At 69.8% G+C, this 114174-nt stretch carries 96 protein-coding genes and 13 pseudogenes (2 of these 109 running past the window's edge); 51 read left to right on the forward strand and 58 right to left on the reverse strand.

Features of this window, described 5'->3' with window-relative positions:
- The 4 genes from plsB to FU658_RS08340 form a co-directional block, all read right to left on the reverse strand.
- Window positions 1-2201: the 5' portion of a glycerol-3-phosphate 1-O-acyltransferase PlsB gene (plsB, locus tag FU658_RS08325; RefSeq protein WP_425477602.1), read on the reverse strand. 376 nt of this gene lie to the left of the window's left edge; 2201 of the gene's 2577 nt are visible here — the first part of the coding sequence; its start codon is at window positions 2199-2201; the stop codon falls past the left edge of the window.
- Window positions 2198-3133, reverse strand: coding sequence for a hypothetical protein (locus tag FU658_RS08330; protein WP_147891664.1), 936 nt, complete (start codon window positions 3131-3133; stop codon window positions 2198-2200). Before FU658_RS08330 ends, plsB begins: the two co-directional genes overlap by 4 nt.
- A gap of 122 nt (window positions 3134-3255) precedes the next feature.
- The gene (locus FU658_RS08335; RefSeq protein ID WP_187266008.1) at window positions 3256-4119 is read right to left on the reverse strand and encodes a 5'-nucleotidase, lipoprotein e(P4) family; all 864 of its coding nucleotides are present in this window, start codon (window positions 4117-4119) and stop codon (window positions 3256-3258) included.
- Between the two features lie 84 nt (window positions 4120-4203).
- The gene (locus tag FU658_RS08340) at window positions 4204-6189 is read right to left on the reverse strand and encodes a UvrD-helicase domain-containing protein (RefSeq protein ID WP_147891666.1); all 1986 of its coding nucleotides are present in this window, start codon (window positions 6187-6189) and stop codon (window positions 4204-4206) included.
- Window positions 6190-6287: 98 nt separating this feature from the next.
- Here FU658_RS08340 and FU658_RS08345 point away from each other — a divergent pair, with 98 nt between their 5' ends.
- Together FU658_RS08345 and FU658_RS08350 are read left to right on the forward strand one after the other, a co-directional pair.
- Window positions 6288-7076, forward strand: coding sequence for an SEL1-like repeat protein (locus tag FU658_RS08345; protein WP_147891667.1), 789 nt, complete (start codon window positions 6288-6290; stop codon window positions 7074-7076).
- A gap of 56 nt (window positions 7077-7132) precedes the next feature.
- Complete coding sequence (locus tag FU658_RS08350) at window positions 7133-7765, forward strand: thymidine kinase (protein ID WP_147891668.1); 633 nt, start codon at window positions 7133-7135, stop codon at window positions 7763-7765.
- Window positions 7766-7768: 3 nt separating this feature from the next.
- Here the strand turns inward: FU658_RS08350 and FU658_RS15665 are convergent, their stop codons facing one another.
- The 3 genes and pseudogenes from FU658_RS15665 to mutM form a co-directional block, all read right to left on the reverse strand.
- A complete protein-coding gene (locus FU658_RS15665) occupies window positions 7769-10603 on the reverse strand; it encodes a serine/threonine-protein kinase (RefSeq protein ID WP_147891669.1) in 2835 nt (944 codons plus the stop codon).
- Between the two features lie 14 nt (window positions 10604-10617).
- Window positions 10618-11205: an ECF-type sigma factor gene (locus FU658_RS08360; protein ID WP_147891670.1), complete on the reverse strand. Its 588-nt coding sequence runs from the start codon at window positions 11203-11205 to the stop codon at window positions 10618-10620.
- A gap of 82 nt (window positions 11206-11287) precedes the next feature.
- Window positions 11288-12099 (reverse strand): annotated as a pseudogene (gene mutM / locus FU658_RS08365) (bifunctional DNA-formamidopyrimidine glycosylase/DNA-(apurinic or apyrimidinic site) lyase).
- Window positions 12100-12197: 98 nt separating this feature from the next.
- Between mutM and FU658_RS08370 the strand changes: the two are divergent.
- Together FU658_RS08370 and FU658_RS08375 are read left to right on the forward strand one after the other, a co-directional pair.
- Window positions 12198-13400, forward strand: coding sequence for a DesA family fatty acid desaturase (locus FU658_RS08370; protein WP_147891671.1), 1203 nt, complete (start codon window positions 12198-12200; stop codon window positions 13398-13400).
- Window positions 13401-13407: 7 nt separating this feature from the next.
- Entirely contained in the window at window positions 13408-13779 is a 372-nt protein-coding gene (locus tag FU658_RS08375) for an EF-hand domain-containing protein (protein ID WP_255505495.1), read from the forward strand.
- On the opposite strand, the gene FU658_RS08380 is transcribed toward FU658_RS08375, so the two are convergent.
- From FU658_RS08380 to FU658_RS08405, 6 genes are all read right to left on the reverse strand, one after another.
- The gene (locus FU658_RS08380; protein WP_147891672.1) at window positions 13772-15847 is read right to left on the reverse strand and encodes a 3'-5' exonuclease; all 2076 of its coding nucleotides are present in this window, start codon (window positions 15845-15847) and stop codon (window positions 13772-13774) included. The genes FU658_RS08375 and FU658_RS08380 overlap by 8 nt on opposite strands.
- Before the next feature lie 7 nt (window positions 15848-15854).
- Window positions 15855-16373, reverse strand: a complete 519-nt coding sequence (locus FU658_RS08385; RefSeq protein WP_147891673.1) for a hypothetical protein — start codon at window positions 16371-16373, stop codon at window positions 15855-15857.
- 9 nt (window positions 16374-16382) lie between these two features.
- Window positions 16383-18173 (reverse strand): DUF294 nucleotidyltransferase-like domain-containing protein, encoded by a 1791-nt coding sequence (locus FU658_RS08390; protein ID WP_321167737.1) that lies wholly within the window; start codon window positions 18171-18173, stop codon window positions 16383-16385.
- A 119-nt stretch (window positions 18174-18292) separates the two neighbouring features.
- A complete protein-coding gene (locus tag FU658_RS08395) occupies window positions 18293-20068 on the reverse strand; it encodes a sodium:solute symporter family protein (protein WP_321167738.1) in 1776 nt (591 codons plus the stop codon).
- A gap of 9 nt (window positions 20069-20077) precedes the next feature.
- The gene (locus FU658_RS08400) at window positions 20078-20335 is read right to left on the reverse strand and encodes a DUF4212 domain-containing protein (RefSeq protein WP_147891674.1); all 258 of its coding nucleotides are present in this window, start codon (window positions 20333-20335) and stop codon (window positions 20078-20080) included.
- Window positions 20336-20348: 13 nt separating this feature from the next.
- Window positions 20349-21623 (reverse strand): DcaP family trimeric outer membrane transporter, encoded by a 1275-nt coding sequence (locus FU658_RS08405; RefSeq protein ID WP_147891675.1) that lies wholly within the window; start codon window positions 21621-21623, stop codon window positions 20349-20351.
- A gap of 309 nt (window positions 21624-21932) precedes the next feature.
- On the opposite strand from FU658_RS08405, the gene acs reads away from it, so the two are divergent.
- Both acs and FU658_RS08415 read left to right on the forward strand, forming a co-directional pair.
- Window positions 21933-23876, forward strand: a complete 1944-nt coding sequence (gene acs, locus FU658_RS08410) for an acetate--CoA ligase (protein WP_147891676.1) — start codon at window positions 21933-21935, stop codon at window positions 23874-23876.
- Window positions 23877-23905: 29 nt separating this feature from the next.
- Window positions 23906-24574, forward strand: a complete 669-nt coding sequence (locus tag FU658_RS08415; protein ID WP_147891677.1) for a response regulator transcription factor — start codon at window positions 23906-23908, stop codon at window positions 24572-24574.
- 3 nt (window positions 24575-24577) lie between these two features.
- Here FU658_RS08415 and FU658_RS08420 read toward each other — a convergent pair whose 3' ends face one another.
- Window positions 24578-28081, reverse strand: coding sequence for a PAS domain-containing hybrid sensor histidine kinase/response regulator (locus FU658_RS08420; RefSeq protein ID WP_147891678.1), 3504 nt, complete (start codon window positions 28079-28081; stop codon window positions 24578-24580).
- 112 nt (window positions 28082-28193) lie between these two features.
- On the opposite strand from FU658_RS08420, the gene FU658_RS08425 reads away from it, so the two are divergent.
- On the forward strand, window positions 28194-30029 hold the full coding sequence (locus tag FU658_RS08425) for a DUF294 nucleotidyltransferase-like domain-containing protein (protein ID WP_147891679.1): 1836 nt from the start codon (window positions 28194-28196) through the stop codon (window positions 30027-30029).
- A 75-nt stretch (window positions 30030-30104) separates the two neighbouring features.
- Here FU658_RS08425 and rpmG read toward each other — a convergent pair whose 3' ends face one another.
- From rpmG to FU658_RS08460, 7 genes and pseudogenes are all read right to left on the reverse strand, one after another.
- Window positions 30105-30269 (reverse strand): 50S ribosomal protein L33, encoded by a 165-nt coding sequence (rpmG, locus tag FU658_RS08430; RefSeq protein ID WP_147891680.1) that lies wholly within the window; start codon window positions 30267-30269, stop codon window positions 30105-30107.
- Window positions 30270-30282: 13 nt separating this feature from the next.
- A pseudogene (rpmB, locus tag FU658_RS08435) lies at window positions 30283-30518 on the reverse strand (50S ribosomal protein L28).
- 242 nt (window positions 30519-30760) lie between these two features.
- Window positions 30761-31648: a ParB/RepB/Spo0J family partition protein gene (locus FU658_RS08440; protein ID WP_147891681.1), complete on the reverse strand. Its 888-nt coding sequence runs from the start codon at window positions 31646-31648 to the stop codon at window positions 30761-30763.
- On the reverse strand, window positions 31648-32436 hold the full coding sequence (locus tag FU658_RS08445; RefSeq protein WP_147891682.1) for a ParA family protein: 789 nt from the start codon (window positions 32434-32436) through the stop codon (window positions 31648-31650). The genes FU658_RS08440 and FU658_RS08445 overlap by 1 nt, the downstream gene beginning before the upstream one ends.
- Window positions 32433-33115 (reverse strand): annotated as a pseudogene (rsmG, locus tag FU658_RS08450) (16S rRNA (guanine(527)-N(7))-methyltransferase RsmG). The gene FU658_RS08445 and the pseudogene rsmG overlap by 4 nt, the downstream one beginning before the upstream one ends.
- A gap of 83 nt (window positions 33116-33198) precedes the next feature.
- Window positions 33199-33657, reverse strand: a complete 459-nt coding sequence (locus FU658_RS08455) for an SPFH domain-containing protein (RefSeq protein ID WP_147891683.1) — start codon at window positions 33655-33657, stop codon at window positions 33199-33201.
- Between the two features lie 184 nt (window positions 33658-33841).
- Window positions 33842-34276, reverse strand: coding sequence for a MerC domain-containing protein (locus tag FU658_RS08460; protein WP_147891684.1), 435 nt, complete (start codon window positions 34274-34276; stop codon window positions 33842-33844).
- 62 nt (window positions 34277-34338) lie between these two features.
- Here FU658_RS08460 and FU658_RS14420 point away from each other — a divergent pair, with 62 nt between their 5' ends.
- The 4 genes from FU658_RS14420 to FU658_RS08480 are packed head-to-tail and all read left to right on the forward strand — an operon-like array spanning window position 34339 to window position 37561.
- On the forward strand, window positions 34339-35052 hold the full coding sequence (locus FU658_RS14420) for a ZrgA family zinc uptake protein (protein ID WP_187266009.1): 714 nt from the start codon (window positions 34339-34341) through the stop codon (window positions 35050-35052).
- Window positions 35053-35058: 6 nt separating this feature from the next.
- Window positions 35059-35793 (forward strand): ABC transporter ATP-binding protein, encoded by a 735-nt coding sequence (locus tag FU658_RS08470; RefSeq protein WP_147891685.1) that lies wholly within the window; start codon window positions 35059-35061, stop codon window positions 35791-35793.
- Window positions 35790-37049, forward strand: coding sequence for an ABC transporter permease (locus tag FU658_RS08475; protein ID WP_147891686.1), 1260 nt, complete (start codon window positions 35790-35792; stop codon window positions 37047-37049). Before FU658_RS08470 ends, FU658_RS08475 begins: the two co-directional genes overlap by 4 nt.
- Window positions 37050-37066: 17 nt before the next feature.
- Entirely contained in the window at window positions 37067-37561 is a 495-nt protein-coding gene (locus FU658_RS08480; RefSeq protein WP_147891687.1) for a DUF3299 domain-containing protein, read from the forward strand.
- Here FU658_RS08480 and FU658_RS08485 read toward each other — a convergent pair.
- Window positions 37552-38205 (reverse strand): 4'-phosphopantetheinyl transferase family protein, encoded by a 654-nt coding sequence (locus FU658_RS08485; RefSeq protein WP_187266010.1) that lies wholly within the window; start codon window positions 38203-38205, stop codon window positions 37552-37554. The two genes, FU658_RS08480 and FU658_RS08485, sit on opposite strands and share 10 nt — an antisense overlap.
- 117 nt (window positions 38206-38322) lie before the next feature.
- On the opposite strand from FU658_RS08485, the gene FU658_RS08490 reads away from it, so the two are divergent.
- Window positions 38323-39717 (forward strand): AMP-binding protein, encoded by a 1395-nt coding sequence (locus FU658_RS08490; RefSeq protein WP_147891689.1) that lies wholly within the window; start codon window positions 38323-38325, stop codon window positions 39715-39717.
- 38 nt (window positions 39718-39755) lie between these two features.
- Here the strand turns inward: FU658_RS08490 and FU658_RS08495 are convergent, their stop codons facing one another.
- The gene (locus FU658_RS08495) at window positions 39756-40427 is read right to left on the reverse strand and encodes a YdcF family protein (protein WP_187266011.1); all 672 of its coding nucleotides are present in this window, start codon (window positions 40425-40427) and stop codon (window positions 39756-39758) included.
- A 96-nt stretch (window positions 40428-40523) separates the two neighbouring features.
- Between FU658_RS08495 and FU658_RS08500 the strand changes: the two genes are divergently transcribed.
- The 5 genes and pseudogenes from FU658_RS08500 to FU658_RS08520 form a co-directional block, all read left to right on the forward strand.
- The gene (locus FU658_RS08500) at window positions 40524-41708 is read left to right on the forward strand and encodes a beta-ketoacyl-[acyl-carrier-protein] synthase family protein (RefSeq protein ID WP_255505496.1); all 1185 of its coding nucleotides are present in this window, start codon (window positions 40524-40526) and stop codon (window positions 41706-41708) included.
- A gap of 8 nt (window positions 41709-41716) precedes the next feature.
- Window positions 41717-42508, forward strand: coding sequence for a beta-ketoacyl synthase chain length factor (locus FU658_RS08505; RefSeq protein ID WP_425477600.1), 792 nt, complete (start codon window positions 41717-41719; stop codon window positions 42506-42508).
- A gap of 35 nt (window positions 42509-42543) precedes the next feature.
- Window positions 42544-43304: pseudogene (locus tag FU658_RS08510) on the forward strand (glycosyltransferase family 2 protein).
- Complete coding sequence (locus FU658_RS08515; protein ID WP_147891692.1) at window positions 43304-44557, forward strand: cation:proton antiporter; 1254 nt, start codon at window positions 43304-43306, stop codon at window positions 44555-44557. Before FU658_RS08510 ends, FU658_RS08515 begins: the two are co-directional and overlap by 1 nt.
- A 72-nt stretch (window positions 44558-44629) precedes the next feature.
- A pseudogene (locus FU658_RS08520) lies at window positions 44630-46183 on the forward strand (NAD(P)/FAD-dependent oxidoreductase); the annotation flags it as partial.
- Between the two features lie 635 nt (window positions 46184-46818).
- Here the strand turns inward: FU658_RS08520 and fabG are convergent.
- The 7 genes from fabG to FU658_RS08555 form a co-directional block, all read right to left on the reverse strand.
- Window positions 46819-47553 (reverse strand): 3-oxoacyl-ACP reductase FabG, encoded by a 735-nt coding sequence (gene fabG / locus FU658_RS08525; protein ID WP_147891694.1) that lies wholly within the window; start codon window positions 47551-47553, stop codon window positions 46819-46821.
- A complete protein-coding gene (locus FU658_RS08530; protein WP_147891695.1) occupies window positions 47546-48010 on the reverse strand; it encodes a hotdog family protein in 465 nt (154 codons plus the stop codon). Before FU658_RS08530 ends, fabG begins: the two co-directional genes overlap by 8 nt.
- A complete protein-coding gene (locus tag FU658_RS08535; protein ID WP_147891696.1) occupies window positions 47997-50372 on the reverse strand; it encodes an MMPL family transporter in 2376 nt (791 codons plus the stop codon). The genes FU658_RS08530 and FU658_RS08535 overlap by 14 nt, the downstream gene beginning before the upstream one ends.
- Entirely contained in the window at window positions 50369-51076 is a 708-nt protein-coding gene (locus FU658_RS08540) for a LolA-related protein (protein WP_187266013.1), read from the reverse strand. The genes FU658_RS08535 and FU658_RS08540 overlap by 4 nt, the downstream gene beginning before the upstream one ends.
- Window positions 51021-52016 (reverse strand): lysophospholipid acyltransferase family protein, encoded by a 996-nt coding sequence (locus FU658_RS08545; RefSeq protein ID WP_147891698.1) that lies wholly within the window; start codon window positions 52014-52016, stop codon window positions 51021-51023. Before FU658_RS08545 ends, FU658_RS08540 begins: the two co-directional genes overlap by 56 nt.
- Window positions 52017-52041: 25 nt before the next feature.
- Window positions 52042-52380, reverse strand: a complete 339-nt coding sequence (locus tag FU658_RS08550) for an ApeI family dehydratase (protein ID WP_147891699.1) — start codon at window positions 52378-52380, stop codon at window positions 52042-52044.
- 65 nt (window positions 52381-52445) lie between these two features.
- The gene (locus FU658_RS08555; RefSeq protein ID WP_147891700.1) at window positions 52446-52715 is read right to left on the reverse strand and encodes a phosphopantetheine-binding protein; all 270 of its coding nucleotides are present in this window, start codon (window positions 52713-52715) and stop codon (window positions 52446-52448) included.
- Window positions 52716-52861: 146 nt separating this feature from the next.
- Here FU658_RS08555 and FU658_RS08560 point away from each other — a divergent pair.
- The 4 genes and pseudogenes from FU658_RS08560 to FU658_RS08575 all read left to right on the forward strand — a co-directional run.
- A pseudogene (locus FU658_RS08560) lies at window positions 52862-54160 on the forward strand (NAD(P)/FAD-dependent oxidoreductase); the annotation flags it as partial.
- An 85-nt stretch (window positions 54161-54245) separates the two neighbouring features.
- Window positions 54246-55224: pseudogene (locus tag FU658_RS08565) on the forward strand (chorismate transformation FkbO/Hyg5 family protein).
- 177 nt (window positions 55225-55401) lie between these two features.
- On the forward strand, window positions 55402-55824 hold the full coding sequence (locus tag FU658_RS08570) for a post-PEP-CTERM-1 domain-containing protein (protein ID WP_147891701.1): 423 nt from the start codon (window positions 55402-55404) through the stop codon (window positions 55822-55824).
- Entirely contained in the window at window positions 55817-57427 is a 1611-nt protein-coding gene (locus tag FU658_RS08575; protein ID WP_147891702.1) for a PA domain-containing protein, read from the forward strand. The genes FU658_RS08570 and FU658_RS08575 overlap by 8 nt, the downstream gene beginning before the upstream one ends.
- A gap of 60 nt (window positions 57428-57487) precedes the next feature.
- Here FU658_RS08575 and FU658_RS08580 read toward each other — a convergent pair whose 3' ends face one another.
- The 4 genes from FU658_RS08580 to FU658_RS08595 are packed head-to-tail and all read right to left on the reverse strand — an operon-like array spanning window position 57488 to window position 60507.
- Window positions 57488-58144 (reverse strand): class I SAM-dependent methyltransferase, encoded by a 657-nt coding sequence (locus FU658_RS08580; RefSeq protein ID WP_147891703.1) that lies wholly within the window; start codon window positions 58142-58144, stop codon window positions 57488-57490.
- 52 nt (window positions 58145-58196) lie between these two features.
- Entirely contained in the window at window positions 58197-59003 is an 807-nt protein-coding gene (locus FU658_RS08585; protein WP_255505510.1) for an ATP-binding cassette domain-containing protein, read from the reverse strand.
- Complete coding sequence (locus FU658_RS15220; protein WP_255505497.1) at window positions 59003-59659, reverse strand: ATP-binding cassette domain-containing protein; 657 nt, start codon at window positions 59657-59659, stop codon at window positions 59003-59005. Before FU658_RS15220 ends, FU658_RS08585 begins: the two co-directional genes overlap by 1 nt.
- The gene (locus FU658_RS08595; RefSeq protein ID WP_187266015.1) at window positions 59656-60507 is read right to left on the reverse strand and encodes an ABC transporter permease; all 852 of its coding nucleotides are present in this window, start codon (window positions 60505-60507) and stop codon (window positions 59656-59658) included. Before FU658_RS08595 ends, FU658_RS15220 begins: the two co-directional genes overlap by 4 nt.
- Before the next feature lie 159 nt (window positions 60508-60666).
- Here FU658_RS08595 and hemB point away from each other — a divergent pair.
- From hemB to FU658_RS15225, 3 genes and pseudogenes are all read left to right on the forward strand, one after another.
- Window positions 60667-61652: pseudogene (gene hemB / locus FU658_RS08600) on the forward strand (porphobilinogen synthase).
- 5 nt (window positions 61653-61657) lie between these two features.
- Window positions 61658-62500, forward strand: coding sequence for a shikimate dehydrogenase (gene aroE / locus FU658_RS08605; protein ID WP_147891707.1), 843 nt, complete (start codon window positions 61658-61660; stop codon window positions 62498-62500).
- A gap of 59 nt (window positions 62501-62559) precedes the next feature.
- On the forward strand, window positions 62560-62814 hold the full coding sequence (locus FU658_RS15225; RefSeq protein WP_147891804.1) for a YkgJ family cysteine cluster protein: 255 nt from the start codon (window positions 62560-62562) through the stop codon (window positions 62812-62814).
- Between the two features lie 37 nt (window positions 62815-62851).
- On the opposite strand, the gene FU658_RS08615 is transcribed toward FU658_RS15225, so the two are convergent.
- The 4 genes from FU658_RS08615 to FU658_RS08630 all read right to left on the reverse strand — a co-directional run bounded on the left by FU658_RS08615 (window position 62852) and on the right by FU658_RS08630 (window position 66149).
- The gene (locus FU658_RS08615) at window positions 62852-63538 is read right to left on the reverse strand and encodes an SOS response-associated peptidase (protein ID WP_147891708.1); all 687 of its coding nucleotides are present in this window, start codon (window positions 63536-63538) and stop codon (window positions 62852-62854) included.
- Between the two features lie 4 nt (window positions 63539-63542).
- Window positions 63543-64445 (reverse strand): CHAD domain-containing protein, encoded by a 903-nt coding sequence (locus FU658_RS08620; RefSeq protein WP_147891709.1) that lies wholly within the window; start codon window positions 64443-64445, stop codon window positions 63543-63545.
- Window positions 64446-64559: 114 nt separating this feature from the next.
- The gene (locus tag FU658_RS08625; RefSeq protein ID WP_147891710.1) at window positions 64560-65267 is read right to left on the reverse strand and encodes a hypothetical protein; all 708 of its coding nucleotides are present in this window, start codon (window positions 65265-65267) and stop codon (window positions 64560-64562) included.
- Between the two features lie 156 nt (window positions 65268-65423).
- A complete protein-coding gene (locus tag FU658_RS08630; RefSeq protein WP_147891711.1) occupies window positions 65424-66149 on the reverse strand; it encodes a flavodoxin family protein in 726 nt (241 codons plus the stop codon).
- 242 nt (window positions 66150-66391) lie between these two features.
- Here FU658_RS08630 and FU658_RS08635 point away from each other — a divergent pair, with 242 nt between their 5' ends.
- Window positions 66392-67357 carry an ATP-binding cassette domain-containing protein gene (locus tag FU658_RS08635; RefSeq protein ID WP_147891712.1) on the forward strand — a complete coding sequence of 322 codons (966 nt, stop codon included), beginning with the start codon at window positions 66392-66394 and terminating at the stop codon, window positions 67355-67357.
- Complete coding sequence (locus tag FU658_RS08640) at window positions 67354-68163, forward strand: ABC transporter permease (RefSeq protein ID WP_147891713.1); 810 nt, start codon at window positions 67354-67356, stop codon at window positions 68161-68163. Before FU658_RS08635 ends, FU658_RS08640 begins: the two co-directional genes overlap by 4 nt.
- Window positions 68164-68184: 21 nt before the next feature.
- Here the strand turns inward: FU658_RS08640 and FU658_RS08645 are convergent, their stop codons facing one another.
- Window positions 68185-69117 carry an extracellular catalytic domain type 1 short-chain-length polyhydroxyalkanoate depolymerase gene (locus FU658_RS08645; protein ID WP_222708386.1) on the reverse strand — a complete coding sequence of 311 codons (933 nt, stop codon included), beginning with the start codon at window positions 69115-69117 and terminating at the stop codon, window positions 68185-68187.
- A gap of 210 nt (window positions 69118-69327) precedes the next feature.
- Window positions 69328-69738, reverse strand: a complete 411-nt coding sequence (locus tag FU658_RS08650) for a CopG family transcriptional regulator (RefSeq protein WP_147891714.1) — start codon at window positions 69736-69738, stop codon at window positions 69328-69330.
- Between the two features lie 197 nt (window positions 69739-69935).
- Between FU658_RS08650 and FU658_RS08655 the strand changes: the two genes are divergently transcribed.
- Window positions 69936-71009, forward strand: coding sequence for a patatin-like phospholipase family protein (locus FU658_RS08655; protein ID WP_147891715.1), 1074 nt, complete (start codon window positions 69936-69938; stop codon window positions 71007-71009).
- A 37-nt stretch (window positions 71010-71046) separates the two neighbouring features.
- Here the strand turns inward: FU658_RS08655 and glsA are convergent, their stop codons facing one another.
- On the reverse strand, window positions 71047-72063 hold the full coding sequence (gene glsA / locus FU658_RS08660) for a glutaminase A (RefSeq protein WP_147891716.1): 1017 nt from the start codon (window positions 72061-72063) through the stop codon (window positions 71047-71049).
- Between the two features lie 595 nt (window positions 72064-72658).
- Here glsA and FU658_RS08665 point away from each other — a divergent pair.
- Window positions 72659-72997, forward strand: a complete 339-nt coding sequence (locus FU658_RS08665) for a hypothetical protein (RefSeq protein WP_147891717.1) — start codon at window positions 72659-72661, stop codon at window positions 72995-72997.
- 52 nt (window positions 72998-73049) lie between these two features.
- On the opposite strand, the gene FU658_RS08670 is transcribed toward FU658_RS08665, so the two are convergent.
- Complete coding sequence (locus FU658_RS08670) at window positions 73050-74189, reverse strand: NAD-dependent epimerase/dehydratase family protein (protein WP_147891718.1); 1140 nt, start codon at window positions 74187-74189, stop codon at window positions 73050-73052.
- A 147-nt stretch (window positions 74190-74336) separates the two neighbouring features.
- Here FU658_RS08670 and FU658_RS08675 point away from each other — a divergent pair, with 147 nt between their 5' ends.
- From FU658_RS08675 to FU658_RS08690, 4 genes are read left to right on the forward strand one after another with little or no spacing between them, the layout of a single operon-like run.
- Window positions 74337-75173 carry a hypothetical protein gene (locus FU658_RS08675; RefSeq protein ID WP_147891719.1) on the forward strand — a complete coding sequence of 279 codons (837 nt, stop codon included), beginning with the start codon at window positions 74337-74339 and terminating at the stop codon, window positions 75171-75173.
- A gap of 14 nt (window positions 75174-75187) precedes the next feature.
- A complete protein-coding gene (locus FU658_RS08680) occupies window positions 75188-75664 on the forward strand; it encodes a P-loop NTPase family protein (protein WP_147891720.1) in 477 nt (158 codons plus the stop codon).
- Between the two features lie 28 nt (window positions 75665-75692).
- On the forward strand, window positions 75693-76412 hold the full coding sequence (locus tag FU658_RS15735; protein ID WP_147891721.1) for a DUF1428 domain-containing protein: 720 nt from the start codon (window positions 75693-75695) through the stop codon (window positions 76410-76412).
- A gap of 3 nt (window positions 76413-76415) precedes the next feature.
- Entirely contained in the window at window positions 76416-76835 is a 420-nt protein-coding gene (locus FU658_RS08690; RefSeq protein ID WP_147891722.1) for a hypothetical protein, read from the forward strand.
- Between the two features lie 6 nt (window positions 76836-76841).
- Here FU658_RS08690 and FU658_RS08695 read toward each other — a convergent pair whose 3' ends face one another.
- The 6 genes from FU658_RS08695 to FU658_RS08720 all read right to left on the reverse strand — a co-directional run bounded on the left by FU658_RS08695 (window position 76842) and on the right by FU658_RS08720 (window position 84094).
- On the reverse strand, window positions 76842-77300 hold the full coding sequence (locus FU658_RS08695; RefSeq protein ID WP_147891723.1) for an energy transducer TonB: 459 nt from the start codon (window positions 77298-77300) through the stop codon (window positions 76842-76844).
- A 73-nt stretch (window positions 77301-77373) separates the two neighbouring features.
- Window positions 77374-78315, reverse strand: a complete 942-nt coding sequence (locus FU658_RS08700) for a T6SS immunity protein Tli4 family protein (RefSeq protein ID WP_147891724.1) — start codon at window positions 78313-78315, stop codon at window positions 77374-77376.
- 95 nt (window positions 78316-78410) lie between these two features.
- Entirely contained in the window at window positions 78411-80201 is a 1791-nt protein-coding gene (locus tag FU658_RS08705; RefSeq protein ID WP_147891725.1) for an esterase/lipase family protein, read from the reverse strand.
- A complete protein-coding gene (locus tag FU658_RS08710) occupies window positions 80198-83164 on the reverse strand; it encodes a type VI secretion system Vgr family protein (RefSeq protein ID WP_147891726.1) in 2967 nt (988 codons plus the stop codon). Before FU658_RS08710 ends, FU658_RS08705 begins: the two co-directional genes overlap by 4 nt.
- Before the next feature lie 121 nt (window positions 83165-83285).
- Window positions 83286-83555 carry an acylphosphatase gene (locus FU658_RS08715; protein WP_147891727.1) on the reverse strand — a complete coding sequence of 90 codons (270 nt, stop codon included), beginning with the start codon at window positions 83553-83555 and terminating at the stop codon, window positions 83286-83288.
- Complete coding sequence (locus FU658_RS08720; protein ID WP_147891728.1) at window positions 83552-84094, reverse strand: gamma carbonic anhydrase family protein; 543 nt, start codon at window positions 84092-84094, stop codon at window positions 83552-83554. The genes FU658_RS08715 and FU658_RS08720 overlap by 4 nt, the downstream gene beginning before the upstream one ends.
- Window positions 84095-84165: 71 nt before the next feature.
- On the opposite strand from FU658_RS08720, the pseudogene FU658_RS08725 reads away from it, so the two are divergent.
- Window positions 84166-85579: pseudogene (locus tag FU658_RS08725) on the forward strand (coniferyl aldehyde dehydrogenase).
- On the opposite strand, the gene FU658_RS08730 reads toward FU658_RS08725, so the two are convergent.
- Genes FU658_RS08730 through FU658_RS08740 form a run of 4 tightly spaced genes read right to left on the reverse strand, consistent with a single transcriptional unit; the run spans window position 85569 to window position 89688 of the window.
- Window positions 85569-85985 carry a fluoride efflux transporter FluC gene (locus tag FU658_RS08730; protein WP_147891729.1) on the reverse strand — a complete coding sequence of 139 codons (417 nt, stop codon included), beginning with the start codon at window positions 85983-85985 and terminating at the stop codon, window positions 85569-85571. The pseudogene FU658_RS08725 and the gene FU658_RS08730 sit on opposite strands and share 11 nt — an antisense overlap.
- Window positions 85985-86392, reverse strand: coding sequence for a fluoride efflux transporter CrcB (crcB, locus tag FU658_RS08735; protein WP_147891730.1), 408 nt, complete (start codon window positions 86390-86392; stop codon window positions 85985-85987). The genes FU658_RS08730 and crcB overlap by 1 nt, the downstream gene beginning before the upstream one ends.
- Window positions 86393-86395: 3 nt before the next feature.
- Complete coding sequence (locus FU658_RS14745; protein WP_255505498.1) at window positions 86396-87328, reverse strand: S41 family peptidase; 933 nt, start codon at window positions 87326-87328, stop codon at window positions 86396-86398.
- Window positions 87241-89688, reverse strand: coding sequence for a S41 family peptidase (locus FU658_RS08740; protein WP_222708388.1), 2448 nt, complete (start codon window positions 89686-89688; stop codon window positions 87241-87243). The genes FU658_RS14745 and FU658_RS08740 overlap by 88 nt, the downstream gene beginning before the upstream one ends.
- 117 nt (window positions 89689-89805) lie before the next feature.
- On the opposite strand from FU658_RS08740, the gene FU658_RS08745 reads away from it, so the two are divergent.
- Together FU658_RS08745 and FU658_RS08750 are read left to right on the forward strand one after the other, a co-directional pair.
- Window positions 89806-91851, forward strand: coding sequence for a M3 family metallopeptidase (locus tag FU658_RS08745; protein ID WP_147891731.1), 2046 nt, complete (start codon window positions 89806-89808; stop codon window positions 91849-91851).
- A 76-nt stretch (window positions 91852-91927) separates the two neighbouring features.
- Window positions 91928-92428: a hypothetical protein gene (locus tag FU658_RS08750; protein ID WP_147891732.1), complete on the forward strand. Its 501-nt coding sequence runs from the start codon at window positions 91928-91930 to the stop codon at window positions 92426-92428.
- 3 nt (window positions 92429-92431) lie between these two features.
- Here FU658_RS08750 and ltaE read toward each other — a convergent pair whose 3' ends face one another.
- The 3 genes from ltaE to FU658_RS08765 form a co-directional block, all read right to left on the reverse strand.
- A complete protein-coding gene (gene ltaE / locus FU658_RS08755) occupies window positions 92432-93445 on the reverse strand; it encodes a low-specificity L-threonine aldolase (protein WP_147891733.1) in 1014 nt (337 codons plus the stop codon).
- A gap of 75 nt (window positions 93446-93520) precedes the next feature.
- On the reverse strand, window positions 93521-94195 hold the full coding sequence (locus tag FU658_RS08760; protein ID WP_147891734.1) for a type 1 glutamine amidotransferase family protein: 675 nt from the start codon (window positions 94193-94195) through the stop codon (window positions 93521-93523).
- Window positions 94196-94209: 14 nt separating this feature from the next.
- Window positions 94210-95271, reverse strand: a complete 1062-nt coding sequence (locus FU658_RS08765; RefSeq protein WP_147891735.1) for a hypothetical protein — start codon at window positions 95269-95271, stop codon at window positions 94210-94212.
- A 309-nt stretch (window positions 95272-95580) separates the two neighbouring features.
- Between FU658_RS08765 and FU658_RS08770 the strand changes: the two genes are divergently transcribed.
- The 12 genes and pseudogenes from FU658_RS08770 (at window position 95581) to FU658_RS08820 (ending at window position 108462) form a co-directional block, all read left to right on the forward strand.
- Window positions 95581-97314 carry a TonB-dependent receptor plug domain-containing protein gene (locus tag FU658_RS08770; RefSeq protein ID WP_147891736.1) on the forward strand — a complete coding sequence of 578 codons (1734 nt, stop codon included), beginning with the start codon at window positions 95581-95583 and terminating at the stop codon, window positions 97312-97314.
- A complete protein-coding gene (locus FU658_RS08775) occupies window positions 97250-98095 on the forward strand; it encodes a TonB-dependent receptor domain-containing protein (protein ID WP_187266016.1) in 846 nt (281 codons plus the stop codon). The genes FU658_RS08770 and FU658_RS08775 overlap by 65 nt, the downstream gene beginning before the upstream one ends.
- The gene (locus tag FU658_RS14425) at window positions 98071-98364 is read left to right on the forward strand and encodes a TonB-dependent receptor (RefSeq protein WP_187266017.1); all 294 of its coding nucleotides are present in this window, start codon (window positions 98071-98073) and stop codon (window positions 98362-98364) included. The genes FU658_RS08775 and FU658_RS14425 overlap by 25 nt, the downstream gene beginning before the upstream one ends.
- Window positions 98365-98477: 113 nt before the next feature.
- Window positions 98478-98861, forward strand: a complete 384-nt coding sequence (locus FU658_RS14750) for an amidohydrolase family protein (RefSeq protein ID WP_222708389.1) — start codon at window positions 98478-98480, stop codon at window positions 98859-98861.
- Window positions 98858-99643, forward strand: coding sequence for an amidohydrolase family protein (locus FU658_RS08785; protein ID WP_222708390.1), 786 nt, complete (start codon window positions 98858-98860; stop codon window positions 99641-99643). The genes FU658_RS14750 and FU658_RS08785 overlap by 4 nt, the downstream gene beginning before the upstream one ends.
- A gap of 9 nt (window positions 99644-99652) precedes the next feature.
- A complete protein-coding gene (gene xth / locus FU658_RS08790) occupies window positions 99653-100438 on the forward strand; it encodes an exodeoxyribonuclease III (RefSeq protein ID WP_147891739.1) in 786 nt (261 codons plus the stop codon).
- A 217-nt stretch (window positions 100439-100655) separates the two neighbouring features.
- Entirely contained in the window at window positions 100656-101231 is a 576-nt protein-coding gene (locus FU658_RS08795; RefSeq protein WP_147891740.1) for a biliverdin-producing heme oxygenase, read from the forward strand.
- Window positions 101228-103840: an HWE histidine kinase domain-containing protein gene (locus tag FU658_RS08800; protein ID WP_147891741.1), complete on the forward strand. Its 2613-nt coding sequence runs from the start codon at window positions 101228-101230 to the stop codon at window positions 103838-103840. The genes FU658_RS08795 and FU658_RS08800 overlap by 4 nt, the downstream gene beginning before the upstream one ends.
- 144 nt (window positions 103841-103984) lie before the next feature.
- Window positions 103985-104992: a cytochrome c oxidase subunit II gene (gene coxB / locus FU658_RS08805; RefSeq protein ID WP_187266018.1), complete on the forward strand. Its 1008-nt coding sequence runs from the start codon at window positions 103985-103987 to the stop codon at window positions 104990-104992.
- 185 nt (window positions 104993-105177) lie between these two features.
- Window positions 105178-107534 (forward strand): annotated as a pseudogene (gene ctaD / locus FU658_RS08810) (cytochrome c oxidase subunit I).
- A 10-nt stretch (window positions 107535-107544) separates the two neighbouring features.
- Window positions 107545-107919 (forward strand): hypothetical protein, encoded by a 375-nt coding sequence (locus FU658_RS08815; protein ID WP_147891743.1) that lies wholly within the window; start codon window positions 107545-107547, stop codon window positions 107917-107919.
- A 24-nt stretch (window positions 107920-107943) separates the two neighbouring features.
- Window positions 107944-108462, forward strand: a complete 519-nt coding sequence (locus FU658_RS08820) for a DUF2231 domain-containing protein (RefSeq protein ID WP_147891744.1) — start codon at window positions 107944-107946, stop codon at window positions 108460-108462.
- Between the two features lie 14 nt (window positions 108463-108476).
- On the opposite strand, the gene FU658_RS08825 is transcribed toward FU658_RS08820, so the two are convergent.
- Window positions 108477-108929 (reverse strand): CopD family protein, encoded by a 453-nt coding sequence (locus tag FU658_RS08825; RefSeq protein ID WP_187266019.1) that lies wholly within the window; start codon window positions 108927-108929, stop codon window positions 108477-108479.
- A 93-nt stretch (window positions 108930-109022) separates the two neighbouring features.
- On the opposite strand from FU658_RS08825, the gene FU658_RS08830 reads away from it, so the two are divergent.
- The 4 genes and pseudogenes from FU658_RS08830 to FU658_RS16040 all read left to right on the forward strand — a co-directional run.
- Window positions 109023-109913 (forward strand): cytochrome c oxidase assembly protein, encoded by an 891-nt coding sequence (locus FU658_RS08830; protein WP_147891746.1) that lies wholly within the window; start codon window positions 109023-109025, stop codon window positions 109911-109913.
- Between the two features lie 4 nt (window positions 109914-109917).
- Window positions 109918-111237, forward strand: a complete 1320-nt coding sequence (locus FU658_RS08835) for a ferredoxin reductase family protein (protein WP_147891747.1) — start codon at window positions 109918-109920, stop codon at window positions 111235-111237.
- A gap of 83 nt (window positions 111238-111320) precedes the next feature.
- A pseudogene (locus tag FU658_RS08840) lies at window positions 111321-111899 on the forward strand (DNA topoisomerase IB); the annotation flags it as partial.
- A gap of 35 nt (window positions 111900-111934) precedes the next feature.
- Window positions 111935-112048 (forward strand): annotated as a pseudogene (locus FU658_RS16040) (DNA topoisomerase IB); the annotation flags it as partial.
- A gap of 343 nt (window positions 112049-112391) precedes the next feature.
- On the opposite strand, the gene ku reads toward FU658_RS16040, so the two are convergent.
- Together ku and ligD are read right to left on the reverse strand one after the other, a co-directional pair.
- On the reverse strand, window positions 112392-113435 hold the full coding sequence (gene ku / locus FU658_RS08845; RefSeq protein ID WP_147891748.1) for a non-homologous end joining protein Ku: 1044 nt from the start codon (window positions 113433-113435) through the stop codon (window positions 112392-112394).
- Between the two features lie 28 nt (window positions 113436-113463).
- Window positions 113464-114174: pseudogene (ligD, locus tag FU658_RS16045) on the reverse strand (DNA ligase D) (it continues 1795 nt past the right edge of the window).

The following is a 114174-nucleotide window of genomic DNA, read 5'->3' on the forward strand; positions in this document are numbered from 1 at the left end:
TGGGCGATCGCGCGCAGGCGGAAAACCTCGTCGGTCTGGCCCGGTCCGCGGGCCAGGATGCCGCCTTCCTCCTCGGAGGCCACGTGCAGCAGGCCCTCCTCGACGAACACGTCGACGGTTCGGTCCAGGCGCTCGGAAAACGCGTCCGCATCCCAGGGCAGGAACAGCTCGTGCTGGATGAAGGGGTAGATCATCCGGCCCAGGCGCAGCACGCCGGAGCGGCTCATGCGCCGGTTGTTCTGGAAGCAGCACGCCACCCAGGAGGCCGCGGCGAACAGGTGCACGGAGTTGTTGCGGTAGTAGGACTGCAGCACCGCCGTCTCGCCCTCCACCGAGATCACGTCGCCCATCGGGTGGCGGGTGCGCACCAGCACGCCGATCTTCTCGCCGTACTCCACGATCTGCTCCGGACGCAGCGGCGTCACCGTCACCCGGTCGGAATAGGGCAGCTTCGACAGCAGCTTCTTCGACAGCGCCAGCTGCGACAGCAGGTCCACCTCGCTCATCGCGTGCTTGGGCGTGGACAGCAGCGCCAGCGCCAGCAGGTTCACCGGGTTCACGTCGGCGGCGCGGTTGATGTTGACCATGATCCGGCGCGAGGCGTCGTCGACCAGCGGGTTGAGCCAGGCCGGCTTGTCCTCCGGCAGGACCCCCTGCTCGCGCCAGTCCGGCGCGTGCCCGGCCAGCAGGTCGTCGAGCAGGATCGGCTCGCCGAAGTTCACCACCACCTTGCCGTAATGCTTGCGCAGGATGCCGGCGATGCCCTTGAGCAGCGCCCAGATCGTTTCCTTCTGCTTCGGCCGGCCGGAGAGCTCGTCGAGGTAGCTCTCGCCCTCCATGACCTTCTCGTAGCCGATGTAGACGGGCTGGAACAGCACCGGCCGCCGCGGCTGGCGCAGGTAGCCCTTCACCGTCATCGCGACCATGCCGCCCTTGGGCTGCAGCAGCCGGCCCGTGCGCGAGCGGCCGCCCTCGATGAAGTACTCGATCGAGAAACCCTCGCCGATGAGCTGCGAGACGTACTCGCCCAGGATCGCCGAGTACAGCTGGCTGCCGCGGATCGAGCGGCGGATGAAGAACGCGCCGCCGCGCCGCAGGATCGGACCGATGACCGGCATGTTCAGGTTGACGCCGGCGACGATGTGCGGCGGCACCACGCCATGCACGTAGAGCAGGAAGCTCAGCAGCAGGTAGTCGATGTGGCTGCGGTGGCAGGGCACGTAGACCACCTCGTGGCCCGGCGCGATCTGCTTGAGCTTGTCGAGGTGGTGCAGGGTGATGCCGTCGTAGATGCGGTTCCAGAACGGGTTGAGCGCGAAACTGGCCGAGCGCACCACCGGGTGCGAGTAGTCCGCCGCGATCTCCCAGGCCATGCCGTGCGCCTTGCGCCAGGCATCGGCATAGGTGCTCGAATCGCGGCGGGCCTGGTCGGCGATCGACTTGCGCACCGGTTCCGCGTCCAGCACCCGGTCCACCAGCAGGCGCCGGTGCGACAGGTCCGGGCCGATGACCGCGGTGCGGATGCGGCGGAAGTGCGCGCGCAGCACGCGTCCGAGCTTGCGCACGGTGCGCTCGGGCTCCAGGCCCTCGGCGAGGATCTCGCGCACCGACACCGGCTTGGAGAACTGCACCAGCGTGTTGCGGCCGTTGAGCAGGATCGCCAGCAGGCGGCGGAAGCGGCCCACCAGGGCCCAGTTCTCCGAGAACAGCACCTGGAACCAGCCGCTTTGCCGGTCCGGCGCCCGGCCAACGAAGATCGACACCGGTACCAGCAGCACGTCGAGCTCGGGATCCCGCCGGTGGGCCTCGACGAGCTGCGCCAGTCCCTCGGAATGGGTCCGGCTGCGCGGACGGCCCGGGCGCAGGCTGCGCCGGCGCGACATCGCCACGTAGGCGCGGCGCGTGCCCAGCGGCTCCCCGGGCAGCGGCCGCAACGGCGACGGCAGGCCCGACTCGCGGCAGGCGCGGTCGAGGATCAACGCGTTGGACACGCCGTAGCGCTCCAGCACGTAGCACACCGGCCGGGCGTCGGGCAGCAGCTGCTCGGGCTCGCCGGGATCCTTGCGCAGGGCGATCCAGGGCGCCAGCAACGCGCCCATCACGCGTGCCCAAAGGGGCGGGCGCGCCGGGGCCGGGTGTCGGTCGGATTCGGTCATCGGGGCAGTCCCGGCACGCGATGCGTGCCGGGGAGGCGGGCTCAGTAGCCGTCCTCGAGATCGTCTTCCTCGACGATCTCCTCGTCCTCGTACTCGGCCGGCTCGTCGAGCACCTCGTCGCGGCCCTCCAGCTCGTCGCGGGCGCTCTGGACCAGGTCGCGGCTGTACCAGCCACCGTCGATGCGCTCCATCGGCACGTCGAAGCTCAGGTCCGAGCCGAGCAGGCGGTACTTCACCCGAACAGACGCGGTGTCACCGGTCTGGGACGCGGCTTCCGCGCTCACCGAGGCCAGCGACTGGTTGATGTCGAAACCGTAGACGGCGAAGAAGTCCTTGCTGCCTTCCCATACGATCGAGGCACGACGCAGCATCTCGTCGTGCTCCATGCGGCGGAAGTCGTCCATCGACTCCACGTCGGTGCGACGGGCGGTGTCGGTCACCACGGAAATGGCTTCGCGCGCCCTGTCGCGGTCGCCGATCGGTGCGGTGCCGACCCAGCCGGCCACGGCGCCGAGCACTTCGCTGGCGTGCTGCTTCTGCTCGGCCGACAGCGTCTCGTTGGCCTGGATGGCCTGGTTGGCGAAGGCGCTGCCCATCGCCACCATCAGCGGCAGCTGCGCCTTGAACTCGGCTTCGTACTGGTTGAGCATCGGCTCGATGTCGGCGTAGATCTGCGCCTCGGCGTCCGGCGCGGTGAGCCTGGCCATCATTTCGCGGAAACGCGCGTCCTCTTCCGGATCGATCGGCGAGGGCTCGGTACGCTGCAACTCCCAATGCTCGCGGGTCTGCTGCTGCAGATCCTCCGGCAGGGAAAGCTGGTTGAAGCGCACCAGGTCGTTCTCGCGCAGTGCTTCGGCCAGTGCTTCGACGGCCGCTGCCGGGTCCGAGGGCGCAGCCTCGGGCGCCTCGTCGCGCTTGCACGCGGCCAGCGACACGACGAGCAGGCCAGCCATGGCCGCGGTGTTGATGAGTTTCATCCGGATCTCCCGAGGGACTGAGGGGTCAATACGGCCGCCACTGTAGTGGCAGGCCAGCAACGTGGACAAGCACGCAGTGTAGCGCCCGGCCACCGATACCGGCGCATCGGGCGCGGCAAGGCTCAGTGCGTGCGCAGCGACCCGCGCTTGATGCGGCGGCGCTCATCGCGCGACAGGCTCCAGTCCTCGCCGAACAGCGAGGACTCCCAGTAGCCGTAGGTCGGGTTGGGCAGCATGAACCAGCGCTCGCCGATGTACCCGCCCGCCGAGGCCATGGCCTGGGCCCGGCTGGCCGGCGAGTTGTCGCCGATATCGATGAAATCGCTGAGCTGGTCGCCGAACTGCATCAGCACGCGGTAGCGCTCGGCCACCCATTGCCGGCGGCACACCTTGTTCTGCCCCTGGTCGGTGCAGCCTTCGACAGGCATGCCCAGGCCCAGGTGCACCGGGACGCCCTGCGCCACCGGGAACCCCACTGCGGCCAGGTTGGCCAGCGTCGCTTCGGCCTGGCCGTGCTCGCGGTTGGTGATGTAGAACACGGTGACCCCCTGGCCGGCGGCGGCGGAGAGGAACTCCACCGCGCCCGGCACCGGCGTGGCGCGGGCCTCCTCGACCCACTCCGCCCAGCTGCCGGTGTCGTACTCGCGGCCCTCCAGCACCAGGCGCGCCTGGTAGGCGGAGTTGTCCAGGATGGTCTCGTCGACATCGACGATGATCGCCGGCGGCAGCCCGGTCCGATCGCCTGCGCGCTCGCCCGGGGCCATCGCGTCCCAGGCCGGGTCGGCCAGGGCCTGGTCGAGCAGCGCGCCCGCAGCGCGGTAGACGGTCAGGGCCGACAGCGCGAACTCTTCGGAGTTCTGCATCCACACGACGGCGTTGAGGTTGTCATCGGCGGCGGGGCCGGGCGTGTGGCGCGGCGCGGGGCCTGCGGCACAGGCCGCCAGGGAAACGAGGCAAGCCAGCGCGAGGAAACGGGAGGCGATCATCGTGGGACCGGTCATGAAAGTGTCACGATTGTACCCAACAGGGCCGCAAGCCCGCCGCCCGGACCTGAGCTCCGGGCCTTCGCCTCAGTCGTCGAACAGCGCGGCGATCGAGGCGAACTGCGCCTTGGCGCGGTCGCGCCGATGCGCCTCGTCGCGCTCCGGATCGGCCCCGTCGCGATGCAGAGCCTCGACCGGCAACTCGTCCAGGAAGCGGCTGGGCGCAAGCTTGTTGAGGCTGCCCCAGCGCTTCACCTCGGCGCTGTGCGACAGCCACAGACCCTGGCGCGCGCGGGTGATGCCGACGTACATCAGCCGGCGCTCCTCCTCCAGCTGCCCCTCCTCGAGGCTGGCCTCGTGTGGCAGGTTGCCGTCCTCGACACCGACGATGAACACGTAGCGGAACTCCAGTCCCTTCGAGGCATGCAGGCTCATCAGCCGTACCGCCTCGCCGGGCTCGCCGCGGTCGGCATGGCTGAGCAGCGCCAGCTGCGCGGCCAGTTCCCCGGGCCCGACCGGCGCCTCGCCGGGGCCCTCGAACCACTCCGCCAGTTCATCGAGGTTGGCGCGCCGGCGCTGGAAGCTCGCCTCGTCCTTGCATTGCGCGCGAAGCGCGGCCAACTGGCCCGAATGCTCGATGAGCTGCTTGACCAGCACCGACGGCGGCACCTTGCGCGCCGCCTCGCGCAGGCGCTTGAGGATTCCCGTGAACTCGCCGAGACCGGCCGCGGCGCGCGGCGTGAGCTGCTTGGTCAGCGCCACCGAGTCGGCCGCCTTCGACAACGGCAGTCCGGCGTGCCGGGCCATCTCCGCCAGCTTCGCCAGCGACGTGGCGCCGACCTCGCGCCGCGGCGCGGCGATCGCGCGCAGGAAGGCCGCGTCGTCGTCGGGATTGGCCAGCACCCGCAGCCAGGCCAGCGCGTCCTTGACCTCGCCCCGGTCCAGGAACGCGGTGCCGCCGGTCAGGTGGTAGGGCACGCGCAGCAGCTGCAGCGCCTTCTCCAGTGGTCGCGACTGGTGGTTGCCACGGAACAGGATCGCGAAATCCCGCCACGGCACCTCTTCGGCCTGGTGCCTGAAGGCGATCTCGCCGGCCACCCGCTCGGCCTCGTGCTCGGCGGTGCGGCACGCCCACACACGAATCGGCGGGCCTTCGTCGTGGTCGCTCCACAGCGTCTTCAGGTGCGCATGCGGGTTGTTGGCGATCAGCCGGTTCGCCGCACTCAGGATGCGGCGGCTGCAGCGGTAGTTCTGCTCGAGCTTGATCACCCGCAGGTCGGGGTAGTCGGCCGCCAGCTGGTCGAGGTTCTCCGGGCGCGCGCCACGCCAGGCATAGATCGACTGGTCGTCGTCGCCGACGCAGGTCATAGCCCCGCGTGGACCGGCCAGTTGCCGCAGCAGCCGGTACTGGGCGCCATTGGTGTCCTGGCATTCGTCCACCAGCAGGTAGCGGATGCGCTCGCGCCAGGCCTCGGCCAGCTCGGGATTCGCCTCCAGCAGGTCCAGCGGCAGGCGGATGAGGTCGTCGAAGTCGACCGCGTTGAAGGTCGCCAGGCGTTGCTGGTAGCGCGCATAGACGTCGGCCGCCTCGCGCTCGCGCGCGGTCTGGGCCGCCTCGGCGGCCTGGGACGGGGTCAACGCCTCGTTCTTGGCCCGCGAGACCAGCTGGCGCACCCCGTCGACCACGTCGTTCTTGCTGCCCTTGGGCAGCAGGTCGCGGATCAGTCCGGTCTGGTCGTCGGTGTCGAAGATGCTGAAGCCTCGCCGCAGCCCGGCGCGCTCGTGCTCGATCTGCAGGAAGCGCAGTCCCATCGAATGGAAGGTCGACACCATCAGGCCTTCGCCGTCGTCGCCGCGCAGCAGCTTGCCGACGCGCTCGCGCATCTCGCGCGCGGCCTTGTTGGTGAACGTGATCGCGGCGATGTGGCGGGCCGGGTGGCGGCCACTGCGCACCAGGTGCGCGATCTTCTCGGTGATCACCCGGGTCTTGCCGCTTCCGGCACCGGCCAGCACCAGCAGCGGGGAATCGACGTGGAGCACCGCTTCACGCTGCGGAGTGTTGAGGCCTTGCATTCGGGAATCGCCGTGGAGGGTCGCAGATCGGAATGGCATTATGGACGAGCCCGGCCACGCGGTCCGAACCGCCCGGCCGACCAGGGAGGGAAACGACGATGTCCATGCGAATCCGGCTGACTGCCGCCCCGGCCCTGGCCGCCGCCCTGCTGATGGCGCTGGGCACGGCCCAGGGCAGCGAACTGCCCGGCGCCGAACCGCCCGGGCGCAGCGATCCGACGCAGCGCGCGATCCTCTCCAGCGACGGCTTCCTCAGCCACCACCCCGACCTGCGCTACCGCATGCAGGGCTCGCGCGCCTTCGAAGACGGCTTCTTCAACGATGCGCTTGCGCACTTCAAGCGCGCCGCCCGGCATGCCGACAAGCCCTCGCAGGCGATGATCGGGGAGATGTACTTCACCGGCAACGGCGTGGAACAGGACCGCGCCCTGGGCTACGCCTGGATGGACCTGGCGGCCGAACGCGCCTACCCGGCCTTCCTCGCGCTCCGCGAGCACTACTGGGCGCAGCTGAGCGAGGCCGAGCGCTCGCGCGCCATCGAGGTGGGCCAGGACGTCTACGCCGAATACGAGGATGCCGCGGCCCAGCCCCGGCTGGAGCGCGAGCTGCGCCGCGGCCGGCGCGGCACCACGGGAAGCCGCGTGGGTTCGGTGGGCAACCTGGTCATCGAACTGCCCGACGGACCCGGCGGCGTGCCGATGCAGGTCCGGGGCGACCAGTTCTACGACAGGCGCTACTGGGAACCGACCGAGTACTGGGCCTGGCAGGACGAGGTCTGGGGCGCACCACTGCGCGGTCGCGTGGAGGTGCTGCCGTTGCGGCAGTCCGACGACGACACGCGCAGCGGCGACGACCGGCGCGAGGCCGGCGACGGTTCGCCCCGCTGAGCGGCGGTCTGCAACGGGCAGGTACAATCGCCGCCGCACCCGAACCACGCCGACCCATGGCCAAGCTCTACTTCTACTACTCGGCGATGAATGCCGGGAAGACCACCTTGCTTCTGCAGAGCGCGCACAACTACCGCGAGCGCGGCATGCGCGTGCTGATCCTGACGCCGCGCCTGGATGACCGCGCCGGCGTGGGCGTGGTCGCCTCGCGCATCGGCCTGAGCGCGGAGGGCGTGGCCTTCCGTGTCCACGACGACCTCGAGCAGCTGGTCCGTCGCGACATCCAGGCCCAGGGCCGGCTGCACTGCATCCTGGTCGACGAGGCGCAGTTCCTGGCCAAGCGGCAGGTCTGGCAGCTCGGCGAGGTCGTCGACTCGCTCGGCATCCCGGTGCTGGCCTACGGGCTGCGCACCGACTTCCGCGGCGATCTGTTCGAGGGCAGCCAGTACCTGCTGGCCTGGGCCGACTCGATGCAGGAGATCAAGACCATCTGCCACACCGGCCGCAAGGCCACGATGGTGGTGCGCGTGGATGACCAGGGCCGGGCCGTCACCGCCGGGCCGCAAGTGCAGATCGGCGGCAACGAGCGCTACGTGTCGGTCAGCCGCGGCGAGTTCAAGCGGATCATGGCCGGCGAGGGCCGTATCGAGCTGCAACAGCCACGGCTGCCGCTCGACGACGCGGACTGAGGCTCAGCGCGCGGCGACGAAGCCCTGGCCATTGGCCAGGTGCTCGCAGCGCTGGCGCGCCCGATTGATCACCTGGTGCCAGCCGGAACGGTTTCCCTGCTCCATCGCACGCACATCGTCGGTGAGCGTGGCCAGCGCGGCCTGCCCGTCGCTGACGTCGCCCTGGCCGCAATGCAGCTCGGCCTCGAGCGCCCGCGCCTGCATGTGCACCAGGGCGCGCGCCGGATCGCTGGCGGGATAGGCCTCCAGCAGGTCTTCAAGCGCGCTGCGCGCTTCGTCGAAATCGCCGCGCTCGGCTGCCAGGCGCACCTGGGCCAGCCGGACCCGGCCCGCCGCCGGCAGCCCGTCCTGGCCCACGTCCAGCACTTCCAGCGCGCCGGCGAGCTCTCGCCCGGCCTCGTTGAGGTCGCCCAGCCCGGCCAGCACCTGCCCGCGCAGCAACCGCGCCTCCAGGCGCATCGGGTGGCGGGGACCGTAAACCGCCTCGATCTCGCCCATCGCGGCGTCGATCACCATGTGCGCCCTGCGGATCTCGCCGCGTTCGAACAGCAACCGCCCCTGGAGCAGTTGCGCGCGGGGTCGCAGCAGGGTGCCGGCATCGCCGACCAGCCCGGCCCGGGCCCGCTGCAGGTGGTCGGCCGCCTCGGCCAGGCGACCCTCGCCGATCGACACGGCGGTGAGCAGCAGTCGCGTCTCGGCCGCGTCGCGCTGGCGCTCGCCATAGCGTGCGTTCAACTCGCGCAGCGACAGTTCCCCCAGGCGCCGGGCATGCCCGAGGTCGCCCAGCTCCAGCGCCACCTCGGCCAGCTGGCGCTGTACCGACAACGTCGCCGGGTGCAGCGCGCCGAAGTTCAGCAACGCGTCCTCGAGGGCCTGCCTTCCATCGCCTTCGGCGCGGGCCAGCTGGCCTTGCTGCAACTGCACCGTCGCCATCTGGCGCCACAGGTCGGTGGACTGGGCGGAACGGTCGCCACCACCCCGCCGCAGCAGCTGCATGGCCTGGTCCAGGCGCTGCATCGCGGCGGCCGGACGGCCGGCGCGGGCCTCCATGCGCGCCACGTCCACCAGGCTGTCGGCCTCGTCAAGCGGCCGGTCGCTGCGCAATTCCAGCGCCTTCTGGAAATGGGCAGTGGCCTCCGGCTGATGCGCCAGCTCCTCGTGGCAGCGACCCAGCTGGGTGTGCACGTCGGCAAGCAGCGGCCATTCCCGCGCGGACACCCCGCCGTGGGTGTCGAGCACTTCACCCAGGCGGGCCGTGCATTCCCTGGGCTGGCCGCTGTGGCGCAGGGCGCGCCCTTGCTGGGCCGCCGAGGAGAGCACCAGCGCTGGTGGAACACGGCCACCGACCGCATCGATCGAGGCGTGTTGCTCCTCGAGCACCAGCAGCGCCTGCTCGTGGTTGCCCAGTCCGTTGTGCAGGCGCGCGATCAGCCCGAGCAGCTCGGCGCGGGATTCGGGCTGCGCAGCCAGCTCGTGGTTGGCCCGGCGCATGCCCTCGTCGAGCAGGTGACGCAGGTCGACGTTGCCACCGCCGCTGTCGCGCCCGCTGGTCTCGAACAGTGCGACGACGAAATTCTGCATGGCCTGTGCACGCCGTGCTTCCTGCACCGCGTGTTGCGCCTGCCAGTGCACGGCCCCCAGCCCCAGGCCGAGCAGGGTCACCGTCATCGCGGCGGTGCCGAGCGCCACGGCGTGGCGGCTGGCGAACTTGCCCAGGCGGTAGGTGAAGCTTTGGGCGCGGGCCCCGACCGGCCGGCCTTCCAGGTGCCGCACCAGGTCGTGGCACAGCGCCTCGGCCGAGGGGTAACGCTGCTGCGGCGACTTGCGCAGGGCCTTGAGGATGATGTTGTCGAGATCGCCGGAGAGGCGACGCGCCAGCTTCCTGCGTGCCGACGTCCGCGCGGTTTCGCGCGAGACGGCCAGCGACGGCCGCACCGGCTCCGCCTCCAGGATCGCCTCTTCCCAGCCGGCATCGCTGTCGCGCTTGAGCACGTAGGGCCGCTGCTCGGTCAGCAGCTCGTAGAGCACCACGCCCAGCGCGTACACGTCGGTCATCGTCGTGATCGGCTCGCCGCGGATCTGCTCGGGTGCCGCGTAGTGCAGCGTGAACGGCCGGCTTTCCGCGCGGGTGATCTGGGTCTGGTCGTGGCGGGGCGAATCGAGCAGCTTGGCGATGCCGAAGTCGAGCAGGCGCACGTCGCCCGCCGGCGTCACCAGGATGTTGGAGGGCTTGAGGTCACGGTGCACGACGAGGTTGGCGTGCGCGTGGCTGACCGCGCCGCACACCTGCACGAACAGGCGCAGCCGCTCGACGGCGTCGAGGCCGAGGCGCTTGGCGTAGTCGGTGATCGCCTCGCCGTTGATGAACTCGATCGCGAGGTAGGGACGGCCGTCGTCGCTGGTGCCGGCATCGAGCAGGCGGGCGATGTTGGCATGCCCCAGTCGCGCGAGGATCTGCCGTTCGCGATGGAAGCGCGAGCGCAGGTTCGGGTCTGCGTAGCCGGCGCGCAGCAGCTTGAGGGCGACGCGGCGCTCGTACAGGCCATCGGCACGCGATGCCTGCCAGACCTGGCCCATGCCGCCTTCCCCGACCATCTGCTCCAGCCGGTAGGGGCCGATCAGGTCGCCCTCGTGCGCGGTGGTCGCCACGTCCTCCAGGATCGGGCGGGCCATGAAGTCGGGCGTCGCCTCCTCCAGCGCCAGCAGCCGGCGCAGTTCCTCGGCCTGGTCGGGGTGCTCCCGGGTGATCGAGGCCAGGCGTTGCTCACGCTGCTCGGGCGAGAGCTCCAACAGCTCGTCGAGCAGCGGGGAGAGTTGCAGCCATTCCTCGGGTGACATGGCCGCGGGCGATCCTAGTTTTCCTGCAGGGATGCCAGCAGGAACAGGCGGGCCTTCTGCCAGTCGCGGCGGATGCTGCGTTCCGACCGGCTCTGCGCCGAGGCGATCTCCGCCTCGGACAGGCCGGCGAAGTAGCGCATCTCGACGACCTGGGCCAGCCGCTTGTCGACGCCGGAAAGCCGGTTGAGCGCGTCGTCGAGCGCCAGCATGTCGTCATCCAGGCGGATGCCGCCGCCGGCGTCTTCGGGCAACTCGGTCACCCGGTGCAGGTCGCCACCGCGCTTCTGCGCCAGGCGCTGGCGGGCGTAGTCGACCACCACGCTGCGCATCGCCGAGGCGGCGTAGGCGAAGAAGTGGGCGCGATCATCGAAATGCGGCTCCGCGCGCCCGGCCAGTTTCATGTAGGCCTCGTGCACCAGCGCGGTGGCATTGAGCGTCTGGCCGCGCTGGCCACCCAACTGGCGGCGCGCCATCTGGTGCAGCTCGCGGTACAGGCGTGCCAGTACCTGGTCGAGCGCGGCGCGGTCGCCGTCACGCGCGGCGGACAGCCAGCGCGTGATGTCACCCTCGTCAGCCGGTGACTTCAACCCTGTGTCGTCCATGGGGCCCCCATCCGGTGGTGCGGACGTCCATGGTAACGCCGCAGCGACCGCTTCGCGCATCCCTGTCGAAATTGGCTGCTTGTCAGCGCTGGCAGCCCGGGCACCATACGCTCGCCCGCTGGCCGATGCGTGCCGAACGCAGCGCCCGGCCACAGGCACGGCAGCTTTCGCCTTCGCGGCCGTACACCCACAGCTCCTGCTCGAAGTACCCCGGGGCGCCGTCCGGGGCCAGGAAGTCGCGCAAGGTGGTCCCGCCGCGCTCGATCGCGTGCCCGAGGATGGCCTTGATCGCATCGCCCAGCCGCCGGTAGCGCGCCAGCGAGATGGCTCCGGCCGGGCGCAGCGGATGGATGCCGGCGCGGAACAGGCTTTCCGCGGCGTAGATGTTGCCCACGCCGACCACGGTGCGCTGGTCCATCAGGAAGCTCTTCACCGGTGCACGGCGCCGCGCGAGAGCCTGTGCAGGAGTTCGCCGTCGAACTCGTCCGACAGGGGCTCCGGCCCCAGCCCCGCCAGCAGCGGATGCTGCTCTCCCGGGGCCTGCCACAGCAGGCAGCCGAAGCGGCGCGGGTCGGTGAAGCGCAGCACCCGGCCCGAGTCCAGCAGCACGTCGACATGGTCGTGGGGGCCGGGGGGCACCTCGGCGGGGAGCACCCGCAGCATCCCGGACATGCCCAGGTGCAGCAGCGCACTGCCGGCCTGCGTCCCCAGCAGCAGGTACTTCGCCCGGCGCTCGACGCTGTCGATCCGCTGCCCGGGCCACCGCGCCGTGACCGCGTCGGGGATCGGCCAGCGCAGGTCCGGACGCCGCAGCACCACGCGGGCCACGTGCCGACCGAGCAGATGCGGCGCGAGGCCGCGGCGGGTGGTCTCGACTTCAGGCAGTTCCGGCATTCAGTTGGCTCTTCGCAAAGGTGAACCGCGCAACGGGGGGCGTTGGCGCGCGTGCCCGGTCAAGGGCATCATGGATGTGCAACCCTCCGGAGTCCTCCATGTTATCCAGCTTGCTCTCCTGGCTCGACGGCGGCTTTACCGGCGCCGGCATCGGCGCCATGGCCCTGTACCTGCTCGTGGTCACCCAGCTCACGATCTTTTCGGTCACGCTGTTCCTGCACCGCAGCCAGGCCCATCGCGGCGTGGACTTCCACCCGGTGCTCACGCACTTCTTCCGCTTCTGGGTGTGGCTCACCACGGCCATGCGGACCAAGGAGTGGGTGGCGATCCACCGCAAGCACCATGCCCACTGCGAGACCGAGGAAGACCCGCACAGCCCGCGCGTGCATGGCATCAACCAGGTGCTGTGGCGCGGCGTCGAGCTTTACCAGGAAGAGACCAGCAACGAGGCGACGATGACCAAGTACGGTCGCGGCACGCCCGACGACTGGATCGAGCGCAAGCTCTACCACCCGCTCAATGCGGTCGGCCCGACGCTGATGCTGTTCATCAACTTCGCGCTGTTCGGCGTCGCCGGCATCGCCGTGTGGGCGCTTCAGATGGTGTGGATTCCGTTCTGGGCTGCCGGCGTGGTCAATGGCCTCGGCCACTGGTGGGGCTACCGCAACTTCGAGACTGCCGACACCGCCACGAACCTGACGCCGTGGGCGTTCTGGATCGGCGGCGAGGAGCTGCACAACAACCACCACACCTTCCCCAGTTCGGCGAAGTTCGCGCTGCGCCGCTGGGAGTTCGACATCGGCTGGGTCGCGATCCGCGGCTTCGAGAAGCTGGGCCTGGCCAAGGTCCTGCGCGTCGCCCCGGCGCTGGACCAGCGCCCGAACATCGCGATTCCCGACGGCGAGACGCTCAAGGCGGTATTGACGCACCGCTACCAGGTCATGACGGACTTCTACCGCCTGGTGCTGGTGCCCTCCCTGCGCGAGGAAATGCACAACGCCGGCAAGAGCCTGCGCGCGATCCCGCGCAAGCTGCGCAAGGGCCTGCTGGATGGCGGCCGCTGGCTCGACGAGGCCGGCCGCGAGAAGCTCAACACGCTGGTCGAACACCGGCCGAAGCTGGGCACCGTGGTGGAATACCGCCAGCGCCTGAGCGCGATCATGGAGATCCGCTCGCCCGATGCGATGCTGCACGGCCTGCAGGAATGGGTGCGCGAGGCCGAGGCTTCCGGCATCCGCGCGCTCGAGGAGTTCTCCCGGCGCCTGCGCAGCTACGCGCTGGTTCCGACGCGGGCGAACTGAGCAAACGATGCGACCCGCATCGGCCGCCTGCATCGCGGGCTGCGTGATGGCCGGCATGCTGGCGGCGATACTGCCGCCGGCCATGGCGCGCGATCGCGGCGAGTACTTCGCCAGCATCGACCGCGACGGCGACGGCCGCATCAGCCTGGCCGAGTTCCAGGACTACATGTCCCGCGGGTTCCGCGCGATGGACCGCAACGGCGATGGCATCCTGCAGGACCACGAACTGCCCGAGGGCGTGGTCCTGCGCCCGGGCCAGCCCCGGACCCTTTCCGCGCTGCTGGCCAACCTCGAGCGTGCCTTCCACCGCATGGACCGCGACGCAACGGCTGGCTCAGCGAAGCCGAACTGCTGGCCCCACCACCCGGGCCCTAGTTGAGGTCCTTGAGCAGGCGCGAGTGCCGGCGCACCTCGGCCAGCACGTCGCCAAACGTCTCCAGTCCCCGGGCGCGCAGCATCGGGATCATCTTCAGGAACGCGTCGGCGGTGGCGACCGTGTCGCCCATCGCGGTGTGCCGCGCATCCTCGGGGATCGTGATGCCGAGGCGGTGGCTCAGCGCGTCCAGGGAGTGCGGCTCGGGCTGGCCGAACACCACCGCCGAGAGCAGCACCGTGTCCAGCACCGGGTGGTCGAAGCGCGCGCCGATGGCCTGCTCGTGCCGGCGCAGGAACTCCATGTCGAACGGCGCGTTGTGCGCCACCAACACCGCGCCTGCGGCGAAACGGTGGAACTGCGCGCCGGCCTCGGCGATCGTCGGGGCACCGACCACCATCGCATCGGTGATGCCGTGGATGGCCGTCGAGCTGGCCGGTATGCGCCGCTGCGGGTCGACCAGGGTCTCGAACAGCTCGCCCTCGATCTTGCGCCCGTTCACCACCCGCACCGCGGCGATCTGCACGATCTCGTCGACCGAAGGCGTCAGCCCGGTGGTCTCTGTGTCGAAGACCACGTAGGTCAGGTCCTCGAGCCGGGATTCGGCCACCACGTCGTTGCGTGCCTTCGACAGCAGCTCGAAGTCGTACACCACGGTACGGCACATCGGCGGCGGGTGGTGCCCGGCACGGCGTGCGTTGTGCACCGGCAGGCGAACCGCGTGCGACCCGTCGGCCAGCGTCACCAGGTCCAGCCGCGCACCGTGGGTGACCAGCACGTCGCGGCCACTGAGCTCCGGCGTGGACGCATCCATGTCCTCGATCATCCAGGCCTGCAGCGTGTCGCTGTCCAGGCCGTGGCCCTGCCAGGCCAGGTCGACCAGGGCCCCGGGGCCCTCTTCGTCCCGTACCACGAGCCGGAAGGCCCGGGCGTGACCGGCCGCAGCCAGGCGCCGCGCCAGGCCCGCCAGCAGCGACACCATCTGGAAGCCGTCGCAGCGCAGCAACAGGGCCGGGCCCTCGCAATCCAGCCGCAGGCCCTCGGCCTCCAGCTTCGCGCCCAGGCTGTCGGCCAGGTCCTCGCTGCGGGTATGGGCCAGCGGCCGCCAGTCCTCGCGCAGCGCGTCATGGCGCTCGCCCAGCTCGCGGATCGACTCCAGCACCGCGGCCAGCGCGTCCCCGACACCCCCTGCGACCGCCCCGGCGGCGGCGTCGATGCCGCCCCCCTGCGCGCCCAACATTGCCTGCAGCTCGGCCGCCGGCAGTCGCACGCGCTCGAAGATCTCGGCCAGCAGTGCTTCGCGGCTGGCATGGGCGGCCATGTCCGCAGTGACGTCGCGCAGCGTCAGCACGTAGCCGGGTGCGGCCGGGTTCTCCGACCACTCCGAACGCCCGAGCACGCGCATGCGCCCGGCGAGCAGCCGCGTCGATGCGGTCGTGGCGCACAGCAGGTCGGACACCACGTCGGGATCGTTGGCCTGGATCAGGCGCTCGTAGGCGTGCCGCACGGGGCCTTCGCGCAGGTAGTCCAGCAGGTTGCGATCCAGGCCCGGGGCCAGGCCCGCGCCCAGCAGGTCGGAGGCCTGGCCGTTGTAGAACACCAGCTGGTGGTCGGCGGTGCACAGCAACACCGCCACCGGCACATCGGCCAGCAATGTCTCCAGCCGCGCCTTTTCCGACGACAGCCGGGCGGTCTCGCGTGCCACCGACTGCGCCAGCGCACCACGGGTCCGGACCAGGCTGCGCGTCACCTCCGCGGCCGCGGGCGCCAGGTCGCCCAGGTAACGGGCCCGCCCGCGGTCCAGCTCGTCGTCCACCGAAGCGTGGGCGCGTGCGCGCATGGCTGTCGCCAGCGTCTCGATCGCCCGCGCCACATGGGTGTCGAACAACAGCCAGACCCAGGCGATCAACAACAGGCTGACCACGCCCCCCAGCAGCCCGGCCTGGACCAGCGCCGACACCGCCTCGGGCGACGCCACCCGATGCGCGACGAACCACGCGGCACCGCCGATCGCAGCCACGCTGCCCACGCCGAGCGCGGCGAAGAACAGGAAGATGCGCAGCCGCAGGCCCATCGTCGGCCTACCCGTCGCAGGCCGCGCGCAACACCGGGTCGTCGGCCTCGAGCGAGAACCAGCGTGCATTCTGGAGCGAGCCGTCCTCGGCGAAGACCACCTGGTCGAGCAGGTCGGCGCGGCGGTTCCCGGCGCAGTCGAACATCACCCCGAACTGCCGCGAAGGTTCCCAGCGGCCCATCAGGACCACCTGGGTGAGCACCTGGTCGGGCCAGTCCGGGTTGCGGCGGTCGAAGCGGTGGTCGATCGCGATCAGCCGGTTGGTCAGCGGCACGACGTGGGTCCAGGGCCGGTACCAGGAGCGTACCTGGTTGGTCGACGCCACCTCGACCTCCTCGGGCATGTTCATCGTCGCGCGCTCCAGCCACGAATACTCCAGCCAGACCGCCATCGCCAGCATTCCCGCCCCGGCCGCGGCCGGGAAGGTCCATCCGGGCAGCCGCTTGCCGACCAGGAAGTTGACGATCAGTGCGATTCCGGCCACGCCGAAACCGGCGGCGACGATGGCGATGAGTTCGAACAGCATCTCGAAGTCCTAGTTGGGGGCGCCACGGCCGTGGCCGATCGCCGATTGCATGGTGCGCACGACCACGAAGGCATCACGCAGGTGGCCACGTTCGAAGTCGGAGAGCTCCGACGGGTCGAGGTAATTGTCCGGTTTGCGTCCGGCGCGCACCAGCCGTGCCTGGTGCGCCAGGCGCAGCGCTGCGATCAGGTCGTAGGCGTCGACGAGGTCGCGCGCACCGGAAGGGCTGGTGACGCCGGTCTCGCCGGCGGCGACCAGGCGGGCACGGGTGTTCGCCGCAGGGATCCGGCCACGCAGCGCGTACAGACGCCCCAGGTCGGTGACCGGGATCACGCCGTTGAGCTTCATGTCGATGCGGTTGCGGTGCTCACCGCCGCGGATCGTCGCCAGCCCGCGCAGCAGGCCCAGGGGCGGCGTGTGCTGCAGCGAGTTGGAGATCATGTGGGCGGCGAAGATCGAGTTCGACGCCGCCAGCGCCAGCGACCAGGGCTGCAGCTGGCCGAACAGGGGCAGCGCGCCGCTGATCGGCCTGAGGTCGAACATGACGCTGGCCAGCATCTGCGACTCCGGGCTCGGCGTGTCGACCCAGCCGTGGAAGTAGCGCTTCCAGGCACTCAGCGGCTGGCACCAGCGCTCGTTCATCGCCATCATGCCGCCGGGGCAGTACACGTAGCCGGCCTCGTGCATGCCATGGCAAACCGACTTGGCCAGCTCGTGGAACCAGGGCACATCGTCCCGGGTCGCGGAGTCATCGAACAGCAGGCAGTTGTCCTGGTCGGACACGCCGGTCTGCTCCTGCCGCCCCTGCGAACCGCAGGCCAGCCAGACCCAGGGCACCGGTGCAGGCCCCAGGCGCGCCTCGGCAAGCGCGATCAGGCGACAGGTGACCGCGTCGGTCACGTCGGTCAGCAAGCGGGTCGCCACCTCGTGCGGCACGTTGGCTTCGACCAGTTGTGCGAGCAGCTGCGGAATGCGGGCGGTGACCAGGGCCATCTCGCGGGACGAGCCGGCCTCGCCCACGGCGAGCACGAGGTGTGCCGAGGATCGCGCCTGGTAGCGGGTCAGGTCGGTCTGCGTGACGATGCCCAGCAGGGTGCCGTCCTCCACCACGGGCAGATGACCGATGCCACGCTGCAGCATGCGCCGCAGCACGTCCGAGCCGAGCGCGTCGCGGGACAAGGTCTCGGGCTGGGACGTCATCACCTGGGCCACCGGCGTGTGGGCTTCGCGCCGCTCGGCCAGCACGCGCTCGGCCAGGTCGCGCGCGGTTAGGATGCCGCACAATTTCCCGTCCTCCACGACGGCGATGCATGACACGTGGTGATCGCGCATCAGTCCCGCGGCGTGCGCCGCCGTCGCGTCCGGTGCACAGGCCACCACCGGGGTCGACATCAGCATGTCGGCCCGCGCGGTGGCCAGCACTGTCGCTTCGCCGCCGGCCGTGCCGCCGCGCACCGGGCGGAAGTGCCCGGCCACCGCCGGATAGGTGTCGATGAGGCGATGCAGCTGCTCTGCGGGAAGCTTCCATACCCGGGCATCGGCCGTGACGCGTGCGGTGGTGCGGGCCAGGCCGTCGCGCAGCAGGCCCCGCTCGCCGAAGCAGTCGCCGGTGCCCAGCTCGGACACCAACCCGCCCTGGGCCTCGCGGATCTCGACGCCGCCGTGGGCGAGCAGGTGCAGGTGGGTGATCGGGTCTCCGGCGGTGAAGATGGTGGTGCCCGCCGCATGCCGCCCGGACTCGAGCGAGGCCGCGAGCGACTCCAGCTCCGGACCGGCAGCCGGTGGAAGGGCGGCACCGATCGCAGGAACGCGACCCTCTCTTGCAACGCCTTGTCCATGCCGTCCAGCCTATGCCTGTTTCCCGGATGAAGCACGCCGCCCCGGATCGGGGCGGGCCGTGGGTCAGGCCGCAGCGCGGATCAGTGCTCCACGGCGCCGGCCGCACCGCGCGGCACGCGGATGCTTTCCACCAGTTCCTGCACCCGCTCCGGTGCCGGCTTGGTCAGGGCCAGCGTGATGTAGGCCGCGACGAAGTTCAGCAACGCACCCACCGCACCGAACGACAGCGGCGAGATGCCGAACAGCCAGTTGTCCGGGGTGTTGGGCAGCATGTTGGTGCCGGGAATGAAGAACCAGCCCAGGTAGGTGAAGATGTAGAGCACCGTCGCGCCCAGGCCGACCAGCATGCCGACCACCGCACCGGCGGAGTTCATCTTCTTGGAGAAGATGCCCATCATGATCGCCGGGAACAGCGAGGAGGCCGCCAGACCGAAGGCCAGGGCCACCACCTGTGCCGCGAACCCGGGTGGGTTCATTCCCAGGTAGGTCGCCACGACGATCGCCACCGCCATCGACACACGTGCCGCGAGCAGTTCCCCCTTTTCGGAGATGTTCGGTCTGAATGTCGATTTGATCAGGTCGTGGCTGATCGCCGAGGAGATCGCCAGCAACAGTCCCGCCGCCGTCGACAGTGCCGCTGCAAGGCCACCCGCGGCGATCAGGCCGATCACCCAGGGGGGCAACTGCGCGATCTCCGGGTTGGCCAGCACCAGGATGTCCTGGTTGAACGTCACGATCTCGTTGCCGGCCCAGCCGCGCTCGGCAGCCACGGCGGCGAACTCTTCGTTGGCGGCGTTGTAGTACTGGATGCGTCCGTCCTGGTTGAGGTCCTCGAAGCGCAGCAGGCCGGTCTGCTCCCAGTTGTGCATCCAGTCCGGGCGCTCGTCGTAGGCGATCGGCAGCTCGGTGGTGCCCTCGGGGTAGATGGTGGTGATGATGTTCAGCCTCGCCATCGCACCCACGGCCGGGGCCACGGTGTAGAGCAGCGCGATGAACACCAGCGCCCAGCCCGCCGACTTGCGGGCGTCCGACACCTTCGGCACGGTAAAGAAGCGGATGATCACGTGCGGCAGGCCGGCGGTGCCGATCATCAGCGACAGGGTGAACAGCACCATGTTCAGCGTCGAACCGTGGTGGCCGGTGTAGTCCTGGAAGCCCAGCTCCATCAGCACCTGGTCGAGCTTGGCCAGCAGCGGCAGGCCAGACTCGGTGTGGGTGGAGAACAGGCCCAGCTGCGGCAGCGGGTTGCCGGTGAGCTGCAGCGAGATGAACACCGCCGGGATCGTGTAGGCCACGATCAGCACGCAGTACTGCGCCAGCTGCGTGTAGGTGATGCCCTTCATGCCGCCCAGCACCGCGTAGATGAACACGACCGCCGAGGCGATCATCAGCCCGGTGGTGTTGTCGACCTCCAGGAAGCGCGAGAACGCCACGCCGGCACCGGTCATCTGCCCGATCACGTAGGTGACCGACATGATCAGCAGCGCCGCCACCGCCACGAGTCGCGCGGTGCGGCTGTAGAAACGGTCGCCGATGAAGTCGGGCACGGTGTAGCGGCCGAACTTGCGCAGGTAGGGCGCCAGCAGCAGCGCCAGCAGCACGTAGCCGCCGGTCCAGCCCATCAGGTAGGTCGAGTTGCCGTAGCCGACGAACGCGATGAGGCCGGCCATCGAGATGAACGATGCCGCCGACATCCAGTCGGCTGCCGTGGCCGCGCCGTTGACGATCGGGTGCACGCCGCGACCGGCGGCATAGAACTCGGAAGTGGAACCGCCCGGGCCCAGATGGCGATGCCAATGTAGAGCAGGAACGAGCCGATGACGAAGATGAGGTTGATCGTGAACTGGTCCATTTATCGTCGGCCCTTATTGCTCGTCAACGCCGTACTCGCGATCGAGTCGGTTCATGTACCAGGTGTAGAAGAAGATCAAGGCGATGAAGACCAGGATCGATCCCTGCTGCGCGAACCAGAAACCCAGGTCGGTGCCGCCGAAGCGGATGCCCGAGAGCAGCGGGCGCAGCAGGATGCCGAAGCCGAACGACACCAGGGCCCAGATCGACATGCAGATCCAGATGATCCTGAGGTTCGCCTTCCAGTAGTTGCTTGCAGTCTTGTCCAGCATGGTCGTCCCCCGGTCAGAAGCTGTACTTGCCCATGAAGTCGATGCGATTGAGTTCGCCGGACCGGCCGTCCTCGAGTTCGCGCTTGGCGGTGGAAAGCTCGAAGCCGAAGTCCAGCCTCGGCACCGGCGACCACATCAGGTTCACGCGTGCGCTCTGCGCCTTCGCGTTGGCGCTCAGCCCGGTCAGGGCCGACGGGTTGTCGACGCTGGTGTAGCCGAGGATGAAGTTCGAGCGCCAGGTGCCGCCCCAAACACGCCGGTAGGCGGCGTAGGCGGCGAATACATCGAGCGCGTCGATGTCACCGCCGGGGGTGAGCACGCCATCGGCAAAGAATCCAAGTCCAACGTAGCGGCCGATGCCCGAACCCGCGCTCGCCATGAGTCGCAGGTCGTCGGCGCCGAAGTTGATGCGGCTGCTGAAGCTCACGCCATAACCGAGTTCCTCGCTGGAACCGGAGGCAACCGTTTCGTACTTGAGCTGGCGCACCAGTCCGGCCACCGAGAAGAAGCCCCAGTCGCCGGTGAGGCGGTAACGCGCGGTGAGGTCCGGCAGCGAGTTCTGGTCGGCGTCGAAGTACGCACCACCACCGGAGGGCATCAGCGCGGTCTCGGGATTCTCGATCGACACCGACCACGGGCCGCTGGTGTAGCGGACCTGCGACTGGCGCACGAACACCATGCCCTCGGTCGGTCCGACCCAGTCGGTGGTTTCGGGCAGGGCGCCGAGCTCCATGAAGTTCGACCACTCCTGGCCGAGCAGCCAGTTGTCGTAGGTCACGTAGGCGCGCCGCAGGACCGGATTGTAGGTATTGGTGCTGCGCTCGTTTCCGCTCACCGGCACCGCGAAGTCCATCTCGATGCGGGTGCCAAGCCGGGAACCGTTGTCGAGCGTGGTGTCGGTGGTCAGCCAGAAGCGCGACTGCTTGGCATGGGTGTCGTAGACCGGGTCGGTGCCGGCCGAACCCGCGGGGCCCGGGGGCGCCACAGGGATCGCACCGGGCAGGTAGAAGTCGCGACCGACGCTGCCCGGGGCCGGGTTGCCGTCGGTGTAGTCGCTGATCATCGAGTTGGCCTTGATGAAGCCGCCATACCCGAACGTGGTTCCGCGCGGCGACGCGCCGACGATGTTGGTGCGCTGCACCGGGTTGGCCACCTCGGGCTCGGGCGCCGGTGCCGGCGCGGTCGGGGCGGGCGGAGCCGCCTCGCGCTGCTCGACGAGTGCCTGGACCATGCGTTCGAGTTCGGCGACGCGCTGCTCGAGCGCCAGCTCGCGCTCGGACTGCCCCATCGCGTCGCCGGCAGGGCCAGCGCCACGGCGGCGGCCAGCGCGAGGCGCCGCAGCGACCGGTTCGTTGTCGTGTTCGTCGTTGATGCCATCTCGATCCCTCCCTCATGGGTCGTCGCGCTCTCCCCCCGGGGCAGGCGACGTCGAGGCGAGTCTGTGTGGCTGGCGGGCACCGGGGTATTCGCCATTGGTCGTAAACGAGGCCTTAACGAGCAGCGAATAGACGATGGTCTAATTGGAGTACCACCCGGGCCCTCGACAATCGGGTTCTCCCCGCCACGAACGTGTCCCGCAGGACGCCGGAGCCGACCCATGAGCGATTCCATCCATCCCGCCTCGACGTCGTTCACCGATGCCGCCAACATCAAACCCGACGACTACGAGCGTCTGTATCGCGAGTCGGTCGAGGACAACGCCGGCTTCTGGGGGCGGATCGGCGAGCGCCTGGAGTGGTTCACGAAGCCGACCCGCATCAAGGACGTCAGCTACGCGGTCGAGGACTTCCGAATCCGCTGGTACGAGGACGGCGAGCTCAACGTGTCGGTGAACTGCATCGACCGCCACCTCGGCGAGCGCGGCGACAAGACCGCGATCATCTGGGAGGGCGACGATCCCGCCGACTCGCGCCGCATCAGCTACCGCGAGCTGCATGCCGAGGTGTGCAAGCTGGCCAATGCGCTGCGCAACCTGGGCGTTAAGCGCGGCGACCGGGTCACGCTGTACCTTCCGATGATCCCGGAGACCGCCTACGCGATGCTGGCCTGCACCCGCATCGGCGCGGTCCACTCCGTCGTCTTTGGCGGCTTCTCGCCGGATGCGATCGCCGGGCGCATCGCCGATTGCGGCTCGAAGCTGGTGATCACGGCCGACGAGGGCCTGCGCGGCGGCAAGAAGGTGCCGCTCAAGAAGAATGTCGACGAGGCGCTCACGCGTGCGGGCACGAACTGCGTGGAGACCGTGCTGGTGGTCAAGCGGACCGGTGGCGCCGTGGACATGCAGATGCCGCGGGACCGCTGGTACGAAGCGGTCGTGGACGGCCAGCCCGAGGCCTGCGAGCCCGAACGCATGGGCGCCGAGGACCCGCTGTTCATCCTCTACACCTCCGGCTCCACCGGCCAGCCCAAGGGCGTGCTGCACACCACCGGCGGTTACCTGGTCTATGCCAGCTATACCCACGAGTGCATCTTCGACCTCAAGGAGGACGACGTGTACTGGTGCACCGCCGACGTCGGCTGGGTGACCGGGCACAGCTATCTTCTCTACGGCCCGCTGGCCAACGGCGCGACCACGGTGATGTTCGAGGGCGTGCCCAACCACCCCGACATCGGCCGCTTCTGGGACGTCGTCGACAAGCACGGCGTGACGCTGTTCTACACCGCGCCCACCGCGATCCGCGCGCTGATGCGCGAGGGCGAGGAGCCGGTCAGGAAGCGCAGCCGCAAGAGCCTGCGCCTGCTGGGCTCGGTCGGCGAGCCGATCAACCCCGAGGCCTGGCGCTGGTACCACGAGGTCGTCGGCGACAGCCGCTGCCCGATCGTCGACACCTGGTGGCAGACCGAGACCGGCGGCATCCTGATCACCCCGCTGCCGGGCGCGATCCCGCAGAAGCCAGGTTCGGCGACGAAACCGTTCTTCGGAATCCAGCCGGCCATCGTCGACGCCGAGGGCAACACCAAGGACGGCGCCACCGAAGGCAACCTGGTCATCCTGGATTCCTGGCCGGGACAGATGCGCACCGTGTTCGGCGACCACCAGCGCTTCATCGACACCTACTTCAAGACCTACCCGGGCCGCTACTTCACCGGTGACGGCTGCCGCCGCGACGAGGACGGCTACTACTGGATCACCGGCCGCGTCGACGACGTGATCAACGTGTCCGGCCACCGCATCGGCACCGCCGAGGTGGAGAGCGCGCTGGTGGCGCACGAGAAGGTGGCCGAGGCCGCCGTGGTGGGCTGTCCGCACGACATCAAGGGCCAGGGCATCTACGCCTACGTCACCCTCAACGCCGGCGAGGAGCCGTCGGATGAACTGCGCAAGGAGCTGGTGCAATGGGTACGCAAGGAGATCGGCCCGATCGCGACGCCGGACCACCTGCAGTGGGCACCGGGCCTTCCCAAGACGCGCTCGGGCAAGATCATGCGCCGCATCCTGCGCAAGATCGCCGAGAACGCTCCCGACCAGCTGGGCGACACGTCGACACTGGCGGATCCGGGCGTGGTGAACTCCCTGCTCGAGGGCCGGATGAATCGCTAAACGACGGGGATCGTGGGCATACTCCCCCCATGCCCACGATCCTGATCGCAGACGACCACCCGCTGTTCCGCGAGGCGCTCAAGGGCGCGGTGGCGCAGGTGCTTCCCGACGCCAACCTGATCGAGGCCGACGGCACGGAGGCGCTGTACGCGCTGGCCGAGGTCAATCCCGACGCCGACCTGCTGCTGCTCGACCTCACCATGCCCGGTGCGAACGGCTACAGCGCGCTGGTGCACCTGCGCGGCAGCCAGCCCCAGCTTCCGGTCATCGTGGTGTCCGCGCGCGAGGAGCCGGCGGTGATCCGCCGCGCGCTCGACCATGGCGCGGTCGGCTTCATCCCCAAGTCCTCCGATGCCGCGACGATCCGAGATGCGATCGCCACGGTGCTCGACGGCGGCACCTGGGCTCCGGCGCAGGCGCTGAGCGCCGACGGGGTCAGCGACGAGGAGGCCGACATCGCCGCTCGCCTGCGCGAACTCACCCCACAGCAGTTCCGGGTGCTCTCGATGCTCGGCACGGGCCTGCTCAACAAGCAGATCGCCTACGAACTGGGCGTGTCCGAAGCCACGGTCAAGGCGCACATGACCGCGATCCTGCGCAAGCTCGGCGCGTCCAACCGCACCCAGGCCATCCTGCTGGCATCCAAGCTGTCCGTGGACCCCAGCGGCATGCCGACCCTGCCCCCCGACGAAGCCTGAGCCTCAGCCCGGCACCACGCTGCGTCGCCGCTGGGCCGCCAGGAAGGCCCGCAGCGACGCCGGCTTCAGCGGCTTGGTCAGCACCGGGAATCCCGCAGCGCGCGCCAGCCGCTTGACGCCATCGCTGCCGTCCGCGGTCAGCAGCGCGCCTGGCGTCTCCTGGCCGCACAGCCCACGAAGCGCGGTCAACGCGGTCAGGCCGTCGAGTTCGTCGTGCAGGTGGTAGTCGGCCAGGATCACCTCGGGCTGGTGCGCACGCGCCGCGGCCATGGCCTGTTCGACGGTTTCGGCGGTGACCACGTCCACGCCCCAGCGCCCGAGCAGCGCTTCCATGCCATCGAGGATCTCGCGGTCGTTGTCCAGGCACAGCACGCGCAGGCCGGACAGGCTCAACTCGGGACTGGCCCGGCGCACCGGCGGCAGGGCCGGTGGCTGTGCCACCAGCGGCACGCGGATGCTGAACACGCTGCCGTGCCCGGGCCAGGAGCGCACCCGGATCGGGTGGGCGAGCATGCGCGAGATGCGTTGGCAGATCGACAGGCCCAGGCCCAGGCCGCGCTCGCCCCAGGGCGATGGATTGTCCAGGCGACGGAACTCGTCGAAGATCTGCCGCAGGTGGTGCTCGGGAATGCCCGGCCCGGTGTCCCAGACCTCGATCTCCACGCGTCCCCCGTGCCTGCGGCAGCCCATCAGCACCTTGCCCGAGCGCGAATAGCGCAACGCGTTGCCGACGAAGTTCTGCAGCACCCGGCGCAGCATGCGGCGGTCGCTGTACACCGTCAGCCGCGTCGGGCAGCGCCGGAACTCGATGCCGCGGTCGGCCGCCAACGGCGCGTACTGCTCGGCCAGCCCGCGAAGCAGTTCGTCGAGGTCGAACGCGGTGACCTCCGGCTGCAGCGCCCCGGCATCCAGGCGGGAAATGTCGAGCAGGCCGTCGAGCAGCTCCTCGGCGGCACGCAGCGAAGCGTCCACGCGCTCGGCCAGGCGGCTCTGTTCCGCCGGCTCCGCCGAGCTGCGCAGCGCCGAGGCGAACAGGCGTGCGGCGTTGAGCGGCTGCAGCACGTCGTGGCTGAGCGCGGCGAGGTAGCGCGTCTTGGATTCGTTCGCGGCCACCGCCTCGCGACGTGAACTGCGTTGCGCCTCCAGCGCGTCGTGGAGCTCGCGGGTGCGCAGGATCACCCGCGCTTCGAGCGAGTCGTTGGCATCGCGCAGCGCCTGTTCGACGCGCTTGTAGTCGGTGACGTCGGTGTAGGTGGTCACGTAGCCGCCGCCGGGCAACGGCTGGCCACGCATCTCGATGACCTGGCCGTTCGGGCGCACGCGCTCGAACACGTGCGCCGAACCCATGCGCATGTAGTCCACGCGCTTGGCCACCATCGCCTCGATGTCGCCCTCGCCCAGCTCGCCGTGCTCGGCGTTGTAGCGGATCAGGTCGGCCACCGGACGACCCACGTAGAGCATGCCGCTGGGATAGTCGAACATCTCCTGGTAGCGCCGGTTCCAGGCCACCAGGCGCATGTCGGGATCGACCACGCTGACTGCCTGCGAGATGTTCTCCAGCGTCGCCGAGAGGATCTCGCGGTTGAAGCGCAGCTCCTGGCTGGCCTCGTCGAGCATCGATACGACCTCGCCCAGCTCCATGCCGGTGCCGCGCAGCATCGTGGTCAGCGTCATGCGAGCCGAGGCCGCGCCGATCGACGCCGCCAGCAGGCGCTCGGTGAACTGCACCGTGGCGCGGTCGGCATTCGCCGCACCCGCCTGCTCCTCGCCGCGCGAGGCGATGTATTCGGCGAACGAGCGCGAGGCGTGGCGTTCGCCGACGATGCGGCTGGCCAGCGACTGCAGGTCGGCCACGCTGACGCTGCCCTGCCAGTTCACCGACGACATCGGTGGCCGGTAGGCGTACGGATCCAGGAACGGCGTGGCGCGCAGGCGCTCGTCGAAGCTGGGCCGGTTGCGCGCCGAGACGATCAGGAACGCACCGACGTTCATCAGCAGCGACCAGAACGTGCCGTGGGTGAGCGCATCCCAGCCGCTCAGCCCGAACAGGCCTTCCGGCCGCAGCCAGTGGATGTTGAACGGGCCGTAGGCCAGCCACTCCGCACCGAACCAGCCCGCGCGGGTGAGCGTGGGCAGCAGCAGCGTGTAGATCCAGAGCGCGAATCCCAGGCTCAGGCCGGCCATGACCCCCTGGCGGCTGGCGCCACGCCAGTACAGCCCGCCGATCAGCGCCGGTGCGAACTGCGCCACCGCGGCGAAGGCCAGCAGCCCGAATGCCGCCAGGTTGCCGGTGCCGGCCGCGGAACGGTGGTAGGCGAAGGCCAGCAGCACCAGCACCAGCATCGTCGCCCGGCGCACCCACAACACCACGCCACCGACCGGGTTGCGCTGTTCGGGGCTGAACAGCGAGCTCTTCCACAGCATCGGCATGACCAGGTCGTTGCTGACCATCGTCGACATCGCCACGGTGGCGACGATGACCATGCCGGTGGCGGCCGAGAAGCCACCGACATAGGCGGCCAGCGCCAGCGCATTGGACTCATGCGCCAGGGGCAGGGCCAGTACCCACGAGTCCGGCGCCACGTCGGTGCCGGCGAACATCGCGTGGCCCGCGGCGGTGATCGGCAACACCATGATGCAGATCAGCACCAGGTAGCCGGTGAACATCCAGCGCGAGCGGCGCACGTCGCCGACGTCCTCGCACTCCACCACCGCCACCTGGAACTGCCGCGGCAGGCAGATGATCGCGGCGAAGGCCAGCAGGGTCTGGGCGAGGAAGCCGGTCGGCAGCTCGGTGGTGGTGAAGTCGCGCATCGAGACCAGCAGGCGCTCGCTGATCGACTCCGCCCCGGGCAGGTGCGCGAATGCGAACGCGCCCAGCGCCAGGAACGCCACCAGCTTGACCAGCGACTCCAGCGCGACCGCCAGCATCATGCCGTGGTGGTGCTCGGTGGCATCGATCTGGCGCGTGCCGAACAGGATCGCGAACACCGCCAGCAGCAGTGCGGTGTACAGGGCCGGGTCGGCGAAGACCGAGCGGGCGCCGAGCGCCTCCGCCGGCGTGGCGGTGAGCACGTCGATGCTCATGGCCACCGCCTTGAGCTGCAACGCGATGTAGGGGATCACCGCCACCAGCGCGATGAAGGTCACCAGCGCCGCGAGGCTCTGCCGGCGGCCGTAGCGCGCGCCGATGAAGTCCGCGATCGACACGGTGCTCTGCGCATTGCCCACCAGCACCAGGCGCTCGAGGATGCGCCAGGCGAAGACGAACAGGATGATCGGACCCAGGTAGATCGGCAGGTAGCCCCACACGTTCGACGCCGCGGTGCCGACCGCCCCGTAGAACGTCCACGAAGAGCAATACACCGCCAGCGCCAGGCTGTAGACCACCGGCCTGAGCCAGGCACGCGTCGGGTACAGCGGCCGGCGATCACCCGCCCAGGCCACGCCGAAGAGCAGGCCCACGTAGGCCACCGACACCAGCAACAGGATCCAGCCTGGGATCATCGGGCCCTCCACCCGGTTCGCCCAGCGATCATAGCCCGGCCCCGCCGGTCCGTCGGTGCCCGCGGTCACGGGCGGCCCCCGGCCAAAGTCGAACGGCCCGGCCGGATCGCGCGTGGCAGACTTCCCCACCATGGACACCGCGGCCGGACTGGACCTGGACTCGCCCCCCTTCGACCTGCTCGACGAGGCTGCGCGGGACCGGCTGCAGTCCGCCGTGGATTTCGGTTTCTTTCCCGCCGGCACGCGCCTGATCGAGCAGGGCCGACCCTCCGAACACGCCTTCGTCGTGCTCAAGGGCCGGGTCGACGCCTCCGACGAGCGTGACGGAGCCTCCCATCGCTTCGCCGACTACGGGCCCGGTGACGTGTTCGGCGCCTTCGCGGTGATCATGGGACGCGCCCGCCACACCTACACCTCGGCCGAGGACACGCTGTGCCACCTGATCCCGGCCGGCCTGTTCCAGAAGCTGATCGCCGAGAACCCGCGTTTCGCCGCGTTCTTCCACGAGGGCCTCTCGGTCAAGCGCAAGCTGCTGGCCGAGCAGCAGAGCGGCTCGGAGCTCACCCGCCTGATGCTCACCCGAGTCATGGATGCGCAGCTGGCGCCGGCCGTGGAGGTACCGGCCAGCACCGGCATCGCCGACGCCGCGGAGCGGCTCAAGCTCGACAAGGTCGACTGCCTGGTCGTCGCCGCAGGCCACGGCCAGCCGCGCGGCATCGTCACCCGCACCGACCTGCTCGAGGCGGTGGCGCTGTCCGGCCTGGGCCTGGACACCCCGGTGGGCGACCTGGCCAGTCGCCCGCTGGTGGCGGTGCGCTCCGAGGACGTGCTGTTCCAGGCGCTGGTGACGATGACCGAGAAGCACATCGAGCGCGTTGCCGTGCTGGACGGCGAGCGCGTGCTCGGCACGCTGGGCATGGCCGAGGTCCTGGCCCACTACGCCAGCAATTCCCACCTCATCAGCCTGCGCCTGGCCCGCGCCGAAAGCCTGGAGGACATCGCCGAGGCCGCCTCGCGCATGACCGCGCTGGTGCGCACGCTGCACGCGCAGGGCGCGCGCATGAGCTACCTGATGGAGATGGTCAGCGCCCTGAACTCGCGCATCATGGGGCAGATATTCCAGACCCTGGTGCCGGCCGAATACCGCGACAAGGTCTGCCTGCTGGTGATGGGCAGCGAGGGGCGCCGCGAACAGATCCTCAAGACCGACCAGGACAACGCGCTCGTGCTGGCCGACGACCTCGACTGGCCCGGGCTGGACGAGGCGATGGACCGCTTCAGCGAGGCGCTGGGCAAGGTGGGCTACCCGCCCTGCCCGGGCAAGGTCATGGTCAACAACCCGTACTGGCGCATGAGCCAGACCCAGTGGCGCAAGCGCATCGACACCTGGCGCAAGGACTCCGGCGGCCAGACCGTGCTCGACCTGTCCATCGCGCTCGACGCCCGGCCGATCGCCGGCAACACCGCGCTGTTCGAGCCGGTGAAGGAGGCGATGATGGCCCTGGGCGGCGACCTCGTCCTGATGCGCTTCATGGCCGAGGGCGCACTGGGCTTCGGCACGCCGCTCACCCTGTTCGGAAAGGTCCGCACCGAGGAGGGGCGCACCGACCTCAAGAAGGGCGGGGTGTTCCCGCTGGTGCATGGCGTGCGCACGCTCGCACTCACCCACGGCATCCGTCGCAGTTCCACCTTCGACCGGCTGGCGGCGCTGGGCGAGGGTGAAGTGCTGAGCGCGGAGATGACGCGCGACGTGACCCAGGCGCTGGCGGTGTTCCAGCGGCTGCGGCTGGCGCAGCAACTCGCCGACGACGAGGCCGGGCTGACGCCGGGCAACACGGTGGACGTGCGCGGCATGCGCAAGCTCGACCGGGAACTGCTGCGCGACGCACTGCGGGTGGTCAACGGCTTCAAGGACACCCTGCGGCAGCGGTTCCAGATCAGCGGGTGAACCGCCCCAAACGCAGGAACCCGCCATGAGGCGGTTCCTGGGATATCCGGACCGCAGGCGCGGTACCGGGAAGGCTTACTTGATCTTGCCTTCCTTGTACATCACGTGCTTCCGGACGACGGGATCGTACTTCTTGATCTCCATCTTGTTCGGGGTGTTCTTCTTGTTCTTGTCGGTCGTGTAGAAGTGACCGGTGTTGGCCGAGGAGATCAACCGAATTTTATCGCGCTTGGAAGGCATGGTTCAGGACTCCTCAGATCTTCTCGCCACGGGCACGCATTTCGGCAAGCACGGAGTCGATACCGTTCTTGTCGATGGTGCGCAGGGCATGGTTGGACAGCCGAAGCTTGATCCAGCGGTTCTCGCTGGCACCCAGATGCGACGCTCGTGCAGGTTGGGCAGGAAGCGACGACGGGTCTTGTTGTTGGCATGCGAGACGTTGTTGCCGCTCTGCACTCGCTTGCCGCTGACTTGGCACACTCGGGCCATGACGCACCTCTTCGTTTTCGTGGCGGCTCCCTTGGCCAGGGAGTCATCGGCCCCGCGGCCTGGGCCGCGCGCGATACGGGTGGGTGTGGTGCCGGACGGCACCGGACGCTGGGTCCCGGGGGGTGGAATCGCACTTCCACGAGCGGGGGCACGAGGCCATGACGCAGCGAGCCGCGTATTATGCGCGGGATTTGCGGGTGAGTAAAGAGTAACCAGCGCGGGCGGGCCGGCTGCCCGCCGGCCTACTCCGCGCGCAGCTTCTCGAGGATGCCTTCCAGTGCGTCCAGGCCCTGGTAGTGCACCACCAGCTTGCCCTTGCCGGCGCGGCCGTGCTGCACCGAAACGCGGGCGTTGAGGCGCTCGCTGAGTTCGTTCTCCAGCGCCTGGATATCGGCGTCGGCCGACGGCCGGGCCGGCCTGGAACCCTTTTCCGGCAACCGGCCCTGCACGATGCGCTGCACCCGGCGCTCGACCTCGCGCACGCTCAGGCCCTCGGCGGCCGCCTCGCGCGCCAGCGCCACGGCCGCCTGCGGCTGCAGCGTCAACAGCGCGCGGGCATGGCCCATCTCCAGCTCGCGGCGCTCCACCAGCGCGCGGATCTCCTCGGGCATGTCGAGCAGGCGCAGCAGATTCGACACCGCCGAACGACCGCGGCCGACGGCTTCGGCCGCCTGCTGGTGGGTCAGGTCGAATTCCTCGATCAGCCGCGCCAGCGCCTGGGCCTCCTCCAGCGGGTTGAGGTCCTCGCGCTGGATGTTCTCGATCAGCGACATCGCGATGACCGCGCGGTCATCGACCTCGCGCAGCACCACCGGCACGTCGCTCATGCCGGCCTGCTGCGCGGCGCGCCAGCGGCGCTCGCCGGCGATGATCTCGTAGCGGCCACCGGCCACGGCGCGCACCACGATGGGCTGGATCAGCCCCTGGGCGCGGATCGAGTCGGCCAGCTCGGCCAGACGTGCCGGGTCCATTCCGGTGCGCGGCTGGTACTTGCCCGGCTGCAGCTGCTCGACCGGCAGGCTGCGCAGGCTCTCGCCGCCATCGGCCTCGGCCGGTGCAGGCTTGGCCTTGCCAGGTCCGCTCAGCAGCGCGTCCAGGCCACGCCCCAGTCCTCGTTTCTTTGCCGCCATCAGGTGGTCTCCGCTGTGGTCTTGCGGGTGCGCTCGCGACGCACCAGTTCGCCGGCCAGGCCCAGGTAGGCGATGCCGCCGCGCGAATTGCGGTCATAGCCCAGGATGCTCTGGCCGTGGCTGGGCGCCTCGGCCAGTCGCACGTTGCGCGGCACGATCGAGCGGAACACCTTGTCGCCGAAGTGGCGCGTGAGTTCACCGCTGACCGAGTTGGCCAGGTTGTTGCGCACGTCGAACATCGTCCGCAGGATGCCCTCGATCTCCAGGGCCGGGTTGACCCGCTCCTTGAGCGAATCGATCGTCTCCACCAGCGCGCTGAGGCCCTCCAGCGCGAAGTATTCGCACTGCATCGGCACCAGCACGCTGTCGGCCAGCGCCAGCGCATTGAGCGTCAGCAGCGACAGCGCCGGCGGGCAGTCGATGATCACGTAGTCGTAGCCGTCCAGCTTTCCTTCCAGCGCCACGCGCAGGCGGTGGTAGCGGTCGGGCAACTCCATCATCTGCACTTCGGCCGCGGTCAGGTCGATGTTGCTGGGGATCAGGTCGAAACCCTCGTCCGTGGTGATGATCGTCTCGGCCGACGTGGTCTCGCCCAGCAGGAGTTCGCAGGCGGAGTTGTCGATCTCGCGCTTGTCCACGCCGGCCGCCATCGTGGCGTTGCCCTGCGGGTCGAGGTCGACCAGCAGCACCTTGCGCGGCACCTGGGCCAGCGCGGCGGTCAGGTTCACCGCGGTGGTGGTCTTGCCCACGCCGCCCTTCTGGTTGGCGATCGCGATGATGCGCGTCATTCACTGCTCCCCTGCGTTGCCGCCCGCGGACCGATGTCCCGCTCGACGATGACCATGTGCCGCTCCGCCCCCAGCCCCGGCACCTGCAGCGCTTCGATCGCGCTGACGCGCCAGCCGGCCGGAAGGGCCTGGATCTCCTCGTGCGGGAGTGTCCCCTTCATCGCCAGCAGCCGCCCCTGCGGGGTCAACAGATGGCCACCGATGTCGAGGATCATCCCAAGGGTACCCAAGGCCCGGGCCACAAGACAGTCGAAGCCGCCCGGGCGGTCCACGGCCTCGGCACGCCCTTCGATCACCTCGATGTTGTCCAGGCCCATCTGCCGCTTCACCTCGCGCATGAAGCGCGCCTTCTTGCCGGCCGACTCCACCAGGGTCACCTGCAGGCCCGGGCGCAGGATCGCCAGCGGGATGCCGGGCAGGCCGCGCCGGCGCCGAGGTCGGCCATTCGCTCATCGCCCACGAAGCGGTGCATCGACAGCGAATCGAGCAGGTGCTTGACCAGCATGTCGCGCGGATCGCGGATCGCGGTGAGGTTGTAGGCACCGTTCCAGCGCACCAGCAGCGCCAGGTATTCCAGCAGGCGGGCGGCAAGATCCCCCCCGTCCATGCCGGGCTGGTGCAGGCCAAGCTCGCGCAGGCCGTCTTCGAGATCGGGAAGGAGGTCGTTGGGCAGGTTCATGGCGGCACCGGACGGCCGCCGAGTATAGAGGCTGCGGCGCGGCGAGTCTGGCCGGGCCGGCCGGGGCACGCGTGCCGCGGGACTCAGCCCGGATGCAGCGAGCAGCGGATGATGCGCAGGCCGAGGCCCGACATCCGCTCGTTGAGCGCCTTCTTGAACGAGTCGGCGCTGAACCCGGCTTCCGCCGGCGCGCTCATGTTGGCCACTTCCTCCAGCACCGCCGCGGCCTCGTCCAGCACCAGGCTGTCCACGCGCTCGAGCGCATGGCCGGTGCGGACCGGATCGAGGATCTGGTAGTACAGGTCGCCGCCGGCCTGCATCGGGCCATAGGCGCGGGTCGGCAGCTCGAGGTGGTGGCCGATCAGCAGCACGCGTGCGGCGACGCGGTCGAGGACCGGCCAGACCAGGTGGAACCCCGGGGCCAGCGTGCGCACGTAGCGCCCGAAGCGATGGACGGTGTGCACCTCACCCTGCGGCACCCGTCGCAGCGCGGCGAGGGCCAGCGCGAACAGCACGGAAGCGGTCAGGGCAAGGGCGGTCATCGGGTCCACGGCTTTCACTCGGAGCGTTGTGTGGAATCAAGGGCTGGGCGCCCCAACTTAATGCGCAGCCTGCGATGGGCAGGCTAAATATATGCTGTCTATAAGCATTAACGCAAAGTTTACGTGCCACCGGCCAAACGTCAGGTGAATTTTTTCGGCCGATTCTGCGTGCGCCACCGCCCGTTCAGCGCCGGGCACGCTCCAGGGAGACGCGCAGGGCGGCCACCTTCGTCGCGTTCCACACATGGGCGATGACCAGCAGCAGGCCGCCGCCGAGCACCAGGCCGGGGCCCAGCCAGCGCGAGGCATGCCATTCGATGACCAGCACGGTGGACAGCAACACGATGCCCGCCAAGCCCAGTACACCCGGGCCGTAGCCGCGGTGGCGCAGCCATCCCAGCCCCAGTCCGACGGCGGCGAACAGGGCGGCCAGGAGCACCAGCGCGAGCTCCAGCCGCGCATACCACACGAGCGGGATGCCCCACAGCCGCTGGCTGAACCACACCAGGGGCATTGCGGTCAGAGCCCAGGCAAGCGCGGCACAATGGATTCCACACAACAGCGATACGGTGATGCCGGCGCGGTCGCCGATGCGCTGCAACAAGGCCGCCACTTGCATACCAGCACTCCCTCGCTCTAATTGTTATAGTGTAACACTCACGCCCTTCGGAAGGTCCACCAATGACCCGTCACCGCACGCTTACCCTTCTTGCCGGCTCCCTGCTCTGTGGCTCCATGGCGGCGGCCTCGCCGGCGCAGGCCCACGGCGCCCACGAGCACGGCGTCACCTATCTGGACGTGATCCTCGACGGGTCGGTCCTGGCGATCGACCTGCGCGGCGCCGGCCACCACCTGGCGGGCTTCGAGCACGCGCCGGAAACCGGGGAGCAGCTCGAGGCCTGGCAGGCGACCATCGACGGCCTGGGCGATGCCGGTGCGCTGTTCGTGCTGCCGCCGCAGGCCGGCTGTTCACTGCAATCGGCAGACGTGACGCCACCTGCCGCCCAGGCCGCCAGCGCTTCCGGTGCCGATGCGCACGCGCACGACACGGCGGACCACGACAGGCACGAACACGGCCGTGACCACGGCCATCATCACGACCACGGGCACAAGCATGGGAACGGGCACGCCAAGGATCACGGACATCGTCATGGCGGCGATCACCCTGCCCATCCGGACGAGGACAAGGGCGACGGCGACGGCCATGGCCACGCGGCCGACTGGCAGGCTCGCTATCGCTTCGAATGCCGCGATGCCAGCCAACTCACCTCGATTGAGGTAGGTTTGTTCACCGCGTTCCCCGCCCACGAGGAAGTCCGCTACCAGCGCTTCTCCGACGGCGGCCAGGATGGCGGCACGTTGCGCGCCGGACGCACCCGACTTCCACTTCGCTGAGAACCGATGCCCGAATCCACGCCCGCCCCACGGACCACCCCCGCCCTCGAGATCACCGGCCTGCGCTTTGGCTGGAAGCCCGGCGAGACTTTGCTCGACATTCCCGAATTCCGGGTCGATGCCGGGCAGCGCGCGTTCCTGTTCGGCCCCAGCGGCAGCGGCAAGTCGACGCTGCTCAACCTGCTGGCCGGTACGCTGGCCCCGCGCGAAGGCCACATCGTACTGGGTGGCGTGGATGCCTCCGGCCTGTCCTCGCGACGCCGCGACCGGCTGCGCGCCGAGCAGATGGGCTTCATCTTCCAGCAGTTCAACCTGCTGCCCTTCCTGTCGGTGCGCGACAACGTGATGCTGGGCTGCCGCTTCTCGCGCAGCCGCCGGCAGCGCGCGGTGGCCCGCGACGGCACCCTGGAGGCCTCGGCCGAGCGCCTGCTGGCGGCGCTGGGCCTGGATGACGCCGGCATCGCCCGGCGCCGGTCCTCGGAACTCTCCGTCGGCCAACAGCAGCGCGTCGCCGCAGCGCGCGCGCTGATCGGCGAGCCGGCGCTGGTGCTGGCCGATGAGCCCACCTCGGCACTCGACGCCGACGCACGCCACGGCTTCCTCAAGCTGATGGCCGAAGAGTGCGCGCGTTCCGGGGCGGCCCTGCTGTTCGTCAGCCACGACCGCGAGCTCGAGCGCGACTTCGACCGCGCGATCGACCTGCGTGAGCTCAACCACGCACGCGTGGAGGCATCGGCATGAGCGTACTGTTCCGCATCGCCGCCGCCAGCCTGTGGAGCCGCCGCTTCACCGTGATGCTGACGCTGCTGACCGTGGCGGTCAGCGTCATGCTGTTCGTCGGCGTGGAGCGCGTGCGCGGCGAGGCGCGCGAGTCGTTCCTGCGCACCGTCGGCGGCATCGACCTGATCGTCGGCGCCCGCGCCCACCCGGTGCAGCTGATGCTGTACTCGGTGTTCCGCATGGGCGACGCGACCAACAACATGTCCTGGGACAGCTACCAGGCGGTCGCGAACCAGCCCGGCGTGGGCTGGACCGTACCGATCTCGCTGGGCGACTCGCACCGCGGCTACCGCGTCGTCGGCACCACGCCGGGCTACTTCGAGCACGTGCGCTACGCCGGCACGCGCGCGCTGGAGATGCGCGACGGCGAGTGGTTCGACGACCTGTTCGACGCCGTCGTCGGCGCCGAGGTGGCGCAGCGGCTGGGCTACTCGCCCGGCGAGCAGATCGTGCTGGCCCACGGCACCGCCGCGGCCAATCCGCACCAGCACGACGACCGGCCGTTCACCGTGGTCGGGGTGCTGGCGCGCACCGGCACGCCGATCGACCAGGGCGTGTACGTCAGCCTCGAGGCGATCGAGGCGATCCACATCAACTGGCGCACCGGCACCCGTGTCGGTCGGGCACCGGCCATCGAGGACATCGACCCGGCGCGATTGCAGCCGCGCGCGATCACCGCCGTGTATGTCGGCCTGGAGGAGCGCCTGGCGATCTTCTCCGTGCAGCGCTTCATCAATGATTTCCGTGCCGAGCCGCTGACCGCCGTCCTCCCCGGCGTGGCGCTGCAGCAACTGTGGCAGCTGCTGGGGGTGGCCGAGCGCGCGATGCTGGTCATTGCCGCCTGCGTGGTGCTGGCCGGCCTGCTGGGCCTGTTGACGGTGCTGCTGGCCACGCTGTCGGAGCGCCGCCGCGAAATGGCGATCCTGCGTGCGGTCGGCGCCCGACCCGGCGACGTGTTCGGCCTGCTGCTCACCGAGGCGCTGTTGCTGGCCGTGGCCGGCGTGGCCTTGGGCGTGCTCCTGCTGCAGGTCGCCATCGCCGTGGCCTCGCCCTGGCTTCAGGCGCGGTATGGGGTTGCGGTATCGCCGGGCTGGCCGTCTGCGGCAGAATGGAAGCTTCTCGGTGGTGTCATCGCCGCCGCGGCCATGGTCGGCCTGATCCCTGCGTTGCTCGCCTACCGGCGTTCCGTTGCCGACGGCATGAGCATCCGTCACTGAATCCCCCGGAGTCCCCCATGCGCCCGATGCATGTCCTGATCGCCCTGTTCACCGCCTGCCTGCTGGCCCTCGCGCCGGCCTCCGCGCAGGACTTCCCCGAGATCGACTGGCTCGAGCTGATGCCCGAGGACGAGATCCGGATGCTCGAGGAGATGCAGGGCATGATCGACCACAGCGGCGACGCGCCGGCGATGGAGTTCAACTCCACCCGCACCGTGCCCGAGGTCGACGGCCGCAACGGCAAGATCGTCGGCTACATCGTTCCGCTGAGCGTGAACGAGACCAACGAGATCCTCGAGTTCTTCCTGGTGCCCTACTTCGGCGCCTGCATCCACGTGCCGCCGCCGCCGCCGAACCAGCTCATCCACGTCAAGGCCGACAAGCCCATCCCGATGGTCAACATCTGGGACCCGTACTGGGTCGAGGGCTCGGTGCACATCCGTCCGATCGAGAACTCGATGGCCAAGGCCTCCTACTCGATGGACCCGGTGCGCGTGGTGCCCTACGAGTAAGTGCCCGGCGAATAGGTGATGCGGCGCGGGCCACCGCGCCAGGCCAGTGCCCCGAGGTAGCCCTCGGGCACGTCGAGCCAGCGCAGCACCCAGGCCCCGGCGTCGTCGCCATCGATCCAGCGCAGCGACGGCGCGCGCGGGTCGGGGTCGATGCGCAGGCGGTCCAGCCCGAACGCCAGGCCGCGGCCGATCGCCTTGAGCACCGCCTCGCGCGCCACCCACAGCCGATAGAAGGCCAGTTCGCGCTCCGCGCCCTGCAGCGTGGCCAGCCAGCCCGCCTCCTGGTCGGTGAAGTAGCGGCGCGCGATCGCCAGCGCGTTCGGCCGCGGCGCGATGCGCTCGATGTCCACGCCGGGCTGCAGGCCCCGCGCCGTCGCCACCAGCAACCACTCCCCGGCATGGCTGGCGCTGAAGCCCAGACGCGCCGGCGCACCGGAGGCGTCCATCGCGTCCGCGGCCAGCGCCGGCGCGCCATGCGCCCCGACGGCCAGCTTCACCGCCTGCGCATCGATGCCCAGGCACTCCCCCAGCACCTGGCGGACCCTCGGCGTGCTTCGCTCCCGGGGCCGGTGCGCGAAGCGCCACACGCCCACGGTGCCGGGGGCGGGCAGGGACGACGCGGCAGCGGTGGGATGGGCGGGCATGCAGGCATGCTCCGGGCCGTCCGCGCCCCGGGTCAAGCGGAGGGAACTTGAGGTAACGCCGGCAATCCGCGACCCTAGCGCCCAAACCACGCCATCACCCGGAGGAGAACCGGCCCGATGTCCGCCGTATTCACGCCCTCCGTCAGTGGCGGGCCGCTGCTTCCCATGCTCGGCGCCGTCCGCGCGGATGCGACCGTCGCCTTCGGGCCGGCCGGCGCGATCGATGCCGCGCATTTCCTGGCCGACGTGCGTGCCGTCGCCACAGGCCTGCCCGAGGGCGGCTTCGCGGTGAACCTGTGCGAGGACCGCTACCACTTCCTGGTCGCGTTCTGCGCCGTGGCGCTGCGCGGCCAGGTCAACCTGCTGCCGCATTCGCGCGCAGCGCACGTGGTGTCGGAAACCCTGTCGCTGTACCCCGGCAGCTACTCCATCATCGACACGCTGCCCGCCTGCGACACACTGCCGGTGCCGCCGCGCGCGCACCGCATCGAATGCGGTGCGCAACCCACGGGCGACGACGCCCTGGACGTGCCCGGCCTGGGCGCGAACCAGTGCGTCGCGATCGGTTTCACCTCCGGCAGCACCGGCCAGCCCAAGCCCAACGCGAAGACCTGGGGCGGGTTCAACGGCAGCAACGCGCGCAACCTGCAGCTGGTGCGCACCCTGCTGGCCGAGGGCGGTTTCCACCCCGGCACCGCGGCCTCGATCATCGCCACCGTGCCGCCGCAGCACATGTACGGCATGGAAACCTCGGTGCTGTTGCCGCTGCTGGGTGCACTGCCGGTGCACACCGCGCGCCCGCTGTTCCCGGCCGACGTGGCGCAGGCGCTGGCCGATGCCCCGGCCCCGCGCCTGCTGGTGACCACGCCGGTGCACCTGCGCGCGCTGCTGCGTTCGGACGTCGAGTTCCCGCCGATCGCCGCCGTGGTGTCGGCCACCGCGCCGCTCCCGGTCGACCTGGCGGTCGCGGCCGAGGCCAGGCTGGGCGCGCCGGTGCAGGAACTGTTCGGCTCCACCGAAACCTGCGTCATCGCCCACCGCCGCACCGCCACCGAGGCGGACTGGGAGTTGCACGAGGGCGTGACGCTGGCGCCCCAGCCCGACGGCAGCCTGGTCGAGGCGCCCTGGCTGGAGCAGCCGGTGGCGCTGCAGGACATCGTCGAGCTGCTGCCGGAGCGGCGATTCCGCCTGCAGGGGCGCAACGCCGACCTGCTGGAGATCGCGGGCAAGCGCGCCTCGCTGGCCGACCTGACCCGCCGCGTCCTCGCATTGCCGGGCGTCGAGGACGCGGTCGTGTTCCAGCCCGACGCGAGCGGGCACGGTGGCGTGCGCCGCGTGGCCGCGCTGGTGGTGGCCCCGGGTCGCGACGAGGCCGGCCTGCTGGCCGAGCTCAAGTCCGCCCTGGACCCGGTATTCCTGCCGCGGCCCCTGAAGTGCGTGGCCAGGCTGCCGCGCAACGACACCGGCAAGCTGCCGCGCGCGGCCCTGCTCGAGGCGCTGTCCGGCGGCTGAGCCCCGGCCCGGCCTGGCCCGCTGCCACGGGACCGGGCTCAGTGGACCCGCTGGATCATCCGCTGGTGGCCGATCAGGCGCGCGTAGCGGCTGCCGATGTCGATCCAGCACAGGTACACCGCTTCGCGCAGCAGCGTGAGCGGCGGCTGCTCCGACCAGCGGAAAGCCGGTTCGGCGGCGCACAGGTGGTGCTGGAACCCCAGCTGCCGCGCCAGCTGGGCGCAGCGCGCGAGATGGTAGCGGTTCGACAGCAACAGCACCGGCCCGGGCTGGCCGGCACCCAGCAGCGCCCGGGCGTTGCGCAGGTTCTCCAGCGTGTCGGTGGACTGGTCCTCCAGCCACACCGGCACGTGCTCGGGCAGGCCGGCCGCGCGCAGGTGCCGATGGGCGACGGCCGCCTCGGTTTCGCCCCGGCCACCGCCCAGCAGCACCAGCGGCCGCTGCGGTTGCCTCCGCGCCAGCGCCAGTGCGCGTTGCAGCCGGCGCGAGAACTCCTCGTCCGGTCCGTGCGGGGCCAGCTGCTTGCCGAACACCAGCACGTAGTCGCCGCCCGCTTCGTCGTGGCGGCTGGCCCGCGCCACCCACCACACCCGGCCCAGGTAGGCCAGGTAGACCAGGCCGAAACTGAACACGCAGGCCAGCAGCGACACCACGCCGGAATGCAGCATGTCGCGCTTGAGCAGCGGGTCGGGGTCGCGGGCGCCGGACATGCCGCGCATGATGCCGCGCGCGGCGTGAAGAGGCCATGGCAACTTGTTGCCCACCCGGCGCGCGGCGATACTTGTCACCGGAGAGGGAGAGAATTCTTGAGCAATGCACCCCATGGGCTGGTGGTCACCGCGCACACGGCCACCAGCGCCGCCGGCCGTGGCCGGCAGGCCCTGCACGCCGCGCTGCGCGAGCGCCGCAGCGGCCTGCGACACAATGATTTCGGGGCCGAGGGCCGCCTGGACTGCTTCATCGGCCGCGTCGACGGCGTCGAGGACAGCCCCCTGCCAGCCGAGCTGGCGGGCTGGGAGTGCCGCAACAACCGCCTGGCCTGGCTCGGCCTGCAATCCGACGGCTTCCTGGACGACGCGCGCGCGGTGATCGCGCGCCATGGCACCGCGCGCGTCGCGATCGTCATCGGCACCTCGACATCGAGCATCGGCGAGAGCGAGGACGCCTACGCCAACCTCGAGGACGGGCACTTCGCTCAACGCCATGCCCGCCCGCTGGTGCACACCCCGCACTCGCTGGGCAGCTTCCTGCAGGCCGCCACCGGTGCCGAAGGTCCCTGCGTGACGGTCGCCACGGCCTGTTCGTCGAGCGCAAAGGTGTTCGCCCAGGCCGAGCGCCTGATCCGCGCCGGCTTCGCCGATGCCGCGATCGTCGGCGGCGTCGACACCCTGTGCGGCAGCGTGCTGTACGGCTTCAACTCGCTGGGCCTGGTATCCAACCGCCCGTGCCGGCCGTTCGACGTGGACCGCAACGGCCTGTCCCTGGGCGAGGCCGCCGGCTTCGCGCTGCTCGAGCGCGAGGGCGACGGCCCGCGCCTGCTCGGCTGGGGCGAGTCCAGCGATGCCCACCACATGTCCAGCCCGCACCCGGAGGGCCTGGGCGCCCGCCTGGCGATGCAGGGCGCGCTGGCGCGAGCCAACCTGGAACCGGGCGACATCGACTACATCAACCTGCACGGCACCGCGACGCCCAAGAACGACGAGATCGAGGCCGGCGCGATCGCCCGGCTGTTCCCCGACACCACGCTGGCCAGTTCCACCAAGGGCTGGACCGGCCACACGCTGGGCGCGGCCGGCATCCTGGAGTCGGTCATCGCGCTGCTGGTGCTCGAACACGGCGACGTGCCGGGCGTGCTCAACAGCGAACGCCTCGACCCGCTGTGCGGGCCGCAGGTGCATCTGGACAACCAACGGCGCGAGTGCCGCTACGTCATGAACAATTCCTTCGGCTTCGGCGGCAACAACTGCTCGCTGCTGTTCGCACGCGCATGAGTGCCTCGATGGGCGCCGCCGTGCATGAATTCACCCTCAAGGGCCTGGGCTGGTGGTCGAGCGGGCTGCCCGACTGGGCCAGCGCCAGCGCCTTCGTGCGCACCGGCGAGGTGCCCGAGGATGCCCGCCGCAAGCCGGCCCCGGAACTGCTGGCACCCAACGAGCGGCGGCGTGCACCCGACACGGTCGCGCTGGCGCTGCAGGTGGCGCTCGATGCCTGCGCCACGGCCGGGGAAGACCCCGCGCAGCTGTCCTCGGTGTTCACCTCCACCCACGGCGACCTGGCGATCACCGACTACATGTGCCAGACCCTGGTCGACGATCCGGGCGCGATCTCGCCGACCAAGTTCCACAACTCGGTGCACAACGCCGCCGCCGGCTACTGGACCATCGGAGCGGGCTGCATGGCACCGGCCACGGCGATTTCGGGCTACCAGGCCAGCTTCGCCGAAGGCCTGCTGGAGACGATCGGGCAGCTCGTGGACGGCACCGACCCGGTGCTTCTGGTGGCCTACGACGCCCAGTCCACCGGCCCGTTGGCGGAAATCAGCCGCAGCGAGGACCTCCTTGGCGCGGCCCTGGTCCTGTCGCGCACCGACGGCGGTGAGGCGCCGCGCCTGAGGATCACCCGCGAGCGCGGCGACGTGCCGGTGGCCGATGGCCCGCTTTCAGCCCGCCACGCCGGCAACGCGATGGCGCCGATGCTGCCGCTGTTCGAACAGCTCGCGCGCGGCGTGTCCGGCACCGTCCTGCTCGAGGCCGGCCCCGGCTGGCGACTGCGCGTGGAGGTCGTGGCTTGAACGCACTGCGCGTGGAGCAGGCCACGGCGCCGGACGTGTCGCGCGTGGCCGTGCTGATCCCGGCCCTGAACGAGGAGCTGCGCATCCGCGAGGTGGTCGAGGGTGCGCTGGCGCACTGCCCGAACGTCATCGTGGTCGACGACGGCTCCACCGACGCCACCGTGGAGCGCATCCAGGACCTCCCGATCACGCTGATCCGCCATGAGGTACGCCGCGGCAAGGGCGAGGCGCTGCGCGAGGGCTTCCGCCTGGCCTGCGAACGCGGCTTCGACGGCGTGCTCAGCATGGACGGCGACGGCCAGCACAGCCCCGGGGACATCCCGCGCCTGCTGGCGGCGGCCCATCGCTTCCCGGGCCACATCGTCATCGGCGCGCGCCTGCGCCGCCGCGCCCAGCAACCCGCGCTGCGGCGCATGGCGAACGAGTTCGGCGACTGGGGCATCGCCTGGGCGGCCGGCTACCGCATCGCCGACACCCAGAGCGGCCAGCGCTACTACCCGCGCGCGGTCGCCGAACTCGGCGACCTCAGCGCCGAGGGCTTCGTGTTCGAGGCCGACATCCTGATCGAGGCGGCGCGCGGCTCGGTGCCGGCTGCGTGTCGGTGCCGATCGAATCGCGCTACCAGGGCGCGGGCGCGGTGCAGCAGTTCCGCCGCAGCCACTTCCGTCCGCTCACCGACCTCTACCGCATCACCTCCCACGTGGTGGGCCGGGTGTGGACGCACGGCAAGGTCGTCTCGCGCTACGTGCAGGTGCGCCGCAGCCGGGCGCTCATCCACGACCCCGACCAGGGCTGATGGGCCACTCGATCCTGCTGCTGCAGCTGGTCGTCATCCTGCTCGCCGCGCGCGGGCTGGGCTGGCTGCTGGGGAAGGTCGGCCAGCCACCGGTGATCGGCGAGATGGCCGCCGGCATCGTGCTGGGCCCGATCGTGTTCGGCTATTTCGCACCCGGGCTGCACGGCACGCTGTTCGCGCCGGCCAGCCTGCCGGCGCTCGACTCGCTCAGCCAGCTGGGGCTGGTGCTGTTCATGTTCATCGTCGGCGCCGAACTGCGCGCGCCCGAGGGCGTGCGTGCGCAGCTGCGCGAGGCCGGCTGGGTCGGCGTGCTCAGCGTGCTGGTGCCGGTGGCGGCGGGCCTGGCGATCGCGCCGGCACTGCACCCGGCGCTGGCCCCGGAGGGCGTGGGCTTCTGGCCGTTCGCGCTGTTCATGGCCGCGGCCATGTCGATCACCGCCTTCCCGATCATGGCGCGCATCCTGAAGGAGCGCGGCATGACCCACACCCGCATCGGCCGGCTGAGCCTGAGCTCGGCGGCGATCGCCGACGTGCTGGCGTGGATCCTGCTGGCCTTCGTCGTGGCGATGATCACGTCGGACACCGGCTGGGGCGGCTTCTGGCGCATCATCATCGGCCTGGTGGCGCTCAGCGCCGTCGTGTTCGGTGTCGTCGGCCCATTGTTCAAGCGCGCGCTGGCCCGGCACGCCAGCGACGGCCAGCCCGGTGGCAGCCTGATGGCGGCGATGCTCATCACGCTGTTCGCCTGTGCCGCGATCACCCAGTGGCTGCAGCTGCACCCGGTGTTCGGCGCGTTCCTGTTCGGCGCCTGCCTGCCGCGCGACGACCGCCTGCTGCGCACGCTGATCGAGCGCATCGAGCACCTGGCCGTCATCGTGCTGATGCCGATCTTCTTCGCGCTCGCCGGCCTCAACACCACGCTCGACGCGTTTACAGGGGGTGGCGGGCTGGCGCTGGGCCTGATCATGTTGGCCGCGGTCGGCGGCAAGATCCTCGGCGGCGCGGCCGGCGCCCGACTGGCCGGCCACAACTGGCGCGACAGCCTCGCGGTGGGCTCGCTGATGAACGCGCGCGCACTCATGGAGCTCATCGTCATCAAGGTGGGCCTGGATGCCGGCATCATCGGTCCGGAGATCTTCACGATGCTGATGATCATGGCGATCGTCACGACGGTGATGACCTCGCCGCTGCTGACGCTGTTCTCGGGCCGCAATGCGCAGGTGGACACACCGGGCCGGCCCTCGCCATCCTGAGGCCACGCCGGCTTCACCCCGCCGCGCGGCGGAATCTGCTGTAGTGGCGCCATGGAAACAAGGAAAGAACCCATGTCCGAAAAGTTCGACGTCGTCGTAATGGGTGGAGGCCTGGCCGGCCTGACGCTGGCGATGCAGCTGCGCGCGCGCTTCCAGGACCTGTCGATCCTGGTGCTGGAGCGCAAGCCGCACCCGCTGCCCGAGGCCGCGCACAAGGTCGGCGAGTCCACCGTGGAGATCGGCGCGCACTACTTCGCCGAAACGCTGGGCCTGCGCGAGCACCTGGAACAGGACCACATCCGCAAGTTCGGCTTCCGCTTCTTCTTCTCCGAAGGCCGCCGCGACATCGAGTCGGTCACCGAACTGGGCGTGCGCCGCGTGCTGCCGACGCCGAGCTACCAGATCGACCGCGGCATCTTCGAGAACTTCCTCGGCGAGGAGGCCCGCCGGCGCGGCATCGACTTCCGCGACGCGGCGGTGGTGCGCCGCTTCACGATCGGCGAGGGCGAGACCGACCACAGCGTCGGCTTCGAGCACGGCGACGCGCTGCACGAGGTCGGCGCGCGCTGGCTGTTCGACGCCTCCGGGCGCGCCGCGCTGCTCAAGCGCCGCCTCGACCTGGCCCAGGACAACGGCCACGACGCGAATGCCGTGTGGTTCCGCATCGACGACCGCCTGGCGATCGACGAATGGTGCCAGGACAACAACTGGCGCGAGCAGTGCACGCCGGCGGAGCGCTGGCGCTCGACCAACCACATGGTCGGCCCGGGCTACTGGGTGTGGCTGATCCCGCTGTCCTCCGGCGCACACTCCGTCGGCATCGTGGCCGACGCACAGATGCACCCGCTAAACACGATGAACAGCTTCGATCGCGCGCTGGAGTGGCTCGGGGAGTTCCAGCCGCTGGTCGCCGACCACGTCGCCTCGCGCCGCGACAAGCTGATGGACTTCGCGTTCTTCCGAAATTTCTCCTACGGCTGCAAGCACGTGTTCAGCGCCGACCGCTGGGCGCTGACCGGCGAATCGGGGGTGTTCCTGGATCCGTTCTACTCGCCGGGCAGCGACTTCATCGCGATCGCCAACACCTACATCTGCGAACTCGTGCAGCGTGACCGCGAGGGCGCGCTGGCGCCGTATGCACGCATCTACGAGGAGTTGTACTTCTCGTTCTACCGCAACACGCTGCGCCTGTACGAGGGCCAGTACCCGATGTTCGGCGACGCCGAGGTGCTGCCGATCAAGGTGCTGTGGGACTACACCTACTACTGGGGCGTGCTGTGCCAGCTGGTGTTCCAGGACCGCCTGGCCGACCTGAAGCTTCTGGGCGAACTGCGGCCCGAGCTCGACCACGCCCAGGCACTGAACACGCGCATGCAGCAGCTGCTGCGGGAATGGCACGAGCAGGGCGGGCATGCGAACCCGGCCACGATGCTCGACCAGGGCGGGCTGGACTGGTTCCACGAACTCAACCGCGGCCTGCACGACAGCCTCGACGAGGCCGGCGTGCGGGCGCGCCTGCGCGAGAACATCGCGCTGCTGGACCGGTTGGCCGACGCGATCGCCGAGCGTGCCGGCATGGCGCTGCCGACCGGTGCCGAAGGCGTGCGCCCGGCGTGTTCGGGCGCGCCGCCTAATCTGAGGCGCGCCCGAACAGCCCCTGCGCGACTACATGTCGCCCAGGCGGGCGCCGTCCTGCGGATCGGCCAGCCACTCGCCGACGTCGCGGCCCAGCGCGCGCATCGTGCGCCCCAGCACCGAGCACGAGCCCTTGTAGCCACCGAAGGCGCCGCCCATCGAGTTGCGACGGCCGCGGAAGGCCGCCACCTGCTCGCCATCCTGGTACAGCTCCCCGCTAATGCGGCTGTACTTCTGGTGGCCGATGAAGGCGTTGCCCATGCTGACCGCATCGTCGATGCGCATGACCAGCACGCGGCCGGGCATGTCGGCCGACACCTCGCCGACCTGGTGGACGGTCACGCCCTTGCCGGCCGCGTACTCGCGGGTGAAGTCCGAGAGTTGCGTCGGCAACGCGGTGCACTCGCTGCGGATGTTGCTGGCGATCTCGGCCTCGTCGGCATAGCCGATGCTGCTGGCGACCGAAACGTCCTGCGCCTGCGCGCTGCCGGCCAACGCCATCGCCATGGCGAACGCCAGGCTGGTTGAAAGCTTCATCGATGTCCCCTTCTTCGATTCCCACCGGCACCGCCGGTGGCTCCCCATGGCGTCGTGGCACGCCCCCGATGGTGAAGCGAGGTCGCAGCTCAGCCCATGCCGCCGTTGACCCCGATCACCTGTCCATTAATGTATCCCGCCGCGTCGGAGGCGAGGAAGGCGACGAGTGCCGCGACCTCTTCGGGCGTGCCCGCGCGCTGCGCCGGCACGGTCGCCTTGATCATCTCCGGGGGGAACGCGTCGGCGGCCATGTTGCCGGCGATCACGCCCGGTGCGACGACGTTCGCGGTGATGCCGCGCGAGGCCATCTCGCGCGCCAGCGAGCGCGTGGCGCCGTGCAGCGCGGACTTGGCGGCCGCGTAGTTGGTCTGGCCGCGGTTGCCCAGCACCGCCGCCACCGAGGACACGCTGATCACCCGGCCCCAGCGCGTGCGCGCCATCGGCAGCAGGGTCGGCTGGGTGACGTTGAAGAAGCCGTGCAGGCTCACGTCGATGACCCGTCGCCACTGCTCGGCGCTCATGCCGGCCATCGGCGCGTCGTCGTGGATGCCGGCATTGTTGACCACCACCTGGATCGGCCCGGCTTCGAGCAGCCGTTCGATCGCGCTGCGGCTCGCTTCGCCATCGGCCACGTCGAAGGCCACCGCCTCGGCCGCCTGGCCGGCCTCGCGCAGCTCGTCCACCAGCGCCTGGGCCCGATCCAGGCCGCTATTGGCGTGCACGATGACCGCGAAGCCGTCGCGCGCCAGCGCCCGGCAGATCGCGCCGCCCAGGTCGCCGCTTCCGCCGGTCACCAGCGCGCGGCGCACCTTGTCCTCAGCCATGTCCATCCTCCCGGTTCGAATCGGTGTGCTGCGGCAGCATCATCACCGCGGCGCGGCCCTCGGCCAGCAACTGCCCCTGGTGGTGGATGCGGAAGCCGTACTGCCAGCTGTCCTCGGCCGCCATCAGCTGCTCGGCCTCGACCTCCAGCGCGTCGCCGAGCGCATCCACGCGGCCGGCATGCAGCTTGACCCCGCGCAGCGACACCAGCAGGCCGGGCCGTGCCCTGCCGCCGTCTTTGCTTGCCAGCAGGCCGCCGTGCACCGCCATCGCCTGCGCACCGTACTCGCACAGGTGCACCGCACGCAGCCCGTCGGCATCGCGCAGCGGGTTGTCGGCGCGTGCGTGCGAGCGCGTCCGGCACAGCAGGCGCGTGTCATCCCACTCCACCACCTCGTCGAGCAGGCACATCGTGCCCTGGTGCGGAATCAGCGAAAGGATCTCGTCACGCCCGGGCATCGTCGTTCCCCTGCAGGTGGTTCGCCCGGCCAGCCACCACGGCGGCCAGGAGGATGTTGAGCACCACGCCCAGGGCGACCGTCAGGCCGATCGCGCGCAGCACCGGAATCGAGGAGGTGCCCAGCAGCCCGAACACCAGGCCGGTGGACACCGCGCACAGCACGATGGCATGCAACGTGCGCCGCGCCTGGCCGCGGTCATGCCGCGCGCGCTCGAAGAACAGCGCGTAGTCCAGCCCCAGCCCGGCGGCGAGGATCGCCGCGACCAGATGGAACAGCGTGAACGACACGCCGAAGGCATTGAGCAGTGCCGCCAGCAGCAGGCCCGCCAGCGCCACCGGCGCCAGCACCCGCGCGGCCCGCGGCACGCTGCGCAGCGCCACGGCCAGCGCCGCGCACAGCAGGATGATGGCGATGCCCAGCGCCCACAGCACGTGCACGCGCCAGGCCGAGGACATCGTTTCCGCCGCCGCCTGCAGGTCCATCAGCCACACCTCGTCGCCGGCGGCATCCACCGCGGCGGCGATCGCGTCGAGGTCGCGCACGCCGGTCAGGCTGGCCAGGCCCAGCACCGGGGCGTCGCCGTCGGGCACGCGCAGCATCGCCGCAAGCCTTGGCTGCAGCGGCGTGTCCTGCAGGTCGGCGACCTGCAGCGGCGCCATGCCACGCGCCCGGGCCATGTCGGCTTCGAACGGCGCGAACGCCTGCGCGCGGAACGGCAGGCCCTCGCTGGCCTCCGACAGCATCGCCCGCAGCGCATCGGCAGCGGGCAGCCGCGCCTGCCGCAGGCGCTGCACCGACGCACTCGGCAGCAGGTGGCTGGGCAACTCGAAGCCATCCAGTGCCCCGCGTTGCACCAGGCCGTCCAGCACCGGCTCCAGCGCCTCGCTGCGCTCCAGCAGGGCCTGCACGTCGCCACCTTCCACCGCCAGCACATGGCGCACATCGGCCACGCCGAGCTGGCCGCGCAGTTCGCCGTCGCGCTGCAGCAGTTCCATCGGCACCGGCGTCAGCCCGCCCAGGCGGTCGTCCCACAGCGGCTGCGGTGAAACCACCAGCCAGGCCAGCGCGGCCACGGCCAGCAGCGGCAGGACCAGGGCCATGCCGCGCAGCCGGTCGAGCTGCTGCCACACCCCCAGCGTCCAGCGCTGTTGTTCCGGGTCCACCGGCCAGTCGCCGAGCAGGGCCGGCAGCGCAAAGCGCGTGCACAGCGCCGCGGTCAGCAGGCCGGTGATCGAGAACACCGCCAGCTGGTGCAGGCCCTCCACGCCGGAGACGAAGAAGCTGCCGAAGGCCAGGCAGGTCGACAGCACGCCGGTGAGCAGCGTCGGCCACAGTTCGCGCACGCACGCGTAGCTGTCGCCGCCGGCGCGGCGGTGGCTGAAGAGGTGGATCGGATAGTCCTGGGCGATGCCGATCAGCGTGATGCCGAAGGCCAGCGTGATGCCGTGCACGCCATCGAACTGCAGTGCCACCGCCGCCAGCCCGGCCAGGATGCCGCTGGCCAGCGGCAGCGCCGCCAGCAGGGGGGCGCGCAGCCGCCGGTAGGCCAGGCTCAGCACGATGACCATGCCCAGCCCGGCGAACAGGCCCAGCCGGGTCGCCTCGCCCTGGGTCTGTCCGCGCATCAGCACCGAGAACGCGCCGGGGCCGCTGACCTCCAGGCGCATCGCGTTCAGGTCGACGCCCAGGTCGGTGGCCAGGTCGGTCCGCGCCTGTTCGAACGCCTGCTGCACCGTATCGACCACGTTCTGCTGCCCGGTCGGGTCGAAGGCCGCGGCCTCGCCCTCCACGACCAGCAGCGCGTGCGTGGTGTCCGGATCGAACCACACCCCGTCGAAGCTGGCCGGCTCCTGCGCCGGCGCCCAGCGCTCGGCCAGGCGCAGCACTTCCAGCGTCGGGTCGCGCGCCACCCAGGGCTCCACCAGCGAGGCCGCCGGCGAGCCCAGGTCCTGCAGCCGCGCGCCCATCTCCAGGCGCAGCCGGGCCGCGTCCAGTGGCTGTTCGTCGAAGCCGGGGCTGAGCAGGTAGCGCGCCGCCAGCAGTTCCTCCGGCAACGCGCCGAGGTCGTGTTCGCCATTGGCGACGCGGCGGATTCCGGGCGCGCCGGAAAGGCCCAGCACCAGTTCGCGCGACACTTCCGACAGCGCCTCGGGCTCGGCCCCGGAGACGGCCAGCAGCAGCATGCGGGAGCCCGGGCCCTCGCCCAGGCTGTCGAGCAGCAGCGCCTGGCGGGCATCGCGCGCCTCGGGAAGGAACAGCCGCAGGTCGCCACTGGGGTTGAGTTGCGCCACCGCCACCCAGGCCAGCAGCGCCAGCAGCCCCAGCCAGGCCGGCAGCAGCCAGGTCGCGTGCCGGTTCACCGGGCGCTGGCGCCCGTGCCGGCCTCGTGCGCCGCGTCGGCCCCGGCTTCGACATCGTTGCCGGCGTCCGGTCCGCCCGCAGCCGCCGCAAAGCCGCACTCGCCCTCGAAGTCGGGCAGCTCGGCTTCCGACGCCTCGCCCAGCAGCAGCCACGACACGCTGCCATCGGCTTCATGGGTCAGCAGGCAGCGCAGCGTGTCGCCGCGGCCCACCGCCTCCAGCCGCTCGATGTGCTCGGCCACCCGGGCCGCATGCGGTCGCATCGTGAAGCGCCACGCCGCCGACGCATCGGCGGGGTCGGCCGCGGCCTCCTCCAGCGTCACCTCGAAGCTGGCCTGCAGCGCCTGCGCATCACCGGACAGCAGCGCCTGCAGGCCATCGCGCAGCGCGGCCAGCGCCGGCGCACGGCGCAGCGAGAAGCGTCGCTCGCGACCGTCCTCGCGGGTCACCACCACGCGTTCGCCATGGATCTCGCTGCGTTCGGAATACGGGGCCAGCACCGAGCGCACCAACCGGTCGGCATCCGGACGTGCCATTTCGCCGCGCAGGATCAGCGGCTCGTCGAGCAGGCCCGATTCGCGCCGTTCCACGAAGCGCGTGTTGCTCGGCACCGGCTGGGCCAGTGCCTGCAGCACGGCCCGGGTCCGCTCATCGTCGGAGGACGGGACCGGCGTCGATGCGCTGGCCGTGGCCAGGGCCATCATCGCCACCGCCAGCCCCGGGAACAGGGCTGTGGCTCGGTTCGACGGCGTCCTCGGAATCCCAGAAGTCATAGAAGTTGAACCAGTTGTAGGGGGCCAGGCGCACGTAGTGTTCCAGCCGCTGCGCATAGCGCTGCTGGATTTCCTCGAGCATCCGGGCCCGATTCTTGCGCGGAATCTCCACCCGTTCACTGAACAGCTCGAAGTGCAGGTCGTAGCGGTTGCCACCACGATACAGCCCAAAGCACAGCACCACCGGCACATCCAGCACCGAGGCGATCAGCCACGGCGCCGTCGGGAACGGTGCGCTACCGCCCATGAACCTGCACGAACGCGCCGTCTCGCCGGGCCGGGCGCGGTCGCCCAGCAGGCCCACCAGCGCGCCCTGCTCGGTGGCCTCGCGGATCGCCAGCACGATCGAGGTGCCGTCCTGTCCCGCGTCGATGACGGTGCGCGCGATGTCGGGGTTGAGCGCCTCGAGCATCGTCGTGATCGTCGCGTTCTGGGCCTTGTCCAGCACCACGCGCACCTGCGCCTTCGGGTTGTCCAGCGACAGCACCCGCAGCGCCTCGAAGCTGCCCAGGTGCGAGCCCAGCAGCAGCATGCCCTGGCCGCGGTCCATGTAGCCGTTGAGCACGTCCAGGCCGTGGGCGCGCATGTCGAAGCCCTTGAAACTCCCGCACAGCAGGAACACGCGGTCCAGGATGGTCGAGGCGAAGCAGTGCATGTGCCGCGCCACCTCGACCAGGCGCGGCGGCCGGCCAAGCACCCGGGCCAGGTAGGCGCGGGAGGCGCGGCGCTCGGGGCCGCGCACGATGAGGAAGTAGGCGGTGATCGGGTACAGCAGCACGCGGCTGACCCGGCGCCCGAACAGCAGCGCGATGGTGCGGATCAGCCACAGCGCGAACGCGCTGCCGCCCTCGGGGCGCTGCTTCCAGCTCACGGTCTGCCCCGGTGTTGCATCGCGCTCACGACAGCGGCCCGAATTCACCGCGCGCCAGCAGCGCGCCGGCGTGGCTGACCTCGAAGCGCATGCGCGCGCCCTGGCGTTGCAGGGCCACCTCGGCACGCTGGCCGGGCAGCAGCGGCTGCACGAACTTCACCTGCGGCAGGCCCAGCGCACCGACCGGCTGGCCGTTCCAGGCCTCCGCGATCGCCAGCACCCGGTCCAGCACCAGCACACCGGGCACGACCGGATTGCCCGGGAAGTGGCCTTCCAGGCTGGGATGGTCGTGTTCGATCATGAAGCTGTCGTGGCGCTGGTCCGCGCTGTCCACATCGCCCCCCGTGGCGTGGCTTGACGCCATGGTAGTGATTCGCAGCCCGCGCCACACCGGAATTAGTCTTGCCGGTGCGGGCCCGCGGCCCGGCGTCAGGCGGCGCGGTTGCCCTCGACGTGGGCCGACAGCGAGCGCAGGTTGGCGAAAATGCGGCGGTTTTCCTCGTTGTCCGAGCGCAGCTGGAAACCGTACTTCTTGGAAATCGCCAGCGAGAGCTCCAGCGCGTCGATCGAATCCAGGCCCAGGCCATCGCCGAACAGCGGCGCTTCCGGGTCGATCTCCGACGCATCGGTGTCTTCGAGGTTGAGGCTGTCGACCAGCAGTTGAGCCAGTTCGTGTTCGGATGCAGTCTGTTCGGACATGATTGGAACCGGGTTCGGGCCGCCGGGCGCAAGGACCGGGAAGCCGCGTGGAAGGACCGTCCGGCCGCGGGTGCCGGGGGCGCGGAGTGTATCATGTGCCGCCCTCCGCACCTGTGGAGACCGCCCGCCCCGCCCGAATGAACACGATGACCCCGCCCAGCACCCGCACAAGCCCCGAACCGATCGAGCACCCCGACGTGCTGGTCGTGGGCGGTGGGCCGGCGGGTTCCACGGCGGCCACGCTGCTGGCGCGCAAAGGCTGGCGGGTGGTCCAGCTGGAGCGCGAGCGCCACCCGCGCTTCCACATCGGGGAGTCGCTGCTGCCGATGAACCTGCCGATCCTGCAGCGCCTGGGCGTGCTGGAGCAGGTCGCCGGCATCGGCGTGCACAAGGCCGGCGCCGACTTCCCCACGCCCGACGGCAGCTACAACACCTTCCGCTTCGAGCGCGCGCTCGATGCCCGGGCCACGCATGCCTACCAGGTGCCGCGCGACCATTTCGACCGCCTGCTGTTCGAGCACGCCGCCGCCAACGGCGTGGACACGCGCCCGGCCACGACCGCCACGAAGGTCGAGCTCAACGAGCACGGCAGCCCATGGCGGGTGCACGCCCGCACGGTCGATGGCCAGGCGCTGTGCTTCCAGCCGCGCTACGTGGTCGATGCCAGTGGCCGCGACACGCTGCTGGGGCGGGCGCTGAAGCTCAAGCGCAAGAACCCCCGCCACCAGTCGGCCGCCATCTTCAGCCACTTCAGCGGCGTGGCCCGGCGCGAGGGCGAGGACGCCGGCAACATCAGCGTGCTGCGCTTCGCCCACGGCTGGATCTGGATGATCCCGCTGCCCGACGGCCTGATGAGCGTCGGCGCAGTGTGCTTCCCGGACTACCTCAAGCAGCGCAACGGCGACACCGAAAGCTTCCTGATGCAGACGCTGGCGATGCAGCCGGCGGTGGTCGAGCGCATGCGCGGCGCGCAGCGCGTGGCCCCGGTGCACGTCACCGGCAACTATTCCTACACCTGCCAGCGCATGGCCGGCCCGTGCTGGGTGATGGTCGGCGACGCCTACGCGTTCCTCGACCCGATCTTCTCCTCCGGCGTGTACCTGGGCATGGACAGCGCCGAGCAGGCCGCCGGCATGGTCGATGCCGCGCTGCGCGACCCCACCTGCGAGGCAGCGCGCCAGCGCGCGATGCAAAAGCGCAGCGACCGCGGCCTGGCCTGGTTCTCCTGGTTCATCTACCGCTTCATGAGTCCGACGATGGCGCACCTGTTCGCCCACCCCAACAACCGCTGGCAGGTGGAGCAGGCCGTCATCTCGATGCTGGCCGGCGACGTGTACGACAACCCGCGCGTGCGCCGCCGCCTGCGCGTGTTCCAGCTGGTGTTCGCGCTGCGCGCGTTGTCCACGCTGCCGGCCAGCCTGGCCGCGCGCTGGCGCCGCCGCCGGGCGCCGCGGCGCGCTTCGATTTCGAAACGCTGGCCCCGGCCACCGCGGCCCCTGCCAGCCAGGGCGAGCGTCCTTGAGCGCCGCGATGAACGCCCCGGCCTGCCCCCCGCTGAGCGTGCGCTACGAGGCCACCGCGCTGCCGGAGCTGCTGGACCAGCCCGACGTGCTGGCGGTGTTCGGCTTCGGTGCCCACGCGCCGGAACACGAGGACCCGCGCTACGTGCACGTGGGCCTGGAGCCGGTGTCCGTGCCGGCACCGTTCGAGGTGTGGCGTGGCAGCGGCGAGGTGCGGCATGGCCGGGCCGGCGACATCGTCTGGGCCAATGACGGTCGACTGGGCTTTGGCGTCATCGAAGTCGACGAGGCGCACGCCGGCGGCATCGCCGCGGCGGCCGAGCAGGCGTATGCGGCGCTCCTGCGGCACGTGGCGCGCGGCCCGTTCCCGGCGCTGCTGCGGGTGTGGAACTACCTCGACGCGATCACCGAGGGCGAGGGCGACGAGGAGCGCTACCGCCAGTTCAGCATCGGCCGCGCACGCGGCATGCATGGCCATGTCAGCGATTTCCCGGCCGCCACCGCCATCGGCCGCCGGGACGGCCGCCGCGTGCTGCAGGTGTACTGGCTGGCCGCGGCGCGCCCCGGCCGTGGCATCGAGAACCCGCGACAGATCAGCGCCTACCGCTACCCGCGCCAGTACGGCCCGCAGCCGCCCAGCTTCGCGCGAGCCACGCTGCCGCCCATCGACGGCATGCCGCTACTGCTCTCCGGCACCGCCAGCGTGGTCGGCCATGCCTCGGCGCACCCCGACGACATCCACGCCCAGCTGACGGAAACCTTCCGCAACCTCGACGCGCTGGTCGGCGTGGCGCGCCCGCTGCGGCCGGGCCTGGGCGTGTGCATCGGCGCCTCCAGCCTGCTGAAGGCCTACGTGCGCCAGCCCGACCACGCCGCCGCCGTGGCCGCCGCGCTCGACGCGCGCCTGCCGACCCGGATTCGGCGCTGCTGCTGCACGCGACGTGTGCCGTACCGACCTGCTGGTCGAAATCGACGGCTTCCACCGCTAAGCCCGCCCCGCCGCCCGGGCCTTCGACCTTTGTCTAGACCCCACCCGTGCGCGCGGGTGTCCGTGAAGGCGGTCGCGCAGCGTTTTTACTGATCGGGGACATCCCCCCGGACAGCCTCGAACCGGCACCCCCAAACGGCCGGCTCCCGGCTCCCTCACCTTGAAGGGAGAACGACCCATGAACCTGTTCCGCTCCACGGCGGGCGCGTGCGCCCTTGTGCTGCTCGCATGCAGCGTCGCATCGGCGGGCGAGCCGCCGCCACCCACCCAGACCCCATCCGACAGCGCGATGCGCGTCTTCATCGACCCGCTGACCGGCCAGCCCCGCCAGCCCACGGCGGCCGAGCAGCAGGTGCTCAACGCGCAATGGCGGGCACGCCCGCAGCGGATGTTCCCGACCCAGCCCGCCACCGAGGCCGAAGCCGCCGCCACGCTGCGGCACCACCCCTCCGGCATGCGGTCGATGGCGGTGCCCGAGTCGCTGTTCAGCACGCTGCAGGCCGAGGCCGATGCCGGCGGCCAGTTGCGCATCCACCACGCCGACCCCGCCCATGCCACGCATGACGAGGACGCCCCCACGCAGGAGCTTCCCCATGAATAAGTCCTCATTGGCCTGCCTGCTGGGCGCCATCCTGCTGGCCGGCAGCGCGCCGGCCTGGGCGGTGGACGTCGAGATCCTCAACGTCGACCCGCCCGGCGCCGGGCTCAACGACCCCACCCCCGCCAGCCCGGTGGGCGGCAATCCCGGCCTCACCGTTGGCGAACAGCGCCAGGCCGCCTACCGGTTCGCCGCCGATCTGTGGGGCAGCGTGCTGGAGGGCGACGCCACGGTGCGGGTCAACGCCAGCTTCGCCCCGCTCCCCTGCGCACCGACCACCGGCGTGCTGGCCAGTGCCGGCCCCACCTTCATCTTCTCCGACTTCCCCGGCGCGATCCCCGACACGTGGTACCACGTGGCCCTGGCCAAGGCGATCACCGGCGACGACCTCATCGGCACCGACCCGGACATCGTCACCACGTTCAATGCCAGCGCCGGCCAGCCGGGCTGCCTGGAGGCCTCGGGGTGGTACTACGGGTTCGATGGCAACGCGCCGCCCGGGCAGTTCAACTTCCTCAACGTCGTCATGCACGAGATCGGCCACGGGCTGGGGTTCTCCGGGTTCGAGAACGTCACCACCGGCACGCTGTTCTTCGGGCTGCCGAGCATCTACGCCACCTTCAGTCGTGACGGCATCACCGGCCTGCTGATCCGCGACATCACGAATGCCGAACGGGCCGCGGCCTTCCGCAACGACGGTGGCCTGGTGTGGGTGGGCGATTCGGTGACGACGGAATCGGAACTGGTGCTCGACACCGGGGTGCCCGAGTTCCGGGTGCTCACGCCCGCCGCCATCGCCGGACCGTATGCGTTCGGCACGGCGGCGTTCGGCCCCGCGATCGGCACCGACAACTTCAGCGGCGATGTGGTGACGGCCCTGTCCGGGGAAGTGCTGCCGACCGCCTGCGAGCCGCTGACCAACGCCGCCGACGTGGCCGGGAACATCGCCCTGGTCGTCCGCGGCGCCTGTACGTTCACGATCAAGGCACTCAACGCACAGAATGCCGGCGCGACGGGCGTGATCGTGGCCAACAATTCCGGGGGCACGTTCGGAATGGGCGGCGACGACCCGAACGTGGTGATCCCGGTCATCAGCGTGTCGGAGGACGATGGGGCGCTGTTCTTCGCCAACGAACCCGAGCTCAGTGTCGCGTTCACCATCGACGAGACGCGTCTGCGCGGCACCGATCCGGACGGCTTCGTGCAGCTGTACGCACCCAGCGCGGTGGCACAGGGCTCATCGGTCTCGCACTTCGACACGCGGCTCGACCCGAATGCGCTGATGGAGCCCTTCATCACCGCCTCGCTGATCGCCCACCTCAACCTGGACCTGACCCCTGCCTTGTTCGAGGACATCGGCTGGGGCATCAACCGGGGGACGGCGCGCATCGGCAATTGCGATACCGGTGTCCCGGTCTCGACCGAGGGCGGGTTGATCGTCGGTGCCAACATCGTGGCCACGGCCCAGTTGTGCCGCTCGGTGTCGGGCAACCAGGGTGCACTGGTGAACTGCATGGTCGACCACGCCAAGGCACTTCGCGATGCGGGCCTGATCAGCGCGCAGCAATCCAGCCAGGTACGGTCCTGCACGGCGCGCTGGCGCTGACGCTGGCCGCTGTCGGAAGGGAAGCCGCGGGCCTGCCGGCCCGCGGCTTCCTGCCCACTCTCAGTCCAGGGGCTTGGTGATGATCGCCTGCCGGTGCCCCTGGCGGCGCTTCTCGAATACCGCGATGGAGTCGTAGAACGCGATGGAATCGGTGCTGCGGCTGAAGTCGTCGACCTGCAGGTCCTCCGGCGCATGCACCGCGTTGAGCTGGTCGATCTTGCGCTTGGCGTATTCGATGAACGTGTGCGGCAGGCCCAGTCCACCCTCGTACTTGGGCCAGTAGCAGGTGTGGAGGTCCTCGACGAAGTAGACGCCGTTGTCGCGCACGTGCGGGTAGAGCAGCTCGAAGGACGCGATGAGGTGCGACATCCGGTGGCTGCCGTCGTCGATGACGATGTCGAACTCGGGGTATTTGTCCAGGATCGTGCCGATGACCGCCGGATCGTCCTGGCTGCCGATGAACACCTCGATGTTCTCGCGCTCGTGCTGCTTGCACTCGGGATTGATGTCCAGGCCCACGATGCGCGCGCCCTCGCCGAAGTAGGCCTTCCACATCTCCATCGAACCGCCGCCGTGCACGCCGATCTCGAGCACCGTCGGTGCGGTGCCGCGGAAGCGCTCGAAGTGACGCTCGTACACGTCGAAGTAGTGCACCCACTTGTGCAGGCGCTTGCCGGAGTTGTTGAGGAAATAGCGGTGCAGGAAGCCCGAGCTCATGCGTTGGCCCTTGGAAAGCGGAGGAAAAACGGGTTCGCGCAGAATACCCGGATCACGCGGGTGCGGTGACTTGCAGCACCTGGTCGCCCAGCGCCGCGGCGGCGTCCGGGTCGTGGGTGATGAACACCATCGCCAGCGCGTGCTCGCGCTTGAGCTTGCCGAGCAGTGCGATGACCGCATTGCGGTGTTCGGCGTCCAGCGCCGACACCGCCTCGTCGCAGACCAGCAGCTTCGGGCCGCAGGCCAGCGCGCGGGCGATCGCGATGCGCTGGCGTTGGCCGCCGGAGAACGAGTGCGGGTAGCGCTCGGCGGTGGCCGGGTCGACGCCGACGGATTCCAACAGTTCCAGCGCGCGCTGGCGGCGCTCGGCGTTGCTGCCGATGCGGTGGATGCGCAGCGGCTCGGCGACGATGTCGACCACGCGCATACGCGGGTCCAGCGAGGCAAACGGATCCTGGAACACCGCGCCGATGTCGCGGCCCAGCGCACGGCGTTGCTTCGGCGGCAGCGACAGCACGTCGTGGCCGAGGATGTCGATGCGGCCGTCCACCGTGCCCGGCACCAGTCCCAGCACCGCGCGTGCGATCGTGCTCTTGCCGCTGCCCGAGGCACCGAGGACGGCCAGGCACTGGCCGCGTGGGATCTCGAAGCCGACATCGCTGACCGCCGCGGTGTCGGCGCCTCGGTAGCGGACGGTGAGTCCTGAGACCGTCAAGCCGGGCTCGCCACCCTGCAGCCCCGGCTGGTGCGGCGGCGGGCGCGAAGCCTCGACCAGCCGCTGCGTGTACGCATGCTGCGGCGAGGCCAGCAATCCGGCCGTCGTGCCGGTCTCCACCACCTCTCCGCCCTGCAGCACCATCACCCGGTCGGCGTGCCGCGCCACCTGGCCCAGGTCGTGGCTGACCAGCAGCACACCCAGGCCCAGCTCGGCGCGCAGTTGCCCGAACAGCTCCAGCACCGCCTCACCGAGGTCCGGGTCCAGCGCTGATGTGGGCTCGTCAGCCAGCAGCACCGAGGCCCGCAGGCCAGCGCCAACGCCACCAGCACGCGTTGGCGCTGTCCACCGGACAGCTGGTGCGGATAGCGGCGCAGCATCACCGCGGCGTCGGGCAGGCGCACCAGCCCGATGAGTTCCAGCGCGCGTTGCTGTGCGGCGCGGCGGTCCAGGCCCGCGGCGTAGCGCAGCGTCTCGCGCAGTTGATCGCCGACCTGGCGCATCGGGTGCAGTGCCGCCAGCGGGTCCTGCGGCACCCAGCCGATGTGGCGACCGCGAAGCTGCGCGTGCGCCTTGCCGTGCAGGGGCACCGGCGCGCCATCCACCACCAGGGTGCCCGAAGCCCGCAGCCCCTCCGGCAGCAGGTCCAGCAGCGCCAGCGTGGTCAGGCTCTTGCCGGAACCACTTTCCCCCACCAGGCCCACGCACTCGCCGGCCGGCAGGTTCAGGTCCAGCGGGCCGACCAGACGCCCGTAGGCGGTGTCGATGCACAGACCGCGAAGTTCGACCGCGGCACTCACAAGACGCCTCCGCGCACGGCAGCGCCAGCGCCACCGCCCGCCTTCGCACCACCGACACCCACGCCCGGCCCCATCCCGGCACCCGCATCCGCACCACCCCCGGGCAGCCCACCGTCCGTGCGTCCGCTGACATCCAGCCAATCACGCAGCCCGTCGCCCAGGAATTGGAACGCCGCCAGCGTCGCGGTCAGGAACAGCGCCGGGAACAGCAGCGTCCAGGGCGCGTGGTCGATCTCCTGCGCGCCCTCGGCCAGCAGCGTGCCCCAGCTGGCGGCGGGCTCGTCCACGCTCAGGCCGAGGAAGCCGAGGAAACTTTCGACCAGGATCGCCTGCGGCAGGATCAGCCCCAGGTACACCAGCGCCAGCGGCAGCAGGTTCGGCAGCAGGTGCCACCGCAGCACCTGGCTGGTGGAGGCGCCGGCGGCGCGCGCGGCCAGCACGAACGGCGCCTCGCGCAGCCGCGCCGCCTCCGCACGTACCACCCGCGCCAGATCGATCCACACATAGCCACCGATCGCCCCGAGCAGCAGCCACAGCGAGCGCTCGAACAGCGTCAGCAGCAGGATGACCAGCAGCAGGAAGGGCAGGGCACTCATCACGTCGAGCACGCGCACCATCGCCCGCTCGATGAAGCCGCCCAGGTAACCGGCCAGCGCGCCATAGCCCAGGCCCAGCACCAGCGCGATCAGGCTGGCCAGGATGCCAATGCCCAGCGACAGCCGCCCGCCGGCCAGCACGCGCGCGAACACGTCGCGCCCGATCGCATCGGTGCCGAAAAGGTGGGCCCACGACGGCGCCTGGGACAGCGCCTCCCAATTCGGCCGATGCGGATCGGCGCGCCCAGCCACGGGCCCACCCACACCAGCAGCAGCATCAGGCCCAGCACGGTCAGGCAGGCGCGGGCCACGGGCGGCAATGGGCGGGAGGGTCGCGACACACCGGCATGATACGCATCAAAGCCGGCCCCGCCGGCGGCGCTATCATGGTGCCAGCGAAGGAGTTCACCCATGTCCTACCCCTACACCCGCCCGCGGCGAATGCGCCGCGACGACTTCTCCCGCCGGCTGATGCGCGAGCACGTGCTGGGCACCGACGACCTGATCCTGCCGGTGTTCGTGCACGGCCTCGATGGCCGCGCCGCGATCGCCTCGATGCCCGGCGTTGAGCGCGTGTCGATCGACGAGCTGCTGCGCGTGGCCGAACAGGCCAGCGAACTGCGCATCCCGGCCCTGGCCCTGTTCCCGGTGACACCGGACGAGGACAAGACCGACGACGCGGCGGCCGCCTGGCACGAGGACGGCCTGGCCCAGCGCGCGGTGCGGGCGCTGAAGGAGCGCTTCCCGCAGCTGGGCGTGATCACCGACGTGGCACTGGACCCCTACACCTCGCACGGGCAGGACGGCCTGATCGACGCCGACGGCTACGTGATGAACGACGAGACCGTCGAGGCGCTGGTGAAGCAGGCGCTGTCGCATGCCGACGCCGGCGCGACGTGGTGGCGCCGTCGGACATGATGGACGGGCGCATCGGCGACATCCGCTTCGCGCTGGAGGAATGCGGCCACGTGCACACGCGCATCCTGGCCTACTCCGCCAAGTACGCCTCCAGCTTCTATGGCCCGTTCCGCGACGCGGTCGGCTCGGCCGCCAGCCTGGGACGCGCCGACAAGAAGACCTACCAGATGGACCCGGCCAACTCCGACGAGGCCCTGCGCGAAGTGGCGCTGGACCTGGAGGAAGGCGCCGACATGGTCATGGTCAAGCCCGGCCTGCCCTACCTGGACATCGTGCGCCGGGTGAAGGACGAGTTCGGCGCGCCCACCTTCGTCTACCAGGTCAGCGGCGAATACGCGATGCTCAGGGCCGCGGCCGCCAACGGCTGGCTGGATGAACGCAGTTGCGCTCTGGAGGCGCTGACCAGTATCAAGCGCGCCGGTGCCGATGGCATCCTCACCTATTACGCGCTGGATGCAGCGCGCTGGCTCAAGGAGTAGAACCCATGCCCCGCAAGTTCGCCGTGTTCGGCCACCCCGCCTCGCATTCGCTGTCGCCGCGCATCCACGCCGCGTTCGCCGCGCAGTTCGACCAGACGCTGCAGTACGACATCATCGACGCCGCGCCCGAGCAGCTGGCCGACGCGCTGGAGCGCTTCGCCGCCGAAGGTGGCGTGGGCGCCAACATCACCGTGCCGCACAAGGTAGCCGCGTTCGAGCTGTGTGCCGAAGTGACCGACCGCGCCCGCCGCTCCGGGGCCGCCAACGTGCTGACCCGCGTGGGCGACGGCTGGCACGGCGACAACACCGACGGCACCGGCCTGGTGCGCGACCTGACCGGCCGCCGCCGCCTCGACCTGCGCGGCCGCCACGTGCTGCTGCTGGGCGCCGGCGGTGCCGCGCGCGGCGTGGCCGTGTCGATGCTGGATGCCGGCGTGCGCCGCATCACCATCGTCAACCGCACCCCGGCCAACGCCGACGCGCTGGTGGACACGCTGGCCGCGCCCGACCACGTCGGCTCGCGCTATTGGAAGGACATGCGCGACATCGGCGACTTCGAACTGATCATCAACACCACCTCTGCCGGCCGCAGCGGCGAAATGCTGGATCTGCCCAGCAGCCTGGTGAACACGCTGACCACCGCCGTGGACATCAGCTACGGCGAAGTGTCGATCGGCTTCCTGAGCTGGGCCCGCGCCGCCGGCTGCCGTCACGCCTTCGACGGCCTGGGCATGCTGGTGGAACAGGCCGCCTTGGCCTACGAGCACTGGCACGGCAAGCGCCCCGACACCGACGAGGTGTTCGCGGACCTGCAGTCGCACTCGGTGGAGTTCGCCAGTGGCGATTGAGTGCAGCCGGTGAACGCACGCGGGACACGGGAGGGGGCCGCGATGCGGCCCTTCTTCCTTTGAACTGCCGGGAAGGCTGCGGGGCGTGCTGTATCGCGCCTTCGATTACCTCGCCGATTCCGGGGATGCCGCATGGCAAGCCGGCCGGGGTGCCATGCGTGCAATTGGATGATGCGATGCGGTGTCGGTTGTTTGGAAAGCCGGAAAGGCCGGGGTTTTGTGTGGGACTGAGGCCGGAGGCGGGGATGTGTGGGGAGTCTCAGCGAGAAGCCATGGCGTTGTTGGGGGCCTTGGAGCTTGCTACAGCACCGTAGGGGCCAATAACAGCTCGCCATACCAATGCGGTGAATCTCAGGTTTGCGATCCAGGCGTACGACCCATCTCCTCGATCAAACCTTCTCCCTGACTTCGCACGTTTCCTACCTCTCGCCGCACCGGATGAAAACCAACCTCGACGGCTGGCGCCCCGGCGACGATTGCCCCGGCCGCATCGGCGCTACCGTCCAACCAGTCACCCAGCACCTCAGGATGCAGCGCCAGTGGCATGCGATTGTGCAGCGCCGCGATTTCCCCCTCGCCGTCGCGGGTAATGATCGAGAACGACTCCATGGGCTCGGCTGCCACCTGTTCGTTGCGCTCCCACAGCCCGGCAAACAGCATCAGCCCCGCCTTGGGGTGGATCCAGTAAGGCTGCTTCACGCCGTCTTCGGTGCGCCACTCGTAGTAGCCGGTGGCAATCACCAGGCAGCGCCGGGCCTTCCACGCGGCGCGAAAGGCGGGCTTCGTGGCGGCGGTCTCCACCCGGGCGTTGATGGTGCTGTAGCCGATCTTGGTGTCCTTCGCCCACGCGGGCACAAGACCCCAACGCAGGCGCTCGGCCACGGCCTGGCCGTCGCGCGACAGAATCACCCAGGCGTTTTGGGACGGGGCGATGTTGTAGGCCGGCTCCGGATCCTGCGCGGGCGTGGCCACGGCCAGCGGTGCGGTGAACGCGTGCACTTCGGCCCAAGTGGCGTGGTTGGTGTAGCGGCCGCACATGGGCTTAGGTTTCCTTCGACCAGACGCGCAGGAACTCGGCGAAGCGACGTTCCAGATGCTTTGGCTTCTCCGCAAACAATCGTCCTCCCACTGGCTGGCTTGCTTTCTCCAACTTGGCCGTGCGCTGGTCTATGCACCGGGAGAACTCGTCGAGATCAGCCTCGTTCGCTGAAAGCACCGAATCCTCCATGACCCGGTCCCGCAGCACGCACAGGTTGTGGTGGTCGCCCAGCAGTTGGCCCAATGCGTCCGTCTCCTCGCGCCTTGCCTTCATGACGGTGGGCCAGGCTTCGCGCAGCAGACGGACGTGGTACCCGTGGTACTTCACCCGCTTTCGCCACTCGTGGAAGCTCTTGGCCGACGGTTCGTCGAGCGCGGCCTGCATCGCGGTTCGCGCTCGGGCGTAGGACTTTCGCAAACCTGCGAGGGCTGTGCCGTACCCCTCATCGTCGATACGCAGCGACGATGCGCGCTCGAGGCCCGCCACCATCGCGGCCTCGAACTCCCGCAGGCATTCGCTGATCCGGTCCTCGTCCGCCATCAGCGTGTCCCTGCGCATCTGCAGTCTGGCGCGGATGGCGTGCATGGTGGCCGCATCCACCTCGCCGCTGCACTTTTTGGAAAGCGCGTCGCAGGTCTCGATCAGGGCCTCCGCATCACGCGCATCGGAAAGCATGCGCGCAGCGTCGCGGTACCAGGCGTTCTCTTCCGAGTACGTCTTCATCCCGCTGCGGACCAGTCGCAGCGCGCCGCGGATCTTCTTGCAGCGCTTGCGTACCTGGTGGATGGTGCTGGCCTGGTCGAGGCTGGTGTCCGCCAGCTCGCCGAGGGCACGCTCGACCTGTTCGGACACAACGCGGCGAATGCCCTTCTGAAGCGATTCGCCGGTTTTGAAACGGTATGGCATGGGTCGCGACCTCCGACCTGACTCTAGCGCGGCAGCGTGCAAACCAGATGAACCCGCCGCGACCCTCGACGGCACGGCATCAAGCGATGCCAGCGCACCCGACCGGAGGGCCGATTACAGCGCCAACTCTTCATCCAGCAGCAACAAAGCGGCGGCCGCCGCGGCGAGGTAGACGCGCTCCCCTTCATCGGGCCGCTGGTCCATGTGCACCCGGCCGGCATTGAGCATGTCCACCACCATCAGCGGCACGCCGTTGTGGAGCAGTTCGAAACCGGTGGCCTCGGCTGCCGGCCACGATGACCCCTCGTATCCGTGGACGCTTCGAAGCAGGTATTCGCCCGAGGGCGAAACCAGACGCCCGTGCAGGCGAGTGCCCTTGCGTGACATCTCCAGCGGCATGACCCGTGCGGCGCCATCGAACCAAAAACCGCAGGCCATCATCGGTCCAGCCAGTGCGGTCAGGTCCACGTCCAGTGGGGCGTGGGTGCCATGGACGGCAGCCCAGGTGCGGATGCGGCACTGCACTTCGACCGGCGACTGGTTCGGCGCGACCAGGGTGAACGCGTAGCGGCGGGCAGCGCGGCCGATGTCGACCGACCCCACCGGAATCGCCCAGCTGAAGGTGCTGCCTTCGCGCATCTCCAGCGCGCTGTAGGGACCGAACCGCACCGGCTCGTTGAAACGGCGCGGCGAATGGCCGCTGACCTCGTAGCTGCTGGCGTGGTCCGCGAATCCATCCGGCAACCGCACCTGTGCGGGCGTGCATGCGACCAGGGCCGTTGTTGCAGCCACCACGATGGAGAATCCGTGCAATGAACGCATGTGCGTAACGCTCGAGGGGAGGTGGCCGGATGCTAGGGCTGGCAAGGCGAGCTTCCCCCCTGCCGTTGGTCACTGGCGCCGGAGTTCGTTCAGCCGCTGCTCGGGAAAGGGGGGCGATACCCGCGCCCTGCTCAAGTCCTACCGCGACACGCGCGCTCAGCGGTACTCGGGGTTTGGGTGGTCGAAGCGGCAGCCGGCATCCCAGGCGCTGCGCTGGTTGCCGTGCACGGGAATGCCGCCGGCGTCCTTCAGCAGTCGCGCCAAGTGCATCAGGTTCCAGGTCATGAAGGTGGTGTTGCGCTGGGTGAAATCGTTGTCGTAGCCGGTGCCGTCGTCGCCATAGGACGGCCCCGGGCCGGCCTCGCCGATCCAGCCGGCGTCGGCCTGCGGGGGGATGGTGTAGCCCAGGTGCTGCAGCGCGTACAGCACGCTCATCGCGCAGTGCTTGATGCCGTCCTCGTTGCCGGTCACCAGGCAGCCGCCGACCCGGCCGTAGTAGACATACTGTCCGGCCGCGTTGAGCTTGCCGGATTCGCCATACAGGCGCTCGATCACGCGCCGGCACACCGAGCTCTCCTCGCCCAGCCAGATCGGCGTGGCCAGCACCAGGATGTCGGCTGCCATCACCTGCTTGCACAGGGCCGGCCAGTCGTCTCGATCGAAACCGTGTTCGGTCATGTCCGGCTGCACGCCGGGCGGCAGGTCCAGGTCTACCGGGCGCACGAGGTCGACGTGGACCTTGTTGGCGCGCATGACGCCCGCGGCGACATGGATCAGTCGCTCGGTGTGCGAGTCGGTGCCGCTTGGTTTGAGCGTACAGTTGAGGAACAGCGCCCGCAGGTCGTGGTAGCTCGAAGGGGGAGGCGGTTCGGTGGCGGTCATAGGAGTGCTCCTGGTGGCCCGCGGAGTCGAAGATCGCTCAGCGTGTCAATTGATTGCACGCCCTGCGACGCGGTGCAAACGGCACGGGTCTTCGGCCACTGGGCCGGCGACCCCGGGGCCGGCCCCGCTGTCGCTAGCGCCGGTCCGGCCGCAGTTGCGGCTGCCTTGCGCAGCGTAGCCACGGCCTGCAAGGTTCTAGTCACCTTGCGCGACCCTGCACCGCCTGAGAAGCTGCCGTCGCCATGACCGCAGCCATCCAGACCCGCGCCCTGCTCAAGTCCTACGGCGACACGCGCGCGCTCAGCGGCATCGACCTGAACGTCGAGCGCGGCGCGGTGTACGGCCTGCTGGGCCCGAACGGCGCAGGCAAGACCACCACCATCCGCGTGCTGGCCACGCTGATCCGGCCCGACGGCGGGTCGGCGCAGGTGCTGGGCCACGACGTGGTCGAGGAAGCCGACAAGGTGCGGGCCAAGGTCAGCGTCACCGGCCAGTTCGCCTCGGTCGACGAGGACCTGACCGGGATGGAGAACCTGGTGCTGGTCGCCCGCCTGCTGGGGTTTTCGTGGCGCGGGGCACGCTTGCGGGCCGCGGAGCTGCTGGAGGCCTTTGGACTGGGCGAGGCGGCACGCCGGCAGGTCAGCACCTATTCCGGCGGCATGCGGCGTCGGCTCGACATCGCGGCCAGCCTGGTGGTGACCAGCGAGCTGCTGTTCCTCGACGAGCCCACGACCGGCCTGGACCCGCGCAGCCGCAACCAGGTCTGGGACATCGTGCGCGCCATCGCCGCGGAAGGCACCACGGTGCTGCTGACCACGCAGTACCTGGAGGAGGCCGATCGGCTGGCGGACCGGCTGGCGGTGATCGACCACGGCACGCTGATCGCGGAAGGCACCAGCCGCGAACTCAAGCAATCGGTCGGCGGGCGCACGCTGCACCTGCGCCTCGGCGACCCGGCTCGGCGCGGCGAGGCGGAAGCGGTACTGCAGGGCATCCTCGGCGAGGTGAACGCCGGCGTGGACTCCGAATCACTGGCCGCCAAGATCGTGCACGACGACCAGGTCACGCAGACGCTGTCGGCGCTGGGTGCCAGCGGCCTGGCCGTGGCCGAGTTCAACCTGGCGCCGCCGAGCCTGGACGAGGTGTTCTTCGCGCTGACCGGGCGGCCCGCGGAGCCGTCGGCGACGGAACCGGAGGCCGCGCCATGAATCCTGAGAACCTCCACGGCGTGCTGTCGCGCGAGCTGCGGCCGTCGCCGCCGAATGCGCTGTCGGCGTGCTGGACGCTGGCGTGGCGGGCGATGCTGAAGATCAAGCACGTGCCGTTCCAGTTGTTCGACGTCACCGTGTTTCCGATCATGATGACGGTGATGTTCACCTACCTGTTCGGCGGCGCGCTCGCCGGCTCGACCCAGGCCTACCTGCAGTACCTGCTGCCCGGCATCGTGGTGCAGACCATCGTGTTCCTGACCGTGTACACCGGCGTGGGCATCAACACCGACATCACCAAGGGGCTGTTCGACCGCTTCCGCTCGATGCCGATCTGGCAGCCGGCGCCGATCGTCGGCGCGCTGCTGGGCGACCTGGCCCGCTATGCGCTGGCCGCGCTGGTGGTGGTCATCGTCGGCTTGATCCTGGGCTTCCGGCCGGAGGCGGGCTTCGTCGGCGTGGTGCTGGCGGTGGCGTTGATGCTGGTGTTCGCCTCGGCGCTGTCGTGGATATGGATCATCGTCGGCATGCTGGTGCGCACGCCGGAGTCGGTCATGACCACCAGCTTCCTGTTCCTGTTCCCGCTGACCTTCATCAGCAACATCTTCGTCGACCCGGCCACGATGCCGGGCTGGCTGCAGGTGGTCGTGGGCATCAACCCGGTCAGCCACCTGGCCTCCGCCTCGCGCGGGCTGATGCACGGCAATCTGGCGATCCAGGACGTGCTGTGGGTGCAGGCTGCGTCGGCGGTGCTGACCGCGGTGTTCGCGACGATCGCGATGCGAATGTACCGACGCGAGCGCTAGGCCTGAACCGGCCACCGCGCATCACTTTGGCGTGGCGTCGCCGGTCATGGTGAAGAAGCGCAGCATCTCCGCTGACGCGTCGGGGCCGGTTGGATCCGTGTAGCTGCCGGCCGGGTCGCCGCCTGACCACGCGTGCGGGGCGCCGTGGGTGACCCAGTGCTCGACGCTTACCCGGCCCTGGTGCACGTGCTGCGTGCGGGTATAGCGGCGGCCGCCCGCGGCGATGCCGTGTTCGACGCTCACATCATGCTTTGCGGTGTCGCTTCGCGCCGTGCCAAGGCTTTGTGCGACAACCCCCGCCCCGTTGCGCGGGTGCACGGTCTTGTCGCCGTCACCGTGGAAGACGATGGCCGGCACCGTCCTGGTGGCCGAGGCCGCTGCCCGCCCGCCGCCGTTGCCCTTCCCGGTGCGCATCGCGGCGAACGCGGACGGCACGTCGCTAGCCAGGCCGACCGGCAGGCCAGAGTGCACGCCGATCGCGGCGTAGACGTCGGAATGGGTGCTGGCCAGCACCGCCGCCATCGCGCCGCCGGCCGACAGGCCGGCCACGAAGACGCGGTGATCGTCGAGGCGGTGGCGTTCGACAAGGTGCCTGGTCAGGGCGGCCAGCACGGCCGGCTCGCCCTGCCCGCGCTGCTGGTCGCTGCCGCGGAACCAGTTCCAGCAGCGGTTCTGGTTGCGGCTGGCCGACTGCTGGGGCCAGGCGACGACATAGCCATGCTGACGGGCGAGCTGGTTCATCCGCGTGCCCCGCGCGAAGTCGTCCGGCGTCTGCGTGCAGCCGTGCAGCATCAGCAGCAGCGGTGCGCGGCGTCCTTCCAGACCGGGGGGAACGTAGAGCTTGTAGTCCAGTGCGCCTGCGCTGCAGCTGAAGTGCTCCTGCAGGAACGGGCTGCCGCTTTCGTCGCCATCGCCAGGCGATGACGCCGGGGCCGGCGCGGCGCGATCGACCACGCGGAACTCGACGTCGATGATGTCCGAGGCCGCCGCCGACGTGCTGCCTGGGCGCGGGGCATGGGCTGCCGGAGGCGAGGCGACTTCGGCGCGCCGTGGGCGGCCAGCCGCTGTTGCAGCGTCCGGGTGGCGGCGGACAGGTCACCGCTGCGCATCAGGCGCATGGCCTGCTGCATCGTGTCGTTCATGCGGGTCATTGCTGTGTCCTGGTCAGTGGATCCGGTCGGCCAGCGCGGCCTTCACCTGGGCGCTGGCCTGGAGGACACCAAGTACGGTGATCGATTCGATCGTCTCTCTGGCGAGTTCGGGTGAGACGTCCGCGGCGATGCGGACCAGCCCAAGCGCGTGGATCCGCACGCGCTGGCCGGCCTCGCGGGCGGCCTCGAGGTCGCTGCGCGAATAGTCCTGCAGGCCCAGCACCAGCGTGCGGCGGGCCACGGTCTGGCGCAGCACCTCGGCGTGCGCGGTGGTCTGGTTGCGGATGGCGGTGCGGATGAAGTCGGTGCGGTTGGAGTAGAAGCCCTCCTGCACCAGCAGATCGATCTGCCCCAGGTCGACGACGCCGAGGTTGATGGTGATCTTCTCGCTGTCGGCGAGGGGGCGGATGCGTTGCTCGGGCATTGTGGGGTCACGGTGGGCAGCCAGATGACATCCTAGCACCATCCACATGGATGGTATGCCCTTGGCCCGACGCGACCTGAACGGACTTGGCCGTGGTTGCCCGGCGGATCGCGACGCCTGCGGTCCTGAACCGCCGCCGGATGGACAAGCGCGCGTGCTGCGATACAGCATGGACCGACTCGTCAAGGAGGCAACCCATGTCATCCGAATCGCAGCACTCCCGGAAGTGCATCGACCTCGCCCTGCAGGGCGGAGGCTCCCACGGGGCGCTGACCTGGGGCGTGCTGGACCGCCTGCTGGCCGACCCGCGCATCGACATCGCCTGCATCAGCGGCACCAGCGCCGGCGCGATGAACGCGGTGGTCGTGGCCGACGGCCTGCAGCGGGGTGGCCGCGATGGCGCGCGTGAGGCACTGGAGCGCTTCTGGAAGGCGGTCAGCGAATCGGCGCGCTTCTCACCGATCCAGCGTGGACTGTGGGACCGCCTCGCCGGGCGCTGGTCCCTGGATGCCAATCCGGCCTACCTGTTCTTCGACCAGCTGACCCGGCAGTTCTCTCCCTACGAACTCAACCCGCTCGACATCAATCCGCTGCGCGACCTGGTGGCACGTGAGGTCGACTTCGAGCTGGTCAACAGCTGCAAGGCGCTGAAGGTGTTCGTCACCGCGACCAACGTGCGCACCGGCCGCGCACGCACCTTCGCCCAACCGGAACTGTCGGTGGATTCGGTCATGGCCTCGGCCTGCCTGCCCTTCATGTTCAAGGCGGTGGAGATCGACGGCGAGGCGTACTGGGACGGCGGCTACACCGGCAATCCGGCGCTGTACCCGCTGGTGGAGGACGCCGGGACGCGCGACCTGGTCGTCGTTCAAATCAACCCGATGGTGCGCGACACGCTGCCACGCAGCGGCCGCGAGATCATCAACCGGGTCAACGAGATCACCTTCAACGCCAGCCTGATCAAGGACCTGCGCGCGATCGAACTGCTGCACCGGCTGATCGATTCCGAAGACCTGGAATCCGAGCGCTTCCGCGCCCTGTACGTGCACATCATCCATGCCGACGAGGAGCTCAGGGGCCTCGACGCGTCGAGCAAGGTCAATGCCGAGTGGACCTACCTGCAACACCTCAAGGAGCGCGGGCAGAGCTGGGCCGAGGCGTTCCTGGAGCGCCACTACGACGACATCGGCAAGCGCTCGAGCTTCGACCTGGGCGCGCTGTTCTCGGACAGCTTCCGCCCGCCCGGCTCGGCCGCCGGGAAGGACGAATGATCTTCGGCCTCGCGGTCATCGTGGGGTAACGGGGCGCTCAGCCGAAGACGCGCAGGTTCCAGCGTTCGACGACCTTGCGCAGCACCCGCACGCCGGCAATGCTGTTGCCGCAGCCGTCCAGGGCCGGGCCGATGAGTCCGAAGCCCATGCGCCCCGGGACCACCGCCATGATGGCCCCGGAAACGCCGCTCTTGGACGGGATGCCCACCTCCACGGAGAACTTGCCGGAGCCCTGGTACATGCCGGTGGTGAACATCAGCGTGAGCACGATGCGCACCGTCTGCGCGCTGATCAGCCGGGTATCCGACCCAGGGGCACATCCCCCGTTGGCGAACACGGCGGCGATCCGTGCCAGGTCCATGCAGTCCATCTCCAGAGAGGTCTGCTTGAAGTACGGCACCAGCTTGTCCTCCTCGCTGCCTTCGACCACTCCGTGGTTGCGCATGTAGTAGAAAAGCGCGCGGTTGAGGTCCTTCTCCTCAGCCTCGAACATGCTGTGGTTGTAGTCGATGCGCGGGTTGTCGGCCAGCGTCCGCATGTAGTCGCGGATGCGGGCGAAGCGCTCCTCGCCGTCGGCCGCCTTCACCAATGACGTGACGGCGATGGCGCCGGCATTGATCATCGGGTTCGAGGGCTCGCCCTTCTTGCCCTCCTCGAGCGTGGCGATGGAGTGGTAGGGGTCTCCTTCGGGTTCCTCGCCGACATGGCTGAAGACCTTTTCCGGCCCCACGTCCTCCAGCGCCAGCGCCAGCACGATGGCCTTCGAGACGCTCTCGATCGGAAAAGGCTCATCGGCGTCGCCCGCCTTGCACGTGGTTGCGTCGGTGCCGACGCGCCCACGCCGAACAGTTCGTGTTCGTCCTTGCCGATGTCCTCCATCGTGGTGGCCATTTCGCCGTCGTGGTCGCGCTCGGATTCCTCCTTCACCACCTTCTCGAGATAGGCGGTCATGTCTTCGTCGATGCGGTCCATGCGGTGCTCCTTGCGTGATGTGGCGTAGGCGGAGAAACCCACCTCCCGGTCGTAGGGGCGTGATCGCAAAGGCATCGTGCATTTCGCACCCGTGATCGTGCGATAAGCCCGATCAGACCTGCGCGGAGCCCTCGCGATCCTTACTCCTGGCGTGGCGGCATCTGCGAGGCGTCCGTCCGCTCGCGGACTTCCCGCTCGCAGCGGTCGCGGTCCTGCCCTTGCAGGCGCTCACACGCGCGCAACGCAGCCTGGCGCTCCTCCTCCGTCGAGCCCTCGCCCTCATCGCGGAGTCCGGTACGGGCCGCACCGGCCTCATAGTGCTCCCCGCCTTGCGCAGGCTCGGATGCTCCGCGGGGCGCAGGGACGTGGCCCTGGGTCCCGGTGCGGGGCTGCGACTCGGTGCGCTCTCCGGCCTGGCCCACCTCACCCGCCGGCGGCGGCGTAGGCGGGGGCGTGTCCTGTGGCTCCTGCCGGTCGCAAGCGGCAAGCGCGGCAAGGGCCAAGGCAAGCGTGGCGATTCGGACGATCATGGCGGCTGCTCCTGTGGTCGGGTACAGGCGAAGACGCAACGATCGTGCCAGCTGCGAAAACCCCGAGGCATCGGCCGCTGGCCCGGAACTTGCGGTACTGCCGATGCCCGCCGGTCAACTGGCTGCCCCTGGTCCAAGGAGAACCCCATGAGATCGCTGTTCACGCTCGGCCTGTTGCTGCTCGCCTTCGCGGCCAGCGCACCGACCACCGGATGGCAACCCGCCGCCGCGATGCATCCGCCCTCGACGATGGCAGCCGGCACGATGCCTGTACGAGCCCTCGGGCCGCGGTCCATGGCAGCGGCTCCGCGTCCCGCGGCCGATGCGGTCGAGCCTGCGGAGCGTGTGAGCGAGCCGGAGGGGGCCTTCGGCTTCGCCCGCATCCTGCTTGGACTGCTGGTGGCCGCGATCGTGGGTGCGGTGTTCTGGATCGGCTCGCGCTACGCGCGGCGGCGGCGGGAGGGTGGGCCTCGCCGGGACGCCTAGCGAGGCCAAGGCCGGGAGGCCGGGTCCGTGCCTGGACAGGTGGCCGGCCGGATCAGCCGCGTTGCTTCCAGAGCCCGAGCAGCTCGGCCTCGCGCTCGCGGGTGATCCCCACGCGCACTTCTTCCTGGCGGTCCGCAGGCAACCCGCGATACCACGCCAGCAGGTCGGCCACCGTCGTCGCCAGTGGCCGGAACGTCAGCCCGGCCTCGATCGCACGCGCATTGCTGACCGCGCCATAGCCCGAGAACGGCGAGCCTTCGCGCGGCACCCAGATCGGCAGGCCGGCGTTGTGCTGCTGCAGGAACTCCGTCGGCACGTGGGTGAACGTCGCCGGCCCACCGGTCACGGCATGGCAGCCATGCACCATCGCGTCGGTGCTCAACGGGTAGTCGGGGCCACAGGCATTGAACACGCCGGTGGTGCCGTTCTCGGCCAGGCGGATCATCCACTCGCCCAGGTCGCGCCCGTCGATGATCTGGACGGGATCCTTGCCGTCGCCGGGCACCAGCACTTCGCCGCCCTGCGCGATGCGACGCGGCCAGTAGGTGAAGCGGTCGGTCTCGTCGCGCGGGCCGACGATGTATCCCGGGCGCACGATCGTCACCTTCTCGCCGAACTGCTTGTGCGCTTCGGCTTCGCTGCGCGCCTTGAGCGGGCCGTAGAGGTTGCCCATGTCGGCGCGCACCGACTCCATGGTCTCGGCCATCGCGTCGGTGCCGCGGTACTCGGCCAGCGCAGCGTCCTCGGTGATGCCCGGGTTGGAACCGTCGGCATAGACCGAGATCGTCGAGATGAACAGGTAGTGCCCGACCCGGCCCTTGAGCGCTTCGCCTGCATCGCGGACCCAGAACGGCAGGGTGGTGGGGTTGTCGATGCACACATCCCACTCGCCATCGGCCAGTGCCGAGAGGTCGCCGGTGTTGCGGTCGCCGGTGCGCTGCTCGACCGGGCCCGGCCATTCGATCGCCGGCCGCTGGCCGCGATTGAAGGTGGTGACGTGGTGCCCGCGCGCCAGCGCGTAGGCGATCTGGAACGGCCCGGTGAAACCAGTGCCGCCGAGCACCAGGATGCGCAACGGCTTCTCGGCCCTGGGCACGTTGGCCAGGAGCGACTGGGCAAAGGCGAACGACGGCAGCACCGAGCTGGCGGCGGCGAGGGAGCCGAACTTGAGCAGGTCGCGACGGGTGGCCATGGAGCGCTCCGGGAATGGCGGACGCACCGAGTTTGCGCCCGCCCGCCGGGCCGGCGCCCCTGTCGAAAGGCATGGCGCGGTGCCGCGGCAGCGATTACTGTGCTCGGCGGCAAGGGGGCTTGCCGACCACTCCCGGAGACGCATCACATGAAGGTCATTCTAGCGACGCTGCTGCTGGCAGTTTCGGGCGTGGCTGCCGCCACCACCGCACGGATCGGCACGACCGAGTTCACCGTGCCAGCGCCGGAAGGCTTCGCGCCTGCGACCGCGGACATGGTGCCGCTGTATCCGCTGCTGGAAACCTTCGTGGCCGACACGAACGGCGAACTGGCGTCCTTCCTTTCGCAGGCGGATGCGGCGCGGGCGATGCAGGGCGAGATTCCTGAGATGAGTCGCCGCTTCTCGGCCCAGTACCCGCTGGCGGCCGCCGACGCGACGCTGTCCACCCGTGATTTCGCCGAGGTCAGGCAGGCGGTGGCGGCGGAGAACGCCGAGATCGCCCGCACCATCCACGAGAAGTTCCCGAACCTGATGGACCGGGCGAACGAGGGCCTGTCGCAGTTGTCCGATACCGCGGCGGTGATGTCGATCTCCGAGCTCGTTCCGCTCCCGGCGCACGAGGACGACGAGCGGCGCCACAGCTATTCCGCCTACGTGACACTCCAGATCACCGACGACGCCGGCAATTCGACGCCCTTCGTGTCGGTGGTCAACGCCACGCTCGTGCACCTGCGCGGGAAGCTGCTGATCCTCTACGCCTTCGGCGGCGAGGACGATCTGGAGTGGGCGCGCGAGGCGGGCGCGGCGTGGACCGACGCCGTGGTCTCGGCAAACCCGGGAACGCCGGGATCTTCGCTGACCGACGCGCTGCCCACGGCCGGCGGTCGCATCGACTGGGCCCAGGCCACGATGCGCGGACTGCTCACCGGGCTGGTGGTCGGCGTGGTCGCGGTGGTGGTGGCGCGCATGCGCAAGCGCGGCTAGGAGCCATCTCGTCCATGCGAACGCTGATCTTCGGCAACTCCGGTTCGGGCAAGAGCACGCTGGCGCGGAAGCTTTCGGCCGGGCACGACCTGCCCCACCTCGACCTGGACACGATCGTGTGGGAGCCGGGACAGGTGGCGGTGATGCGCTCGCCGGAGGCGACACAGGCGTCGCTGGACGCGTTCCTCGACGAACACGAGGCCTGGGTGATCGAGGGCTGCTACGGCGAGCTGGTGGAAGCGGCTGCTCCGCGCTGTACGCAGCTGGTTTTCCTCAACCCCGGGCGGGAGGCGTGCCTGGCCAACAACCGGCGGCGGCCGTGGGAGCCACACAAGTACGCCTCGGCCGAGGAACAGGATGCGATGCTGGAGAACCTGCAGGCTTGGGTGAGCGACTACTACACGCGGCTCGACCAGTGGTCCTACGCCGCGCACCGTCGTATCTTCGACGCATTCCCCGGCGCCAAGAGCGAGATCGTCGAGGCGCCCTGAGCTCAAGCGCATCAAAGAGGATACCGACGTGGCCTATATCGATGGATTCGTCGCTGCCGTACCTTCGGCCAGGAAGCGGGAGTACATCGGGCACGCGGGTGAGGCCGCCCCGATGTTCCGCGAGTTCGGCGCCACCCGGCTGGTGGAGGCCTGGGGCGACGAGGTTCCAGACGGGAAACTGACCGACTTCAAGCGAGCCGTGCAGGCGGGGGACGACGAAGTCGTGGTTTTCGGGTGGTTCGAGTTCCCCGACAGGGCAGTGCGCGATGCGGCCCAGCAACGGATGGGCACCGATCCGCGCATGGCCGAAATGGGCGCGGCGATGCCGTTCGACGGCAAGCGCATGATCTTCGGCGGCTTCCAGCCGATCCTGGACACCGGCGGCATCGAGCGCGGGGGCTATGTGGACGGCTTCCTTGTCGCGGTGCCCGACGACGCGAAGGCGGCCTACATCGACATCGCCGAACTGTGCGCGAGGGTCTTCATGGAGCACGGCGCGGTGCGCGTGGTCGAGGCCTGGGAGGACGACGTGCCCGATGGCACGCTGACCGACATGCGCCGTGGGGTGCAGGCGAAGGCGGGCGAGAAGATCGTCTTCTCGTTCATCGAATGGGCCACGAAGGCAGCCCGCGAGGCCGGCATGAAAAAGGTGACGGACGACCCGCGCATGCAGATGGACCACGACGCGTTTCCGTTCGATGCCAAGCGCATGATCTACGGCGGCTTCGAGGTGGTCCTGGAGGGCTGACTGATGAGGGCACTTCGCTATATCGCTGCAGTGGTCGCCGGAATCGTCGTCGCAGGCGTGGTGGTGTTTGCCGTGGAAGCCGCGGGCCATGCGGCATTCCCGCCGCCCGAGGGGCTGGATTTCCGCGATGCGGCGCAGATGGAGGCGCACCTGCGCTCGCTGCCGGTGGCGGCCTTCGCCTTCGTCATGGCCGCCTGGGCGCTGGGTGCGTTGCTCGGCGGCATCGTCGCCGCCCTCATCGCGCCGACGCGAAAGGTGCTGATGGCGTGCATCATCGGCGGGTTCATCCTGGCCGGTGCCGTGACCAACCTGGTGATGATCCCCCACCCGCCCTGGTTTGCGATCAGCGCGCCGTTGCTGGTGGTCGCCGCAACAGGCCTGGCGGCGTTCGTCGGCACGCGCTGGCCGCGCCGCCCGGACTGATCCACCTCAGCGGATGGGATCGCGCTCGGCGGTGAAGTTGAAGCCGTAGGTGCATTCCACTTCCACCGGCTCGCCATTGCGGGTCACCGGTTCGAACACCCAACCGGTGATGGCATGGTTGGCGTGGCGGGCGTAGGAATCCGGGATGGTGTGGGTCGACCACACGCCCTGGGTCTGGCCCTCGCGATCGATCGTGAAGGTGGTGGTGACCTCGTGCGCGCTGGCGTCGCGCGGGAACCCATCCTTCGAGGGCAGCGTGCGCGCCACCGGGAAGATCGGCACCCGGCCACGCTTGAGCACCGGCCTGGCATCGAGTGCCTCCATGCCTTCGCAGGCGAGCGCACGCAGGTCCGAAGGCATCTGGCCACCCGGACGCAGCTTGCTGTCGTTGGGAGTCGCACAGGCGCCCAGCGCGATGAGCGCACCAAGTGCGCAAGCCTTTCCCAGATTCGATGCTCGGTCCATGCGTCCCCCATTGCGTTGTCTATTCCGATAATAAGGGACGCACGACCTAAGTCCGGCCCTGACTTCCGGAAAGCTACTCGCGCGAGCGCGGGGTCAAGGATTGCATCACGACATCCCAAAGTGCCAGAGCCTGTGCATCTCTCAGGGATGAACCCGGCTGCTGCTCACCGTCCACGCCTCCTCCGGTGAACATGCCCAGCCGGACCGTGGGGGCTCGAAGCGAGACGTGCGGCGGGTACGATTCCGCCGAGAACGCATGCAGCGTGCGCCCGGAGTCCTCGGGTGCAGCCAGCACTTCCTCCGCCTCGACACCCGCCATCCGCGTCGCGCGCTTGCGCAGTTCAGGAATCCGTCCGACGCCCAAAGCTCGCATTCCGCTTTGCGACCGGCGAATCAACCGCTCCGCGTCCGGATCTGGAAAACTGTTGAAGAACACCTCGAACCTGAGGTCCGAGTGCCGCCCTTCGCGAATGCGGTAGCTCAGCTGGGCCACCTCGTGATCATGGCCGCCGTTGACAATGACTGGGCCCAGGCAGAATCCCTGCTGCGTCGCGGCCCCCATCGTGCCCGGCTGGATCCGTGCGCCGATCTCCCAAAGCTCCGTGATGACCTGCTCGGGAGGGGTCAGGAAGGACTTGGCCTGCAGATGGACGTGGTGATGGTCCACCAGGAGATGGACCTCGTGATCGAAGGCCGTGTCCAGATCCAGGCTTGTGTAGCTGGTGAGCAACACGGCGCCGTCGTCCGTCCGTTCCTGGGAAACCAGCATGGAGTTTCCGGTTCCGAAGTGAGTCCTCGACCCAAGCTCGGAAGCGCGGCGTTGCACGCGAGCGTCCATCCGCTCCTGGTTGCTGATGGCTTCCGCCACGCTGACACGCACCGTTCGATGGCCTGCACCCCCGTCCTCCATGAAATAGAGGGTGAGTTCGTTGTCAGTGAGCTCGACCGCGTCGGGCAGGTCGAGACTGTAACGGCCGACGCATTCGGTGCGCATGGGCGATAGGGGGTTGTTCACGTAAAAGGATCCTTCAGGGGAAGCACCACAGCCGGCGAGGGCCAAGGCAATTGCGGCCAATAGACCAAGAGTGACTCGACTAAACGACCAATCCGTCATTGCTGCTTGGCCTCGGCGGCTATTTTCATGAGGCTGTACAGCGTAACCAGCTGGGCCTGATGGTTCCTGTAGGACTGCTCATGCTCGAAACCCGTCAAGCGGAACTGTTGGCGGATGGAACTGCCTGCCGTCAACAAGGGCGCCCGTCCCGAGCTCTGGGGAACTGTCCCGTCGCCATTTCCGTCCTGCATCTCGCATCGCAGTTGCCAATGGCTGCTTTCATACACCCTACCCGGCCCCCATCCATACGACGGTGTGACCTCGGTGCGTCCGCCCACGTACAAGGGATTTCGCCCATCATCCCGCACCGCCTCGAAGCTCAGGCCCGGCACTTCCTCGACAGGCATGCCTGCCGCGTTTCCAGAGGGCGTCATGCCCTGACTGATCGTCCAAGTGATGGACTCAAAGCTGTTTCCCTTCGAGGCTTCCACTCCGGAGTGCGGATCGACACCGTAGAAACTGAAGGTGTTGGGGTGGTAGCTCGTTCCGAGTTGCGCGTGGAACGACTGTGCTTCCCGAATGTTCCTCACGTAGTCCGTCCAGCTGAGGGGAACGCCCCTGCCCGGCCGAAGCCACTCCGGCCGGACAAGACCCCACCAACGGTCGGACTCCAGGTAGATGCTCTCGAATGGATCCCCATTGCCTGGTAGCCGTTCCATCACCTGCTGCTTTGTGTCCTGAATCGCGAGCCATTCCGTGCCGCCGGTCGAGTCGCTCGCGTTTTGAGGTCTGTACAGCTGCGTCGGCAGTAGCTGAAGAGCGCCCGGGGCCTGGGAAAACACTGCCGTGACCTCGCGGCCGTTGCTTCCGATCACCCAACCGGCCGCCAGGCTCTCCTCGCTCATCCCGAGTTTGCAGCGCCGGTATGCCACGGGGGCTCCGGTGGCAGGCATCACGCCATGCACGATGCCTGCGATCTTGTCGTGCATTCCCGACAACTGACTGCAGCGGCGCGCAACCAGGCCTCCCATTGAATGCGTGATGAGCACCACCTGCTGGCAGCGGGTGCCGTTGCGGTTGTGTCGCGAGATGACCTCGTCGATTCGCCCTGCCAGACGCTCGGCCGCCACCGAATTGGACGCGAGCCAGTTGTATCCGCAGGCATAGACGGGCATGCGGAAACGGGCCCGGGCGATGAGTTCGTCCGACCGCAGTTGCTCGAAGCTCTTCTCGGAGGCGTGCTCGGGCAATCCCCGCAGAGCCATCGACAGCCCTGGAAGCAGCTCCGGCTCGGGTTGCGGCTGGCCAGACATCGGGACGGCGCTCATGGCCGGCTGTGCGTAGCTGAAATCGGACCATCGCGCGGGATTGAAGGTCTGTCCATTCAACCGATCCTCCAACCACAACAGGAAATTGTGGTAACTGCCTTCGGCTACCTCACCCCAGGCCCGCTGGTCACGGAAGATCGTCTCCGTCTCTTCCCTCGACGTGCCCACCACGGACCCGGCCGCCCGCCGCGGAACGCTGCCTCCCGGATCGACCCGTGTCCTCTCAGGATGCATTCGCCTCTGACGCTCGGCAGGACCTTGGAAGATCATTCGTCGAGCCAAACCGATCGGAATGCCGGCAGTGGTGTCCAGACGCCATACTTGGCCGCCTTCCAGATCCATGAGGTTGGTGCCCATGATCCCGGGAACGAAGATGACGGGAAGCACCTTTTTCGGCGGAAGGCGCACCTGCACCGCATCGCCGAGGGTGGTAGCGCTCAGCTGCCAACGAAACGTCGGGATGCCTTGGTGATCCAAGCCACCCAGGGCTTCGCGAATTGCCTCGGGAGTGGCACTCATGATGTGACCTCCGCCGAATCGCCAAGTACTCGGATCGTCACAGCTTCGGGCGAGGTGCCTTGCTGCAGCTCGCTACAACCGTGTGCGTCGGTGACGCCGGTGATTCGGGCGCCGTCCGCCCGCAACACCTCATAGCGCTGGTCGGCCGCAGGCTCACCGTTCTCGAAGCGAAGCTGGAAACGCTCGTTGAATGCGGTCGAGGGCCATGTATTCATCTCACGCGACAGCTGTGTGGGCCCCTCGAAACTGTGCTGCGCGGCGTGCACCGTGATCTGCCCCGGGCACGCGATGGTCAGGTTCCCGTTCTCGAGGGTGATGCTGGCACCGCCCTCCACGGCCAGGTGGATGCGCTTGCCGCCGCTGGCTTCGAGTTCGGCGTGGGACGACGCCACCTGGACGTCATCGCGCGCGCGCAGCGACAGGGTGGCGTCCTGCGCCTGCATGTCCAGTGCACCGCGACCGGCGATGACACTCAGGCCGTCGCCCTGGCCGCTGGCACCGACCATCCAGCCGATCGCCTGGCCCGCGTGCACGCGCAGGTCGCCCATGACGCTCGCCTGGCTGTCCTGGCCACTGGCCAGCTGCAGCACGTCACCGCAATGCAGTTGCAGCGACTGTCCGGCAAGCAAGCCGATGCCGGCGCGACCGACCAGGGACAGTTGCGCGTCACCGCTGTGGGGCACGCCGTCATTCCCGACCTCGCCCGATTTCCCGGGTGCGGCCAGCATGGCTTCGTCGAAGTTGGTCCCCGGCACGTGGGTGAGGGCGCTTCGCAGCAGGGCCGCTGTCGGACTGCTCGCATCGTCCGTGACCGTGCTTCCGGCGGCGGTCGCACCAAGGTGGCTGGCGAGCCCCACGGCCGCATGGGCCCGGGCGGCATCGCTGAACCCCTCGACCATCGACGCCATCTGGCGCAGCAACGCCGTGCCGGGCACGTTGTCGCCCGCGGCAGTGCCGCTGCGGGAGCCCGTGGTGACCAACAGACCCGCCTCGGCCCGCACCGCACCCCAGTCGTCGGTCCGCAGTTCGAAGCCCTCCCCGCGGAAGCTGCCGCGATGGTTGTCGGCCTGGTGGATCAGGTGCCCCAGGCTGAGCTGGGTGGCGCCATGGGTGGTGGCCAGCTGGACGCGTCCCTGGCCGTCGCTGTCGTCGAACACCAGCTGGTTGTAGCCGTTGCCGCCGAATTCCCGAGAGCGGTAGCCGCTGAGTGCGGCGGCGTTGCGGTGGCCTTCCGGGTCGGGACTGGCGCCATGCCAGGCGGGCGCGTGGCCGCCGGCCAGGTTGCCTTGCGCGCAAGGCTCATGATCGAGGGCGGCGTCGAACACGTCCTCGTCGCTGGCGGACGCGCGCTTTCCGCCCGGCGTTGGCGGCACACCACCCTCGCCGCGCCCGTTGTACAGCGCGCCGATGACCACGGGCCGGTCGATGTCGCCATCGAGGAAATCCACCAGCACTTCCTGGCCAATGCGCGGCAGGAACTGGCTGCCCACGCCCGGGCCGGCGTAGCGCTGGGCGACGCGCACCCAGCAGTCGGCGGCGTCCGGCTGCCAGTGCATCCGCAGCCGCACACGGCCCAGCGCGTCGCAATGCACCTCCCGCCCGTCGCGAGCCTCCAGGGCACCGTCGGGGCCGACCACGCGCGCGGTCTGGGGACCAGGTGCGGTCGGACGCGGATTCAGGCGCGCTCCGGTGCCATCGAGCAACACCTCTCGCCACGGTCGGTCCCGGGGCAGGACGTCGAAGGCATTGGCGTAGCCCGAGGCCTGGGCGCGCACCAGGAGGTGCCGGTGCAGCGTCGCGTCGATGCCGGCCTCACCGCACATCAGCGCGGCGTCGAGCACGCCGCTGGGGGCCATGTGCTGCTGGAGCGCGGCCACCACGGTGTTGGGCAGGTTGTTGATGCCCACGTGCACGACGCGGGTCAGCAACCATTCCTCGCCCGCCTGTCCGGGGGCCTGCGGGGCGCCGGCGAGGGTGAACCAGGTGCCGGCCTGGAAGCCACGCACGCTGCCCAGCCCGTGCCAGCTGTCCTTGCGCGCTTCCACCGCCTCGGCGTGGCGACGCGCCAGCGCCTCGGCTTCGCCGGCATCGGCGAAGGCGTACGCGCCGGGCACGTCGTAGTCGTCCAGCTGCACGCTGTCGAGGGCATTCTCGATGGGCAGCGACGCGTGGCTGGCACGCACCCCACGGTAGTCGTCGCTGAGCCGGGTCAGGCGGGTGGCGGCCAGGCCGATGCCCGACTCGAAGCGCTGCACGCCGTCTTCGGCTTCGGTGGCATCGGCGCGATGGAAGCGGATGCCGACCGCACTGCGCGCCGACATGTCGTTGTGCGCCAGCTGCGTGCTGTCGGCGAAGATCCGCAGCCGGTGTCCGGCCGGGGCTTCGTCGTCATCCTCGACCGCGAAGCCCAGCCCTTCCTCGGCCAGCAGGCGCGCACAGAAGGCCTGGTCGGATTCGCGGTACTGCACGCAGTAGCTGCGCGGCCGCCGGTCGGCCAGCGCACTGGTCAGGCTTTCATCGAACGCCCAGGCGGCGATGGCGCGATGGTCGCTGAATACCGTCTCGAGGATGTCGAGCACGCCGGCGTCCTGGAACACCCGGCTGCGCCGACCCTGGCCCAGGCACCACCACCACGAGGAGGCCACCAGCCGGTAGCGCGCCAGTCCGCCGTTCGCGCCCAGGCATTGCGCCTCCCGAAGCACTGCCGCCTGGCGCCACTCGCGACCGTCGGGCAGGCGCGTGCGCAGCCGGAGTGGTTTGCCCGGCAGCGTATCCAGGTCGACGTGGGCGTCGTCCGACAGGCAGTCGAGCGTCAGGCAACGGTCGCCGGACAGGCGCTCGATGCTGCGCCAGCGTTCCACCGCCAGCGGCGCCGTCGTGTCGTCGAGGTCGAGTGCGAACAGCCGCCGCCGGCTGTCGAACAGCGCCGCGGCCAGCGCGCGCGCGTCATTGAGTGCGTCCATGTACGAGCCCCTCCGTGGGCGTGCCTCCGTGCCTGCACCACCACCCGTCCTGGGCGGCTTCGTGCAGTCGGCCAAATATACACTGCCGCCTGGCCGGCGCTCGAACGCCGTCGGCGCGGCCTCAGCCGATCTCGAACCCGTCGCCGGCCTCGTCGATGCGGGCCTCCTCGCGCTCCACCGACTCCACCGTGGCGCGGCGCGGCCCTTCGGCCAGCCAGGCTTCCATCGCGTCGACGGCACGCGGCTCGCCCACCGCCAGCACCTCCACCCGACCGTCGGGCAGGTTCAGCGCGTGTCCGGCCAGCCTCAGCTTGCGCGCCTGCTCGCGGGTCTTGGCGCGGAAGAACACGCCCTGCACGGTGCCGCTGACGAAGAAGCGCGCGGCGATCATGGTGACTCCATTGCAAGGTAGCGGTCCTTCAGGCGCACGTAGTGGCCCGCGGAATACTTCAGCTGCTCGATCTCGCGTTCGGACAGTTTTCGCACGCACTTGGCCGGATTGCCCAGCCACAGCTCGCCCTCGCCCACGGTCTTGCCCGGCGCGATCACCGCACCGGCGCCGACGAAGCCGAAGCGCTCCACCGTGGCCCCGTCCAGCACGATCGCCTTCATGCCGATCAGCGCGAACTCGCCGATCGTGCAGGCGTGGATGACGGCGGCATGCCCGATGGTCACGTCGTTGGCGATCAGCGTAGGCAAACCACCCGGTCGCGTGTAGGGGCCCTCATGGGTGACGTGTACGACGGTGCCGTCCTGGATGTTGGTGCGCGCGCCGATGCGGATGAAGTTCACGTCGCCGCGCACCACGGTGCCCGGCCACAGCGAGGCGTCGTCGCCCAGCTCGACGTCGCCGATCACGCAGGCGGCCGCATCGACGTACACGCGCTCGCCGAGCCGGGGGGTCTTGTCTTCGAAAGGTCGGATGCTCATGGCTGGAGTCTAGCGAACCCGGCGTCCACATCGTGTTTGGTTTCGCCGGCGTAGACTTCCCAACCATGGACATGACCGCCGACACCCGCATCGAGGACCTCCAGCCCACCCTGCAGCGCCTGCGTGCCGCACAGGCCGCACGCGTGCCCGACGTGGGCCAGCGCCTGGAGGACCTGCGCCACCTGCGCGAGGTGTTCCACCGGCGGCTGGAGGACATGGTGGCGGCCGTCGCCGCCGACTTCGGCCACCGCTCGCGGCACGAGACGCTGGTGTCCGACGGCATGACGGTGCTGGGCGAGCTCGACCACCTGATCAAGCACACCAAGGGCTGGGCGAAGACCCGGCGGGCGCCGGTGGATGCGATGTTCCTGCCGGCACGCGCGGAGATCCGCCGCGTGCCGCTGGGCGTGGTCGGCGTCATCTCGCCCTGGAACTATCCGGTGAACCTGGCGCTCATCCCGCTGGCCACCGCGATCGCCGCCGGCAACCACGTCTACCTCAAGCCGTCCGAGCACACGCCGCGCAGCTCGGAGTTCCTGCGCGCGCTGCTTGCCGAGGTGTTCCCGGAGGACCGCGTGGCGGTGGCGCTGGGCGGGGCGGACGTGGCCGGGGCGTTTTCCGCGCTGCCCTTCGACCATCTGTTCTTCACCGGCTCCACCGCGGTGGGCCGCAAGGTCATGGCGGCCGCGGCACCGAACCTGACCCCGGTGACGCTGGAGCTGGGCGGGAAGTCGCCCGCGCTGGTGGCCGAGGGCTACCCGCTGTCCACGGCGGCCGCGCGCATCGCGTCGGGCAAGTGGCTCAATGCCGGGCAGACCTGCATCGCACCGGACTACGTGCTGGTGCCGCACGCGCAGCGCGACATGCTGGTGGCCGCTCTCACCCGCGAGATCCAGGAACGCTACCCGACGCTGGACGACAACCCCGACCTGACCCGCATCATCAACACCGGCCAGTACGACCGGTTGGTCGCGGCGATCGACGCGCCCGCGAGCGCGGGGCGCGCATCGTGCAGCCGGTCGAGGTCGACCCCGACCAGGGCGTGGCCCAGCGCCTGCTGCCGCCGACCCTGGTGCTGGACGTGCCCGGGGACGCGACGCTCATGCAGGAGGAGATCTTCGGGCCGGTGCTGCCGATCATCGGCTACGACAACATCGACGAGGCGCTGGCCTTCATCCGGGAGCGCGACGGCCGCTGGCCTTCTACCACTTCGATTCGAACGCGCAGCGCACCGAGCGCGTGCTGGACACCGTGGTGGCCGGTGGCGTCACGGTCAACGACACGGTCATGCATATCGCCCAGTCAAGCCTGCCCTTCGGCGGCGTCGGCCCCAGTGGCATGGGCCACTACCACGGCGAAGCCGGTTTCCTGACCTTCACCAAGCTGATGCCGGTGTTCCGCCAGGCCCGCATGAGCGGCATGGCGCTGTTCAAGCCGCCCTACAAGGGGCTGGCCGACCGGCTGGTGAAATTCCTCACCCGTTGAGGGCGCAGCCGGTGCGGTGTCCGAGCCAGACCGCGGCCAGCCACGCGATCACCGACACGACCACGTAGGACAGCGCGGCGCCCCAGGCGCCGGTGCTGAACAGCACCATCGTTTCCAGGCTGAAGATCGAGAACGTGGTGAGGCCGCCGAACACGCCGGTCATCCAGAAGTGCCTGGACACCGGCGAATGCGGCCAGCGGCCCTCGGGAGCGGTCAAAGCCGCCCAGGCACCGATACCGAATGCGCCCAGCACGTTCGCGGCCAGCGTACCGCCCAGCAGCACGGGCCAGCCCGACAATCCGACCGCGGTGCCACCCAGCATGGCCAGGGACAGACCGGCGCGCAGCAGGGCACCCAACGCACCGCCGGCAGCCACCGCCAGGTAGATGCGGGCAGGCGAGGCCATCAGTTGTCCCCCAGCCCAACGCCGAAGGCCAGGCCCATGACGACGCACAGCAGGCAACCCAGCACCGATCCCAGCACGTTCCCCACGGCTGCGCTGCGCTGTCCCGAACCGCCGAGCTGCAGTGTCTGCAGCGCGAACGACGACACCGTGGTGTAGCTGCCCAGCAGGCCGACGACCGCGCCGGCCCAGAGCAGGTCGCCGAGGGCCCCGGGTTCCGGCACGCCAAGCCAGCCGGCCACCACGCCGATGACGAACGCGCCGCTGAGGTTCACCAGCAGCGTGCCCCAGGGGAAGTCGCCGCCGCGCCAGCGGGTGATGCGGTTCGACACCCACAGCCGGGCGACCGCACCCGCTGCACCGCCGACGGCGATGGCCAGTATCAGGACGACCAGCGCGGCGGGCGTCATCGCTCAGTCGATCCGGTAGGCATCATCGGCTGCTTCACCACGTGGTCGGATCGGTGCAGCCGGCGGCTGCACCACCGGCTGCTCGGCAAGGCGCCGCTGCAGTTCGGCGATGCCGCGCTGCAGCTGCGCATCCTCGCCGCGCCAGGTGGCGTGCGGCAGGTTGTCCACCACGATGTCGGGGCCTACGCCGGTGCCCTCGATCAGCCAGCGGCCGTCGGCACCGAACTGGCCGGTCTGCGCGGCGCGCATCAGGCCGCGGTCGACCAGGGTGTTGTTGTTCGACAGCCACACGCCGGCACCGGCGGTGCGCTGGCCGATGACCGGGCCCAGGTTCAGCGACTTCACGCCGGCGGCGAAGGTCTCGCCGTCGGAGTAGGTCAGTGGATCGGTCAGCACCACGAGGTGGCCGCGGAAGGTCTGTTGCATGTTCCAGTACGGCGCCTGGTGCGGCGGCTGCCAGAAGCTCCATGCACGCCGCAGCAGCTTCTCGATGACCCAGCTGTCGATGTTGCCACCGCGGTTGCGGCGCACGTCGATGACGAGGCCCTCGCGGTCGACGTTGGCGTAGAACTCGCGGGCGAAGTCGGCGATGTCGCCCGCGCCCATCGCGCGCAGGTGCAGGTAGCCGATGCGGCCGTCGCCGGCGGCCTCCACCACCTCGCGGCGGCCGTGCACCCAGTCTGCGTAGCGCAACGCGGCATCGCGCTCGGCGTTCACCGGCACGGTCACCACGCTGAAGTCCTCGCGCCCGCGGCGCACCTCCAGCCGCACCTGCTGTCCAGCGGTATGCGCCAGCAGCACGGCGATGTCGTCGACATCGGCCACGCGGCGACCGTTCACCGCGGTGATTACGTCGCCCTCGCGAAGGCCGGCGCCGGGACGCGCCAGCGGTGCGCGGTCGTTGGGCAGCTCCGGGTCGGTGCGGTAAACGCGCACGATGCGCGCGCCGTCGGCCACGCGTTCGAACTCGCCGCCGAGGAAGGCCGCTGCGCCCGCTCGGGGTCCTCGCGGTACTCGCCGCCACGCACCTGGGAATGCAGCACGCCCAGTTCGGCCACCATCTGCCCCAGCAGGTCGTCGAGCTCGGCGCGGTCGCCGACGCGCTCGACCAGCGGGCGGTAGCGCGCGCGCACCGCGTCCCAGTCCTGGCCGCGCATGCCGGGGTCGAACAGGAACTCGCGCTGCATGCGCCAGGCGTCGTCGAACATCTGCCGCCACTCCGCCGCGGGTTGCACCGCCAGGCGCCAATCGCCCACGCGCACCTGGTGCGTGGACAGGTCGTCGGGCACCTTCGCGGCGGCCGGAACGATGTGCATCGCGCCGTTGTCGCCGCTGCGGCGGTAGAACAGCTTCTCGCCATCACCCGACAGCTGGTAGTGGGCCACGCCCTCGGCGAACGTCTCCAGCTTCGGCACGTCCGGCGCCAGTGCGACGGTCTTGAGTGCCGGCTCGTTGCCGCTCCCGCTGGCCTGGTCGAGCACGAACAGGCGGTGCTTGTTCGCCGTCAGGGCCCGGTAGTTGCCGGCCGGAAGCGCAGCCTCGAACAGCCGGTCGGCCAGACCCTCGCGCGCGATCGCCCGTGGCGCCGCCTTGTCGTCGCCATCACCGTCGCCGCCGGCTGCGCCGCTGTCCGCCAGCTCGTCGCGCGGTTGCAGCCTGAAGCGGTTGCCCGGCTGCAGCGCCAGCGCATAGATGCGCGCCCGTCGATCGAACATCGGACCCATGTTGCGATCGCCCCAGGGTGCGCCCGGCGTGGCCTCGAAGTTGCGGTTGGACAGGAAGTACAGCCACTGCTGGTCGGGGCTGAAGGCCGGCGCGAAGCTGTCGTAACGCTCCGATGTCAGCGCCTGCACGCGGCCGTCGGCCAGCGTGTACAGCGTGAGCTGCCCGCGGCCGCGCGGATGGTGCGGTCGCACGAAGGCCAGGTGCCGGCTGTCGGGCGAGAACACGATCTCGCCGTAGCCGCTGCCGGCCGAATCATCGATGACCCGGTTGCGGCGGGTCGACACGTCGAGCAGCCACAGCTGGCCACGGCGGTCGTCGTGGGCGAGGTGGCGGCCGTCCGGCGAGACCACCAGCCGCTGGCGGTGCGAGGGCAGGTCGTCGGTCAGGGCTTCGCCGCGGCCGCTGCCGTCGGCACGGAAGCGCCAGATGGCCTGGGTGGCGTCGGCATCGACGACGGCATAGACCCACTCACCGTCGGGAGAGAGCACCGCGCCACGCGCGCGGCGGCTGGAATCGAGTGGCAGCTCGACCCGACGACGCGCGCCGACGCCGGCCAGTGCCACCTGGCCACGCGCGGTCAGCGCGACGCGCTCGCCGTCGGGCCCGAAGTCCATGCCGTCGAGGAACTTCAACGGTTCGGAAAGCCAGCGCTCGCGGCTGCGGCTGCGGTCGCCGGCCAGTTGCAGCGGCACCACCGCGTCGCTGCCCGAGGCGATGTCGTACACGGCGATATCGGCGCCCAGCTGGTAGCTGATGCGCCCCTGCTGCAGCCGTGGCGCGCGCACCTCGAAGGCCTCGTGGAAGGTCAGCTGTTCGCCGCCACGGCCCTCGGCGTCGAAGCGCCACAGGTTCCATGCACCCGACGCGTCGCTGAGCGCATACAGGTGGCCCTGCCACCACATCGGCCGCTCGAGGTTACCGGCGTGGTCGGCGGCCAGGCGCACCGCCTCGGCCCCGGAGGCCGGGTCGAAGCGCCACAGCTGGGCCATCGCGCCGCCGCGATATTCGCGCACGTTGTCGGCGGTCACCGCCAGCCCGAAACGGGTTAAGAACACGCGCCCCCCATCGTCGAACGCCGCCTCGCGCGCGTCCATCAGCGGCAGCTCGCGGCGCACCAGCGTGGCCGGGTCGACCGCGCGCAGCACCCAGGCCCAGCTGGGGCCGCTGCGGTTGTCGGTGGCGTAGACCACTTCGCCGTCCGGGCTCCATCCGGTCACCAGCACGCGGCCGCCCTCGAAGCTCAGGCGCCGCGGCTCGCCGCCAGCCAGGGGCATCACGTAGGCCTCCGTGGCCCCGTCGTAGTCGGCGGCGAAGGCCAGCCAGCGGCCGTCCGGCGACACCACCGGCTGCGCGGCCGCGCCCCGCGTCGAGGTCAGGCGCCGGGCGCTGCCGCCGGCCAGCGGCGCGATCCAGAGGTCGCCCTCGGACGCGAACACCAGCTGCTGGCCGTGCGGGGCGGGGTCGCGGTAGTAGCCGGTGCTGGCGGTTGCCGGCGCGGGGACGGCCAGCAGCAGCGACAGCAGGGCAAGGGCGAACAGGGCGATGAAACGGCTCGTGGGGGCGTGGGGCATGGGCGTGAAGGCCGGGACGAAAAGACCCGAGCCTACGGCATCCGGCCGCCGTGATCGCGTGACCAAGGTTGGGAGGCAGACCTTGAATAAGTGCCCTTCACGCGCCACCTAGGAGGGATGGACAAAAACGACAACCCCCTGCTGAGCACCGCCGAACTGCCCGAGTTCGACCGGATTTCCCCCGAACACGTGAACCCGGCGGTCGACACACTGCTGGCCGACTACCGCGAGGCGGTCGATACGCTGACGGCGAACACCGCCGCGCGCGACTTCGAGGCGCTGATGCGGCCGCTGGAGCAGCTCGAGGACCGGCTGGCCCGGGCCTGGTCGCCGGTGGGCCACCTGCACGGGGTCAGGGATTCCGCGGAACTGCGTGCGGCCTACAACCCGGCGCAGGAGAAGCTCAGCGAGCACGCGACCGAGGTCGGCCAGAACCGCGGCCTGTACGAAGCGGTGCAGGCGCTGCGCGACCGCCCCGACTTCGACGGCCTGGATGCGGCGCGCAAGGCGCTGGTCGAGGACAGCCTGCGCGGTTTCCGCCTGTCGGGCGTGGCACTGGAGGAACCGCAACGTTCGCGCTTCAAGGCGATCCAGACCGAGCTGACGCGGCTGGAGACCGAGTTCGAGGAAGCGGTGCTGGACGCCACCGACGCCTGGTCGAAGAAGCTGAGCAAGACCGAGCTGGCCGGCCTGCCGGACTCGGCGCTGGCGATGCTGGCCCAGGCGGCGAAGGAGAAGGGCGAGAAGGGCCACATGGCCACCCTCAAGGGGCCTGTCGTGCAGGCGATCCTGACCTACGCCGACCATCGCGGTCTGCGCCAGGCGCTCTACACCGCGTTCTCCACCCGCGCCTCCGACCAGGGGCCGCATGCGGGCCGCTTCGACAACGCCGAACGCATCGACAGGATCATGGCGCTGCGCCACGAGTCGGCCCAGCTGCTGGGCTTCGATTCCGCCGCGCACGTGTCGCTGGACGACAAGATGGCCGGCACGCCCGAGCGGGTGCTGGGCTTCCTGCACGACATGGCCGGCAAGGCCCGGCCGGTGGCCCAGCGCGAGGTGCAGGAACTGCGCGAGTTCGCCGCCGCCGAGCTCGGCGTCGATGACCTGCAGCCCTGGGACATGGCCTGGGCCAGCGAGAAGCTGCGGGTGAAGCGCTTCGACTTCAGCGACGAGGACCTCAAGCCCTACTTCCCGCTCGACGCGGTGCTGGAGGGGCTGTTCACGATCGCCGGACGGGTGTTCGACATCACCCTGCGACCGCGCGAGGGCGTGGTGGCCTGGCACCCCGACGCGCGCTACTACGACGTGCTCGACGCCGATGGCACGGTGCGCGCGGGCTTCTACACCGACCTGTTCGCGCGCAGCGGCAAGCGCGGCGGTGCGTGGATGGACGTGTGTCGCAACCGCTTCCGCGACGGCGATCTGCAGCATCCGGTGGCCTACCTGGTGTGCAACTTCGCCCCACCCGGCGACGACCGCCCCAGCCTGCTCACGCATGACGACGTGATCACGATGTTCCACGAGTTCGGCCACGGGCTGCACCACATGCTCACCGAGGTCGACTGGCCCAGCGTCGGCGGCATCAGCGGCGTGGAATGGGACGCGGTGGAGCTGCCCAGCCAGTTCATGGAGAACTTCTGCTGGCAGCGCGAGACGCTGGACCTGTTCGCGCGCCACTGGCAGACCGGCGAGACGCTGCCGGAGGACCTGCACCGCAAGATGCTCGAGGCGCGCCACTTCCACGCCGGCCTGTTCCTGGTGCGGCAGCTGGAGTTCGCGCTGTTCGACTTCCGCCTGCACCTGGAGTTCGACCCCGCCCGCGGCGCGCGCACTATGGAGGTGCTCGAGGAAGTGCGCGAGGAGGTGTCGGTGCTGCGCCCGCCGGCGTGGAACCGCTTTCCGCACGCGTTCACCCACGTGTTCTCCGGCGGCTACGCAGCCGGCTACTACAGCTACCTGTGGGCCGAGGTGCTCAGCGCGGACGCGTTCGCGGCCTTCGAGGAGGCTGGCCTGTTCGACGCCGAGACCGGCGCGCGCTACCGCCGCGAGATCCTCGCCGTGGGCGGCTCGCGATCGGCGCTGGACAGCTTCGTGGCCTTCCGCGGGCGCGAGCCGCAGCCCGACGCGCTGCTGCGCAGCTATGGACTGGAAGCGGCCTGAACCTGGCCGCGTGTGCGTCCTGTTCAGGCAAGCCGTTGTCTAGTCGGGGCTGGACCCCTGAAGGAGCAGCAGCCCGATGAGTACACGCATCCTGGTATCCGCCCTTGTCTTCGCCGGCCTGTCGTCCGCCGCGATCGCCGTGGTCCACGGCGCCTCCTCCACGCCCAACGACTGGCTGCTCAACGAACCCGACGCCGACAAGCGCGCCGAACTGGTCCAGGACCAGTTCGGCGGCTTCAGTGCGGCGATGTGGGAAGTCGGCGAGCGCTGGAGCGCGATCCATGCCGCGCTGGAGCGCAGCAACCTCGACCTGGCGCAGTACCACTGGGACAAGCTCGACGATGCGATCGCGTCGGGCGTGGTGCGGCGCCCGGGCCGCAAGCCCAGCGCCGAGGAACACTTCCCCGAAAGCTTTGCCCGCGAGGTCGGGGAGGACTTCGCCTCCGGCGACGTCGAACGCGCCTGGCGCGGCTTCGAGAAGGGCCGCAATGCGTGCATGGCCTGCCACGTCGCCGAGGGCATGCCGTTCCTCAACGACCAGGCGATGTTCGACCAGCGGACGCCGGGCGCCGAGTAGGCCTCAGCCGGAGAATGCGCCGAGCACGTCGATGACGCGGTCGATGTCCGCGTCGTCGACGTCCAGGTGCGTGACCAGGCGGATGCGGGGCAGGTAGCCGATCGACAGCCGCACGCGGTGCGCGTCGACGTGGGCGCGGAAGGCGTCCAGGCGCCCGGCGGGAATGTCGATGAACACCATGTTGGTCTGCTGGTCGGCCACGTCGACACCAGCCGCCCGCAGGCCTTCGGCGAGGCGTCCGGCGCGGGCGTGGTCGTCGGCCAGGCGCTGCACGTGGTGGTCGAGTGCGTGCATGCAGGCCGCGGCCAGCATGCCGGCCTGGCGCCAGCCGCCGCCGGTCACCTTGCGCCAGCGCGCGGCCTCGTCCACCAGTGCGCGCGTGCCCAGCAGCACCGAACCGACCGGCGCGCCCAAGCCTTTCGAAAAGCACACCGAGACGCTGTCGAAGTGGCGCACGACCTCGCGCACGCCGACGCCCGAACCAACCGCCGCATTGAACACCCGCGCGCCGTCGAGATGCAGCGACAAGCCGTTCGCGTTGCAGAACGCGCGCGCCTGCGCCAGGTAGTCCAGCGGCAATGGCCGGCCGTGCCAGGTGTTCTCCAGGCACAGCAGCCGGGTGCGCGCGAAGTGCGGATCGACCGGCTTGATCATCCGCTCCACGACATCCAGCGGCAGCGTGCCGTCGCCGGCATGTGGGATCGGCTGGGGCTGGATCGAGCCCAGAACCGCCGCGCCGCCGCCCTCGTACTTGTAGGTGTGCGCGTCCATGCCGACCAGGTACTCGTCGCCGCGCTGGCAATGCGCCATCAACGCGCAGAGGTTGGATTGGGTGCCGGTGGGCAGGTACAGCGCGGCCTCGAAGCCCAGGTCCCCGGCCAGGCGCTCCTGCAATGCGTTGACCGTGGGGTCCTCGCCATAGACGTCGTCGCCGACCTCGGCGGCCAGCATCGCCTCGCGCATCGCCGGCGTGGGGCGGGTGACGGTGTCGCTGCGCAGGTCGATCCAGTCGCTCATGGGGCCGGTATCCGGAATGGGTTCGGACCCACGACGATACTGCAGTGATGGATAGACCGGCGCACGGGTGGATTACTAGCGCGCCTCGTCTGGCCGCCACTCCAGGCGCAGGGGCCCGATGCCGATGTGTTCGCCGCGCACGCTGACCCGGGTGCGCGCGTCGCGCTGGACACGCACCGTGCCATTGGCCGCCGGCAGCGACGATGCCGAAGCTCCGCAGGCGGCCAGCCGCCGCGCCACGCTGCGCAGGGCACCATCGGCAAGCGCGTCGTCGGACTGCTCCGCCGACATCGCCGGCAGCACGTCGCGCGCCAGGCATTCCGATAGGCCGTCCCCCTCGAGCACCGGACCATCGGCCTTGCGCGACAGGGCCGTGCCGTCACCCAGGTAGAAGGCGTCGGTCCCAAGCCCCGAAGGGCCGCCCTCGGCGGCCACGAAGACCCAGCCACCCGCCTCGCCGATCGCCTCGACCCGGTGCCAGTCGCTTCCCCCCTGCACGCGCAACGCGCTGGCCTCGTCCGCGCCCATGCCGACGGACGTGTCGCTGGCCGCCAGCAGCGCCACCAGGCGCAACTCCCGGGCGCGCTCGGAAAAGTGCGTGTCCACGCTCACGCCTGGCAGCAGGCCCGTCCCCCCGGCGGCCCACCAGGTCAGGTCGGCCTCGTCGAGCCCGGATGGGCAGCGCCCGGCACGGCCGCATCCCGGCGCCGGCGGCGGCGCCTGCCTGGTACCTGCCAACAGGGTTCGCAAGGGGTCTCCGTTGCTCAGCATCGCGCCGCCGGACTGCACCGCGGCACCCGCGCTGGTCCCGCCGACCACCACACCGCGCGCATTCGCCGCTCGCAGGGACTCCAGCCAGGCGTTTGGCCGGTCGTGCCCATCGACCAGTGCCCGCCGCAGCCGCCACTGGTCGCCGCCGGCGAAGAAAACGCCATCCACGCGAGGGGCAGTCCTGCCAGGGCCTCGGGCGATGCGCAGGCGCGGGCCTGTGCCTCCACGAGGTCGGGGTAGATGCGCCCGCGACCCGGCAGGCCCAGCTCCTGCTCGCGCAGCGCGTCGAGTTCCTCGCAGCGCGCCTCGCCGGAAAGGGCGGCATTCATCGCCGCATCGATCGGCCACCACATCGCTTCGGCACCCAGCGCATCGAACGTGGACTGGTAGAAGTCCACCGGCTCGAACACGTCCCAGGCCGAAGCAGTGACATAGGCGATGCGTGGCCGTTCGCGTCCACTGCGGGTTCGCGCGGCCTCGACGAACGCCTGCAGCACGCGCGTGCCGCCGACGGCGCGGCTGTTGGCCGGTTCGGCGCGTTCCACCCGGCGCATGCCGCCGTCGAACTGCGCCTGCTCGAACACGGCCAGCAGCGCCGAACGCTCGTCGGAGAGCATGCGATGCCATGGCGCGCGCGCATCGCCGGCCGGACAGCGGTGGGCGCGCAACCCGCCTCGCGACGTCGCGACGCACACCGCCTCGAGCAAGGCCGAGGCCTCGCGCGCGGACAGCGCGCGGCCACCGGCACGCGGCTGCACATGCCCGAGCACGGCCTCGATTTCGGCTACGTCGGGCGCGCCCTCGGCGGTCCACAACCGCGGCGACAAGGCCCGCGCGACACCCTCCCGGTCGAAGACGAAGCGCGCGGCCGAACGCGCATCCGGACGCCCCGGCATCGGTGCCAGGCAGGCGCTCGGAGCAAGCTCCGAGCAGGTGCCCAGCGAGCCTCCGGCGAGGAAGACATCACCCGGTCCTCCACTCGGCGAGGACGCCTTGCACAGCAGTGGCGGAAGCAGGAAGGCGAGGGCGATGACGCGAAGGACGAGAGTGTTCATGCCCGGCGACGCTAGTCCGCCGGAGGTGCGATTGGCAAGCACCGGCACTTGACGGCGTGCCCACGACGGGAGTATCCATTTGCCCGTCCCCACCGGGTAGAACGATGTCCAAGCCGCGCAACTACATCCGGCACATCACCCGAACCTACTACCTCAGCGAGTGGTGGGACGAGTAGGGCTTTCCCCGTAAGCCCCTGCCCGCGCCGTGCGCGCCGGGCACACGCCACGAGCGCCCAAGGGCGCCAGAAGCCAGCAACACCGCATGCCGCCGTGCCACCGCGCGGCGTCGTGTGCTACGGGGAGTTCACCATGCATCGATTCCATCCGCTCGCGCTTGCCGTGGTGGCCACGCTGGCCATGCCGGCCGCGTTCGCCCAGTCCACCGCCACCGCACCCGAACCCGCCGACGACGACGCCACCCGGCTCGACCGCGTCACCGTCACCGGCACCAACATCCGCGGCATCGACCTGGAGGACAGCCAGCCGGTGCGCATCATCGACGCGGAGCAGATCCGCGAACTCGGCGCGGTCAACGTGGCCGACCTGCTGCGCGAGATCAGCCAGACCGCAGGCGGCACCGGCAACTTCAACACCACGTCCTCGGGCGCGTTGCAGGCGGACTCGCCGGCCGGATCGGCGGCTGCCTCGCTGCGCGGCCTGGGCTCGAGCGCCACGCTGACGCTGGTCAACGGCCGCCGGGTGGCGGTGTCCTCGTTCGCCAGCGGCTCGGAAAGCTTCATCGACATCAACGCGATCCCGCTGGCCGCGGTCGACCGGGTCGAGGTGCTGACCACCGGTGCATCGGCGATCTACGGTGCCGATGCCGTGGCCGGCGTGATCAACTTCGTGCTGCGCGAGGACTTCGAGGGTGTGCGGGTGTCGGCCAGCTACGGCGACTCCGAGGCCGGCACCGACGAGGCGAAGATGTACACCAACCTGATCACCGGCTTCCGCGGCGAGCGCACGCGCGGCATGCTGGTGGTCGATGCGTTCCAGCGCAACGCGATGTACGACCGCGACCGCGCGATCACCGCGGTCGAGCCCCGGCCCTCGCAGCAGGGGGTGTTCCCGAGCTTCCTCGACTTTTTCGGCATGGACGAGGAGCTGGTGGAGGCCGCCTGCCCCGACGACCAGCGCTTCGACGGCCGCCCCGGGTTCCCGCGCGGCAGCTTCGGCGAGTACTGCGCGCTCAACCGCAACCAGTACACCGCCACCGACCCCTGGGCCCGGCGCATCGGTGCCTACGGCACCTTCGGGCTGTTCTTCGACGGCGGCAGCGAGTATTTCGCCGAAGTGGCGCTGCAGCGCAACCGTTCCGAGGCCAACAGCGCCCCCGCGCCGTGGAGCGTCATCGAGACGGTGCCCTTCAGCCACCCGGATTTTCCCGCGGAACTGCGCGAGCGGCTGATCGCCGCGGGCGCCGACGACCGCTTTCCCCTGGATGCCTACGGCCGATTCCCGGACGCGCGCACGCTGGAGGTGACCACCACCAACTGGCGGGTGCTCAACGGCCTGCGCGGGACGTTCGGCGCCTGGGACTGGGAGACCTCGCTGACCGCCTCGCGCAGCCGCTCCGAGCAGGAAGCCATCGCCGGCATCTACAACCGCGACCGCTTCCTTGCCGGCCTGCAGGGTGAGTTGTGCGCCGACGGCGGCATCGATTGCAGCCCCGGCAGCGGCGGGCTCTGGTACAACCCGTTCGGTGGCCAGGCCAGCCAGGACCCGGCGGTGCTGGCGCTGCTGCGCGAGCGCGTGCCGCGCGATGGCGTGTCGCGCTGTATGCCTGGGACGGCAAGCTCAACGGCTTCGCCGGCAGCCTGGCCGGGGGCGACATCGGCTGGGCGCTGGGTGCGGAGGTGCGGCGGGAGGAAGTGTCCGACCAGCCCTCGCCGCTGGCCACGGCCAACCCCGACACCGGCATCGTGCCGGTCTATGGCTTCGGTTCACCGCGGTGGATGCCAGCCGCGACCAGTGGGCGGTGTACGCCGAATCCTTCCTGCCGCTGGCCGACAGCTTCGACGTGCGCGTCGCCGGCCGCTATGACCACTACAGCGACTTCGGTGGCGACTTCAATCCGGCGGTGAGCTTCCGCTGGCGGCCCGGCGACAACTTCGTGCTGCGTGGCGGCTGGAACACCAGCTTCCGCGCGCCGTCGCTGGCACAGGTCGGCGCCGGCGTGACGCTGAGTTCCGGCGCCTTGCCGTGCTCGCCCGGCAGCGAGTTCTTCGACAGCTTCTGCGGTGGCTTCTCGGGTGACGACGGCTACCTGTCGGAGATCTACGGCAACCCCGACCTGCGTGCGGAGACCGCCGAGGCCTGGTACCTGGGCACGGTCTTCAGCTTCGGCGACCGAACCACCTTGCGCGTGGACTACTGGAACTTCGACCAGCGCGACCTGGTCGACATCGACGACCTGGAACTGTTCCGGCGCGCCCTCATCGATCCCAGCCTGGTCTTCGACAGCCGCGGCGACCGGCCGCCGGCGGGTACCGTGGGCATCGGCACCCGCGGCGGCCAGATCGGCGATCCGATCGACGATGTGTTCCTGGAGCTCATAAACGTCGGCCGCCAGCGCACCGATGGCGTCGACGTGGCCTTCGACCACCGCTTCGTCGAGCGCGGCTGGGGCCGCCTGAGCTTCTACACCGACCTGACCTGGGTGAACTCCTTCGAGCGCAGCGAGTCGTGTTCCCCGACCGAATCCACGACCCGCCGTGCGCGGGCAGCTGCGTCGAAGGCCAGCGCCTGGTGCAACGGGTCGGCGAGTTCCGTTTCCCGGAGTGGACCGCCAACGCCGGCTTGCGCTGGAGCCACGGCAGCCTGACGTCGCGGCTGTGGGCCAACTACGTGCATGGCTACTTCGATGACGACCAGCGCGCCGAGGTACCGGAGGGGCGGCGCATTCCCTCCTGGACGCTGGTGAACTTCAACATCGACTGGGATGTCAGCGCGCGGCAGACGCTCGGCCTGACGATCCGCAACCTGGCCGATCGCGACCCACCGGTGGCGCTGGGCTCGGCGGCGAACGTCGACCTGTTCAACCACAACACGCTGGGCCGCTTCTACACGCTCAACTGGGTCTACCGCTACTGATTTCCCCGGTGACCTGTCCCGGCGGCCCGCATGGGCTGCCGGTGCTGGGGGCGGTAGGCTGTACCGCCCCGTTTTTTTCCTGGAACCGCGGCCCGGCCGCCAACGGAATCCCGATGCCGCCATCCGACGCCCACCTGCCGCTGCTCATCCACGGCGCCACGATCCATTCCCCCGCCCTGCTGGGGAAGCGCGACCTGCTGCTGGCGGGGGGACGCATCGTGGCGATCGGCGAGTCGATCGAGCCCGGTCGAGGATTCCAATGCCGCCGCATCGATGCCGGCGGAATGATTGCCTGCCCCGGGTTGGTCGACAGCCTGGTGCACATCAGCGGCGGTGGCGGGGAAGGGGGTTTCGCGACCCGCACGCGGGCGCTGCGCTGGGAAGACGCGGTGCGCGCCGGGGTGACCACGTTGATCGGCGCCCTGGGCACCGACGACGTGACCCGCAGCCACGCGACCTGCTCGCATCGGCACGGGCACTGCGCACGCACGGATTGAGCGCCTGGTGCCTGTCCGGCAGTTACCGGGTGCCGGTGCGTACGCTGACCGGCAGCCTGCGCGACGACCTGGTGCTGCTGCCCGACTTCATCGGCGTGGGCGAGATCGCGATCGCCGACCACCGCGGCTCGCAGCCCGGCGTGGACGAGCTGGCGCGCATCGCCGCCGACGCGCGCGTGGGCGGCATGCTGGCAGGCAAGCGCGGCACCGTGCTGGTGCACTTGGGGGATGGCGCGGATGGCCTGGCGCTGCTGCGCGAGGTGTGCGAGCGCCACCAGGTGCCGGCCGGGCAGTTCCTGCCCACGCACATGAACCGCAACGCACGGCTGCTGGGCGAGGCTGCGGACTGGGTGGCGCGCGGCGGCAACGTCGACCTGACCACCTCCACCACGCCGGAGCTGATCCAGGCCGGCGACGTGCCCGCAGCCCGGGCGTTGGCGCAGCTGCTGGGCGACGGCATCGATGCGATGAGCATCAGCCTGAGTTCGGATGGCCAGGCCAGCCTGCCCGACTTCGATGAGCACGGCGAACTTCGCGGCCTGCAGGAGGCCGGCGTGGAGAGCCTGCATGCGGCGATCACCGAGGCCGTCCACGGGCATGGCGTGTCCCTGGCCGACGCCCTGGCCACCGCCACCGCATCGCCCGCCCGGATCTGGGGCCTGGAGCGCAAGGGCCGGCTGGTGGTGGGGGCCGACGCCGATGTGCTGCTGCTCGATCCCGACAGCCTGGCGGTCCGTGCCACGATTGCCCGGGGAAGGCTGCACGCGCATTCGCTCGGCTAGACTGTCGCGATGAAGATCGCCTCGTGGAACGTCAATTCCCTGAATGTCCGCCTGCCCCACCTGGGCGATTGGCTCAAGGCCGCGCAGCCAGACGTGGTGGGGCTCCAGGAAACCAAGCTGGAGGACCTGAAATTCCCCGACACCGCACTCGTGGAATCGGGTTATCGCAGTGTATTTTCCGGTCAGCGCACCTATAACGGGGTGGCGCTTCTCAGCCGCAGCCCGATCGAGGACGTGGTGAGCGACATCCCCGGTTTCGAGGACCCCCAGCGCAGGGTTATCGCCGGCACGGTGAACGGGGTGCGCGTGGTGAATCTCTATGTGGTCAACGGCAAGGCCGTGGGCGACGAGAAATACGAATACAAGCTGCGCTGGCTCGACGCGGTCACTGCCTGGATCGAGGGCGAATTGGCCCGCAATCCACGCCTGGTGGTGGTCGGCGACTTCAACATCGCCCCGGACGACCGCGATGTGCACGACCCCGAGGCCTGGCACGAGAAGATCCTGTGCTCCACCCCGGAGCGCGATGCGCTCAAGCGGCTCCTGGGGCTGGGCCTGCATGACAGCTTCCGCCTGCACAACGACGAGGCCGGGCATTACAGCTGGTGGGATTACCGGGCCGCGGGATTCCGCCGCAACCTGGGCCTGCGCATCGACCTGGCCCTGGTTTCGGAGGCGTTGAGGCCGAAGGTGCGGGACGGCGGAATCGACCGCGAACCGCGAACCTGGGAGCGGCCGTCGGACCATGCCCCGGTCTGGGTGGACCTCGACATTGCAGAAAACACCGCGCAATGACGTTCAGGAAACGCACTCGTTGAAATCCATTCATGCTCATGAAGCCTTTTGCAGCGCGCTTTCCGGCCATTTCTTCACGTACATGAATGAATTTCACATGGAGCTAATGGGAAAGTAATACCTCGGTTCATGCCGCCTCTGTAAATTGTGTCAACTCAAAGTGAAGACACACAGGGTCGTCCTGCTTTTCGGCACGGCCTCGAAGGAGGCCCTACGAATGGACTGTCGAAGAGATCGACTCAGGGCGGCGACCGGACCCTTGCACGGGCTGGTGGAGCAGATGATCGAGCGCTCGGGCTTGTTCAACGACCTCCAGGGCTACGGCCACTTCCTCGCCGCCATGCACCGCTTCCACGCCTGCGCCGAGAAAGCCCTGCGCGAGGCGGCGCGCAAACACCTGGCACCGGGCTGGCGGCAGCCGGCCAGTGCACGCCTGCTGCGTGGCGACCTGTCCGCGATCGGCCTGGCCCCGGCCAAGCGTCAACCGGTGCCGGTCCTGGCCAACCGCGGCGCGGTCCTCGGTCTGCGCTATGTCATCCAGGGATCGGCCCTGGGCGCCACCCAGTTGCTGCCCCGCGCCCTCGCGCTTGGCGTATCGGCCGGTCGTGGTGGCGCGTTCCTTACCCACCACGCCGCCTGTACGCGTGAGTGGCCAGACTACCTGTCGCAACTCGAGGGTGCCGAACTCGGCCCTGCGGAGCTCGACAGCATGGAAGACACCGCGCGCCAGGGTTTCGAACTGGTCGGCGACTGCCTGCGCAGCCGTTGCTGCGCCATGGAGGTACACGCATGAATTCCCGGCAGCACCACATGACCGCCGACCGCGACTGCGACAACGCGCCGATCCAGTTCAGCGGCGCGATCCAGCCGCATGGCTATCTGATCGCCTGCTCGATGCCCGGATGGATCGTGCGCCACGTTTCAGTGAACGTGGCCGGGTTCCTCGGCATGCCGGTCGCATCGATGCTCGGCAAGTCGCTCGACACGCTGCTGCCCGAAGAGCTGATGCATTCGCTGGGCAATGCCGCCACCACCGTGATGATGGAGCCGGGGAGCCAGCAGCGCATTGCCGAGGGCCAGCTGGGCACGCAGCGGGTGCGCTGCGACGTGTGTGTCTACCGCAGCGGCGCGTTGCTGCACATCGAGATCGAGCCCAACGAGGCCAACCCGCTGCGCGGACACGATCCGCTGGCGCTGGCGCAGGGCATGATCACCCGACTGGCCGGGACCACCGGTCTCGACGAGTTCCACGACCGGGCGGTCCAGCAGGTGCGCGCGATGACCGGCTTCGACCGCGTCATGATCTACCGCTTCCTGCACGACGGCTCGGGCAAGGTCATCGCCGAATCGCGCCGCTCCGGAATGGAGAGCTACCTGGGCCTGCACTACCCCGCCAGCGACATTCCGCAGCCGGCGCGCGAGCTCTACCGTCGAAATCGGCTGCGCTGCATCGAGGACGCGAACTACACGCCGGTGCCGATCGAACCCCGCGTGGACGAGCAGGGTCGCCCGCTGGACCTGAGCCAGACCGGCTTGCGCAGCGTCGCACCCGTGCACCTGGAGTACCTGCGCAACATGGGCGTGGGGGCGTCGATGTCGGTGTCGGTGATGTGCAACGGCCGCCTGTGGGGGCTGATCGCCTGCCACCACCGCTCGGCGCGTCGCGTGCCGATGGACATGCGATCGGCCGCCGATCTGTTCGGGATGTTCTTCTCGATGCAGGTGGCCGTGCGCGAAGACGCGCGCGACCGCGACTACGAGATCCGCGCCCGCGTCCTGCACGAGGAACTGATACATGCGCTGGGCCGTGACGCCAATCCGGCCGATGCGCTGGCGCGCCGGCTCGGCATGCTGCGCCGGATGGTGCCCTGTGATGGCGTGGGCGCGTGGATCGCCGGGCGCTGGCTGGGCGAAGGCAGCACCCCGCCGGCCGCGGCGCTGCCGGCACTGGTGGAGGCACTGGCGGCCAAGGGCACGCGCGAGGTCATCGCCACGCACGCGCTGTCGAGCCTGCTGCCGGAGGCGTCGGCCTGGGCCGAGCGCTGCAGCGGCGTCATGGCGCTGCCGGTGTCGACGACACCAGGCGACTATCTGTTGCTGTTCCGTCGCGAGTTGCCACGGAGCATCACCTGGGCGGGCGATCCCAACACGCCGTTCCAGACCGACCCCGAGACCGGGAAGCTCTCGCCACGGCGGAGCTTCGAGGCCTGGAAGCAGGAGGTTCGCGGCCAGTCGGCCGCCTGGAGCCACGCGGAATTGCGCGTTGGCGAGCGGCTGCGCGTGGCGCTGCTGGAGCACGTGCTGCGCAGTGCCGAGGCGAACAGCGAGCAGCAGCGCATCTCCAGCGAGCGCCAGGGCCTGCTGGTCGCCGAACTCAACCACCGGGTGAAGAACCTGCTGGCGTTGATGCAGTCGCTGGTGATGAGCAGCCACGATTCGGCCGAGAACCTCCACGAGTTCGTGGAGAACCTCGAGGGACGCATTCGTGCACTGGCCTTCGCGCACGACCAGATCACCCCGCGCAGCAACAACGAGGCCCGCCTGCGCGCCCTGGTGGAATCGGAACTCATGCCCTACCGCCAGGGGCAGCGACGCATCGAGATCGAGGGCCCGCCCGTGGTGCTGGACAATCGTTCCGGCCCCGCACTGGCACTCGTGCTTCACGAGATGACGACCAACGCGGTGAAGTACGGCGCGCTGAGCGTCGACACAGGCCACCTGCGCGTGGCCTGGCGCGTCGACGAGGAGAAGTGTTGCCACATCGAGTGGACCGAACGCGGTGGGCCGGAAGTGCAGCCGCCCCATCACGAAGGTTTCGGCTCCACCCTGATCCGCCGCTCGATCCCGTTCGAACTGCGCGGCGAGGTCAAGGTCGACTACCTGCCGGAGGGCGTCCATGCCGTGTTCTCGCTGCCTGGCGACCACCTGCGCGTGGACACGGTCGACGACCGCGCCACCGAGGCCATCAAGGCCCCGTCGGGCGGACTCGCGGGCCAGCCCACCGTGCTGCTGGTGGAGGACAACATGCTGATCGCGCTCGACACCGAACACGTGCTGCAGCGGCTGGGGGCGGCCCAGGTCGAGGTGGCCGGCAACGTCGTGGACGCGCTGGAGATCCTGTCGCACGTGAGCGTGGATGCGGCGGTCCTCGACGTGAACCTGGGCGACGAAACCTCGCTGGCGATCGCCGACGCACTGCACAGCCGCGGCACGCCGTTCGTGTTCGCCACCGGCTACCACGACCGGGCGATGATCCCGCGCAACCACGCCGGCGTACCGGTGATCCGCAAACCCTTCACCCCGGATTCCCTGTCGGAGTCCCTGCGGCTGGCGATCGGAGCGCGCCCGCCGGACGCCGGGGACGGCCCGCACGTGGCCCCCGGATCGGATGCAGTGAACTGATCCACCTCCGCGACGCTCCCGTGAGCGTCGCGTGAAGCAGCGCGAAGGTTTGCACTGACGCCCCGGGGTGCTTAACTTCGATGACCGCCGCCGCCGGCGGCAGTCATCGACACAGGACAGGGAATGCTCCGGAATCGGCCGACAATGCGCGTGCCTGCAGTTCGTTCGGCACGCGAGCGCCCGGCCGCCTGCTTTCTACTGCTCCTGGTCGCCCTGCCGGGTCTTGCCGCATGCAGCGGCACGCAGTCCGCGCTGGACCCGCACGGCCCCGTGGCCGACTCGATCGCCACCACATGGTGGGTGCTGTTCTGGGGGGCGGGCGCCATCCTCGCGCTGGTCATGGGCCTGGTGCTCTACGCGATGTTCCGCGACCCGGAGCGCAAGGCGCGGCTCCCGCACCTCCCCTTCCTGGTCGGGGCCGGCCTGGTGTTCCCGACCCTGGTGCTGACTGCCCTGGTGGTGTTCGGCACGCTCGTGGGCCGCGACATCACCCGTGCCAGCGACGATGCGCTGGTCATCGAGGTGACCGGCCACCAGTGGTGGTGGGAGGTGCGCTACCCGGCCACCGCCGATGCGCCCGAGGTGGTCACGGCCAACGAGCTCCACCTTCCGGTCGGCGTGCCGGTGGAGTTCGTCATCGAGAGCGCCGACGTGGTGCACAGTTTCTGGATCCCGAACCTGGGCGGCAAGGTGGACATGATCCCCGGGCGCTCGAACACGCTGCGACTGGAGGCCTCGCGCCCCGGGCGCTTCCGGGCGCAGTGCGCGGAGTTCTGCGGTGCGCAGCACTCGCGCATGGGCTTCATCGCGATCGCCACCGAAGCCGATGAGTTCGAGCGCTGGCGGCGTGCGCGTGCGGTGGCTCCGGACGCATCGGGGCCGGGCCTGGCACGATTCGATGCACTCGGCTGCTCCGGCTGCCACGCCCTGGGCGGGCGGCCCGCCGAGGGCGGCACCGGTCCGGTGCTGGCGCACTTCGCCGAGCGGCCCACGGTGGGCGCCGGCGCTGCGGCGAACACGCCCGGGGCGCTGCGCGCGTGGCTGGCCGATCACGGTGCGAGGATGAAGCCGGGCAGCCTGGGTCCGGCGCAGCGCCGGCTCGACGACGCCGACGTGGAAGCGATCGCGCGCTTGCTGGAGCAGCAGCGATGAGCACCACGCCCGAGGACTCCCTGGAAATGCCCGACGCGTCACAGGCCCCGCGCGCGGCACTGGAGCGCACCTGGCGCAACGCGCCGGGCCTGCTGGGCCAGCTGACCGCGGTCAACCACTCCACCATCGGCCTGCGCTTCGTCGCCACCGGCATCGTGTTCCTGCTCATCGGCGGCATGCTGTCGATGTTCATGCGCCTGCAGCTGGCCTGGTCGGACCAGACCGTGCTCGACCATGCGCTCTACAACCAGTTCATGACGATGCACGGCACGACGATGATGTTCCTGTTCGCCGTGCCGGTCATGGAAGGCTTCGCGCTGTACCTGATCCCGAAGATGATCGGCGCGCGCGACGTGCCCTATCCACGCATGACCGCGTTCGGCTACTGGTGCTACCTGTTCGGCGGCATCTTCCTGTATTCCAGCTTCTTCTTCGGCGCGCCCCCGACGGCGGCTGGTTCATGTACACGCCGCTCAGCGGCACGGAGTACACGCCGGGCAAGGGGCCGGACTTCTGGCTGCTTGGGGTGACGTTTGCCGAGATCGCCGCGGTCACCGCGGCGATCGAGCTGATCGTGTCGATCCTCAAGACCCGGGCGCCCGGCATGGCGATCCAGCGCATGCCGCTGTTCGCGTGGTACGTGCTGATCACCGCGTTCATGATCGCGTTCGGCTTCCCGCCGCTGATCCTGGCCAGCATCCTGCTGGAGATCGAGCGCGCGTTCGGCTTCGTGTTCTTCGAGGTGGCGCGTGGCGGCACGCCACTGCTGTGGCAGCACCTGTTCTGGCTGTTCGGGCACCCCGAGGTCTACATCATCTTCCTGCCGGCCGCCGGCGTCGTCTCGACGCTGATCCCCGTGTTCGCGCGGCGTCCGATCGTGGGCTACACCTGGATCGTGCTGGCGGTGATCGGCACGGGCTTCCTCAGCTTCGGGCTGTGGGTGCACCACATGTTCACGATCGGCATCCCGCTGCTGGCGCTGAGCTTCTTCTCGGCCGCGTCGATGGCGGTCGCCATCCCGATGGGCGTGCAGGTGTTCTCCTGGATCGCCACGCTGTGGGCCGGCAAGCCGCAGTTGCGCCCACCGATGCGCTTCATCCTCGGCTTCTTCTTCATCTTCGTCCTCGGCGGCCTGACCGGCGTGATGGTGGCACTGGTGCCGTTCAACTGGCAGGTGCACGACACCCACTTCATCGTCGCCCACCTGCATTACGTGGTCATCGGCGGGCTGCTGTTCCCGCTGTTCGCCGGCGTGTATTACTGGCTGCCGCACGTCACCGGGCGCATGCCGCACGACGGTTTCTCGCGCATGGTGTTCTGGCTGCTCTTCATCGGCTTCAACCTGACCTTCCTGCCGATGCACTTCACCGGCCTTTTGGGCATGCCGCGCCGTGCCTACACCTACTCCGCCGAACTCGGCGCCCACGTGCAGTGGCTCAACCTGGTCTCGACCGCGGCGGGCTTCCTGCTGGCGGTGGGCTTCGTCGCGTTCTGCGTCGATGTGTGGCTGGCCTGGCGCCACGGGCGACGCGCCGGCTTCAACCCATGGAAGGCCTCGACGCTGGAATGGGCGATGCCGACGCCGCCGCCGAGCTACAACTTCGTGTCGCTGCCGAGCGTGGGTGAGCGCGAGCCGCTCTGGGAGCGGCCCGGGATCGCGGAGCAACTGCTGGAGGGTCGCGGCTTCCTGGCGGGCGCGCCGCGTGGCCGGCGGGAAACCCTCGGCACCAGCCTCAAGGCGGGCAAGCCCGAACAGGTCATCACGCTCTCGGACTCCACGCCGATCCCGCTGTTCACCGCGCTGACCATCGTTGGCGTCCTCGCGTTCTTCATCGCCGGCTGGTACTGGGCTGCGGCGGCGTCCTTCATCGGCACGATCGCGATGCTGTGGTGGTGGATCTGGACCACCGGCGACGCCGGTGTGGCGACGATGGTCGATGCCGGCAGCGACGGTGCCCAGCCGCTGACGCTGCCGACCCAGTCGGCCAGCCCGGACGCGCCGGGCTGGTGGGGCACGGCGATGTTCCTGCTTGTCGATGCCTCGCTGTACGGCTCCCTTGTGTTCGCCTACTTCTACCTGTGGCTGTCGGCCGATGTGTGGCCACCGCCCGGCCACGACCTGCCGGGCCTGCTTTGGCCGGCGCTGGGGCTGGTGGTCCTGCTGGCAGGCAGCGCGGCGGCGCACTGGGCCCGTCGACGCAATGCGGCCGACCGTCCGCTGGCGGCCCGTGGCGGACTGCTGCTGGCCTTCGGCCTGCTGCTGGCCTTCCTTGGCACGCAGGCGGCGACGCTGCTCGAGTACGGGCAGGCGCCGCAGGTGCACGCCTACGCCTCGCTGATCTGGGTGCTGGTGGGCTACCAGGGCGTGCATGCGCTGGCCGCGCTGCTGATGGCGGTCTTCGTGTGGCTGCGCAGCCGCCGTGGCATCGCCAGCGCACAGCGGCCGCTGGACTTCCGCGTCCTGACCCTGTTCTGGCACTACACGACCGGCCTCTGGCTGGTCGGCCTGCTGCTGGTGCACCTGTTCCCGCGCGTGGTCTGAGGAGGACGCCATGGCCTTCGCCAACAACCGCAGCCTGGTCGGCGTGATCACGGCGATGATCATCTGGGCCGCGTGGTTCGTGCTGGTCTATGCGCTGACCGGCGTGGGCTGCGATGCGGGCTGGCACACGCGCCGTTTCGCCGGCATCAACCACCTCAGCCTGTGGATGCTGGCCTCGACCGCGGTGGCGGTGGCGCTGATGGCCTGGTGCGCGTGGCGCGGATGGGTCGGATGGCGGGAAAACAACCCTTCCGGCGACGGGCGCGAGGCCGGGCAGCGGCAGCGCTTCCTCGGCATGGTGATGCTGATCCTGGCCCTGCTCGCGATCGCCGGGACGCTGATGATCGCGCTGCCGATCCTGCTGCTCGACCCCTGCGCGACCTGAGCGCGCGCACTGAAAGGACTGACGATGGCCCGACCCCACGAGAAGCCGATACCCAGCAAGGTCGCCTTCAACCAGCACCCGCTGCACCCGATGACGGTGCATTTCCCGATTGCCTTCCTCGGCTTCGTGCCATTGGCCGACCTGGCGTTCTGGTGGCTGGGCGACGCGTTCTGGGCGCTGGTCGCGTTCTGGATGATCGTGGTCGGCTTCGCGATGGGCGTGGTGGCCTCGGTTCTGGGAACGCTCGACTTCATGCTGGTGCGCGCGGTGCGCCAGCACGTGGCCGGGTGGAGCCACTTCATCGCCGCGATCATGACCCTGTCACTGGCCGGCACCAACCTGATGCTGCGCCTGGACGACCCGGTGGGCAGTGCATTGCCCTGGGGACTGTTCACCTCGGTGGCGACGCTGGTGGTGCTGGGCTTCGCCGGTTGGCTGGGCGGCACGCTGACCTTCCGCCACGGCATCGGCACCTATGTCCACGAGGCGGAAGACGACGATGCGGACGAGGACGACAAGCCCGAGGACCCGGTGCGCGAATGAGTGCCCGCGCCGCCCTACACGCCACCCAGCGGCGGCAGCGCACCGGGCTTGGCCGCCGCCAGCGCGACGATGCCCAGGAACAGCGGCAGTGGCAGCCAGTTGAGCACGCGGTAGAACGCGCTGGTGTGGCGGGTGTGTCCATGGCTGAGGTCGACCAGCAGCTGGCCGAAGTACAGGTGCAGCATCACCGCCAGCGCGACCAGCGCCAGCTTCGCCGGCAGCCAGGGGCCCTGGAACCCGTAGGCGATCAGCACGATGCCCAGCACGACGGTGATCACCGCGGCCGGGGTCATGACACCGAAGTACAGGGTCTTGCCGATCGCGTTCAGGCGCGGCTTCTCGTCCTCGCCCCGCCCCCCGGGCCGGTCGGCATGGACGCTGGCGATGAACAGCCGGGGCAGGAAGAACAATGCGGTGAACCAGATCGCCATTGCCGCGATGTGGAAGAACTTCAGCCAGAAATACATCGCGCCTCCGTGTCGCATTCCGCCGCACCGAGCCGGATCGGTGCACGCGGCTACAGCCTAACCGGTCGGGCGCCGGTTTCGGCAATCGCGCTGATGGGGCTGCTGTTTGCCGCACCGGCGCTGGCGCACGCCCCCGATGCGGACGCACCGCCGGACCTGGCCCACGCATGGAGCGCGGACCTGTGGCTGACGCCGCTGTGGGCGGCCAGCCTGCTGCTGTACCTGCTCGGACTGCGCCAGCTGTGGCGCCACGGCTTCGGTCGCGGCGTCGGCCGCGGCCAGGCCCTTTCGTTCTTCTGCGGCTGGCTGGCATTGGGGCTGGCGATGGTGTGGCCGCTGGATGCCCTCGGCGCGTGGTCGCTGGCCGCGCACATGGCGCAGCACATGGTGCTGATGGCCCTGGCGCCACCGTTGCTGCTGGCCGGGCTGCCGGGCGCGGTGTGGCTGGCCGCGTTGCCCTCGTCGGGTGCACGCGCGATCAGTGCGCCGCTGCGCGGACCCGCCGGCCGGCGCACCTGGCGCGTGTTGACCGGGGCGACGCTGGTCACCCTTCTGCAGGCAGCGGTCATGTGGGGCTGGCACCTGCCGGCGGCGATGGAACTGGCCCTGCGCAACGAGCTGGTGCACTACGCGATGCACCTGTGCTTCCTTGTGGCCGGCCTGCTGTTCTGGGCCGCTCTGCTGCGCAGCCTTCGCGAGCCGTCACTGGGGGCAGGCAGCGCAGTGACGGCGATCATCGCGACGATGCTGCACATGGGCCTGCTCTCGGCGTTGCTCGTGTTCGCGTCGCGGCCCCTGTATCCATGGTATTTCGAACGTGTGCCACAGCTGGGCCTTTCGGCGCTGGAGGACCAGCAGCTGGCCGGACTGATCATGTGGGTGCCCTCGGCCCTGCCCTACCTGGTGGGCGGAGTGGCCCTGGTGGCGGCCTGGCTGGCGCGCAACGAACGCCACACGCCCGGCCCCCGTGGACAACAAGGATGAAGCAATGCCGGTTTCGACCCTGAGGATCTTCGCGTGGCTGCTGGCCTACCTGGGCCTGGCCCTGCTGCCGATGGCGGTGGCGATGCTGGGCTCGCGCCCGCCGCCGCGCGAGCTGCTGGTGGAGGCTGGCGCGATGCTCGGCCTGCTGGGGCTGGGGGTGCTGGCCGGCCAATTGGTGATCTCTGGCCGGCACCGCTGGTTCGCCGCGGGGGTGGGGCAGGACAACCTGCTGCAGTTCCACCGCAACACCGGCGTGTTCGGCTGGCTGCTGGTGCTGGCGCATCCGATCCTGCTGATGCTGGGCGACAGCGCCTTCCTGGCGTGGCTCGATCCCCGCGAAGACCTGTTGCGCGCACTGACGATGGCCGCACTGCTGCTGGGCACCACGGTGCTGGCCGTCACCTCGCTGTGGCGCGTGTCGCTGGGCCTGCAATACGAAACCTGGCGCACCATCCACGCCGCGCTGTCGCTGCTGGTCGTCGCCGGCGGGCTTGCCCACGCGCTGATGGGCGCCCACCACACGGCGGGACTGCCGACCCAGCTGATGCTGGTCGGTGTGGTCGGAGTGCCGCTGGCGCTGCTGATTGAAACCCGCCTGTGGCGACCCTGGCGGCTGCGCCGCCGACCCTGGCGCATCGTCGAGATCGAGGAGCGTCGAGCGGAATCCACGCGCCTGGTGCTGCGAGCCGACGGCCACGCCGGCATGCAGTTCCGGGCCGGCCAGTACGCGTGGCTGACCGTCGGCGGCACGCCGTTCTCGCTGCAGCAGCACCCCTTCTCGATGGCCTCTTCACCGACCGACCCGACCCGGCTGGAGTTCATTGCCAAGCAGGTGGGCGACTTCACCGGATCACTCCCCGACCTCGAGCCCGGCACGCGTGCCTTCCTCGAGGGCCCCTATGGTGTGTTCTCGATCGATGTCGAGGCCAACCGCCGCGCGGTGTTCATCGCCGGCGGCATCGGCATCACCCCGATCCTCTCGATGCTGCGCGCCTGCCGCGAGCGCGGCCATTCACAGCCGATGTGGCTGCTTTACGGAAACAACGACGAGGGCGAAATCGTCGCCCGCGAGGCCCTGGAGGACCTGGCCGGCGAGATGCCGTTGACCCTGGTGCACGTGCTGGCCGAGCCTTCCGACGACTGGGATGGCGCCACCGGCTATATCGACGAGGAGCTGCTCGCGCAGGAGCTGCCACCGGACGCCGACGACATCGACTACTTCGTCTGCGGGCCGCAACCGCTGATGGACAAGGTCGAGCCGGCGCTCAAATCACGCGGCCTCGACACCCTGAGGCTGTATTCCGAACGCTTCGACCTGGTCTAGGAGGGACCCATGCTGCACATTCAGGCGAAACGACTCGCGACGGCGGCCAGTCTGGTGCTGTTGGTTGTGGCGCTGGGTACGGCATGGCTCTTCGCCGGCTGAGCACCCCGCCGCCGGTCGGCCCCCGGCCGGCGCTGCGCCACGTCAGCGACACCGAGCCAGGCATCCGTCGTCGTCGCCGGGGCGGTGGCTTCAGCTACGTTGCAGCCGACGGCAAGCCGGTCAGGAGCGCGGCCCAACGGGAACGCTTCGATGCCCTGGGGATTCCCCCGGCCTGGACGGACGTGTGGATCTGCAGCGATCCGCTCGGTCACATCCAGGCGACCGGCCTGGATGCGGCCGGCCGCAAGCAGTACCGCTACCACCCGCGCTGGAGCGAATGGCGTGCGCAGGTGAAGTACCACCAGTTGCTCGCGTTCGGGAAGGCGCTGCCCGCACTTCGGCGCAGGGTTCGGCAGGACCTGGAGGGGCCGCCGGGCGAGGCGGACTTCAGCGTCGCGGCGCTGGTGCTGCTGCTCGACCACGCCCACCTGCGCGTCGGCAGCCGTCGGCACACCCGGCGCAGCGGTACGTTCGGTGCAACGACCCTACGCGCACGCCACGTCGACGTTCGGCCGGACGGCAGCGTCAGGCTGCGCTTCCAGGCCAAGGGCGGCAAGCGGGTGCAGCGGACGTGCGCGACCGGCAGTTGCACCGGGTGCTGCAGAAGGTCGACGACCTGCCCGGACGCGAGTTCTTCACCTGGGTCGACGACGAGGGCAAGGTGCGCCCGGTCACTTCCCAGCAGGTCAACGCCTACCTGGCCGAGGTCGTCGGCGCGGAGGGCGTCAGCGCGAAGACCTTTCGAACCTGGGCGGGCAGCGTGGCCGCGGTCGCCGAGGCCCGACGCGGGCCACCGCCCCTGACCATCAAGTCGCTGACACGCGCGGCGGCCGAGCGCCTGCACAACACGCCCGCGATCTGCCGCTCGTCCTACATCCACCCCCTGGTGCTGGCCCTGGTCGACCTGCCGGCCAAGGAGCTGCAGCGCCGCCTGGGACGGCGGGCTCCGGGGGGCGCCGCGTGGCCTGGGTGCGGACGAGCAGCGCCTGCTGCGCCTGCTGGAACAAGCGGCGTAGGCGCGAACGGCCGCGCGGACCCGGACCCGGCCAGCCTCAGGCGGATTTGCGCTTGCTTGCGGTCGATGCCCGCGATTTCGCCGGGGCCTTGGTGGCTGCGGACTTCTTCGAAGCCGCTTTCTTCGCGGTGGACTTCCCGGTACCTGCCTTCGTCGGGGCGCGTTTCGCGGTCGCGGACTTCTTCGCGGAGGGCTTCTTCGGGGCAGGTTTCTTCGAGGCGGCCTGCTTCGTGCCGCGTTTGTCCGGGCCCTTCGTCCGCGCGGCCTTTTTCGCGGGTGTGCGCTTGTTCTCCGACAGGCTCTTCTTTAGCAACGACATGAAATCGACCACGTTGGTGGCGGCATCGTCGGGCACCGCCACCTCCTCGTCGACTGCCGCACTGGACCCGGTGGACTCCACGCGCTCGCGGATGATGGCCGCCAGGCGGTCCCGGAAATCATCCCGGTAGTCGTCGCCCGACCACGGCGTGGACATCGATTCGACCAGCGACTTGGCCATCTCGATCTCCTTCTTGGAGATCCTGTATTCCGACGGTGCCTTGTCGGGGAGCGCGTAGTCGGCTGGATCGACGAGTTCCTGCGGGTAGCGCATCAGGATCAGCACCAGCGCATCGTCCTCGGGTACGACGGCACACAGGTATTCGCGGGTGCGGATGACCACCCGCGCCACACCGGCCTTGCCCGTTTCCTTGAGTGTTTCACGCAGCAGCACGTAGCCTTTCTCGGCCTTCTTCCCGGGTACCAGGATGTAGGGCTTGTCGAAGCTCCTCGGGCCCAGTTCGCCAACGTCGACGAAGGCCTCGATATCGACCGACTCGTGGCGCTCCGGGGCGGCGGAGGCGATGTCCTCCTTCTCGATCACGACGTAGCTGCCCTTCTCGTACTCGAACGCCTTGACGATGTCGCCCCAGGGGACCTCCTCACCCGTGTCGGCGTTGACCCGCTCGTAGCGGATCGGCGTGTTGTCGCGCGAATCGAGCATGCGCAGGCTGAGGTCCACCTTGCGTTCCCCGGCCATCAGCGCCACGGGCACGTTGAGCAGGCCGAAGGAAAGGTTGCCGGTCCAGATCGGGCGTGCCATGGGGAGTCTCCATCAAGCAGGGGTGGGGTCAGGGTTCGAGGTGGCCGTCCAGCAGGTCTTCGATCGGCCCCAGGCCCTGGCGCAGGTCCCGCCAGTTTTCCCAGGGATGGCTCTTGAGCCGTGCCAGACGCAGTCCGGCACGACGCAGGTCGAAATGCGCACCACCCTCCATGCGCCCAAGTTCGTTCCAGCGCAAGGGCATCGCCACCGGCGCCCCCGGGCGGGCGCGCAGCGAGAACGAGGCCACCGCGGTGGCACCGCGCCGGTTGCGCAAGTGGTCGATGAAGATCCGTTCCTCGCGCTTGCTTCGCGTGGCGGTGGCCACGTAGCGCCTGGGCTGCATCAGCGCCATCGTCCGGGCGAAGGCGGCCGCGAATGCGCTGGCGCTATCCCAGGGACTGGCCGGCCGCAACGGGGCGACCACGTGCAGGCCCTTGCCGCCGGTGGTGCGCACGAAGGACTGCAACCCGGCCTCGGCCAGCAGGTCGCGCACCTGGCGCGCGGCGTCCACGACCGCGCGCCAGGCGATGCCAGGCCCCGGATCGAGATCGAACACCAGCCGGTCGGCGCACCCGGGGTCGGCGTCGGTCGCACCCCAGGGGTGGAACTCCAGCGCACCGAACTGCACCAGTTCCATCAAGCCTTCGGCGTCGCGCACGACGATATACGGTTCGCGCCCGCCGTCCGTCTCCTCGATGCGCACCCGGTCCACCCGTGACACGCCCGCCGGCGGTGCTTC

The organism is Alkalisalibacterium limincola (assembly GCF_008017755.1).
Classification (GTDB): domain Bacteria; phylum Pseudomonadota; class Gammaproteobacteria; order Xanthomonadales; family Xanthomonadaceae; genus Alkalisalibacterium; species Alkalisalibacterium limincola.

Excerpts from the sequence above, each read along its gene's own strand:
- FU658_RS08330 (WP_147891664.1), bottom strand. The coding sequence starts at position 3,133 with ATGAAACTCATCAACACCGCGGCCATGGCTGGCCTGCTCGTCGTGTCG.
- FU658_RS08335 (WP_187266008.1), bottom strand. The coding sequence starts at position 4,119 with ATGATCGCCTCCCGTTTCCTCGCGCTGGCTTGCCTCGTTTCCCTGGCG.
- FU658_RS08340 (WP_147891666.1), bottom strand. The coding sequence starts at position 6,189 with ATGCAAGGCCTCAACACTCCGCAGCGTGAAGCGGTGCTCCACGTCGAT.
- FU658_RS08345 (WP_147891667.1), top strand. The coding sequence starts at position 6,288 with ATGTCCATGCGAATCCGGCTGACTGCCGCCCCGGCCCTGGCCGCCGCC.
- FU658_RS08350 (WP_147891668.1), top strand. The coding sequence starts at position 7,133 with ATGGCCAAGCTCTACTTCTACTACTCGGCGATGAATGCCGGGAAGACC.
- FU658_RS15665 (WP_147891669.1), bottom strand. The coding sequence starts at position 10,603 with ATGTCACCCGAGGAATGGCTGCAACTCTCCCCGCTGCTCGACGAGCTG.
- FU658_RS08360 (WP_147891670.1), bottom strand. The coding sequence starts at position 11,205 with ATGGACGACACAGGGTTGAAGTCACCGGCTGACGAGGGTGACATCACG.
- FU658_RS08370 (WP_147891671.1), top strand. The coding sequence starts at position 12,198 with ATGTTATCCAGCTTGCTCTCCTGGCTCGACGGCGGCTTTACCGGCGCC.
- FU658_RS08375 (WP_255505495.1), top strand. The coding sequence starts at position 13,408 with ATGCGACCCGCATCGGCCGCCTGCATCGCGGGCTGCGTGATGGCCGGC.
- FU658_RS08380 (WP_147891672.1), bottom strand. The coding sequence starts at position 15,847 with ATGGGCCTGCGGCTGCGCATCTTCCTGTTCTTCGCCGCGCTCGGCGTG.
- FU658_RS08385 (WP_147891673.1), bottom strand. The coding sequence starts at position 16,373 with ATGCTGTTCGAACTCATCGCCATCGTCGCCGCCGGTTTCGGCGTGGCC.
- FU658_RS08400 (WP_147891674.1), bottom strand. The coding sequence starts at position 20,335 with ATGCTGGACAAGACTGCAAGCAACTACTGGAAGGCGAACCTCAGGATC.
- FU658_RS08405 (WP_147891675.1), bottom strand. The coding sequence starts at position 21,623 with ATGGGGCAGTCCGAGCGCGAGCTGGCGCTCGAGCAGCGCGTCGCCGAA.
- acs (WP_147891676.1), top strand. The coding sequence starts at position 21,933 with ATGAGCGATTCCATCCATCCCGCCTCGACGTCGTTCACCGATGCCGCC.
- FU658_RS08415 (WP_147891677.1), top strand. The coding sequence starts at position 23,906 with ATGCCCACGATCCTGATCGCAGACGACCACCCGCTGTTCCGCGAGGCG.
- FU658_RS08420 (WP_147891678.1), bottom strand. The coding sequence starts at position 28,081 with ATGATCCCAGGCTGGATCCTGTTGCTGGTGTCGGTGGCCTACGTGGGC.
- rpmG (WP_147891680.1), bottom strand. The coding sequence starts at position 30,269 with ATGCCTTCCAAGCGCGATAAAATTCGGTTGATCTCCTCGGCCAACACC.
- FU658_RS08440 (WP_147891681.1), bottom strand. The coding sequence starts at position 31,648 with ATGGCGGCAAAGAAACGAGGACTGGGGCGTGGCCTGGACGCGCTGCTG.
- FU658_RS08445 (WP_147891682.1), bottom strand. The coding sequence starts at position 32,436 with ATGACGCGCATCATCGCGATCGCCAACCAGAAGGGCGGCGTGGGCAAG.
- FU658_RS08455 (WP_147891683.1), bottom strand. The coding sequence starts at position 33,657 with ATGACCGCCCTTGCCCTGACCGCTTCCGTGCTGTTCGCGCTGGCCCTC.
- FU658_RS08460 (WP_147891684.1), bottom strand. The coding sequence starts at position 34,276 with ATGCAAGTGGCGGCCTTGTTGCAGCGCATCGGCGACCGCGCCGGCATC.
- FU658_RS14420 (WP_187266009.1), top strand. The coding sequence starts at position 34,339 with ATGACCCGTCACCGCACGCTTACCCTTCTTGCCGGCTCCCTGCTCTGT.
- FU658_RS08470 (WP_147891685.1), top strand. The coding sequence starts at position 35,059 with ATGCCCGAATCCACGCCCGCCCCACGGACCACCCCCGCCCTCGAGATC.
- FU658_RS08475 (WP_147891686.1), top strand. The coding sequence starts at position 35,790 with ATGAGCGTACTGTTCCGCATCGCCGCCGCCAGCCTGTGGAGCCGCCGC.
- FU658_RS08480 (WP_147891687.1), top strand. The coding sequence starts at position 37,067 with ATGCGCCCGATGCATGTCCTGATCGCCCTGTTCACCGCCTGCCTGCTG.
- FU658_RS08485 (WP_187266010.1), bottom strand. The coding sequence starts at position 38,205 with ATGCCCGCCCATCCCACCGCTGCCGCGTCGTCCCTGCCCGCCCCCGGC.
- FU658_RS08490 (WP_147891689.1), top strand. The coding sequence starts at position 38,323 with ATGTCCGCCGTATTCACGCCCTCCGTCAGTGGCGGGCCGCTGCTTCCC.
- FU658_RS08495 (WP_187266011.1), bottom strand. The coding sequence starts at position 40,427 with ATGTCCGGCGCCCGCGACCCCGACCCGCTGCTCAAGCGCGACATGCTG.
- FU658_RS08505 (WP_425477600.1), top strand. The coding sequence starts at position 41,717 with ATGGGCGCCGCCGTGCATGAATTCACCCTCAAGGGCCTGGGCTGGTGG.
- FU658_RS08515 (WP_147891692.1), top strand. The coding sequence starts at position 43,304 with ATGGGCCACTCGATCCTGCTGCTGCAGCTGGTCGTCATCCTGCTCGCC.
- fabG (WP_147891694.1), bottom strand. The coding sequence starts at position 47,553 with ATGGCTGAGGACAAGGTGCGCCGCGCGCTGGTGACCGGCGGAAGCGGC.
- FU658_RS08530 (WP_147891695.1), bottom strand. The coding sequence starts at position 48,010 with ATGCCCGGGCGTGACGAGATCCTTTCGCTGATTCCGCACCAGGGCACG.
- FU658_RS08540 (WP_187266013.1), bottom strand. The coding sequence starts at position 51,076 with ATGATGGCCCTGGCCACGGCCAGCGCATCGACGCCGGTCCCGTCCTCC.
- FU658_RS08550 (WP_147891699.1), bottom strand. The coding sequence starts at position 52,380 with ATGGCGTCAAGCCACGCCACGGGGGGCGATGTGGACAGCGCGGACCAG.
- FU658_RS08555 (WP_147891700.1), bottom strand. The coding sequence starts at position 52,715 with ATGTCCGAACAGACTGCATCCGAACACGAACTGGCTCAACTGCTGGTC.
- FU658_RS08570 (WP_147891701.1), top strand. The coding sequence starts at position 55,402 with ATGAACCTGTTCCGCTCCACGGCGGGCGCGTGCGCCCTTGTGCTGCTC.
- FU658_RS08575 (WP_147891702.1), top strand. The coding sequence starts at position 55,817 with ATGAATAAGTCCTCATTGGCCTGCCTGCTGGGCGCCATCCTGCTGGCC.
- FU658_RS08580 (WP_147891703.1), bottom strand. The coding sequence starts at position 58,144 with ATGAGCTCGGGCTTCCTGCACCGCTATTTCCTCAACAACTCCGGCAAG.
- FU658_RS08585 (WP_255505510.1), bottom strand. The coding sequence starts at position 59,003 with ATGGTGCTGCAGGGCGGAGAGGTGGTGGAGACCGGCACGACGGCCGGA.
- aroE (WP_147891707.1), top strand. The coding sequence starts at position 61,658 with ATGCCCCGCAAGTTCGCCGTGTTCGGCCACCCCGCCTCGCATTCGCTG.
- FU658_RS08615 (WP_147891708.1), bottom strand. The coding sequence starts at position 63,538 with ATGTGCGGCCGCTACACCAACCACGCCACTTGGGCCGAAGTGCACGCG.
- FU658_RS08620 (WP_147891709.1), bottom strand. The coding sequence starts at position 64,445 with ATGCCATACCGTTTCAAAACCGGCGAATCGCTTCAGAAGGGCATTCGC.
- FU658_RS08625 (WP_147891710.1), bottom strand. The coding sequence starts at position 65,267 with ATGCGTTCATTGCACGGATTCTCCATCGTGGTGGCTGCAACAACGGCC.
- FU658_RS08630 (WP_147891711.1), bottom strand. The coding sequence starts at position 66,149 with ATGACCGCCACCGAACCGCCTCCCCCTTCGAGCTACCACGACCTGCGG.
- FU658_RS08635 (WP_147891712.1), top strand. The coding sequence starts at position 66,392 with ATGACCGCAGCCATCCAGACCCGCGCCCTGCTCAAGTCCTACGGCGAC.
- FU658_RS08640 (WP_147891713.1), top strand. The coding sequence starts at position 67,354 with ATGAATCCTGAGAACCTCCACGGCGTGCTGTCGCGCGAGCTGCGGCCG.
- FU658_RS08650 (WP_147891714.1), bottom strand. The coding sequence starts at position 69,738 with ATGCCCGAGCAACGCATCCGCCCCCTCGCCGACAGCGAGAAGATCACC.
- FU658_RS08655 (WP_147891715.1), top strand. The coding sequence starts at position 69,936 with ATGTCATCCGAATCGCAGCACTCCCGGAAGTGCATCGACCTCGCCCTG.
- glsA (WP_147891716.1), bottom strand. The coding sequence starts at position 72,063 with ATGCACGATGCCTTTGCGATCACGCCCCTACGACCGGGAGGTGGGTTT.
- FU658_RS08665 (WP_147891717.1), top strand. The coding sequence starts at position 72,659 with ATGAGATCGCTGTTCACGCTCGGCCTGTTGCTGCTCGCCTTCGCGGCC.
- FU658_RS08670 (WP_147891718.1), bottom strand. The coding sequence starts at position 74,189 with ATGGCCACCCGTCGCGACCTGCTCAAGTTCGGCTCCCTCGCCGCCGCC.
- FU658_RS08675 (WP_147891719.1), top strand. The coding sequence starts at position 74,337 with ATGAAGGTCATTCTAGCGACGCTGCTGCTGGCAGTTTCGGGCGTGGCT.
- FU658_RS08680 (WP_147891720.1), top strand. The coding sequence starts at position 75,188 with ATGCGAACGCTGATCTTCGGCAACTCCGGTTCGGGCAAGAGCACGCTG.
- FU658_RS08690 (WP_147891722.1), top strand. The coding sequence starts at position 76,416 with ATGAGGGCACTTCGCTATATCGCTGCAGTGGTCGCCGGAATCGTCGTC.
- FU658_RS08695 (WP_147891723.1), bottom strand. The coding sequence starts at position 77,300 with ATGGACCGAGCATCGAATCTGGGAAAGGCTTGCGCACTTGGTGCGCTC.
- FU658_RS08705 (WP_147891725.1), bottom strand. The coding sequence starts at position 80,201 with ATGAGTGCCACTCCCGAGGCAATTCGCGAAGCCCTGGGTGGCTTGGAT.
- FU658_RS08710 (WP_147891726.1), bottom strand. The coding sequence starts at position 83,164 with ATGGACGCACTCAATGACGCGCGCGCGCTGGCCGCGGCGCTGTTCGAC.
- FU658_RS08715 (WP_147891727.1), bottom strand. The coding sequence starts at position 83,555 with ATGATCGCCGCGCGCTTCTTCGTCAGCGGCACCGTGCAGGGCGTGTTC.
- FU658_RS08720 (WP_147891728.1), bottom strand. The coding sequence starts at position 84,094 with ATGAGCATCCGACCTTTCGAAGACAAGACCCCCCGGCTCGGCGAGCGC.
- FU658_RS08730 (WP_147891729.1), bottom strand. The coding sequence starts at position 85,985 with ATGGCCTCGCCTGCCCGCATCTACCTGGCGGTGGCTGCCGGCGGTGCG.
- crcB (WP_147891730.1), bottom strand. The coding sequence starts at position 86,392 with ATGACGCCCGCCGCGCTGGTCGTCCTGATACTGGCCATCGCCGTCGGC.
- FU658_RS08740 (WP_222708388.1), bottom strand. The coding sequence starts at position 89,688 with ATGCCCCACGCCCCCACGAGCCGTTTCATCGCCCTGTTCGCCCTTGCC.
- FU658_RS08745 (WP_147891731.1), top strand. The coding sequence starts at position 89,806 with ATGGACAAAAACGACAACCCCCTGCTGAGCACCGCCGAACTGCCCGAG.
- FU658_RS08750 (WP_147891732.1), top strand. The coding sequence starts at position 91,928 with ATGAGTACACGCATCCTGGTATCCGCCCTTGTCTTCGCCGGCCTGTCG.
- ltaE (WP_147891733.1), bottom strand. The coding sequence starts at position 93,445 with ATGAGCGACTGGATCGACCTGCGCAGCGACACCGTCACCCGCCCCACG.
- FU658_RS08765 (WP_147891735.1), bottom strand. The coding sequence starts at position 95,271 with ATGAACACTCTCGTCCTTCGCGTCATCGCCCTCGCCTTCCTGCTTCCG.
- FU658_RS08770 (WP_147891736.1), top strand. The coding sequence starts at position 95,581 with ATGCATCGATTCCATCCGCTCGCGCTTGCCGTGGTGGCCACGCTGGCC.
- FU658_RS14750 (WP_222708389.1), top strand. The coding sequence starts at position 98,478 with ATGCCGCCATCCGACGCCCACCTGCCGCTGCTCATCCACGGCGCCACG.
- xth (WP_147891739.1), top strand. The coding sequence starts at position 99,653 with ATGAAGATCGCCTCGTGGAACGTCAATTCCCTGAATGTCCGCCTGCCC.
- FU658_RS08795 (WP_147891740.1), top strand. The coding sequence starts at position 100,656 with ATGGACTGTCGAAGAGATCGACTCAGGGCGGCGACCGGACCCTTGCAC.
- FU658_RS08800 (WP_147891741.1), top strand. The coding sequence starts at position 101,228 with ATGAATTCCCGGCAGCACCACATGACCGCCGACCGCGACTGCGACAAC.
- coxB (WP_187266018.1), top strand. The coding sequence starts at position 103,985 with ATGCGCGTGCCTGCAGTTCGTTCGGCACGCGAGCGCCCGGCCGCCTGC.
- FU658_RS08815 (WP_147891743.1), top strand. The coding sequence starts at position 107,545 with ATGGCCTTCGCCAACAACCGCAGCCTGGTCGGCGTGATCACGGCGATG.
- FU658_RS08820 (WP_147891744.1), top strand. The coding sequence starts at position 107,944 with ATGGCCCGACCCCACGAGAAGCCGATACCCAGCAAGGTCGCCTTCAAC.
- FU658_RS08825 (WP_187266019.1), bottom strand. The coding sequence starts at position 108,929 with ATGTATTTCTGGCTGAAGTTCTTCCACATCGCGGCAATGGCGATCTGG.
- FU658_RS08830 (WP_147891746.1), top strand. The coding sequence starts at position 109,023 with ATGGGGCTGCTGTTTGCCGCACCGGCGCTGGCGCACGCCCCCGATGCG.
- FU658_RS08835 (WP_147891747.1), top strand. The coding sequence starts at position 109,918 with ATGCCGGTTTCGACCCTGAGGATCTTCGCGTGGCTGCTGGCCTACCTG.
- ku (WP_147891748.1), bottom strand. The coding sequence starts at position 113,435 with ATGGCACGCCCGATCTGGACCGGCAACCTTTCCTTCGGCCTGCTCAAC.